Raw genomic sequence first — 113,470 nt, 5'->3', positions numbered from 1 at the left:
TGTCATCGCGATTGAGGATGGCCACACCGTCGGCAGCCAGCCCTTCGAGAATCTCGCCTTTGGCCAGGACGATCTTGTCCTGGCCGCCGAACTCGCCCACGTGGGCGGTGCCGGCGTTGGTGATGATGGCGACCTGCGGACGGGCCAGCGCAACAGTGTAGGCAATCTCGCCGACACGGTTGGCGCCCAGCTCGATGACCGCGCTTTTATGCTCCGGCGCCAGTTGCAGCAGGGTCAGCGGTGCGCCGAGATCGTTGTTCAGATTACCGCGGGTCGCCAGGACATCGCCCTGGGTGCGCAGGATGCTCGCGAGCATCTCCTTCACGGTGGTCTTGCCGCTGGAGCCGGTCACGGCAGCCACGCGGCCGGTGAAGGCGGAGCGGTTCAGAGCACCGAGCTGACCCAGCGCGATACGGGTATCTGCCACGACCAGTTGCGGCAGCGGCGCACCCGCGACTTCCCGCTCGACGAGGGCGGCAACCGCACCCTTGGCAGCGACGTCGGCCAGGTAGTCGTGGCCATCAAAACGCGGGCCGGTCAGGGCAATGAACAGCTGGCCGGGAACAATGGCGCGACTGTCGGTGCTCACGGCGTCGAAGCTGGCGTCGGCGCCGACCACTCGGCCTTGCAGTGCGCCAGCGACTTCATTGAGCGACAGGGGCTTAAGCACGCTTCACCTCCCAGGCAGCCAGCGCCTTGGCGGCTTGCTCCAGATCGGAGAACGGGTGGCGAACACCGTCGATCTCCTGGTAATCCTCGTGCCCCTTACCGGCCAGCAGCACGACGTCATCGACGCCGGCAGCGGCGATCAGACGAGCGATGGCATCACCACGACCGGGCACGAACTCGACCGCTTCGGGCTTGGCGAAACCGGCACGGATGTCGGCGATGATTGCATCGCTGTTTTCGGTACGCGGGTTGTCGTCGGTGACCAGCACGCGGTCGGCATACTGCTCGGCAATCTGCGCCATGATCGGGCGCTTGCCGCTGTCACGGTCACCACCGCAGCCGAACAGGCAGAGCAGTTGGCCGTGCACGTGCGGGCGCAAAGCCTGCAGGACCTTATCCAGCGCGTCCGGGGTATGGGCGTAGTCCACGACCACCAGCGGCTTGTCGCCGCCGCCCAGGCGTTGCATGCGGCCAATAGGGCCCTCCAGTTGCGGCAGGACCTTGAGCACGTCACCCAGCGGGTAATCCAGGCCAAGCAGCGCGCCGACCACGGCCAGCAGGTTGCTCAGATTGAACCTGCCCAGCAGTGAACTGCGCAGCAGGCCTTCACCCTGCGGGGTGACGATCTGCGCCTGTACGCCAGCATCGCTGAACTTGGCTTCGCGGCAATAAATGTAGGCCGACGGGTCGATCAGGCTGTAACCCATCAGGCGAGACTCTTGAGGCTCGGCTGCCAGTTGGCGGCCAAAGTCGTCGTCCAGGTTGACCACCCGGCAACGCAAGCCCTGCCACGCAAACAGCTTGGCCTTGGCGGCGCCGTAGGCCTCCATCGAGCCGTGGTAATCCAGATGATCGCGGGACAGATTGGTGAACACCGCCACATCGAAGCCCAGCGCCGCGACACGGCCCTGTTCGAGTCCGTGGGACGACACTTCCATGGCCACCGCTCTGGCGCCGGCCTGTTTCAGGCGCGCCAGGGTCGCTTGCACGGCCAGCGGGTCAGGTGTGGTGTGGCGGCCACTTTCCAGCGCGCCATAGAAACCGGTGCCGAGAGTACCGACGATGCCGCAGCGCTCACCCAGCAGATCCAAGGCTTGCGCCACCAACTGGCTGACGCTGGTCTTGCCGTTGGTACCGGTTACTCCGACCAGCTCGACAGCACGGCTTGGCTCGCCATAGAAGCGCCCGGCAATGGCCGAAAGCTGCTTGGCCAGGCCCTTGATGGCGATCATCGGCACATCGCTGGGCGGCAGATCGACGGCACCTTCTGCCTCGTAGGCAACGGCAGCGGCGCCCTGCTTGAGCGCCGCAGCGATGTGCCCACGGCCGTCCTGGCGCCCACCCGGCACGGCCAGGAACAGGTCGCCCGGCTTGACGGTGCGGCTGTCCAGGGTCAGTTCGCGAATCAGTTCGCCGCTTTCGGCCTGGGGCAGCAGTTGGTTAAGGCTCATCGGCATCAGCCACGCCCTCCTTTGGTAGCGGGCGCAGCATCAGCTTGCTGCGAAGTCGTCGTCAGGTTGTCCGGCGTCACGTTCATCAGTCGCAACGTGCCGGACATCACCCTACTGAACACCGGCGCAGACACCAGGCCACCGAAGTAGCCGGCCTTGCTGGGTTCATCGATGACCACCACGATGGCGTAACGCGGGTTGCTCATCGGCGCGAAGCCGGCGAACAGGGAACGGTAGGAGTTCTCGGCATAGCCCTTGGTACCGGTCTGGGTCTTACGCGCGGTCCCGGACTTGCCGGCCACGTGGTAACCCGGCACCTGGGCACGGTACACGCCGTTCGGGGCCTCGATCACCTGCTGCAGCATGCCTTGCATGGTCTTGGCGACAGGCTCGGAGATGACCTGAGTAGCCTCGGGCTGACGATCGGCACGCACCATGGTCAAGGGGACGGCGCGACCGTTATTGGCCAGCGCGGCATAGGCATGCGCCATCTGCACGGCTGTGACCGACAGGCCGTAGCCGTAGGACAGAGTGGCGGTTTCCGCCTTGCGCCACTCCCGATAGTTCGGCAGGTTGCCGACGCGCTCACCGGGGAAACCAAGGCCGGTGTCCTGCCCGAGCCCGACGCGCTGCATCATGCTGTAGATGGCTTCGCCGCCGATATCGAAGGCGACCTTGCTCATGCCCACGTTGCTGGAACGAATCAGGATGCCGGTCAGGTCCAGTACCGGACCTTCAGTACGGGACACGTCGCGAATGGTGTAACGGCCGATCTGCAGGGTACCGGGATAGACCTCGACCTTGTCGGTGGGCTTCCAGCGGCCGGTCTCCAGCGCCGCGCTCATGGAGAACGGCTTCATGGTCGAGCCGGGCTCGAACACGTCGATCATGGCGCGATTGCGCATCGCCGCCGGTTGCAGGTTGCGGCGGTTATTCGGGTTGTAGGTCGGCTGGTTGGCCATGGCCAGTACTTCGCCGGTCTTCACGTCGAGGATCACCAGGCTGCCGGCTTTGGCGCCGTTCTCCACCAACGCGTTGCGCAGCTCGCGGTTGGCAAGGTATTGCAGGCGCAGGTCGATGGACAGTGCCAACGTCTTGCCGGCCTTGGCGTTACGGGTCACTTGCACGTCGCGGATCAGGTGGCCACGGCGATCCTTGAGCACCTGGCGCTTGCCCGGCACGCCGGCCAGCCAGCTGTCGAAGGCCAGTTCCACGCCTTCACGCCCACGGTCATCCACGTCGGTGAAGCCGACGATCTGAGCGGCGACTTCGCCGGACGGATAAAAACGGCGGAATTCTTCAACCGAATAGACGCCCGGAATGTGATGGGTCTTCACCTGGGCCATCACAGCCTCGCCCTGCTCCGGAGCCAGGCCACGGACCAGGTAGATGAACTCCTTGTCGGCATTCGCTTCCAGGCGCTCGGACAGTGCAGCCCTGGGCTGACCGAGCGCGTCAGCCAGAACGCCCCACTTCTCGCGGTCCAGCATCAGTTCCTTGGGATTGGCCCAGAGCGTGGCGACCGGAGTACTGACGGCCAGCGGCTCGCCATTGCGGTCAGTGATCAGGCCACGGTGCGCGGGAATGGAGATGTGGCGCACGCTGCGCGCATCGCCCTGACCCTTGAGGAAATCGTGGTCGATGACGTGCAGGTCGACGATTCGCCAGGCGATCGCAGCCACCATCGCCAGCAGCAAGGCGATGACGACACGGAAGCGCCAGGGGTAACGAGCGCCGGCCAGGTCTTTCATGGTGCCACCATGATGATTTCGGCCGGATCGGGCACGCGCATCTTCAACTGGTCGGTCGCAAGGCCTTCGATGCGGCTATAGGCCGTCCAGGTGCTTTGCTCGAGGATCAGGCGGCCGTACTCGGCCTGCGCCTTGTCGCGCACGCTGAGTTCGGTGTACAGCGAGTTGAGCAGTTGGCGGTTCCAGTAGGCGCTGTAGGAAACCGAGATCGCCGACAACAGTACGCCAATGAACAACAGCAGCATGAAGAAGCTGCCGGTGGGCAGGCGCTTGGCGAAGAGGCGGCTCATCTGAGCTTCTCCGCGATGCGCATGACTGCGCTGCGCGAGCGCGGGTTGGCCTTGAGTTCGGCCTCGGAGGCGTAGACCGGCTTGCCGATCAGCTTCAGACGTGGCTCGAAGGGCTTGACGCGAATCGGCAGGTTGCGTGGCAGGTTGTCCGCCTCGCCCTTCACCTGCTTGCGCATGAACTGTTTGACGATACGGTCTTCCAGCGAGTGGAAGCTGATCACCACCAGGCGACCGCCCACCGCCAGGCCTTCCATCGCGGCCTCGAGGCCACGCTCCAGATCGCCCAGCTCGTTGTTGATGAAGATACGCAGCCCCTGGAAGGCACGAGTGGCCGGGTTCTTGCCCTTCTCCCAGGCAGGGTTGGCCTCGGTGACCACGGCAGCCAGGTCAGCGGTGCGCTCGAACGGTTTTTCCGCTCGACGCTGCACGATGGCGCGAGCCATGCGCTTGGCGAAACGCTCCTCGCCGTAATCCTTGAACACGCGGGCAATCTCGTCTTCCGCGGCGGCGGCGATCCACTGCGCAGCGCTGACGCCCTGATCCGGGTTCATGCGCATGTCCAGCGGGCCGTCATTGAGGAAGCTGAAGCCACGCTCCGGGTCATCCAGCTGTGGCGAGGACACGCCAAGGTCCAGCAGGACGCCATTCACTGCGCCCTGCAGGCCGCGTGCGGAGAACTCTTCCGCCATCTCGGCGAAGGACCTTTGCACAATGACGAAGCGGCCGTCTTCGGCCGCCAGTGCTTTTCCCGTCGCGATGGCTTGGGGATCCTTGTCGAACCCGAGCAGTTGACCACCCGGCCCGAGCTTGCCGAGCAAGGCCCGACTGTGCCCGCCCCTCCCGAACGTCCCATCCACATAGCGGCCGCCCTCCAGGGGGGCCAGCGCTTCGACGGCCTCCTCGAGCAGAACGGTGATGTGTTGGAAGGTACTGGTCACAGGCAGGCTCACAGAATAAGGTCGCGCAATTCATCCGGCAGGCCGCCGGGCTCTTTGATGGCTGCGAGGTCGGCCTCGGCAACCGCATTCCACTTGTCTTCGTCCCACAACTGGAACTTGTTCAGCTGGCCGACCAGCATCGCTTTCTTGTCCAGGCCGGCGTACTCGCGCAGGCGCGGCGGAACGAGAAAACGCCCGGCGCTATCGAGCTCCAGGTCCACGGCATTACCAATCAGCAAACGCTGCAGGCGCCGCGTCTCTTCACGCAACGAGGGCAGCTCGCGCAATTTGGTTTCGATAAGTTCCCATTCAGGAAGGGGGTAGACAGTCAGGCAGGTATCGACGGCATCGATGGTGACGATGAGCTGGCCGTTGCAACGCGAAACGAGCTCGTCACGATACCGACTCGGCATCGCGAGGCGCCCTTTGGCGTCGAGACTGATGGCGTTAGCTCCGCGAAACACGTCAGCGCTTCCCCTGTGGTTGGCTATCCATGCCTGTTGATCCCACTTTTACCCACTTCATACCACTTCCGCACACTATAGAAATCCGCGCTCCCCACCGTCAAGGCAAGCCGAAGGGGAAAAATCCTTACAGGACCGAGATTTAGCGTGCTTTTGCGATATCCGGGGAGGGTTTTTGACGCACTAGAAAAGAGAAAAGCCCAGTGTTTTCAAAACACTGGGCTTTCATACTTAAAGTGATTTCTTAAGTTTGTAACTTCTTCCGGTCAGCGACAAATGGTCATGTGGGAAGAAGTGGAGAAAAAGGCTGAGAGTCGATCTGTAAGCCGGGTTCTGTCGAGGACAGCCATTCCTCTGGGACATTCATCACTGAATGCCTCAAGCGATCTACCCGAACCCAACGCGGGCCGCGCCAATAGGTTCCTATTTGATCTTGCTCCGAGTGGGGTTTACCTAGCCACGAACTGTTGCCAGTCGTGCGGTGCGCTCTTACCGCACCTTTTCACCCTTACCGGCGCTTGCGCGCTTAGGCGGTTATTTTCTGTGGCACTTTCCGTAGGCTCGCGCCTCCCAGGCGTTACCTGGCACTCTGCCCTATGGAGCCCGGACTTTCCTCCATCCCGTGATGGAACACCACGGAACAGCGACTGTCCAATCGACTCTCAGTCCGCAAGATTAGCGCCTGGCGACGCTCAGGACAAGCTCAAGCCTTACCCTGGCGCTCCAGCGCGAGCTGGTAGAGCTGGTTCTTGCGCGCCCCGGTGATCTCGGCAGCAAGCGCCGCAGCACGCTTGACCGGCAGTTCCGCCAGCAACAGATCGAGCACCCGCAAGGTCTGCGCATCCACCGCCTCATCCCCTACCGGCGCTGGCTTGCCAGCCACCAGTAGCACGCATTCGCCGCGCTGCTGGTTACTGTCGGACGCGACGAATTCGCGCAACTCGCCCAGCGGCAGCCCTTTCAGGGTCTCGAACGTCTTGGTCAGCTCGCGGGCCAGCAGCGCCGGCCGTTCATCGCCGAAGACCGCCGCCATATCCTCGATACACTCCAGTACGCGGTGTGGCGCTTCGTAGAAGATCAACGTGCGGGGCTCCTCCAGCAGCGCCTCCAGGCGCCCCCGACGGCCAGCAGCCTTGGCTGGCAGGAAGCCTTCGAAGACGAAACGATCCGACGGCAGGCCAGCTGCGGAGAGCGCTGCAATCAACGCACAGGCGCCCGGCACCGGCACCACGGCAATACCCGCCGCACGCGCCTGGCGCACCAGGTGGTAACCCGGATCGGAAATCAGCGGCGTGCCCGCATCGGAGATCAGCGCGACATCCTCACCGGCCAACAGCTTGGTGAGAAAACGACCGCCCTGCTCCCGCTCATTGTGCTCGTGGCAGGCCGCCAGCGGCGTCTGGATGCCGAAGTGTTGCAGCAGGCGCACCGAATGCCGGGTGTCTTCGGCCGCGATGAGTGCCACATCAGCCAGCACCTTGAGCGCCCGGGCGCTGATGTCATCCAGGTTGCCAATGGGAGTAGCCACCACATAGAGAGTGCCAAGGGTCACGCGCCAACCTCGCCGGAAGTATCTGAAAAAGCCGCATTGTATCCCGATTCCGCCACCCGCCATCGCGCCACCCTCGCCGCTTGGGTACAATCGGCAGCTCTTTGAATGCGTCACGAGAAGCCCGATATGATCGCTCGCCTGCGTCCGCTATCCGCTCTGTTCCTGGCCGGCATGCTCGCCGCCTGTGCGTCCTCCCCGTCGTCCAGTCTCGGCGAACTGCCGCGCTCCCCGGACGCCAGCATCGAACAGCTGCTGCAGCAGGCCTCCACCGCCAAGCCCGACGAGGCCTCCGTCCTGCGCCTGTCCGCCGCCGACCTGGCCTACAAGCAGAAGGACATCGGCCGCTCCACGCAGATCCTCGACCAGATCCCGATGGACAGCCTGAAGCCGGCCCAGCAGGTCTTCGCCAGCACCCTGCGTGCCCAGCTGGAACTGGCCCGCAATAAAACCAAGGCTGCCCTGAAGGCCTTCGACAACCCCAGCTTCCAGCGCTTGGGCGAAATGCCCGTGGACCTGCAGGCCCGCGCCGGCATGGTCAAGTCCCTGGCCCTGGCCGCCGACGGTCAGACCCTGAGCGCAGCCCGCGAACGCGTGTTCATCGATCCGCTGCTGAATGCCGAGGCCAGCAAGGCCAACCACGAAGAAATCTGGAAGCTGGTGTCCAGCCTGCCGCTTGAGCAAATGCAAGCCAGCAGCAACGAAGGCGACCTGAACGGCTGGCTGAAGCTGGCGCGCATCACCAAGTCCTCCTCGACCCTGAAGGAACAGCAGTCGAACATCGACAACTGGGTCGCGCAGAACCCCGATCACCCGGCCGCCAAGCAACTGCCGGACGCCCTGACCAAGCTGAAGTCCCTGGCCGCCCAGCCGCTGAACAAGATCGGCCTGCTGCTGCCGCAGCAAGGCCAGCTCGCCTCCGTCGCCCGCGCCCTGCAGGATGGCTTCCTCGCTGCCCACTACCAGGCCCAGCAGAGCGGCCAGGCGCAGCCGGCGATCAAGCTCTACGACAGCACCCAGGTGCGCTCGCTGGATGAGTTCTACCGCCAAGCTCAGGCCGACGGCGTGCAACTGGTGGTAGGCCCGCTGGAGAAGAACCTGGTCAAGCAGATGAGCAGCCAACCACAGCTGCCGATCACCACCCTCGCCCTGAACTACGCTGACAGCAGCCAGGAAGGTCCAGCCCAATTGTTCCAGTTCGGCCTGTCCGCCGAGGACGAAGCCCGCGAAGTCGCCAACCGCGCCTGGAACGACGGCATGCGCCGCGCCGTGGCCCTGGTGCCGCGGGGCGAGTGGGGCGATCGCGTACTGGCCTCCTTCAGCCGTAACTGGCAGGCCGCCGGCGGCACCCTGATTGCCGCCGAGCACGTCGACCAGCCGGTCGAACTGGCCCGCCAGATCGCCGACCTGCTGCAACTGCGCCAGAGCGAAGGCCGCGCCAAACGCCTGCAAGGCGTACTCGACAGCAGTGTCGACACCCAGCCGTCGCGCCGCCAGGACATCGACTTCATCTTCCTCGCCGCCACTCCGCAGCAGGCCCGCCAGATCAAACCGACCCTGGCCTTCCAGTACGCCGGCGACCTGCCGGTCTACGCCACCTCCAACCTGTATACCGGCGTGAACAACCCGGCACAGGACCAGGACCTGAACGGCATCCGCTTCTGCGAAACCCCCTGGCTGTTGAACCCCAACAACGCCCTGCGCCAGCAGGTCGCCGCACAGTGGCCGGCGGCCAATGGCAGCCTTGGCCGCCTGTATGCCATGGGCGCCGACGCCTACCAGTTGGCCCCGCGCCTGCCGGAGCTCAAGGCCGTACCGAGCATGCAGGTGGATGGCCTGACCGGCACCCTGAGCGTCAGCGCCGGTCAGCGCGTCGAGCGCCGCCTGCCCTGGGCCGAGTTCAAGAACGGCCAGGTCCAGCCGCTGGAGAACAGCGGTATTTGATCGGCAACAGCCCCACCCAGAAGGCCGGGCAGCAGGCTGAAGCTGCCGCCCTGGCCCATCTGGAACAGCATGGATTGCGCCTCCTGGCGCAGAACTGGACGTGCCGCCGAGGCGAGCTCGATCTGGTCATGCTGGACGGCGATACAGTAGTATTCGTCGAAGTTCGCTCCCGCCGGCATTCCGCCTGGGGAGGAGCGCTGGAAAGCGTGGACTGGCGCAAGCGTCAACGCCTGGCCATCTCCGCCGAACTCTTCCTGCAACAGAACGCCCGCTGGAGCAGCCACCCGTGCCGGTTCGACGTCGTCGCCATCGACGCTCGCACCCCAGGCTCCGCAGGGCACTTGAACTGGATTCCCAACGCTTTTGACACCTGATCAGACGCCCGACGAAAGGTCACACCTGATGGACATGCAATCCCGTATCCGCCAGCTCTTCCATGCCAGCATCGAGACCAAGCAACAGGCCACCGAGGTGCTCATCCCGCATATCGAGCAGGCCAGCATGGTCATGGTCAATGCCCTGCTCAACGAGGGCAAGATTCTCTCCTGCGGCAACGGCGGCTCCGCCGGCGACGCTCAGCACTTCTCCTCCGAACTGCTGAACCGCTTCGAGCGCGAACGCCCGAGCCTGCCGGCGGTCGCCCTGACCACCGACAGCTCCACCATCACCTCGATCGCCAACGACTACAGCTACAACGAAGTCTTCTCCAAGCAGATCCGCGCTCTCGGCCAGCCTGGCGACGTATTGCTGGCGATCTCCACCAGCGGCAACTCGGCGAACGTCATTCAGGCTATCCAGGCCGCACATGACCGCGAAATGGTTGTCGTAGCTCTGACCGGCCGCGACGGCGGCAACATGGCTTCACTGTTGCTGCCCGAAGACGTGGAAATCCGCGTCCCGGCCAAGGTCACCGCGCGCATCCAGGAAGTCCACCTGCTGGTCATCCATTGCCTGTGCGACCTTATCGACCGTCAACTGTTCGGGAGTGAAGAATGACCCGTACCCCTCTGATCGCAGCCGCACTGGCCGTGACCATGGCATTGGGTGGTTGCAGCAGCTTCGTCAGCGCCACCCGCGACAAACCGATCGACGATGACAAGGGCACCCGCACCCTTGGCAGCAAGATCGACGACTCGCTGATCGAAACCAAGGTGGCAGTGAACGTCGCCAAGGCCGATCCCGACCTCGACCGCAATTCCCACGTCGTGGTTATCAGCTACAACGGCGTGGTGCTGCTGGCCGGCCAGACGCCCCGCGCCGACCTGAAGAACAAGGCCGAGCAGGCTGCCAAGGAAGTGCAGAAGGTCAAGACCGTGCACAACGAGCTGCAGATCCTGCAGCCGTCATCCCTGGCCGCCCGCAGCAACGACACCTGGCTGACCACCAAGATCAAGAGCCAGATGCTCGCCGACGCGAACGTGCCCTCTACCCGCATCAAGGTTCTGACCGAGAACGGCATCGTCTACATGCTGGGCCTGGTCACCCGCCGCGAAGGCGATCTGGCTACCCAGGTAGTCCAGAGCGTGGATGGCGTGCAGAAGATCGTCCGCCTGTTCGAGTACATCGACTGACTGGCCGAATCGCAGGCATGAAAAAGGCGACCCGAGGGTCGCCTTTTTTTATTTCACTACCTTGAGACTGGGCCGTCCACTGGGGCGCGGCGGCTCATCCGAGGGACCGTCATCCGGCAGATCCTCGTCATCAGTCGGCACTGGCGGCTCCAGGTCGAAGACCATGCCCTGGCCGTTCTCCCGCGCATAGATGGCCATCACGGCCTGGGACGGGACATAGAGGTTCTGGGCAACGCCGCCGAAACGCCCTTCAAAGCTGACCGCCTCATTATCCATTTGCAGGTGGCGCACCGCGGTCGGCGAAACGTTGAGCACAATCTGGCCGTCGCTGGCATAGCCCGGCGGCACGCGCACGCCTGGGTACTCGGAGTTCACCAGGATATGCGGCGTGCAGCCGTTGTCGACGATCCACTCATAGAGGGCTCGCACGAGGTAGGGACGACTGGAGTTCATCATCAGGCTCCTTAGCGCATATCACGTTCGATAGAGGACAGGCTCGCACGGAAAGTGTCCCGCGCAAACTGCCGCTCCATGTAGTCCAGCAGAGGCTTCGCCGGTCGCGGAAGTTCAATACCCAGGATCGGCAGACGCCAGAGAATCGGCAACAGGCAGCAATCCACCAGGCTCAGATCGTCACTGAGGAAGAACGCCTTGTCGGCAAACAGCGGCGAAACACCCGTCAGGCTCTCACGCAATTCCTTGCGCGCCAAGGCGCGTTCGGCATCCTTGCGGCGGGTATCGAGGATACGGTCCACCAGGCTGCACCAGTCGCGCTGGATGCGATGCATCAGCAGGCGGCTGTTCGCGCGGGCCACCGGGTAGACCGGCAGCAGCGGCGGATGTGGATAACGTTCATCGAGGTACTCCATGACGACCGTCGACTCGTAGAGCGCGAGATCGCGGTCCACCAGGGTCGGCAGGCTGCCATAAGGGTTTACTTCGGCGAGCTTGGCCGGAATGTTGCCAGCTGGTACGTCGATGATGTCGGCGACGACGCTCTTCTCCGCCAGGACCAGGCGCACGCGATGGCTGTAATGGCAGGAAGGGTCGGAGAAGCAGGTGAGCTTATTGATTGCGGCCATGCCGCGCGCCTCCTCGCAGGATTTTCTTGTGGGAGGTAGAAAAACGCACGCGCGCCCCGTAGGGCGCGCGCTTGTTACTACTACGGATGTCGCTTAATGGACGTCTTTCCAGTACTCGCGCTTGAGCAGGTAGGCGAATACGAAGAAGAAGGCCAGGAACAGCAGGACATAGGTGCCGATGCGGTGAGAATCCAGCTTGTTCGGATCAGCCGAATAAGCCAGGAAGGTCACCAGGTTCTTCACCTTCTCGTCGAACTGAGCTTCGGTCAACTGGCCGGACTTCGGCACGATGGTCAGCTGATCGCAGGCCTCGTGGGTGATCGGAGTACCGGTCAGCGGATCGTATTGCTTCTTGCCGTCTTCGACGACCTGAATCTGCTTGCAGCCGACGACCTGACGACCCTGCAGGCTCACCAGCACGTTCGGCATGCCGACGTTCGGGAAGACCTTGTTGTTCACACCCCAAGGCCGCTTGGGATCTTCGTAGAACGAACGCAGGTAGGTGTACAGCCAGTCGGCGCCGCGAACACGGGCAACCAGGGTCAGGTCCGGCGGCGCAGCACCGAACCATACCTTGGCGTCAGCCGGCTTCATGCCGATGTCCATGTGGTCGCCGATCTTCGCCCCGGTGAACACCAGGTGGCTCATCATCAGCTCTTCCGGAATCCCCAGATCACGGCCGACACGCTCATAACGCTGAAACTTGGCGCTGTGGCAGCCCATGCAGTAGTTGGCGAAGGTACGCGCGCCATCCTGCATGGCAGCCTTGTCGGTCAGGTCGATATCGACGCGATCAAGGGCTGGGCCATGGCCTTCGGCGGCGAAGCCGAAGACAGGCAGCAGAGCCAGAACAAATGCAGCGAATTGCTTTTTCATCAGCCAGTCACCCTTTCCGGAACCGGTTTGGTTTTCTCCATCCGGGTGTAGAACGGCATCAGGATGAAGAAGGCGAAATACAGAATGGTGCACAGGCGCGACAGGGTGGTGCCCAGCGGCGACGGCGCTTGCGAGCCGTAGTAGCCGAGGATCACGAACGACACCGCGAAGATCACCAGCCAGATCTTGCTCAGCCAGCCCTTGTAGCGGATCGAGCGAACCGGGCTACGGTCCAGCCATGGCAGCACGAACAGCACAGCGATGGCGGCACCCATGGCGATAACGCCCATCAGCTTGTCTGGAACGGCGCGCAGGATGGCGTAGAACGGCGTGAAGTACCAAACCGGGGCGATGTGATCCGGGGTCTTGAACTGGTTTGCCATCTCGAAGTTGGGCTTCTCGAGGAAGAATCCGCCCATTTCCGGGAAGAAGAAGATCACGGTGCAGAAGACGAACAGGAAGACCACGACACCGACGATGTCTTTCACGGTGTAGTACGGGTGGAACGGGATGCCGTCCAACGGAATGCCGTTCTCGTCCTTCTTCTTCTTGATGTCCACGCCATCGGGGTTGTTCGAGCCGACTTCGTGCAGCGCCAGGATGTGCAGTACGACCAGGCCGAGCAGGACGATCGGCAGTGCGATCACATGCAAGGCGAAGAAGCGGTTCAGGGTGATGCCGGAAATCAGGAAGTCACCACGGATCCACTGGGACAGGTCTTCACCGATCACCGGGATGGCGCCGAACAGCGAGATGATCACCTGGGCACCCCAGTAGGACATCTGGCCCCAGGGCAACAGGTAGCCCATGAAGGCCTCGGCCATCAGGGCGAGGTAGATCAGCATGCCGAAGATCCACACCAGCTCGCGCGGCTTCTGGTACGAACCGTACAGCAGGCCACGGAACATGTGCAGGTAGACGACCACGAAGAACGCCGATGCACCAGTGGAGTGCATGTAGCGGATAATCCAGCCGTAATCTACATCTCGCATGATGTACTCGACGGAAGCGAATGCCTCTTCCGCCGACGGGGTGAAACTCATGGTCAGCCAGATACCGGTGAGGATCTGGTTAACCAGGACCAACAGTGCGAGCGAGCCGAAGAAGTACCAGAAGTTGAAGTTCTTCGGGGCGTAGTACTTGCTCAGATGGTCTTCCCACATCTTGGTCGCTGGGAAGCGGGCATCGACCCAAGCCATGAACTTATTCATCAGGCTTTCTCCTGGTCCACGCCGATAGTGATGACATCATCAGCATCGTAGGTATAAGGCGGAATCGGCAGATTCAGAGGAGCAGGCTGCCCCTTGTAAACACGGCCGGCGAGGTCGTAATGGGAGCCGTGACACGGGCAGAAATAACCGCCCTTCCAGTCCGGACCGAGGTCCGCGGGAGCGACTTCCGGGCGGAAGGTCGGCGAGCAGCCCAAGTGGGTGCAGATACCGACGATCACTGCCAGTTCAGGCTTGATCGAACGCAGCTTGGGATCGACATACGTCGGCTGTTCCGACGCCTTCGACTCGGGGTCGGCCAATTGCCCGTCGAGAGTCGGCAGCGCGTCCAGCATTTCCTTGGTGCGATGCACCAGGAATACCGGCTTGCCGCGCCACTCGGCCACGACCTGCTGGCCCGGCTCGATCTTCCCTACGTTGACCTTCACCGGCGCGCCAGCGGCCTTCGCCTTGGCACTGGGGAACCATGACCCCACGAACGGGACCGCAGCTCCGACCGCTCCTGCCGCACCTACCACCGAAGTGGCCGCGACAAGGAAGCGACGCCGGCCTGCATTCACGCCGTCATTACTCATTCAGTCGTCTCCCATCAGCTTCAAGCCTGTTCAATTCAGGCTTTTAAGTAAAAATTCGAGCCGCGCAAAAAATTCGCCAAATGGTAAAGAAAAGCCCCTGTGATGACAAGGTAATAGCCTGTTACGCAACCCTTGGAACCCTTGCGCCGCGCGGCCTGCGCAGATGCGACACCTTGCCGCACGAACTTATTGAAGACATAAAAAAACGCCCAGTCCAAAAGAACTGGGCGTTTTTTTCGAAGCGTCGTATTAACGCTTGGAGTACTGCGGACGCTTACGCGCCTTACGCAGACCGACTTTCTTACGTTCAACTTCGCGAGCGTCGCGAGTGACGTAGCCGGCCTTACGCAGCGAGCTGCGCAGGGTCTCGTCGTACTCGATCAGAGCGCGGGTGATACCGTGACGGATCGCACCGGCCTGGCCGCTTACGCCACCGCCAACAACGGTCACGTAGATATCGAACTTCTCGGTGTTCTCGGTCAGCTCGAGCGGCTGACGGACAACCATGCGAGCGGTCTCACGACCGAAGAACTGCTCGATGGAGCGGTTGTTGATGGAGATTTTGCCAGTGCCCGGACGCAGGAAGACGCGAGCGGTAGCGGTCTTACGACGGCCAGTGCCGTAATTTTGAGTCGCCGACATGATGAGCTATCCCGTTAAATCTTCAGTTCTTGAGGCTGCTGAGCGGTGTGCGGGTGGTTGGCACCCTTGTACACTTTCAGCTTGCGGTACATGTCGCGGCCCAGCGGGTTCTTCGGCAGCATGCCTTTGACGGCAGTTTCGATGACGCGCTCAGGAGCCTTGGCGATCAGCTTCTCGAAGTTGATCGACTTGATACCGCCCGGGAAGCCCGAGTGATGGTAGTACATCTTGTCGGTAGCTTTGGCGCCAGTGACACGAACCTGCTCGGCGTTGATGACGACGATGTAGTCGCCGGTGTCAACGTGCGGGGTGTATTCCGGCTTGTGCTTGCCGCGCAGGCGGGTAGCAATCTCGGTAGCCAGACGACCCAGGGTCAGGCCAGCAGCGTCGACGACGAACCAGTCGCGCTTAACAGTTTCTGGTTTCGCGGTATAAGTTTTCATTCGTATAGCCTCAGGGGCCGCCTGAAAATAAGACGGCGAATCTTACTGGACAGTGGTTGCCTTGACAAGTCAAGGACAGCCGAAGACAGACACGAATTGGGGCTCGGGTCGGTGTGCGTCCGTAACGACTAGATGTATCAATCGGCAGGCTTTGGCATCCCCCACCGATGAAAGGCTGCGGAATTATGCAGATTCCGGCAGAATTTTCAACTGTATGACGCACTTGTTTTCATGAGGAGACCTGCATGGAGTACCGCCCGCTCGGCCGCACCGAACTGAAAGTCAGCGCCTTGTGCCTGGGAACCATGACCTGGGGCGAGCAGAACACGCAAAGCGAAGCCTTCGCGCAGATCGAGCGAGCCAAGGCCGCTGGTCTGAATTTCATCGATACTGCCGAGATGTATCCGGTTCCGCCGCGCGCGGAAACCTACACCCGCACCGAACAGATCATCGGCAACTGGTTCACCCAACGTGGCGATCGCGCCGACTGGGTGCTCGCCAGCAAGATCGCCGGCCCCGGAAACTCCATCAGCCATATCCGTGACGGCCAGCCGAAACAGGACCGCAAGAATATCGTTGCGGCGCTGGATGGCAGCCTCAAGCGCCTGCAGACCGACTGGATCGACCTCTACCAGTTGCACTGGCCCGAGCGCAGCACCAACTTCTTCGGCCAGTTGGGCTATCAGCACAAGGAAGAAGGCTTCACGGCGCTGGAGGACACCCTGGAAGCCCTCGACGAGCAGGTCCGCGCCGGCAAGATCCGCCATATCGGCCTGTCCAACGAGACGCCCTGGGGCACCATGCGCTTCCTGCAGATCGCCCAGGAGCGCGGCTGGCCACGCGCCGTGTCGATCCAGAACCCCTACAACTTGCTCAACCGCAGCTTCGAGGTAGGCCTTGCGGAAATTGCCATCCGCGAGCAGATCGGCCTCCTCGCCTACTCGCCCCTGGCCTTTGGCATGCTTTCGGGCAAGTACTTCGGCGGCGCGCGCCCAGCCAATGCGCGCATCAGCCTGTTCAGCCGCTTCACCCGCTACACCAATCCGCAGAGCGAGGCTGCCTGCGACCGTTACGTGAGCCTGGCTCGCGAGCACGGCCTGGACCCGGCGCAGATGGCCCTGGCCTTCGTCACCAGCCGGCCGTTCGTGACCAGCAATATCATCGGCGCCACCAACCTCGAACAGCTGGAAGTCAACTTAGACAGCTTCGACCTGAAGCTCTCTGACGAGGTGCTGGCCGATATCGAAGCGATCCACAAGGACCAGCCGAACCCGGCGCCATAAACCCCTCCTTTGAAGGAGCGAGCTTGTTCGCGAACGGTTAGTCGGGCGCTGGCGGCGTCAGACGCTTCGCGAGCAAGCTCGCTCCTACAGGAATGGGCATTTACAGCGCGCGGGCGATGATCTCCTTCATGATTTCGTTGGTGCCGGCATAGATGCGTTGCACCCGCGCATCGGCCCAGGCTCGGGCAATCGGGTACTCCCACATGAAGCCGTAGCCGCCGTGCAACTGCACGCACTCATCGAGGACCTTGCACTGCAGGTCGGTGGTCCAGTACTTGGCCATCGCCGCCGTGGGCACATCCAGCTTGCCCTCCAGGTGCTGCTCCAGGCAGCGGTCGACGAAGACGCGGCCGACCTGGATTTCGGTGGCCATTTCCGCGAGCTTGAAGCGCGTGTTCTGGAAGTCCGCGACGGATTTTCCGAAGGCCTTGCGATCGCGGGTGTAGTCCAGCGTCCATTTCAACGCCGCCTCGGCCGAGGCCAACGCACCAAGGGCCACGGTCAGGCGCTCCTGGGGCAGCTCCTGCATCAGGTAGATGAACCCCTGCCCGTCCTTGCCCAGCAGGTTTTCCTTGGGAATTCGCACGTCCTGGAAGAACAGCTCGGAGGTGTCCTGGGCCTTCATGCCGACCTTTTCCAGGCGCTTGCCCTTGCTGAAGCCCGGCGTGCCGGCCTCCACCAGGAACAGGCTGGTGCCCTTGGCGCCAGCCTTGGGGTCGGTCTTGGCGACCACGATCACCAGATCGGCCAGCCAGCCGTTGGTGATGAACGTCTTCGAGCCGTTAATCACGTACTCGTCACCCTCCAGCACCGCAGTGGTCTTCACGCCCTGCAGGTCGGAACCGGCACCCGGCTCGGTCATGGCGATGGCCGATACCATCTCGCCGGAGATCAGCTTCGGCAGGTAGCGCTGCTTCAGCTCCTCGCTGCCGTAGTGAAGGATGTAGGGCGCAACGATGTCCGAATGCAAGGAGAAACCGATGCCGGTCAGGCCCAGGCGGCCAACCTCCTCGATCACCACGGCGCTGTAGAGAAAATCCGCCGCCATGCCGCCATAGGCCTCGGGCAGGTGCGAGCAGAGCATCCCGGCTTCACCGGCCTTGTTCCACAGCTGACGGTCGATGTGACCGTCCTTTTCCCACTGGGCATGGAAGGGCACCGCCTCCTGTTCAAGAAACTTGCGGACGCTGTCGCGGAACAGCTCGTGGTCGGAACTGAACAGGGTTCTAGGAATCATGCGGTGCACCTGCGAATCGATTGTAGGAATTATTGGAATGCCGACTGTAGGCCAGCATGAACCGCTCTGCACTGGACACTTTCGCCAAAAAATAAGACGATCCAGCCGCAGCATGACCGCTTTAGCGTCATGCCAAGACATCCATAAGAAGTACAAGAACCGATGCCCAATCCAGCTTCCCGAGTGCTGCGCCGTGTCAGCATTCTCGCCACCCATGGCGTCTTCGGCTCCACGCTGATGCAGGCCAAGGATTTCTTCCACATGGCCGCCCTGCGCCATGGCCGCCAACAGGGCCTCGGCCTGCAGCCCAGCTTCGAGACCCGCATCGTCAGCCCCGACGGCCAGCCAGTGATGAGCTTCAGCGGCGACCTGCTGCCCGTGCACGGCGCCCTGGACGATCCGGAGCTGGTCATCCTCCCAGCCTTCTGGGGCGACTTCGACGAACTGCTCACGCTGTACCCGCAGGTAATGCCCTGGCTGCGCGAGCGCCACGCAGCGGGCTGCGTACTCTGCGGAGAAGTGTCCGGGGTGTTCTGGCTGGCCGAGGCGGGCCTGCTGGACGGCAAGGAAGCGACCACCTACTGGCGCTTCTTCCGCGAATTCGCCGAGCGTTATCCCAGGGTGCTGCTCAACCAGGACAAGCACATCGCCGACGCCGACAACATCTACAGCGCCAGCGGCCTGACCTCGGTGCGCGACCTGTATATCTACCTGATCGAGCATTTCTGCGGCGCCGCCGTGGCCCAGGGCGTGGCCCGCGACATCCTCTATGAGGTGCAACGAAGCTACACGCCGGGCCGCCTGGGTTTCGGTGGGCAGAAACTGCACCACGACCCGGCGATCCTGCAGATCCAGCATTGGCTGGAAGAACACTTCTGCGACAAGTTCCGCTTCGAGGACGTCGCCCGCGAGCACGGCATGAGCATCCGCAATTTCATGCGGCGCTTCCAGGCGGCCACTGGCGACAAGCCGCTGCATTACCTGCAGCGGCTGCGCATCGAGACCGCACGCAACCTGCTTTCCACCAGCCGCAAGAGCATCAAGACCATCAGCTACGAAGTCGGCTACGACGATGCCAGCTTCTTCGCCCGCCTGTTCAGACAGCACACCGGGCTGTCGCCGAATCATTACCGGCGCCAGTACGAACAAAAGGAAACCTGAAACAGGCCATCCCTAGGATGGGTTCATGGACTCGGGTGCCGCCCTATGATCTGGGCAGTTTTCGACAACAAGAACCCAACGGGATATCGCCATGCGCCGCTTTCTGCTTGCCCTGCTGGCCGTCTTCAGCCTGAACGCTGTGGCGGACGACACCTGGAAACCCTTCCCCTACGACCAGAGCGCCTTCGACTACAGCGGCGACAAGCTGCGTGAGGCCTGGCCGCGGCTGACCCGAGGCTTCGGCGCCAACTACCCCTTCCCGGATGCGGACTGGGTGGTGACCATGGCCACGAAGCATCCCGAAGCCCTGGAGAAGACCGTGATCGCCGGCACCGGTTTCAGCGGCAAGCCGGAAGAGGCGCAGGTCTACGCCGAGAAGCTGCAGGACGTGTGGCGCAAGGTGTTCCGTGGTGACTTCGCCCAGGCCAAGAAGGACGGCCTCGCATTGGGCGTCGGCGGGCAGGTGCCGGGCATGTTCGCCCAGGTGCTCTACGCCCTGTTCCTCGCGCCGAACCAGGACGAGAAGCAGCGCCTGCTGGAGGAAGTCATCCGCTACACCGACGAGGCCGGTCCGCTGCTCAACGCCGACCCTATCGCCCAGTTCGGCCGCGCCTATGCCAAGGCGCGCCTGGCCGAGGACCTGCCAGTGCCGGTGGTGCTCAAGCGCGGCTACACCCGCGAGATTCCCAAGGAACTGGACGGCCTGCTGGCCCAGCAGCCGAACCAGCCGTTCGCCCTGGCGCTCTACGGCGGCTATGAGGCTGGCGTGATCCGCAAGGTCGGCAAGCTGGTGGGCAAGATGACCTACGGGGTCAGCGCCGACAAGATGGAGCAGTACTTCGCCCGCTCCTTCCGCGCTTCCGACGATCTGCCCATCGGCCACTACGAATACGCCAACGCGCTGGGCTATGTGTACGGCGAGGACGAGGAACAGAAGGCGCTGGAGCAACTGAAGAAAGCCGTGGCGATCAAACCGATCAATGCCATGGAGGCGCTGGAAGTCGTCCACGCCCAGCAATTGCTGAAGAAGGCGCAGCAGGAAATGGCGCAGCGCTGATTCTTTACCTGTAGGAGCGAGCTTGCTCGCGAACATATCACCGGCAGCTCCGGCGCCAGGCAATTCGCGAGCAAGCTCGCTCCTACGAACAGCACAAACGAAGAAGGCTGCCCGAGGGCAGCCTTTTCGTTCACCGAACCGTCAGGGACGGTGCGGGCGGCTCAGGTATTCGTGGGACTGCATTTCCAGCAGGCGGCTCAGGGTGCGCTGGAATTCGAACTCCAGGCGGCCACCGGTGTACAGATCCTTGAGCTCCACCTCGGCGGAGAGGATCAGCTTGACGTTGCGGTCGTAGAACTCGTCCACCAGGTTGATGAAGCGGCGGGCCATGTCGTCCTTGGCCACGCCCATCTGCTCGACATTGGAAATCAGGATCGCGTGGAAGATCTTCGCCAGTTCGATGTAGTCGTTCTGGCTGCGCGGGCCATCGCACAGCTCGCGGAATTCGAACCAGGCCACGTCATCACAGGTCAGGCGCGCGCGGATTTCGCGATTCTCGATCATCAGCACGTCGTCGCGGGTGGCGCCAGCGCACTCCGGAGTCAACGCCTTGAAGTCACGAGCCATGGCCTGGTCGGCCTGCTCGGACAGCGGCCAGTGGTACAACTCGGCCTGCTCCAGGGCGCGCAGTCGGTAATCCACGCCGCTGTCGACGTTGACCACCTCGGTGTGCTGCTTGACCAGCGCAATCGCCGGCAGGAAGCGGGCGCGCTGCAGGCCATCCTTGTAAAGGCCGTCCGGCACGATGTTGGAAGTCGCTACCAGGCTGACGCCGTTCTTGAACAGCTCGTCCAGCAGGGTCGCGAGGATCATCGCGTCGGTAATGTCGGAGACGAAGAACTCGTCGAAGCAGATCACCCGCGCTTCGTCGGCAAAGCGCTTGCCGATGATGGTCAACGGGTTCTTCTCGCCCTTGAGGGTCTTCATTTCCTCATGGACGCGCTTCATGAAGCGGTGGAAGTGCGTGCGCATCTTCTGCTTGAACGGCAGCGCTTCGAAGAAGGTATCCACCAGGTAGGTCTTGCCACGGCCGACGCCGCCCCAGAAATACAGGCCCTTCACCGGCACCTGGGACTTCTTGCCCAGCAGCTTGCCGAACAGTCCGGACTTGCCCTTGTCGGCAGCGACAAGGTCGTCGTAGAGGCGTTGCAGGTGCTTCACGGCATTGGCTTGCGCCGCGTCGTGAAAGAAGTCGGGGCGTTTCAGATCTTCCTGGTAGCGCTGAAGAGGCGTCATGATCGGTAGCAAGGCAACGAAAACGGGGGCGCACACTTTAGCGGCGCCCCCGTTGCTTGGCAATTGGCCGGTAGTCGGACCGGCCTGCCAATCCGTCACTCCTGGGGAGCGAGGGCCTCGCGCAGGCGCTGCATGGCAGCGTCGCGCTCCGCGTCGGTGGAGAATTCCGGGCTATAGGCCACGGCTTTGCCATCCAGGCGCACGCTGAAGGAACTCAGCTCGGCGTGCAGGTCCAGCTCCTCGGTCTGCAGGCGCTTGGTCACCTGCCCCGCAGCCTTGCCATCGGCGAAGGCGACAGACAGCAGCAGTTGCTCGCCAGCAGCGTCCAGCAGGCGGAAGCGGAAGCCGTCGTCCTCGCGGAAGCTGACGAAACGCGCCGCCTTGGCGGCCTTCTTCTTGCCTTCGCCCGCCACTTGTACCTGCTCGCGGAACGAGCGCAGGCCCACGGCCTCGCGCAGTTCGCCGAGGAACGGGGTGGCAGTGCGACGGGCCTTGGCAGCACCGTCCAGCAGGATATCTTCCAGGTCGGCCGGGCGGGTGATCAGCGCGTGGTAGCGCTCGCGGGCCTCGCCCAGCTCGTTATCGAGCAGCTCGAACAGGCGCTGTTTGGCTTCGCCCCAGGCCAGGCCGCCGAGCAGCTCGGCGCGGAACGCCGCCTGTTGCTCGTGGGTGGAGAAGGCCTGGTAGAGGGTGAACAGGTGCGAGTTGTCCGGGTCCTTCGGCTCGCCCGGCGCGCGGGAGTCGGTGACGATGCGCGCCACGGCGTCCTTGAGCTGCTTGGCGCTGCCAAACAGCGGAATGGTGTTGTCGTAGCTCTTGGACATCTTGCGACCGTCCAGGCCCGGCAGGGTCGCCACGTCTTCCTCGATCACCACCTCGGGCAGGGTGAACAGCTCCTTGCCGTTGCCGAACAGGTGGTTGAAGCGCTGGCCGATATCGCGGGCCATCTCCACATGCTGGATCTGGTCACGGCCGACCGGCACCTTGTGCGCGTTGAACATCAGGATGTCCGCGGCCATCAGCACCGGGTAGCTGTACAGGCCCATGGTGACGCCAGCGTCCGGGTCTTCGCCGGCCTCGACATTCTTGTCCACCGAGGCCTTGTAGGCGTGGGCGCGGTTGAGCAGGCCCTTGGCGCTGACGCAGGTGAGCAGCCAGGTCAGTTCGGGAATTTCGGGAATATCGGACTGGCGATAGAAAGTCGCCTTGTCAGCATCCAGGCCGCAGGCCAGCCAGGTGGCGGCAATTTCCAGACGCGAGCGCTGGATGCGCGTCGGGTCATCGCACTTGATCAGTGCGTGGTAGTCGGCCAGGAAGTAGAAGGAATCTGCCTGCGGATCGCGGCTGGCAACGATGGCCGGGCGGATAGCGCCGGCGTAGTTGCCCAGGTGCGGAGTACCGGTGGTGGTGATGCCGGTCAGGATACGGGTCGTCATGGGAATCCAGGAATCAACACAAATGAAATGGCGGGCCGGATGGTAACGCGGCGCGGTGGCCTAGGCGAGCCGCGCCTGTATCAGGTCCTTGAGCTCGATCAGCTTGCCGTGGAAGAAATGGCTGCACTCCGCGACGCGAATCAGCTCGTGGGGCTTGCTCAGCTCGGCGCTCCAGGCGTAGACGCGCTCAGGCGTGACCACTTCGTCCGCTTCCGGCTGGATCACCGTGAGCGGGCAGCGCTCAGGCAGGTCGACGTCGAAGCGCTCCACCGGCGGCGCCAGCATGAACAGTTGCGCCAGCTCGGCGCCCTCCTCCTCCAGGCGCTCGGCGGCATTGCCGGCCACGCAGGAGCCGAAGGAGAAGCCCATCAGCGTCAGCGGCAGCTCCGGATGCTGCTCGGCGAGCCAGCGCGCAGCGGCCAGCGCGTCGTCGATCTCACCGCGGCCTTCGGCATAACTGCCGGCGCTCTGACCCACGCCACGAAAATTGAAACGCAGGGTGGCGTATCCTGCATCCCGCGCGGCGCGTTGCAGGGTGGCGACCACCTTGTTCTGCATCGTACCGGCGAACAGCGGGTGCGGATGACAGATCAGCGCCACGCCCTTGGCGTCTGGCGTGGCGAGGTGCAGGGCTTCCAACTGGCCGTCGGGACCGTCGAGGAACAGGGGGATTTCGCGGGTGGACAAGCAACAGCTCCGTGACCCCGTGGCGGGTCGTCTCGTCTAGCTCAATACCTGCGCAGGCGGCGAAGCATTCGCCACGGTATACAAGCACAGGTGCAAGCCGCTAACGTAAAGCAAAGCCGTCTATAGAGGAAGGATTCGCGTGGAACAGTCCCTCACCACCTGGTTGCTGCCGCTACTCGCCCTGATCGTCGGGGTTGGCATCGGCTTCCTGATCGCCCGTCTGCTGCCCAACGCCGCGCCGAACAAGCTGCAGCGTCAGGTCGACGACATGCAGGATCGTTTCGATAGCTACCAGCGCGAAGTGGTGACCCACTTCAGCACCTCTGCCAGCCTGATGAAGAAGCTCACCCAGAGCTATCAGGATGTGCAGGATCACCTGTCCGAAGGCGCCGAGCGCCTGGCCCTGGACGAACAGACCAAGCAGCGCCTGCTGGCCGCCCTGCATGCCGACGAATACCCCGAGCGCCGCGAGCGCCTGACGCCGCCGGCGAACAACGAAGTACCGAAGGACTATGCGCCCAAGACCGGCGACGGCCCGGGCACGCTGGACGAAACGTACGGGCTGAAAAGCAAATACTGAAGCCCCAGCACCCTGAAAAAGCCCCGCCTCGGCGGGGCTTTTTCATGCGCAAATGTGCCGCCTAGCGAACCGCCAGATACCCGATCATCCAGGACAGGTTCGCGAGCAAGCTCGCCCCTACCCAGAGCAAAAGAAAAAGCCCCGCAGATGCGGGGCTTCTTCCATTCAGCGTTACGCGGTCAGATCGCACCGCGCTGGCGGAGCAGGTCGATGACAGCCTTGACGCCCTCTTCCACCGACTGGCTCTGGGTGTCGATCACCAGATCGGCATCCAGTGGCACGTCGAACGGGAAGGACTCGCCCGGGATGTTGTCATGGCCGGCCGCGTACAGACCCTGCGGGTCGCGCTCACGGCAGACCTGCGGGGAAGCCTGGACGTAGACAGTGACCAGACGATCGGCACCGATCAGCGTCTTGGCGCGTTCACGACCTTCGGCGCTTGGGGCGACGAAGGCGCACAGGCTGATCAGGCCCGCTTCGTTGAACTGCTTGGCTACATGGGCAGTACGCAGCCAGTTCTCGGTGCGCCCGGCGCGGTCCTGCGGCAGCCCCTTGTTCAGGTCATGACGCAGGTTCTGGCCGTCCAGCACGTAAACAGCGCGGCCCATGTCGAACAACTTGCGCTCCAGGGCGTAGGCCAGGGTGCTCTTGCCTGCGCCGGAGAGACCGCTGAACAGCACGGTAGCCGGCTGCTGGCCGAAGCGTGCGGCGCGCTCCTCGCGAGCTACGTGGGCATTCGCACCGTGATGGGTGCTGGTGCCATGGCTCGCTTGCGGTGCAGCGATGATCATGCCGGCACCGACCGTGCCGTTGGTGAGGCGATCGATAACGATGAAGGCGCCAGTGGTGCGGTTCTGGCCATAGCCATCCAGCGCAATGGACGCATCCAGGCTGACCTTCACGCGGGCGATCTCGTTGAGCTTGAGTTCGCTGGCCGGAGTCTCTTCCAGGGTGTTCACGTCCACCTTGTGGGTGATGCTCGGAATCGAGCCCGGCACGTAGCTGGTGGCGCGTTTGATGTCGTACTTCTTGCCCGGCAGCATCGGCTCTTCGGCCATCCACACCAACATGGCGTCGAAGCCGTCGGTGACCTGCGGGCGATTGTCGGCATGCACCAGCATGTCGCCGCGGGAGACGTCGATCTCGTCTTCCAGGGTCAGGGTGACGGCCTGGCCCGGGCCGGCCTGCTCCAGTTCACCTTCGTAAGTGACGATGGACTTGACCTTGCTGCCCTTGCCCGACGGCAGGGCGATGACTTCGTCACCCTTGCGCACGATGCCGCTCGCCAGGGTGCCGGCGAAGCCACGGAAGTTCAGGTTCGGGCGATTGACGTACTGCACCGGGAAGCGCATGTCGTCGAGGTTGCGGTCGCCCGCGACTTCCACGGTCTCGAGGATTTCCATCAGCGACTGGCCGGTGTACCACGGCGAGCGCTCGGACTTGTTGACCACGTTGTCGCCCTTCAGCGCCGACATCGGCACGAAGTGCAGGGAATTGGTCTTGAGATTGATCTTCTGCGCGAACTGCAGATAGTCGGCTTTGATCTGCTCAAACACGCCCTGGTCGAAACCCTTGAGGTCCATCTTGTTGATGGCGACGACGATGTGCTTGATGCCCAGCAGCGAGGCGATGAAGCTGTGCCGGCGGGTCTGGGTCTGCACGCCGTAGCGGGCGTCGATCAGGATGATGGCCAGGTCGCAGGTGGACGCGCCGGTGGCCATGTTGCGGGTGTACTGCTCATGGCCGGGGGTGTCGGCGATGATGAACTTGCGCTTGGCGGTGCTGAAGTAGCGGTACGCCACGTCGATGGTGATGCCCTGCTCGCGCTCGGCCTGCAGGCCGTCCACCAGCAGCGCCAGGTCGACGTCATCGCCGGTGGTGCCGACTTTCTTCGAGTCGCGGGTGATGGCTTCGAGGTGGTCCTCGTAGATCATCTTGGAGTCATGCAGCAGGCGCCCGATCAGGGTGCTCTTGCCGTCGTCGACGTTGCCGCAGGTGAGGAAGCGCAACAGTTCCTTGCGCTCGTGCTGGGCCAGGTAGGCGAGGATGTCCTCGCTGATCAGATCGGATTGATGCGACATGGTGCGAGAACCTTAGAAGTAGCCCTGACGTTTCTTTTCTTCCATCGAGCCGGCAGCGTCGTGGTCGATGACCCGGCCCTGGCGCTCGGAAGTCCGCGTCAGCAGCATTTCCTGGATGATTTCCGGCAGCGAGGTAGCGGTGGACTCCACCGCGCCGGTCAGCGGGTAGCAGCCCAGGGTGCGGAAACGCACCATCTTCTTCTGGATGCTGGCCTTCTGCTCTGGCGTGAGGTGCTCGAGGATGCGCTCGTCGTCGATCATGATCAGCGAGCCGTTCATCTCGATGACTTCGCGCTCGGCGGCGAAGTACAGCGGCACGATCGGGATCTGCTCCAGGTAGATGTATTGCCAGATGTCCAGCTCGGTCCAGTTCGACAGCGGGAAGACGCGGATCGATTCGCCCTTCTTCACCTTGCCGTTGTAGACGTTCCACAGCTCCGGACGCTGGTTCTTCGGGTCCCAGCGGTGCTTGCTGTCACGGAAGGAGTAGACGCGCTCCTTGGCGCGGGACTTCTCCTCGTCGCGGCGAGCACCACCGAAGGCGGCGTCGAAACCGTGCTTGTCGAGGGCCTGCTTGAGGCCTTCGGTCTTCATGATGTCGGTGTGCTTGGCGCTGCCGTGGGTAAACGGGTTGATGTCCTGAGCCACGCCATCGGGGTTGATGTGGGTGATCAGGTCCAGACCCAGTTCCTCGACCATCTTGGTGCGGAAACTGTACATCTCCTGGAATTTCCAGCGGGTGTCGACGTGCATCACCGGGAAAGGCAGCTTGCCGGGGAAGAAGGCCTTGCGCGCGAGGTGAAGCATCACCGCGCTGTCCTTGCCGATCGAGTACAGCATCACCGGGTTGTCGAACTCGGCGGCGACCTCGCGGATGATGTGGATGCTCTCGGCCTCCAGCTGTTTCAGATGCGTCAGTTTGTCGACCATGGCTACTCACGGAATTGCTTATGGACGGCCGGCGGGCCGTAGACGAGGGCGCACTCTATCACAGCACAAGGCTCTAACCGGGGCGCCGGTTATACCGAAAAAATATACCGATATAGCCATACGCGCTCAGTGTTCAAAGCGGTGTCGCGCCCGCCGGCGGAGTATGCCAAAGCACCGGCCGACGCTGCCCGGAAGGGCTCTTCGAGCACCGTCCTCAGACGGATGGACAAGGACGATGAGGACTTTTCCTGCAACAGACTCGCACTGTCCCGGCTTGTACCCGCACGGCACTGCGCTAGCATAGCGGCACGTTTTCCTGCCCCAGAAGATTCCCCATGCGCCGCATCGCTTACACCCTGCCTTTGCTCGTCCTCATCTCCGCATGCAGCAGCAAACCGACCCCCGCTCCACAGCCGGCCCAGAAGCCGAAGACGCCCACCCTGATCACGCCCAGCGCCCACCCGGCGTTCGGCTCGGTGCAGCCGATCACCCCGCTGCGCGGCGACTTCGCCGGCAACGCCAGCGCCCAACGTTTCATCGACCGCATGGTGAGCCAACACAATTTCAATCGTCAGGACCTGCAGGACCTGTTCGCCCAGACCCGCGAGCTGGACTGGGTGATCCGCCTGATGGATCGCCAGGCGCCGACCTACACCGCTCCCAGCGGCCCGAACGGCGCCTGGCTGCGCTACCGGAAGAAGTTCATCACCCCAGACAACGTGCAGAAGGGTGTGCAGTTCTGGAACGAGTACGAAGCCGACCTGCAGCGCGCCTCGCGTACCTACGGCGTGCCGGCGGAAATCATCGTCGGCATCATCGGCGTGGAAACCCGCTGGGGCCGCGTGATGGGCAAGACGCGGATCATCGATGCGCTCGCCACCCTGTCGTTCTCCTACCCGCGCCGCGCCGAATTCTTCAGCGGCGAGCTGGAGCAGTTCCTCCTGCAGGCACGCAAGGAAGGCGACAACCCACTGGAGATGCGCGGCTCCTATGCCGGCGCCATGGGCTACGGGCAATTCATGCCCTCCTCCTTCACCCAATACGCGGTGGACTTCGACGGCGACGGCCACCGCGACCTGTGGAACCCGCGCGATGCCATCGGCAGCGTGGCCAACTACTTCAAGCAGCACGGCTGGATTACCGGCGACGCGGTGGCGATCCCGGCCATCGGCCAGGCCCGCTCGCTGGAAGATGGTTTCAAGACCCAGTACCCGATCAGCGTGCTGTCTTCTGCCGGCCTGCGCCCGCAAGGCTCGCTGGGCAATCACCAGAGCGCCAGCCTGCTGCGCCTGGACATGGGCAACACCTACCAGTACTGGTACGGCCTGCCGAACTTCTTCGTGATCACCCGCTACAACCACAGCACCCACTACGCCATGGCGGTGTGGGAACTGGGCAAGGCGGTGGATCGGCAGCGCCACGGTTACCGCTGAGGCAGTTACGAAAAAGGCCGACTCATTGAGTCGGCCTTTTTCATTGCCGCGGGGATGGATCTCCACGTATAGGAGCGAGGGGGACGCCATCGTTATTGTTCGCGAACCCTTGCGCCGTGCCCGGGCTTTTCGCGAGCAAGCTCGCTCCTACAAGGAAAACCGCTGCGTCAGGCCGGGTTCGGGCAATCGATGAACAGGTGCTCGAGGGCGAAGCGCTTGGCCAGGTAATCCCCCAGCGCCTGTACACCATAGCGCTCGGTGGCGTGATGGCCGGCGGCGATGAAGCTGATGCCGTTTTCCCGCGCGCTGTGCACGGTCTGCTCGGAGACTTCGCCGGTCAGGTAGGCATCAACGCCCGCAGCAATCGCCTGGTCGATGTAGCCCTGGGCGCCACCGGTGCACCAGGCTATGCGCCGAATCGGCTGCCCGCCATCGACCAACAGCGGCTCACGCCCCAGCACGTCACGCACATGGATGGCCAGGTCGCTCGGCAACAGGGGCTCCGGCAACGAGCCAACCAGCACGATGGAGCGCGGGTTGCCCGGCTCCAGCGGCCCTTCGATCTCGAAGCCGAGCTGACGTCCCAGTTGCGCGTTGTTGCCCACTTCGCCATGCAGGTCCAGCGGCAGGTGATAGGCCAGTAAGCTGATGTCATGGCTCAGCAGGGTCTTCAGACGACGCTGCTTCATGCCCACGACGCGAGCGTCCTCGCCCTTCCAGAAGTAACCGTGATGGACCAGCACCACATCGGCATCCGCCTCCACGGCAGCATCCAGCAACGCCTGGCTGGCGGTGACGCCGGAAACGATGCGACGCACCTGCGGGCGACCCTCGACCTGCAGGCCGTTGGGGCAATAATCCTGGATCTTCGCCGCGTCCAAAAAGCGGTCCGCTTCCTCGACCAGCGTGCTCAGTGCGATTGCCATCGAAATTCCTCCAACATCGGCTGCGAGCGTCTATTTTCTTGGCTCGCCGCCCGTATAATGGCCGCCACCCTATCGGCCATCCCCCGGCCAAGCAACCCCAAGGATTTTCTTCGATGCTGAAGGCCCTGCGTTTCCTCGGCTGGCCCGTGCTGGTTGGCGTCCTGTTGGCGCTACTGATCATCCAGCATAACCCGCAATGGGTCGGCCTTCCGCAGCAGGAAGTGCATTTGCAGCAGGCTCCGCTGCTCAGCCGCCTCCAGCAGGGCCCGGCCAGCTACGCCGACGCCGTGACCCGCTCTTCGCCCGCCGTGGCCAACCTGTACACCACCAAGATGGTCAGCAAGCCGAACAACTCGATGCTCGACGATCCGCTGTTCCGGCGCTTCTTCGGCGATAACCTGCCACAGCAGAAGCGCATGGAATCGAGCTTGGGTTCGGCGGTGATCATGAGCCCCGAAGGCTACCTGCTGACCAACAACCATGTGACCGCCGGCGCTGACCAGATTGTCGTGGCCCTGCGCGACGGTCGCGAGACCATCGCCCGCCTGGTGGGCAGCGACCCCGAGACCGACCTTGCGGTGCTGAAGATCGACCTCAAGGACCTGCCATCGATCATGCTCGGTCGCTCCGACGGCATCCGCACCGGCGACGTCTGCCTGGCCATCGGCAACCCCTTCGGCGTCGGGCAGACCGTCACCATGGGTATCATCAGCGCCACCGGCCGCAACCAACTGGGCCTGAATACCTACGAAGACTTCATCCAGACCGACGCGGCGATCAACCCGGGCAACTCCGGCGGCGCGCTGGTGGACGCCAACGGCAATCTGATCGGCATCAACACTGCGATCTTCTCCAAGTCCGGCGGCTCCCAGGGTATCGGCTTCGCCATCCCGACCAAGCTGGCGCTGGAGGTCATGCAGTCGATCATCGAGCACGGCCAGGTGATTCGTGGCTGGCTCGGCGTCGAAGTACAGCCGCTGCCCCCTGAACTGGCCGAATCCTTCGACCTCAAGGACAAGGCCGGCATCGTCGTCGCCGGCGTCTACCGCGACGGCCCAGCCGCCAAGGCCGGCCTGCTGCCGGGCGACATCATCCTGAACATCGACGGCGAAGCCGCTAGCGATGGCCGCCGCTCGATGAACCAGGTGGCACGCACCAAGCCGGGCGAGAAGATCACCATCGAAGTGCTGCGCAACGGCAAGCCGGTGACGCTCAACGCCGAAGTCGGCCTGCGTCCGCCGCCCGCCCCCAACGGCAATTGATGCAGCCCTCTTTTCCACAGCAATGAAAAACGGCGCCCGAGGGCGCCGTTTTCTTTTGCAGTAACAGCCTTACAGCTTCAGCCGCAGGGCATCCACCAGAGCCTGGTTCTGCTCCTCGGTGCCGATGCTGATACGCAGGAACTGGTTGATCCGTTGCTGCTTGAAGTGACGCACGATCACGCCCTCCTCGCGCAGGGCAGCAGCCAGTTCGGCACCGTCGCGCTGCGGGTGGCGGGCGAAGATGAAGTTCGCTGCCGACGGCAGTACGTCGAAGCCCAGCGTCTTCAGTTCAGCCACCAGTTTCTCGCGGCTGTGGATAACCGCGTTGCAGGTCTGCTCGAAGTAGGCCTGATCCTCAAAGGACGCTACCGCGCCGGCCAAGGCCAGGCGGTCCAGCGGGTAGGAGTTGAAGCTGTTCTTCACCCGCTCCAGCGCTTCGATCAGGTCTTCATGGCCGACCGCGAAGCCGACCCGCAGGCCGGCCAGCGAACGCGATTTGGACAGGGTCTGCGCCACCAGCAGGTTCGGGTAGCGATTGACCAGTGAGATCGCCGTCTCGCCACCGAAGTCGACGTAGGCTTCATCCACCAGCACCACGCTGTCCGGGCTGGCTTGCAGCAGGCGCTCGATGGCTTCGAGCGGCAGCAGGCAACCAGTGGGCGCGTTGGGATTGGGGAAGATGATGCCGCTGTTCGGGCGCGCGTAATCCTCGACGCGGATCTGGAACTGCTCGTCCAGCGCCAGCGCTTCGAAATCGATGCCGTAGAGACCGCAGTAGACCGGATAGAAGCTGTAGGTCACGTCGGGGAACAGCAGCGGCTTGCCGTGCTGGAACAGCGCGTGGAAGGCGTGAGCCAGGACCTCGTCCGAGCCGTTGCCGACGAAGACCTGAGCGGTCTTCACGCCGTGGTACTCGGCGATGGTCTGCTTGAGGCGGTCGGCGTTGGGGTCCGGGTACAGGCGCAGCGTGTCGTTCAGCTCGGCCTGGATCGCGGCGACCACCTTCGGCGAGGGGCCGTAGGGGTTCTCGTTGGTGTTCAGCTTGACCAGCTTGGCCAGCTTCGGCTGCTCGCCCGGAACGTAAGGCACCAGTTCCTTGACGAAGGGACTCCAGAACTTGCTCATGGGTTACTCACTCTTGCCGTCAAGGATGCGGAATTCGGCGCTGCGCGCGTGGGCGGTCAGTGACTCGCCACGGGCCAGGACCGAAGCGGTCTTACCCAGTTCGGAAGCGCCCGGTGCGGAGCAGAAGATGATCGAGGAACGCTTCTGGAAGTCGTACACGCCCAGCGGCGAGGAGAAGCGCGCGGTGCCGGAGGTCGGCAGCACGTGGTTCGGGCCGGCGCAGTAGTCGCCCAGTGCCTCGGCGGTGTAGCGGCCCATGAAAATGGCGCCGGCGTGGCGAATCTTCGGCAGCCAGCTTTCCGGGTCGGCCACCGACAGTTCCAGGTGCTCCGGGGCGATGCGGTTGGCGACCTGGCAGGCCTGCTCCTGGTCGGCGACCAGAATCAGCGCGCCCCGGTTGGTCAGCGAGGTGCGGATGATCTCGGCGCGCTCCATGGTCGGCAGCAGCTTCTCGATGCTGGCGGCGACCTTGTCGAGGAAGGCGGCGTCCGGGCTGACCAGGATCGACTGGGCGTCCTCGTCGTGCTCGGCCTGGGAGAACAGGTCCATGGCGATCCAGTCCGGGTCAGTGCCACCGTCGCAGACCACGAGGATCTCGGAGGGGCCGGCGATCATGTCGATGCCAACCTGACCGAATACATGGCGTTTGGCGGTAGCGACGTAGATGTTGCCCGGGCCGACGACCTTGTCCACCTGCGGCACGCTCTCGGTGCCATAGGCCAGCGCGGCCACGGCCTGGGCGCCACCGATGGTGAAGACGCGATCGACGCCGGCGATGCAGGCGGCGGCCAGGACGATCTCGTTGATTTCGCCACGCGGGGTCGGTACCACCATCACCACTTCGGCGACACCGGCGACCTTGGCCGGAATGGCGTTCATCAGCACGGAAGACGGATAGGACGCCTTGCCGCCGGGCACATATAGGCCGGCGCGGTCCAGCGGGGTGACCTGCTGGCCGAGCACGGTGCCGTCGGCTTCGGTGTAGCGCCAGGAGTCCTGCTTCTGCTTCTCGTGGTAGCTGCGCACGCGCTCGGCAGCGGTTTCCAGCGCCTCGCGCTGGGCCGGGGTGATACGGGTCAGGGCCAGTTCCAGGCGCTCGCGCGGCAGGATCAGGTCGGCCATGGTCTTGGCGTCGACGCCATCGAAACGTTGGGTGAACTCCACCACGGCGGCGTCGCCGCGCTTGCGTACGTCGGCGATGATGTCCAGCACACGCTGGTTCACCGACTCGTCGGACACGCTTTCCCAGGAGAGCAGATGGTCCAGATGACGCGCGAAGTCCGGATCGGCGGCGTTGAGTCGACGGAGTGCGAAGGGTGCGGTCATAGCTGGCCTCTTTAATTGGCATGATCTCGGGCGCCGCAAGACTATCAAGCCTTCCGTGCGGGCACCCGAGAAAATTTGGCTATGACACGGATAGGCGTCTGCGGCCAGGGCCGCAGTGATTATCAGTGACGGTGTCGAGCGTCGACGGCTTCGCGCAGGGTGTCGATCAGCGCCTGGATGCGCGCGTGCTGCATCTTCATCGAGGCTTTGTTCACGACCAGGCGCGAGCTGATATGCGCGATCAGATCCTGAGGCTCCAGGCCATTTGCACGCAAGGTGTTACCGGTATCGACCACGTCGATGATCTTGTCGGCGAGGCCGACCAGCGGCGCCAGCTCCATGGAGCCGTACAGCTTGATCACATCGACCTGGCGGCCCTGTTCGGCGTAGTAGCGCTTGGCGACGTTGACGAACTTGGTCGCCACGCGCAGGCGACCCTTGGGCTCCGACGCGCCGACCGCACCGGCGGTCATCAGCTTGCAGTTGGCGATCTTCAGGTCCAGCGGCTCGTAGAGGCCCTGGCCACCGTACTCCATGAGTACGTCCTTGCCCGCCACGCCGAGGTCGGCGGCGCCGTGCTCGACGTAGGTCGGAACGTCGGTGGCGCGCACGATCAGCAGGCGCACGTCATCGAGGGTGGTGGGGATGATCAGTTTGCGGCTCTTGTCCGGATTCTCGGTCGGCACGATACCTGCCGCTGCAAGCAGCGGCAGGGTGTCGTCGAGGATACGGCCCTTGGACAGGGCAATCGTCAGCATGGTCTGGCTCAGCCCTAGCCCGGTACGCGGCGAATCTTCGCCCCGAGCAATTGCAGTTTCTCTTCGATGCACTCATAGCCACGATCGATGTGGTAGATGCGGTCGATCAGGGTGTCGCCTTCTGCCACCAGGGCAGCGATGACCAGGCTGGCGGAGGCACGCAGATCGGTCGCCATGACCGGTGCACCCTTGAGCTGCGGAACGCCGGTGACGATGGCGGTATTGCCTTCGACCAGGATCTGCGCACCCATGCGGTTCATTTCGTAGACGTGCATGAAGCGGTTCTCGAACACGGTCTCGATGACCGCGCCGGTACCTTCGGCGATGGCGTTCAGGGAGATGAACTGCGCCTGCATGTCGGTGGGGAATGCCGGGTACGGCGCGGTGCGGAGGTTCACCGCCTTCGGCCGGTTGCCCTTCATGTCCAGCTCGATCCAGTTGCTGCCGGTCGTGATGTGCGCGCCGGCTTCGACCAGCTTGGCCAGCACGGCCTCGAGGATGGTCGGATCGGTGTCCTTGAGCTTGACGCGGCCACCGGTAGCGGCAGCAGCGGCCAGGTAGGTGCCGGTCTCGATGCGGTCGGGCATGACGCTGTACTTGGCGCCGCCACCCAGACTTTTTACACCGTTGATCACGATGGTATCGGTGCCCGCGCCCTGCACATCACCGCCCATGGCGTTGATGAAGTTGGCCAGGTCGACGACCTCAGGCTCGCGCGCGGCGTTTTCCAGCACGGAGCGGCCATTGGCAAGGGCTGCGGCCATCATGATGTTCTCGGTACCGGTCACGCTGACGGTATCGAAGAAGAAGTGCGCGCCACGCAGACCGCCGGCCGGAGCCTTGGCCTTGATGTAGCCGCCTTCGACGGTGATCTGCGCGCCCATGGCCTCGAGGCCGCGGATGTGCAGGTCCACCGGACGCGAACCGATGGCACAACCGCCGGGCAGCGCGACTTCGGCCTCACCGAAGCGGGCAACCATCGGGCCGAGCACCAGGATCGACGCACGCATGGTTTTCACCAGCTCGTAGGGCGCCACCAGGGTCTTGATGGTGCTGGCGTCGACTTCGACATTGAGCTTCTCGTCGATGACCGGCTGCACGCCCATGCGACCGAACAGTTCGATCATGGTGGTGATGTCGTGCAGGTGCGGCAGGTTGCAGACGGTCACCGGAGTGTCCGCCAGCAGGGTTGCGGCGAGGATCGGCAGCGCCGAGTTCTTCGCGCCGGAGATGCGGATCTCGCCATCGAGACGAGTACCGCCGGTAATAATCAGTTTATCCATTGCTATTTTCCCCGTGGGCTCAGGAACGCTCGGCCCAGGCGGCGCGGCTGAAGAATTTCATGGTGACGGCATGGATGGCGCCTGAGGCGATCCACTCGTTCAGGTGGGCATAGATCTGCTGCTGGCGCTTGACCGGGCTCAGGCCGGCGAGCTCGTCGCTGATCAGGTTCAGCTGAAAATTGCAGCCTTCGCCTTCCACTTCAATCTGGGTACCTGGGAGTTTCGATTCCAGGAAGTTTTTGACTTCTACGGCCTGCATGCTCAACCTCGTTCGGCGCCCTACGCGCGCGGGTCGGCCATGATACAAAAAAGCCCCCCACCTGCGAACCCCGGCTGGGGAAGTCGCGGACGGAGGGCTTTTTCAGTGTTTCAATGCTGTAACGGCAGAATCTCCAGGAGCTCGCCAACCTTGGCGATTTCCTGCATGTCCTTGGGCATGCCGACGATCTGCAAGGTTTTGCCGGCCTTGCGGGCATCACGGGTGAACGACAGCAGCAGCGACAATCCGACGCTGCTGGAGTGCGCCACCGCCGAGCAGTCCAGGCACAACACGCCCGCCTTGCTCGCGGCGATCAGACGTCCTCCCTGCTCACGCAGCGCGGGCCCGGTGCTGTAGTCCAGCACGCCGGCCAGGGCCAGTTCGCCCTCGGCACGCTCCGTGATACTGCCCTGACTCATTCTGCGCCGCCTTCCGACTGGCCCTTGGCCGCGTCCTTGGCTTTGGCGACGACCTGCCCCCAACCGGCGATGGTCGCCTCCAGGTCGTTACGGTTCTTCTGCATGGAATCGGCGAACTGGTCACGGAACAGCTTGCCAATGTTGATGCCGTTGATGATCACGTTACGCAGGCGCCACTCGCCGCCCTGGTTGACCATGGTGTACTGCACCGGATAAATCGCACCGCTGCCACCCACGACTTCCATGTTCACCGAAGCACGATCCTGGTCCTGCTTGCCAGTATTCAGCACGCGGATGTCCTGGTTGTCGTACTCCAGCAGCGCATTGCCGTAGAACTGGAACAGGCTGTTCTTGAAGGTTTCCTCGAAGCGCTTGATCTGCTCCGGCGTCGCCTGGCGCGAATACTTGACGGTCATGACGCCACGGGCAATGCCCTCGGAGTCCACCACCGGGCCGAGGATGCGATTCAGGGTGTCGTAGAACGCCTGGGGATTGGCCTTGTAGCTGGCCTTGTTGGTTTTCAGGTCCGACAGCAGGCCATCGACGGTCTGTTGCACGACCTGCTGGGCGGTCTGCTCGGCCTGGGCGAACAGCGGCAGGATCGCAAGCAGGATCAGGAAGCCACGGCGCAAGGTTTTCAACATGGAATGAGTCCTCATTTCTTCGAGTCGTCTTTGTTGACCGAATTCAGCAGGAACTTGCCGATCAGGTCTTCCAGCACAAGTGCCGACTGGGTGTCCTTGATGGTATCGCCATCTTTCAGTAGCTCTTCATCACCACCAACGCTGATGCCGATGTACTTCTCGCCCAGCAGGCCGGCGGTCAGGATGGAGGCCGTAGAGTCATCCGGCAGGTTGTTGACCTGGCGATTGACCTCCATGGTCACACGACCACGATAGCTGTCATGGTCCAGGTCCACCGCAGTGACCTTGCCGATGGTGACGCCCGCCATGGTGACCTTGCCGCGCACGGTAACGCCGGCAATGTTGTCGAAGTAGGCGTACAGCTTATAGGTATCGCCCGAATTGCCGATGGTCAGTCCACTGACACGCAGGGCCAGCAGCAGCAGGGCCAGCAGGCCGGCCAGAATGAACAGGCCTACACCGATTTCCAGGGTGCGGGTTTGCATCAGAAGTCTCCAAACATCAAGGCAGTCAGGATGAAGTCCAACCCCAGCACGGCCAGGGAGGCATACACAACGGTACGGGTGGTGGCGCGGCTGATCCCCTCGGAGGTGGGTTCGCAGTCATAGCCCTGGTACACCGCGATCCAGGTCACGACGAAGGCGAACACCACGCTCTTGATCACGCCATTGAGAATGTCCTTGGTGAACTGCACGCTGTTCTGCATGTTCGACCAGTACGAACCGTCATACACACCCAGCCAGTCCACGGCGACCAGGGCTCCGCCCCAGATACCGACGACACTGAAGATCGCCGCCAGCAGCGGCATCGAAATGAAGCCCGCCCACAGTCGCGGCGCAATGATGTACTTGAGCGGGTCGACGCCGATCATCTCCAGGCTGGACAACTGCTCCGTGGATTTCATGTTGCCGATCTCGGCAGTCAGCGCCGAGCCGGCACGCCCCGCGAACAACAGGCCGGTCACCACCGGCCCCAGCTCACGCAACAGCGTCAGCGCGACCATCTGGCCAACCGCCTGCTCGGAGCCGTAGCTCGCCAGGATGTTATAGCCCTGCAGGGCCAGCACCATGCCGATGAACAGGCCGGACACGACGATGATCGCCAGGGACAACACGCCCACCGAATACAACTGCTTGACCAGCAACTGGAAGGCGCCGCTGTGAACGCGACGACCGAAGATGGCATGGACAAGGAACAGCGTCGAACGGCCTAGCGCCTCGAGAACATCGAGGCCCGCGCGCCCGAGCAGGCGAACTCGCTCGAGCGGTGAAGTCTTGCGCATCAACGTTCTCCCAGCAGGTCGGCGCGGTAATCGCGAGCAGGATAATGGAACGGCACCGGACCATCCGGGATGCCCTTCATGAACTGACGCACGCGCGGATCATCAAGACCCTGCAGATCAGCCGGCGTTCCGTGCCCAAGTACACGGCCGTCGCCAACAATATAGATGTAGTCGGCGATGCTCGCGGTCTCTGCCAAGTCGTGGGAAACCACGATACTGGTGATGCCGAGGGCGTCGTTGAGCAGGCGGATCAGGCGCACCAGCACGCCCATGGCGATCGGGTCCTGGCCCACGAAAGGCTCGTCGTACATCAGGATCTGCGGGTCCAGCGCAATAGCTCGGGCCAGCGCCACACGACGTTTCATACCGCCGGACAGCTCATCCGGCATCAGTTCCACCGCTCCGCGCAAGCCCACGGCCTGGAGCTTCATCAGGACGATGTCGCGGATCATTTCCTCGGGCAACTCGGTATGCACACGCAGCGGAAACGCAACGTTCTCGAAGACATCGAGGTCGGTGAACAGCGCGCCGCTCTGGAACAGCACGCCGAACTGCTTGCGCATATCGAACAGGTCGCTACGGCCCAGCGACGGCAGGTTCTGGCCGTTGACCCACACCTCGCCGCTCGCCGGGCGCAGCTGGGCGGCGATCAGTCGCAACAGGGTGGTCTTGCCACAACCCGACGGTCCCATGATCCCGGTGACCTTGCCGCGTGGAATGCGGATGTCCACGTTATCGAAAATCTTCCGCGTGCCGCGCTTGAAGCTCAGGCCCTTCAGCTCGACCGCGTATTGGTCATTGGTGCTCATAGAACTCCTTTCATCACGGCGCTGTCCGTTGCCCCGTCTGTCACACGGCAGAAACACGGCGCGGCAGCCCGAACGGCCGCGAACTATAACACCCCGCGAAGCCGCGCCCCAAGGGCTGCTAAGCCGTCGTTAAGGACCAGTTCAGCAAAATGCGTTCAACATTGAGATGCCATTGATGAAGCCTTTGCCGCTTTCCCGTTATAATCTCGCACTTCATTTTGCCCCGCGCCTTTCGAACATGAGCCAGAATCACGATTTCATCCAGTCGGCACAACGCACCATTCGCCTCGAGCGTGACTCGGTGGATGCCCTGCTGCCGCGTATTGGCGCCGATTTCTCCCTGGCCTGCGAGCTGCTCCTCGACTGCAAGGGCCGCGTGGTCGTGGTCGGCATGGGCAAGTCCGGGCACATCGCCCGCAAGATCGCTGCCACCCTCGCCAGCACTGGAACGCCGTCCTTCTTCGTCCACCCGGCCGAAGCCAGCCACGGCGACATGGGCATGATCACCAAGGACGACGTTGTCCTGGCCCTGTCCAACTCCGGCTCCACCGCGGAAATCATCACCCTGCTGCCGCTGATCAAGCGCCTGGGCATTACCCTGATCAGCATGACCGGCAACGCCGAATCGCCGCTGGCCAAGGCCGCCGCAGTCAATCTGGATGCCAGTGTCGAGCACGAAGCGTGCTCGCTGAATCTGGCGCCGACCTCCTCCACCACGGTTTCCCTGGTGATCGGCGACGCGCTCGCCATCGCGCTGCTGGAAGCCCGCGGTTTTACCGCCGAAGACTTCGCTTTCTCGCATCCGGGCGGCGCACTGGGTCGTCGATTGTTGCTGAAAGTGGAAAACATCATGCACGTGGGTGAAGCATTGCCGCAGGTTTCTCCCGGCACTTCGCTCAGCGGCGCCCTGCTGGAAATGACCCGCAAGGGCCTCGGCATGACCATCATCCTCGGCGAAGACGGCCGCCTGGCCGGGGTCTTCACCGACGGCGACCTGCGTCGCACCCTGGACAAGGGCCTGGACGTGCGCCAGGTGACCATCGACCAGGTCATGACCGTGCACGGCAAGACCGCCCGCCCGGACATGCTCGCCGCCGAGGCGCTGAAGATCATGGACGACCACAAGATCAACGTGCTGGTCGTAATTGACGACAAGGACCACCCGGTCGGCGTGCTGCACGTTCACGACCTGACCCGTGCGGGAGTCATCTGAATGACTGCCGACCTGCTGCAACGCGCGAAAGCGGTCCGCCTGGCGGTGTTCGACGTCGACGGCGTGCTCACCGATGGCAAGCTCTACTTCCTGCCCGACGGCGGCGAGTTCAAGACTTTCAGCACCCTGGATGGCCAAGGCATCAAGATGCTCATGGCCTCCGGCGTGCGCACCGCGATCATCACCGGCCGCTCGAGCCCAGTGGTCGAGCGCCGAGCGAAGAACCTGGGCATCAACCACCTGTTCCAGGGCCGCGAGGACAAGCTGGTCGCCCTGGACGAGTTGCTCGCCGAACTGGGTCTAGGCTATGAAGAAGTTGCCTACCTGGGTGACGACCTGCCCGACCTCCCGGCCATCCGTCGCGCCGGACTGGGAATGGCCGTGGCCAATGCCGATGCCTTCGTTCGCCAGCACGCCGACGGCGTTACCCAGGCGCGAGGCGGCGAAGGCGCCGCGCGCGAGTTCTGCGAACTGATCCTGCGCGCCCAGGGCAGCCTCGAAGCTGCTCAGAACGCGTATCTCTAGAGCCGAACATGCCCAAGACATTCCAACAGAAGCTGTTGCTCGCCCTGATCGCCATCCTGCTGATCGCCCTCGGCTATTACTGGAACGTGCGCCTGGACTTCAACGAGCGGCAACTCAAGTCGCAGACCAGCGATGCGATCGATTTCTATGTGGTGAACGCCAAGAGCGTGCAATACCGCCTCGACGGTTCCCTCGCCTACGAGATGACCGCCGACAAACTCGAACACCTGAAAGCAACCGACGTGACCCTGGTCACCACGCCGGACCTCTACTTCCATCGGGAGAATGAGCCGCAGCCGTGGCATGTCCAGAGTGTTCGCGCCGAAGTGGCCCCCGAAGGCAAGCAGGTCGAGCTGATCGACGACGTGCGCGTTGCACGTACCGATGCGCAGCAGCGCACGCTCCTCCTCAACACCTCGCGCATGACGGTGTTCCCAGACAAGGACTATGCGCAGACTGACCAGCCCGTGAAGATCACCGAACCCAACGGTGTCACCACTGCAGTTGGCATGAAAGCGTATCTGAAAGACAGCCGGATGCTCCTGCTGTCCAACGTAAGAGGTCAGCATGAGGCTCGTTAACACCCTCCCCCTTCTTTTCAGCCTCGCCGCCGCTATTGGCAGCTCTGCCGCCTGGGCTCTCCCCACCGACCGGGAGCAGCCGATTCGTGTCCAGGCCGATAGCGCCGAACTGGATGACAAGCAGGGCGTAGCCGTCTATCGCGGTGACGTGGTGGTGACCCAGGGCAGCATGAAGCTGACCGGCAATACCGTCACGCTCAAGCAGAACAAGAATGGTGACATCGAAGTCGTCACCTCTGTAGGCAAGCCCGCGTACTTCGAGCAGAAGCCGGCGCCGGACAAGCAGATCACCCAGGCCTACGGTCTGACCATCCAGTACTTCGTCGCCCAGAACCGCGTCGTGCTGATCGACCAGGCCAAGGTGATCCAGGAAGGCAACACCTTCGAAGGCGAGAAGATCGTCTATGACACCCAGCGCCAGATCGTCAACGCGGGCCGCGCCACCGGTTCCCAGGTGACTACGCCACGCCCGCGCATCGACATGGTCATCCAGCCCAAGAAAAAGCAGGATCAAGCGCAGTAATGGCTACGCTAACCGCCCAGCACCTCGCCAAGAGCTACAAGAGCCGGCAAGTCGTCCGCGACGTCAGCATGAGCATCGAAAGCGGGCAGATCGTCGGCTTGCTCGGCCCCAACGGAGCGGGCAAGACCACCTGCTTCTATATGATTGTCGGCCTGGTTCGCGCCGATCAGGGCGTCGTGCGCATCGACGATAAGGACGTCACCCACCTGCCTATGCACGGCCGCGCCCGCGCCGGCATCGGCTACCTGCCGCAGGAAGCCTCGATCTTCCGCAAGCTGTCGGTGGCAGACAACATCGGCGCCATCCTCGAAACCCGTACCGACCTGGATCGTGCTGGTCGCCAGGAAGCGCTGGAGGGGCTGCTGGAGGAGTTCCACATTCACCACATCCGCGACAACCTCGGTATGAGCCTGTCCGGTGGTGAACGCCGCCGCGTGGAAATCGCCCGCGCCCTCGCCAGTTCGCCGAAATTCATCCTGCTGGACGAACCCTTCGCCGGTGTCGACCCGATCTCCGTGGGCGACATCAAGCAGATCATCCATCACCTCAAGGCCAAGGGTATCGGTGTGCTGATCACCGACCACAACGTCCGCGAGACGCTGGATATCTGCGAAACGGCGTACATCGTCAACGACGGTCAACTGATCGCCGAAGGCAGTGCCGAAAGCATCCTCGCCAACGACCTGGTGAAGGAAGTCTACCTGGGCCACGAATTCCGCCTGTAAGGCCCCGCGCCGCGCTGGACCTGGGCGCGGCAGCTCCAACTCTCCCCCAAGCGTGGTGCGGCTCATCGGCTGCTTCGCGGCGTATTTGGCTGCCTGGCCAAACCCGGCGCAACCGGGTTGTAACGAAAGGTCGACAGGCCCTAGGCAAAGCGTCCAAACTCAGGCATATAATTTGCTTCCTCGCGGCGCCCCGGCGTCCGTAGTCGTGGATATGGCGCGCTTCGCGCCAGCGAACAAGGTGCCTAGTTCCAGCCATGAAACCATCGCTAGTCCTCAAGATGGGCCAGCAGCTGACGATGACCCCGCAGCTGCAACAGGCCATCCGACTGCTCCAGCTCTCCACGCTGGACCTCCAACAGGAAATCCAGGAAGCCCTGGAGTCCAACCCGATGCTGGAGCGCCAGGAAGAAGGCGAGGATTACGACAACAGCGATCCCATGGCCGACGGTGCCGAGTCGGGTGCCAACGGTACCAGCAGCAACTCTCAGGACAACTTCCAGGAAAGCACCACGCCCAACGTCGACAGCCTCGACGAGGACCAGTGGGCCGAGCGCATTCCCAACGAGCTGCCGGTCGACACCGCCTGGGAAGATATCTACCAGACCAGCGCCAGCAGCCTGCCCAGCAACGATGACGACGAATGGGACTTCACCTCCCGCACCTCCGCCGGTGAAAGCCTGCAGAGCCATCTGCTGTGGCAGCTCAACCTCCTACCGATGTCCGATACCGACCGCCTGATCGCCCTGAGCATCATCGACGGCATCACGGATGACGGTTACCTCGACGAGTCCCTCGACGACATCCTCGCCTCCATCGACCCCGAACTGGGCGTAGAGATGGACGAGGTGGAAGTCGTCCTGCGCCGTGTGCAGCAGCTTGAACCCGCCGGCGTCGGCGCGCGCAACCTGCGCGAATGCCTGCTTCTGCAACTGCGCCAGCTGCCGACCAAGACCGCTCTGCTGGCCGAGGCCGTTCGCCTGGTCAGCGACCACCTCGACCTGCTCGGCAGCCGCGACTACAGCCAACTGATGCGGCGCATGAAGCTCAAGGAAGACGAGCTGCGCGAGACCATCGAGCTGATCCAGTCGCTGCACCCGCGCCCAGGCTCACAGATCGAGTCCGGCGAAGCCGAATACGTGGTGCCGGATGTCATCGTGCGCAAACACAACGAGCGCTGGCTGGTGGAACTGAACCAGGAAGCGATGCCGCGCCTGCGCGTGAACTCGCAATACGCAGGCCTGGTACGCCGCGCCGACTCCAGCGCCGACAACACCTTCATGCGCAATCAGTTGCAGGAAGCACGCTGGTTCATCAAGAGCCTGCAGAGCCGCAACGAGACACTGATGAAGGTGGCAACGCAGATCGTCGAGCACCAGCGCGGCTTCCTCGAGTATGGCGAGGAGGCGATGAAGCCGCTGGTCCTGCACGACATCGCCGAGGCGGTGGGCATGCACGAGTCGACCATCTCCCGCGTCACCACGCAGAAATTCATGCACACGCCCCGTGGCATCTTCGAGCTGAAGTACTTCTTCTCCAGCCACGTCAGCACCTCCGAGGGCGGCGAGTGCTCGTCCACCGCGATCCGCGCCATCATCAAGAAACTGGTCGCGGCGGAAAGTCCGAAAAAGCCATTGAGTGACAGCAAGATCGCTGGTTTACTGGAGGCACAGGGCATTCAAGTGGCACGTCGTACCGTCGCCAAGTACCGGGAGTCCCTAGGAATCTCCCCCTCGAGCGAGCGCAAGCGACTGGTGTGACGTTGATCCACGCCAAGGTGTTCCGGCGGCAGGCCTCATAACCTGCCTCTTACACACGGGCAACAAGGAGAAAGCGGTATGCAAGTCAACATCAGTGGACATCAACTGGATGTGACCGACGCCCTGCGCGACTATGTCGGCGAGAAACTTGGCCGACTGGAGCGCCACTTCGACAAGATCACCAATGTTCAGGTCATCATGGAGGTCGAGAAGCTGAAGCAGAAAATTGAAGCCACCCTCCACATCGCCGGTGGCGAAGTGGTGGCCTGCGCGGAACATGAAGACATGTACGCAGCCATCGACCTGCTCACCGACAAGCTCGACCGCCAACTGATCAAGCACAAGGAAAAATACCTCGAACGCCAGCAAGGTGTTGGCGTCCGTTAACCCCTCTCTATGATCCGACTTGAGCAAATCCTGACCCCCGGCCGTTCCCTCGTGAACGTGCCGGGCGGCAGCAAAAAACGTGTCCTCGAACAAATCGCCAACCTGGTGGCTCGCGAGCTGCCGGGTTTCGATTCCCAAGACATCTTTGACAGCCTGGTGGCCCGGGAGCGCCTGGGTTCCACCGGTTTTGGCAATGGCATCGCCATTCCGCACTGCCGCCTCCCCGGCTGCCAGTCGCCCATCAGCGCCATCCTGCACCTTGACCACCCGGTAGACTTCGACGCCCTTGACGGCGCACCGGTGGACCTGGTGTTCGTGCTGCTGGTGCCAGAAGCCGCCACCGAAGAGCACCTGGAACTGCTGCGGCAGATCGCCTCCATGCTCGACCGCTCCGACGTCCGCGACCGCCTGCGTCACGCCGCCAACGGCGAGGACCTGTACCGGATCGTCGTGGACTTCCAGAACAACGGGCACTGATCATGCGCCTGATCATCATCAGCGGGAGATCTGGCTCGGGCAAGAGCACCGCGCTCAATGTGCTCGAGGACAACGGCTTCTACTGCATCGACAACCTGCCGGCCAGCCTCCTGCCGGACCTGGCACAGCGCGCACTGCTGCACACCGAGCTGCTGCACCCGCAGGTTGCCGTATCCATCGACGCGCGCAACCTGCCCAGCCAGCTACAACGCTTCCCGGAGCTGCTGCAGGAGGCTCGCGACAAGCACATCCAGTGCGACGTGCTGTACCTCGATGCCGATGATGAAACGCTGCTCAAGCGCTTCTCCGAGACCCGTCGGCGCCACCCGCTGACCACCGACAGCCGCTCCCTGGCCGAGGCCATCGGCGACGAATCGAATCTGCTGGCGCCGATCGCCGACCTGGCCGATCTCAAACTCAACACCACCAACCTGAACCTGTACCAGCTGCGCGACGTACTCAAGCTGCGCTTGCTGAACAAGCCCGAACTGGGCACCGCCTTCCTGGTCGAATCCTTCGGCTTCAAGCGTGGCATGCCGGTGGACGCCGACCTGGTGTTCGACGTGCGCTGCCTGCCCAACCCCTACTGGAAACCCGAGTTGCGCGAGCACACCGGGCTCGACGCGAACGTTCAGGAATATCTGGCGGCACAACCCGATGTCGAAGAGATGTACTTAGACATCCTCGGCTACCTGAACAAATGGCTGCCGCGCTTCGCCGCGAGCAACCGGGCCTACGTGACCATCGCCATCGGCTGCACCGGAGGCCAGCACCGCTCGACCTACCTGGCCGAGCGGATCGGCCAGGCCCTCAAGGAAAGCCTCACCAACGTACAGATTCGCCACCGCGACCTGAGCTAAGCAGCGACAGACAACAAAAGGACAGCCCCTCGCGATGCCCGCCCTCGAAGTCACCATCATCAACAAGCTTGGCCTGCACGCCCGCGCGGCAGCCAAATTCGTCGGCGTCGCGGGACGTTTCCCCTGCCAGGTTCGCGTGGGTCGCAACCCGGAGAGTACAGTGGACGGCAAGAGCATCATGGCCGTGATGATGCTCGCGGCCGGCAAGGGCACCCAACTGCACCTCGCTGCCGAAGGCGAGCAGGAAGACGAAGCGATCAAGGCGCTCGTCGAGCTGATCAACAACTACTTCGACGAAGGCGAGTAACGCGCCGGGCCCTCTGCCCAGCGACGTATCCTGCACCATCATCAGACAGAAACCGAGAATCCTCCTCGCAGGCCTGCGCCGCACCGGACGCTGCGGCCAACAGCGCGCCAGCCAGAAGAAGTCGCACGAGCAGGGGCTGGAAGCCGCGGCCAGCGGGAGCCGCGGCGGGAGGATCAGTTGCCGGCGACCATCATCTTTTCGATGAGCACGGAGCCGGTATGCAGGTTGCCGCGGTACTCCACATCGTTGCCGATGGCGACGATGTTGCGGAACAGGTCGCGCAGGTTGGCGGCGATGGTAACTTCCTGCACCGGGAACTGGATCTCACCGTTCTCCACCCAGTAACCGCCGGCGCCACGAGAGTAGTCACCGGTCACCAGGTTGACGCCCTGCCCCATCAGTTCGGTGACCAACAGGCCACGGCCCATGCGGCGGATCAGAGCAGCCTGGTCTTCATCGCCATGGCTGACGAACAGGTTGTGTACACCGCCGGAGTTGGCCGTGCTGGGCATGCCCAGCTTGCGCCCGGAGTAGGTGCCGAGCACGTAGGAAACCAGTTCACCGCCCTCGACGAAGGGCTTGGCATAAGTGGCCAGACCGTCATTGTCGAACGACGCGCTGCCTAGTGCGCCGCGCAGAAGCGGGCGCTCGTCCAGGGTCAACCATTCCGGGAACAGCCGCTGGCCCAGCGCGCCTTCGAGGAAGGACGACTTGCGGTACAGGCTGCCACCGGAAATCGCACCGAGGAAGTGACCGAACAGGCCGACCGCGACTTCCGGAGCGAACAGCACCGGCACTTCGGCGGTTGGCACCGGGCGGGCACCCAGGCGGCTGGCGGCGCGTTCGGCAGCGCGACGGCCGATGGATTCGGGACTGGCCAGCAGCTCGCCGCGACGGTTCACGTCGTACCAGTAGTCGCGCTGCATCTGCCCTTCACCCTCGGCGATCATCACACAGCTCAGGCTGTGCCGAGTGCTGGCGTAGCCGCCGACGAAACCGTGGCTGTTGCCGTAGACGCGGCAGCCCTGATGAGTATTGAGCGTGGTGCCATCGGCCTTGGTGACGCGCGGGTCGGTGGCGAATGCGGCAGCCTCGCAGGTCAGCGCGCGCTCGATGGCCTGGTCGGGGGTGATCGACCAGCCGTGGTACAGGTCCAGGTCCGGCAGATCGCGGGCCATCAGTGCTGGATCGGCCAGCCCGGCGCAATCGTCTTCGGAGGCGTGCTTGGCAATGGCCAGTGCCGCCGCCACGGTTTCGCGGATGGCGTCCGCGCCAGTTGCCGAAGTGCTCGCCGAGCCCTTGCGCTGGCCGACGTAGAGGGTGATGCCGAAGCCCTGGTCGCGGTTGAACTCGACGGTCTCGACTTCACCCTGGCGCACCGAGGTCGACAGCCCCTGCTCCACCGACACCGCCACCTCGCAGGCGCTGGCGCCTTGTCGGGTAGCCTCGGCAATGATCCGCTCGACCTGCTCGCGCAGTTCGGGGAGGACCTCCGGGCTCACCGCCGGGTTGTGTTCGCTCATTGCATGCCTCTCCTGTTCATGGGCCGGCCCTACCTTCAGACGGCGGCGACCGGCGCGGGCCGGACAAGCGGCCCCTGACTCGTTATCATGGCGGCGTTTTCTACGAGACCCCCGCCATGGCTGAAATTCACGATGACGACTCGCTCTTCGATGAGAAGAGCAAGACGCAAGTAAAACGCGAAATGCACGCGCTGCAGGAACTCGGCGAGCGCCTGACCACGCTCAAGGCCGACATGCTCGACCGCATGCCGCTCACCGATCCGCTGCGCCGCGCACTGGACGAAGCACCCAAGCACAAGGCCAACGCCGCCAAGAAGCGCCACCGGCAGTTCATCGGCAAGCTGATGCGCGACCAGGACATCGAGGCCATCGTCGCACTGCTCGATCAGGTAGACACCTCGACCCGCCAGTACAACGAACGCTTCCACGCTCTGGAGCGCTGGCGCGATCACCTGATCACCGGCGGCGACGAGGCCCTCTCGGCGTTCTTCGGCGAATACCCGGAGAGCGACCGCCAGCACCTGCTGCAACTGATCCGCCACGCCCAGCACGAGGCCGCTCACAACAAGCCTCCGGCCGCCGCGCGGAAGATCTTCAAGTACATCCGCGAGCTGGACGAACTCAAGCGCGGCCTGCGCTGAGCAGCCGCGCCCCGGCCTTCCAGCCTCACGGACAACGACCTCAGGCGCCCGTGCCGCCAACGGTGATCGCGTCGATCTTCAACGTCGGCTGACCGACACCGACCGGCACGGACTGGCCGTCCTTGCCACAGGTGCCCACGCCGCTGTCCAGCGCCAGGTCGTTGCCGACCATGGACACCCGGCTCATCACTTCCGGACCGTTGCCGATCAGGGTCGCACCCTTCACTGGGCGGGTGATCTTGCCGTTCTCGATCAGGTAGGCCTCGCTGGTGGCGAAGACGAACTTGCCGCTGGTGATGTCCACCTGGCCGCCACCGAGGTTCGCGCAGTAGATGCCGCGCTCGACGCTGGCGATGATTTCTTCCGGATCGCTCTGCCCGGCCAGCATGTAGGTGTTGGTCATGCGCGGCATCGGCAGGTGCGCATAGGACTCGCGGCGGCCGTTGCCAGTGCGCGCCACGCCCATCAGCCGGGCGTTGAGCTTGTCCTGCATGTAGCCCTTGAGGATGCCGTTTTCGATCAGCACGTTGCAGTTCGTCGGCGTGCCTTCGTCGTCCACCGACAGTGAACCGCGACGGCCGGCAATGGTGCCGTCGTCGACAATGGTGCACAGGCTGGACGCGACCTTCTCGCCGATGCGGCCGCTGTAGTTCGAGCTGCCCTTGCGGTTGAAGTCACCCTCCAGGCCGTGACCCACGGCTTCGTGCAGCAGCACGCCGGACCAGCCGGCGCCCATCACCACCGGCAGACTGCCGGCTGGTGCAGGAACGGCTTCGAGGTTGACCAGGGCCTGGCGCAGCGCCTCGCGGGCATAGCTCATGGCGCGGTCTTCCTGCAGGAAATACTTGTAATCAGTACGACCGCCACCACCGTGACCACCACGCTCGCGGCGACCATTCTGCTCGACGATGACGCTGACGTTGAAGCGCACCAGCGGGCGGATATCCGCGGCCAGTGAGCCGTCTGCAGCAGCAATCAGCACCTGATCCCAGACGCCCGCGAGGCTGACCGTGACCTGCTGGATACGCGGATCGAGCGCGCGGGTGGCGATGTCAATCTTCTGCAGCAGCTCCACCTTCTCGGCGCGGCTCAGCACGTCCAGCGGATTCTCGCCAGCATACAGGCGCGTCGGCACCACGGCCTTGAAGGCCTGCACCTTTCCATACTGCCCAGCGCGGGAGATCGAACGAGCGGCGCGGGCGGCCTGGATCAGCGCCTCATGGTTGATCGCGTTGCTGTAGGCAAAGCCGGTCTTCTCGCCAGACTGCGCGCGCACGCCGACGCCCTGGTCCATATGGAAGCTGCCTTCCTTGACGATGCCGTCCTCGAGCATCCAGGACTCGGAAACCTGGCTCTGGAAGTACAGGTCGGCGGCATCGATGCCCGGGCCGCTCAGCTCGTGCAGGATCGGCGACAGCAGGTCGATATCCAGACCGCCGGGCGCCAGCAGGTGCTGGCTGACGGATGACAACAGTTCGCTCATATTCACTCCGTACGCGCCGGTCGTGGCTCGACCGGCGGGAAAAATCTTCTGTGCCGGGCAATCGGCATGCGCTGCCGGATTGCCGTCTGTTCGTCGCTGTCGCGCTCGGCCAGCAACACGGCCTCGCCCTTGGCCTGTTCGGCGAGGATACGCCCCCAGGGGTCGACAATGGCCGACTGGCCCCAGGTTTCCCGCCCTTTGGGGTGGGTACCGCCCTGCCCGGCCGCCAGCAGATAGCACTGGGTCTCGATGGCACGGGCGCGAATGAGGATTTCCCAATGCGCCGCGCCGGTCACTGCGGTGAAGGCCGCCGGTGCACTGATCAGTTCCGCGCCGGCTTCGCGCAGCGCGGTGTAGAGCTCGGGGAAGCGCAGGTCGTAGCAGACCGTCAGCCCGAGCCGGCCGACCGGCGTGTCCGCTACGACTACACGCTGACCGAAGGCGTAGTCATCCGACTCGCGATAACGGCCACGGGCGTCGGCGACGTCCACGTCGAACAGGTGCAGCTTGTCGTAACGCGCCGCCACTTCGCCGTGCTCGTCGACCAGCAGGGAACAGGCATTGGCCTTGGCGTCCGGCTGATCGACCGGCGGCAGAGGCAGGGTGCCGGCGACTATCCACAACCTGAGGTCACGGGCGGTACTTTTCAACCAGGGCACGATCGGGCCTTCGCCCAGCGCTTCGGCGCGGCCGATCTGGGCGAGGTCGCGACGGCCCATGGCGGCGAAGTTCTCCGGCAACACGGCGAGGCGCGCGCCACCCTCGGCAGCCTGTTCGAGCAGGCGACGGGCGGCGGCGAGATTGGCCAGGACATCGTCCTGGCTGACCATCTGGATGACGGCAAGAGACATGGTTAGCTCCGGTAATGCCTGGGTTTCATGCTAACCGATGCCCGCACAGTCTGCTCAGTGGGGTTTCTCGAAAGGCTTCTCGAAAGCAATGGTGGGACTCTGCCACGGGCCCTTCACGCTGTACTGCACACTGGCGAAGCGCGCGACCTTGTCGCCCAGCAGCTTGTCCACGACGAACAGTGCGCCACCAATGGCCGGCGCACCGACGATCAGTGCCGCCAGCGGCAGGTTGTTGGTCACCGGCAGGGTCACCAGCAACTTGGCGTCGATCTGGTCGTGGGCCAGGTCGAGGGTGCCGTTGAGCTCCAGGTTGCTCGACGGCCCGTCCAGGCGCAGCGGCTCGCGGGTGAAGTAGACGCCGTCGTTGGCTGTCAGCACGCCTTTCACGCGGTCGTAGCTCAAGCCCTTGCCCAGCAGGTCGGAGAAGTCCAGGCGCAGACGGCGGTTGATGGCGTTGAAGTTGAGCAGGCCGAACACGCGCAGGGCGTTGGCGCCGCCTTCCACTTCGACGAACTGGCCCTTGCGCAGGCTGGCATCGAGGGTGCCGCCGAAGCGCCGCAGATTCAGCGCCGCAGGCGAGCCCGGCCAGTTGCCGTTGATGTCCACGCGGAACCGCTCACTGGTCACGCTGGGCGCGAAGTCCCAGGCCTTGAGCACGTCGCCGATATTCTTGCCTTCCAGTTGGCCCTGGAAAGTACTGCGAGCGCTCGCGTCCATACCATCCCAGCGCAGGTTGCCCTTCACCGACAGGCCTCGCAGATCCAGGTTCACGTCGTTGAAGCCTGCACCGGTCGGCGTCGGCCGCACATTGAAGCTCCAGGCCCCCACCGGCTTGCCGGCCTTCAGGACCTGGCGAATGCTCACATCCATGGGCGGCAGGGTGCGTGGGTCGATTTTCGCCAGCGGGTCGGGCTGTTCCACCGCCTTCTTGGAATCGATGGCCTCACCCTTGGGCAGGTCGATTCGGTCCAAGGCGATCTGGATTGGACGGTTCTTGTTGTCCGGCAGGGTGATCTTGCCGGACGCCAGCGAGCTGACCAATCCGAGCTGCCAGCTGCTGTCGATACGGGCCAGGTCCAGGGTGAGGTTCTCCAGAGTCTGTCCGAAACCCTTGAAGCGCCCGATCTGCAGGTCCGCTCCGCGCAATAGTCCTGCAGCCCCCTCGACACCGGTATTGGAGTACTTCTTCGCGACCGCCATCCAGGCGTCGGCGTCGACTTCGTCGATCTTGCCGCGTACCTGCATACCATTCCAGTTGGGCAGCACGGCCGGATCGCCGCCCAGGCGCAGCACGCCACGGCCGGCCAGTGGCTGTTCCGCCGGGGCAGCATAGGCCAGGCTGGCGCGGTCGCCATAGGTCGCCCAGTAGCGCCGCTCGGCGCCGTCCAGGGTCATGCGCCACTCGCTCTCGCGGGTTTCCTGGGCGGCCTTGCCCAACGGCGCGGGCAGGTCGATGGTCACGCCCTGCAGGTTGGAGGCCACCTGCAGCTGGCTGTCCTTGCCATCGAGCAGCAGATTGAGCTGGAACGGCACCCGACCGTCCACTGGCAACTGCGTCTGCACCTTGCCCCAATCGAGCAGTGCTTTGACCGGTACTTGTCCGCCGACCAGCACTCGCGTGCGCGGCACGCCGTTGCGGCCCTCGGCGCGGATGCTGCCGGTAATTCGGCTGCCCAGTACCTGGGCGACCACATTCTGCCCACTCAGACCGCTGTCGGTGTCGTAGCGGAACTTGCCCTTGACCTGTTCGAGGGTCAACTCGGGCTTGGCGATTTTCAGCCGAGCCTTGTTGGTGTCGAAGTCGACTATCACCCGCGCCTTGCTCACTTCACCCTTGGCCAGGGGAATGTCGAGATTGAGGTGGCCGTTCAGATTGCCCGCGCCCTCCCAGCCAGCGAAGGTATGGGTGGCTCCGATCGGCGAGTCCTGAAGGATCTTCAGGCCATCGGCGAGGTTGCTGTCGATATCGCCATTGACATGCAGGTGGGAGACTTCGCCCGGATCCGAATGGGGAATCTCCACCGAGACATCGCGCACCTGACTGTTGAGAATCTGCCCGCGGGTGGCGTTGATGCTTACCCCGCTGTCCTCGACGCGGACCTCGCCCTCCGCCTTGCTCAGGCCGGGCCAGCCCGGCTGGTAGTCGAGTACCCCCTCGTGGACCTTGAAGTACAGGCTCATGGCGTGAGCTTCGGGCGCCGACCCCTTCTGCAGCGAGCCTTGCCAGAGGAAATAGCCCTGCTCGATGCGACCACTCTTGATCGAGCCCTTGAGCCAGGCCGCAAGATCCTTGCTCATCTGCGGAATAACCGTGGGCAGGTACTTGCTGGTGTAGCGCGCATCGCCATTGCTCATGCCGACACGCAGGTCCATGTAGTCCTCCTGCGCCGGGTCGCGCATCAGACGGATCAACATGTCACCGGCAATGTTGCCCTCCTCGCCCTCCACGTTCATCAAATGGCTGCCGAGGGTGAAGGCTTCGTCGTTGAGCTGGAAGAACAGCCGCGCGTGGGCGGTGCGGTAGCGCCAGGGCTCGGGGAACAGCGTCGCCAGATGCAGCATGAAGTCCTGGGCGTTGGCATCCAGCGTGCCGCCGCCAAGGTTGCCACTGAGGGTACCGTCGACATTGGCCACGGCGGGCACGTCATGGAAGGCACTGACACCAACCTTCTCCAGGTTGGTGGCATAGGTGATGCGCTCGGCGCCCTCGCGCTGCGGCCAGTAGTCGAAGTTGACGTTATGCAGGACGCCATGCGGTTTCAGGCCGTCAAGCCATTCGATGACCTTGTCCGGCAGCGGCGCCAGGGCAGTGATGGTTGGCCCCAGCGGCGTCAGGTCGAGACGATCGGCGCGCAGTTGCCAGTGCTCCTCGCCCTTCATCCGGCGAGTAAGCTCGAGTTCCACTTCGCCCCAGCGGGTTTCGCCGAGGTTCGCCGCCAGATCGGCGACACGCAGGCTGAGATCATCACCCTGGCGCTCGAAGAACAGACTGACGCCCAGGTCGCTCAGGCTCACCGGCTTGTGGTCGCCCAGTGCAGCATCGATCTTCGGTGCATTCAGGCGCGCCACGGCAGCGACCGGCACGCCTTTGTCGATGGTCGCCCAGAACTCACCACCAGCCTTGGCCTGGGACAGCTTCCAGGCGCCGGTGAGGCGTTCGGGCAGCCACTTGGCCCAGTCAGCCTGCGGCAGGCTCAGGTACAGCTCGGCCGAGCTCTTCGTCCAGTCGTCACGGTTCAGGCGGGTTTCCAGGCGCGCCGCCACCGGCTCGCCGCCGGGCAGGCTGAGACGCGCTTCCAGGCGCTGGCGGCTGCCGCTGCGCAGGGTCATGCCGACATAGGTCAGCGACAGCGGGTTGGCCTGCTGGGGCAGCACGGTCAACTGGCTGTCCATCAGCGACAAGCGACGCGGAGTCAGCAGCAGGTCAATGAGCTTGCGCGGATCGGTATCGCCGCCATGGCTGGGCAAGCCATCGGCGTGCCACTGGCCATCCTCGTCCTCCCGCAGGGTCAGGTGCAGGCCTTCCAGCTCCAGGCTGTCGATGCGCGGCTGACGCGCCATCAGGCTACCGAGAATATCCGGGGTCAGACGCACGCGTTCCAGGCGTAGCGCGTCATTGCCCTCGCCCAGCTGAATATCGCGCACCACGATGATCGGGCTGAAGGCATGCCAGTGTCCCTCCAGCGCGCCGATGGCCACTGGCAGGCCCAGTTGCTCGCTGGCCTTCTGCGCCAGGTCGTCGCGGTACTCCGCCACCAACGGCACCAGTTGCCGGCCGAGGCTGACGTACAGTGCGAGCAGCACCAGCCCCAACGCTACAAGGCCCAGGACGATACGTAGCGAGGTGGCGAACAGACGGCCCGCGTTTTCCATGTCAGCCGGCCGCCTGCGAGGTGAAGCGAAGGGTCATCGAGCGGCCTCCCAGCCGTGCAGGATCGAACCTGGTCTGACAGTGTGCGTCAGGCAAAGCTCCAATAAACCCCATTGCAAAGCGGCCTCCTGCCGGCATCCCATATTGTGCGACCCGCTGCTCAAAGCAGGACCACGTCGTACTGCTCCTGGGAATACATGGCCTCGACCTGGAACTTGATCGGGCGGCCGATGAACAGTTCGAGATCGGCGACATTGCCCGACTCCTCGTCGAGCAGGCGATCCACCACTTTCTGATTGGCCAGCACCAGGTAGGAATCGGCTTGGTAAGCCCGCGCCTCCCGGAGAATCTCGCGGAATATCTCGTAGCAGATGGTCTCGGGCGTCTTCAGCATGCCGCGCCCCTGGCAGCTCGGGCAGGGCTCGCAGAGCACCTGCACCAGGCTTTCGCGGGTGCGCTTGCGGGTCATCTGCACCAGGCCCAGCTCGGTGATGCCAATGATGTTGGTCTTGGCATGGTCGCGTTCGAGCTGCTTCTCCAGGGTCCGCAGGACCTGACGGCGGTGCTCCTCGTCTTCCATGTCGATGAAGTCGATGATGATGATCCCGCCCAGGTTGCGCAGGCGCAGTTGGCGGGCGATGGCGGTGGCCGCCTCGAGGTTGGTCTTGAAGATGGTCTCTTCAAGATTGCGGTGTCCGACGAAAGCGCCGGTGTTCACATCGATGGTGGTCATCGCCTCGGTCGGGTCGATGATCAGGTAGCCACCAGACTTGAGCAGCACCTTGCGATCCAGCGCCTTCTGCACCTCGTCCTCGACCCCATAGAGGTCGAAGATCGGCCGTTCGCCAGGGTAATGCTCCAGGCGGTCGGCGATTTCCGGCATCAGTTCTTCGACGAACTGCGTGATTTTCTGGAAGTTCTCCCGGGAATCGACGCGGATCTTCTCGATGCGCGGGTTCACCAGGTCGCGCAGGGTACGCAGCGCCAGGGAGAGGTCTTCATAGATCATCGTCGGCGCACCGACGGTCTTGATCTGCGCGTCGATCTGGTCCCAGAGCCTGCGCAAGTAGCGGATATCGGCGAGGATCTCGTCTTCACCGGCGCCCTCGGCGGCGGTCCGCAGGATGAACCCACCGCGCTCGACAATGCCTTCGGCTTCGACGCACTTGGCAACCACCTGCTTGAGGCGCTCGCGCTCGTGCTCGTCCTCGATTTTCAGGGAGATGCCGACATGACTGGTGCGCGGCATGTAGACCAGATAGCGCGAGGGAATCGACAGGTGCGTGGTCAGCCGCGCGCCCTTGGTGCCGATGGGGTCCTTGGTGACCTGCACCACCAGGCTCTGCCCTTCGTGGACCAGCGCGCCGATGCTCTCCACGGCACTGCCCTCGCGGGTGGAAATCTCCGCCGCATGGATGAAGGCCGCGCGTTCCAGGCCAACATCGACGAAGGCCGCCTGCATGCCCGGCAGCACCCGAACGACCTTGCCCTTGTAGATGTTGCCGACGATCCCGCGGCGCAGCGTGCGCTCGACGTGGACTTCCTGCAGGACGCCGTTCTCCACCACCGCCACGCGCGATTCCATCGGCGTGATATTGATCAGGATCTCTTCGCTCATGCGCCCTTCCTTATCGCGCCCGGAGTGATGCCAGCGCTACTTCGTGATCAAGACTGCCAGCTAGGGATGGAGAAGTCAGCCAGCAATGCCGCGGTTTCGCACAAAGGCAAGCCGACAACGGCGCTGTAGCTGCCCTCGACCCGGCTGACGAAGATCGCCGCAAGCCCCTGGATAGCATAGCCACCCGCCTTGTCTTGCGGTTCGCCGGTTTCCCAGTAGCGCTCGGCTTCCTCGGCGGAAATATCGCGGAAGGTCACGCGGCTGCTGACTACACGCGCTTCGCAGCGATCACGATCGGCCACCGCCACGGCGGTCAGCACCTCGTGCTCGCGGCCTGACAGCGCCTGCAGCATGCTCAGAGCGTCGTCGCGATCCACAGGCTTGCCGAGGATGCGACCGTCCCGAACCACGGCGGTATCGGCGCCGAGCACGCAGACATCGGCACGCTGGGCAAGGAAGTTCAACCCGGCCAGCGCCTTGCTGCGCGCCAGGCGCTCGACATAGGCGTGGGCTGATTCGCCGGCCTCCGGCGTTTCGTCGACGGACGCGGGCACTATGTGGAACGGCAGGCCGATCTGGGTGAGCAGTTCGCGGCGGCGCGGCGAACTGGAGGCGAGGTACAGCTGGGCCATCAAGGACTCCGAAACGAACCCGCACAACGCAGGCCCGGCGATTCCCCCGCAAAAGGGGCGATCAGTTGATATTCAGGCGCAGCCGCAGGGCCCGAAGCAGTGTGTAGACCCAGGGCCAGAGCAAGGCGCTGACCAATGCCGGCAGGAGGAATGCCAGGGTCGGCGGGCGGTTGCCGGTCAGGGCGCTGATCCACAACTGGACCAATTGGGCGAGACCGAAGACCACCAGCAACACCAGGCATTGCTGCCAGATGGGGAACATGCGCAGGCGCTGGTGCAGCGATAGCACCAGGCAGATGATCAGGCTCAGGATCAGGGCGTTCTGCCCCAACAGGCTGCCGTAGAGTACGTCTTCGGCAACACCCAGCACCCAGGCGGTCAACATACCGACCTTGTGCGGTAAGTAGAGCACCCAATAGGTGAGGAACATCGCCAGCCAGAGCGGACGACCGATTTCCATGAAGCTGGGCATCGGCGCCACAGACAGCAGCAGCGCCAGCAGCAGGGTGAGCCAGATGGCCCAGCCATTGTTCGAGCCCTGCACCGCCATCAGTGACGGATCCTTGCATCGGGGTGCGATGCCGGCGCACCAGGAGCGGCCGGCGCTACGCCATTAGCACCGGCCGGATGAGCGGGCTGCGCGGCGGGGGCAGCCGGAGCGGCAGGCCGCGCACCTTCATGCGGCTGGGCGGCCGCAGCGCCAGGCTCGGCGGGGGCAGCAGCAGGCTGCGCCGGCGCACCGGATTCGGCGGCCTTGCGGTCGGCCTCGGCCTGAGCTTCGGCGGCATCGGTAGCGCGCTGCTCGGGGGTGCGGCTGTCACTGAAGACCAGCAGCACGTAGCGACTGCGATTCATCTTGGCGGTCGGCACGGCACGAATAGTGGCAAATGGCCCTCCAGTGTCGTGCAGTACTTCCTTGACCACCGCCACCGGATAGCCGGCCGGGAAGCGCTGACCAAGGCCAGAGCTGACCAGCAGGTCGCCCTCCTTGATGTCGGCGGTATCGGCGACGTAGCGCAGCTCCAGGCGCTCCGGGTTGCCAGTGCCCACGGCAATGGCACGCAGGCCGTTGCGGTTCACCTGCACCGGGATGCTGTGGGTGGTGTCTGTCAGCAGCAGGACGCGCGCGGTATAGGGCATCACCTCGACCACCTGGCCCATCAGGCCGCTGGCATCGAGCACCGGCTGTCCCTGGAACACGCCGTCCTTCTCGCCCTTGTCGATCAGGATGCGCTGGGTAAAGGGGTTCGGGTCGACGCCGATCAGCTCGCCCACCAGCACCTTGTCATCGACCAGGGCAGAGGAGTTGAGCAGCTCGCGCAGGCGCACGTTCTGTTCCGTGAGGGTGGCCAGTTTCTGCAGGCGGCGCTGCATCAGCAGCTGCTCGGCCTTCAGTCGCTCGTTCTCGGCCAGCAGCTCGCTGCGGCTGGTGAACTGGTCGCGCACACCTTCCCAGGCTCGAACGGGAATGTCGGCGATGCCATAGAAGGGGCTCAGCACGAGGCCCATCTGGCTGCGTACCGGTTTCAGATAATCGAAGCGGGCATCGACCACCATCAAGGCGACCGACAGGACAGCGAGCACCAACAGGCGCGCGCCCAGCGAGGGCCCTTTGGAGAATATCGGTTTGATGACCGGCTCCTAGCTGTGCAAAGTCGGTTGAAGTTTCACCATGGACGGTGAAACGTCAACCAACCTCTACAGGAATCCCCAACCTTACTCGGTGGAGAGCAGGTCCATCGAATGACGGTCCATCATTTCCAGCGCCTTGCCGCCGCCACGGGCGACGCAGGTCAGCGGGTCTTCGGCGACGATCACCGGCAGGCCGGTTTCCTGGGCCAGCAGCTTGTCCAGGTCACGCAGCAGCGCGCCACCACCGGTCAGCACCAGACCGCGCTCGGCGATGTCGGAAGCCAGTTCCGGCGGGGACTGCTCCAGCGCGCTCTTGACCGCCTGGACGATGGTCGCCAGGGACTCCTGCAGCGCTTCGAGCACTTCGTTGGAGTTCAGGGTGAAGCTGCGCGGTACGCCTTCGGCCAGGTTGCGGCCACGGACGTCGACTTCGCGGACTTCACCGCCCGGGAAGGCGGTGCCGATTTCCTGCTTGATGCGCTCGGCGGTGGATTCACCGATGAGGCTGCCGTAGTTGCGGCGCACGTAAGTGACGATAGCTTCGTCGAAGCGGTCGCCGCCGACGCGGACGGATTCGGCGTAGACCACGCCGTTGAGGGAGATCAGCGCGATCTCGGTGGTACCGCCGCCGATATCGACGACCATGGAACCACGGGCCTCTTCCACCGGCAGACCGGCGCCGATGGCCGCGGCCATCGGTTCTTCGATCAGGTACACCTCACGGGCACCGGCACCCAGTGCCGATTCACGGATGGCGCGGCGTTCCACCTGGGTGGACTTGCAAGGCACGCAGATCAGCACTCGCGGGCTGGGCTGCAGGAAGCTGTTCTCGTGAACCTTGTTGATGAAGTACTGCAGCATCTTCTCGCAGACGCTGAAGTCGGCGATCACGCCGTCCTTCATCGGACGAATGGCGGCAATGTTGCCTGGGGTACGGCCGAGCATGCGCTTGGCTTCGGTACCGACCGCTACCACGCTCTTTTGGCTGCCGTGGCTACGAATGGCGACCACGGACGGTTCGTTCAGGACGATGCCGCGCTCGCGCACATAAATCAGGGTATTGGCAGTGCCCAGGTCGATCGACAGATCACTGGAGAACATGCCACGCAGTTTTTTGAACATTGGAAAGAAACCCATAGGTGGCGCGTGGGTGAAAAGTGCGCGGGTAAAAAAGTGCGGCAAACTCTAACAATGACGGGGATTTTGGGCAAGGCGGCAATTTATGCTAGATTCCTCGTTTTTCCGGGCCTGCGGGCCCGTCCCAGCGGCCTTCGACCGTCTGCCGCGGGTTACGTTCCCTGCCCTGCAAATTCCGTCCGGCCAGGCCCAGTTCGAGTCTGGCCGCTCTAGCTGGAGACCCCCGATGGCGCTTGAACGCTCCGACGTGGAAAAGATCGCCCACCTCGCCCGCCTGGGCCTGGAGGAAGCCGACATTTCGCGTACCACCGATACCCTCAACAACATCCTCGGCCTGATCGACGCCATGCAGGCGGTCGACACCGACGGCGTGGAGCCCCTGGCCCACCCGCTGGAGGCCACGCAACGCCTGCGCGCCGACGCGGTCACCGAGGAGAACCGCCGCGAAGCCTACCAGGCCATCGCGCCGGCCGTGGAAGACGGCCTCTACCTCGTCCCGAAAGTCATCGAGTAAGCGAGAAGGACACGGACATATGCTGCATCAATTGACCCTCGCCGAAGTCGCCCGCGGACTCGCCGACAAGCAATTCTCCGCCCAGGAACTGGCCACTGCCCTGCTCGCGCGCATCCAGCAGCTCGACCCGCAGCTGAACAGCTTCATCACCGTCACCGAGGAAAGCGCCCTGGCCCAGGCCAAGGCGGCCGACGAGCGGCGCGCCAAAGGCGAGACCGGGGCCCTGCTGGGCGCACCGATCGCCCACAAGGACCTGTTCTGCACCCAGGGCGTGCGCACCAGCTGCGGCTCGAAGATCCTCGACGCCTTCGTCTCGCCGTACGACGCCACCGTCGTCGAGCGCCTGGCGGACGCCGGCACAGTGAGCCTGGGCAAGCTGAACATGGACGAATTCGCCATGGGCTCGGCCAACGAATCCAGCCATTACGGCCCGGTGAAGAACCCCTGGGACACCTCCCGCGTTCCGGGCGGCTCCTCCGGCGGTTCCGCTGCCGCCGTGGCCGCACGCCTGATCCCGGCCGCCACGGGCACCGACACCGGCGGCTCGATCCGCCAGCCGGCCGCGCTGACCAACCTCACCGGCATCAAGCCCACCTATGGACGGGTTTCCCGCTGGGGCATGATCGCCTACGCCTCCAGCCTCGACCAGGGCGGCCCGCTGGCCCGCACCGCAGAGGACTGCGCACTGATGCTCGGCGCCATGGCCGGCTTCGATCCGAAGGACTCCACCTGCGTCGACCAGCCGGTGGACGACTACCTGGCCGCCCTGGCCAAGCCGCTGACCGGCCTGCGCATCGGCCTGCCGAAGGAGTACTTCGGCGCCGGTCTGGACAGCCGCATCGCCGACGCGGTGCTGAAGGTGGTCGAACAGCTCAAGCAGCTCGGCGCGGTGGTCAAGGAGATCTCCCTGCCGAACATGCAGCACGCGATCCCTGCCTATTATGTGATCGCGCCCGCAGAAGCGAGCTCCAACCTGTCGCGCTTCGACGGTGTTCGCTACGGCTACCGCTGTGAAGACCCGCAGAACCTTGAAGACCTGTACAAGCGCTCCCGCGCCGAAGGCTTCGGCGCTGAAGTGAAGAACCGCATCATGGTCGGCACCTACGCGCTTTCCGCCGGTTACTACGACGCCTACTACCTGAAAGCTCAGAAAATTCGCCGCCTGATCAAGAACGATTTCACCAGCGCCTTCGCCGAAGTCGACGTGATCCTCGGCCCGACCACGCCGAACCCGGCCTGGAAACGGGGCGAGAAGAACAACGACCCGGTCGCCCAGTACCTGGAAGACATCTACACCATCACCGCCAACCTCGCCGGCATCCCGGGCCTGTCCATGCCCGCGGGCTTCGTCGACGGTCTGCCGGTGGGTGTCCAGTTGCTCGCGCCGTACTTCCAGGAAGGCCGCCTGCTCAACGTCGCGCACCAGTACCAACTGGTGACCGACTGGCACAAACAAGCCCCGGCTGGATTCTGAGGACGACACACATGCAATGGGAAACCGTGATCGGGCTGGAAATCCACGCACAGCTCTCCACCCAATCGAAGATCTTCTCCGGTAGCGCCACCACCTTCGGCGCCGCCCCGAACACCCAGGCCAGCCTGGTTGACCTGGCCATGCCCGGCACCCTGCCGGTACTGAACCAGGAGGCCGTGCGCATGGCCTGCCAGTTCGGCCTGGCAATCAACGCCGAGATCGCCGGGCGCAACGTGTTCGCCCGGAAGAACTACTTCTACCCGGACCTGCCCAAGGGCTACCAGACCAGCCAGATGGACCATCCCATCGTCGGCAAGGGATTTCTTGACATCACCCTGGAAGACGGCACCGTCAAGCGCGTCGGCATTACCCGTGCGCACCTGGAAGAGGACGCCGGCAAGAGCCTGCACGAAGACTTCCATGGCATGAGCGGCATCGACCTGAACCGCGCCGGTACTCCGCTGCTGGAGATCGTCTCCGAGCCGGACATCCGCAGCGCCAAGGAAGCCGTGGCCTACGTCAAGGCGATCCACGCCATGGTGCGCTACCTGGGCATCTGCGACGGCAACATGGCCGAAGGCTCGCTGCGCTGCGACTGCAACGTCTCGGTGCGCCCAAAGGGCCAGGCCGAGTTCGGCACCCGCGCCGAGATCAAGAACGTGAACTCCTTCCGCTTCATCGAGAAGGCGATCAACCACGAAGTGCAGCGCCAGATCGAGCTGATCGAGGACGGCGGCAAGGTCGTGCAGGAAACCCGCCTGTACGACCCGAACAAGGACGAAACGCGCTCCATGCGCAGCAAGGAAGAAGCCAACGACTACCGTTACTTCCCCTGCCCGGACCTGCTGCCGGTGGTGATCGAGCAGAGCTTCCTCGAAGAACTGCGCGGCCAATTGCCGGAACTGCCGGACCAGAAGCGCGAGCGCTTCGAGAGCCAGTACGGTCTGTCCGCCTACGACGCCAGCGTGCTGTCCGCCAGCCGTGAGATGGCCGACTATTTCGAGCAGGTAGAAACCATCTGCGCCGACGCCAAGCTGGCCGCCAACTGGGTGATGGGCGAGCTCTCCAGCCTGCTCAACAAGGACGGCCTGGAAATCGAACAGTCACCGGTTTCCGCCGAGCACCTGGGCGGCATGATCCTGCGCCTGAAGGACGGCACCATCAACGGCAAGGCAGCCAAGACCGTGTTCGCCGCCCTGGCCGAAGGTGAAGGCTCGCCCGACGAGATCATCAAGGCCAAGGACCTGGTGCAGAACACCGATTCTGGCGCCGTCGAGAAGCTGCTGGACGACGTGCTGGCGGCCAACGCCGAGCAGGTCGAGCAGTACCGCGCCAGCGACGAAGCCAAGCGCGGCAAGATGTTCGGCTTCTTCGTCGGCCAGGCCATGAAGGCCGCCAAGGGCAAGGCCAACCCGGCGCAAGTGAACGAACTGCTGAAGAAGAAGCTCGAAGGCTGAGCCCACACTTCAATAACGCCGGGCTTGCCCGGCGTTTTTTCGTCCGGAGGTTCGATGCTGCGACCCATGGCTCTCGTCGGCTGCCTGGCCCTGCTGGCCGGCTGTAGCACCACGTCTTATGACAGCGACTCGGATGTCTCCGGCCGCGGCTACCGCGCCGAAGGCACCGCGTCCTATTACGGCAAGGCGCACCATGGCAAACGCACCGCCAGCGGTGAGCGCTTCAACCAGAACGCCCTGACCGCCGCACATCGCACCCTGCCCTTCGGCACGCGGGTGAAAGTGACCAACCTCGATAACGGCCGCAGCGTCGTGGTGCGCATCAACGACCGCGGGCCGTTCGGCCGTGGGCGGATCATCGATGTCTCCAAGGCGGCCGCCGAACAACTCAACATGCTGCGCTCCGGCACCGCGCCGGTGCGCCTGGAAGGTCTCTGAAGGAGCCAGAATGAGCCACGACAACCGCAAGGCCGGCGAGCAGGTCCGCCGCGAAGTGATGGGCGACGCTTTCGTCGACCGCGCCCTGGGCAACGCCACCGAGTTCACCCAGCCGCTGCAGGACTTCGTCAACGAGCACGCCTGGGGCGGCGTGTGGAACCGCGAAGGCTTGCCGCTCAAGACCCGCAGCCTGATCACCCTGGCTGCGCTGACCGCGCTCAAGTGCCCGCAGGAGCTGAAAGGCCATGTGCGCGGCGCGCTGAACAACGGCTGCACGGTGGAAGAGATTCGCGAAGCGCTGCTGCATTGCGCGGTCTACGCCGGTGTTCCGGCGGCTATCGACGCCTTCCGTGCGGCGCAGGAAGTGATCGACGCTTGGCAGGCGGATCAGAAGGGCTGACCTCTCTGGCACCAAGCTCTTCGCCGCTTAGCGGTTGGTGTTTCCGCGCCGCTTCGGAGTGCGCGTGGACAGTGTGTTTCGCCCCCTCGGGCGAGTCCCTTTTGGCAAACGCCCCAAAAGGAACCAAAAGGTCTCGCCCCTACATCCGGCTTTTCGCTTCGCGAAAAGTACCCTCTGTTCTTCGGAATTTCAGAGGGCCGCCGCGAAGGGCCATCCCTGGCCAATCGCGGCTTGCGCGGCATCCATGCCGCTCTCCCCCTGAAATTCCGATCACCTTCGGCCTCCTGAAAGGGGCACTCCGGAGCGTGCGGAGACTTCTCTGGAAGACCTCAAGAGCCAGAGCGGGCGCTTGTGCGTAGGGCGCATAACCCGGAACGGGTTATCCGCCCTACAAACCGAGCGTGGCGTGATCCTGTAGGAGCGGACCTTGTCCGCGAAAGATTCGCCTCGCGCCGGTAGCCATCGCGGACGGAGTCCGCTCCTACGAAAGCGCTCGTGTCATTACGGGTAACTGAACCGCTTCACCAGCGTCAGCTCGCCCGGCTGGCGCATGGGGATCAGGAAGGACTCCTGCTTCTCGTTCACCGTCCCCTCCTCCGTGACGATGGTCACCTGCGCCGTGGTCAGTGGCTTGGCCGCATTCACGTCGCCCGAGCTCTCATCCGAGCTCCAGCCGCCGCCGTAGTAGTTCACGTAGACCAGGTACTGGCCCTTGAGCGGAGTCGGGCTGGCGATGATTTCCGGGCCATAGCCGGTGGTCACGTCGACGTCCTGGGCCGCGCCGTTGGGCAGCGAGCGATTGCCGTACCAGACATGCCCGCCATCGGGCGTCACCAGGTGCAGGTCAAGGTCAGTGTTGTCCGAATCCCAGGACAGCATGACCCGCAGCTTGGCCGCCACTTCGCCGCCACCACCGCCATGGTAGAACTGCACGCGCTTGCGCTGCTGGCCGTCCGGACTGACGACTTCGACGCTGTTGGAGCCCGCCGGGAAGGCGAACGGGCGGTCGAACTTGCCATCGCTTTCGACCCGCATCGGCATCGCCACACCGTTCACCACCAGACGCGCCGGCTCCTTGCTGTCCTTGGGCAAGCCACGGATTTCGCCACGGATGCGCGCGGTATCGGACTGGTCCTCCCGCGAGTTCACCGAGGACGCCGGGTAGTTCACCGTCTGCCGGAAGTCGGCCTTGTCGCCATCGCCCGAGCGCCAGCCGCCCAGCGGGGTATCCAGGCTGATCGGCGATTCGGCAGCCTGCGCGCCCAGCGGGATCAGGCTGGCGAGCAGGGACAGGCGGAGCGCGTGGGCGAGTTTCATGCTGATCATTCCAGTATCAGGCGACGGGCCAGGCTTTCCACGTAGCCCTCGTCTTGTCCATTGGGGTGCGCCTGGAAGGCCAGGTGCAGGTATTCATGAGCCAGGTCGAGGCGGTCCTGCTGGGAGTACAGGCCACGCACGTAGATGCGCTGGCGTTCGCGGTCAACGTAGGGCCGACCACTGCTCAGGCGGCACACGGCGAAGGACTGCAGCTCCTCATAACCGGCCTCGGTTTCCAGGCGCGGGCGCCAGTCGCGCCGTTGTGCCTTCAGCCAGCGCTCGGCCTCGGGTAGCGGCTGGCAGGCGGCGGTCGGGTTGCTCCAACGGCTGAGGCTGGTGCGCGGGAATGCGCGGGCAAGGATCGCGTCATAGCGCAGGCCCTTGGCGGCCTGCTCCTGGGCATCGCGCCAGGACAGCTTCGACTGCCCCGCCTCGTCCGAGTGATAGGTGACGGTGCCACCCGCCAGCACCAGATCGGCAGTCCAGGCGGCGATGCCACGCGCCGCCTCGCTGGCCGGTCGCGGCGCCACACGCTGGCGCTGGCTGCTGTCGTCGATATTCAGGCAGTCGCCGCGCGGGGCGCCGTTCTGCAACAGATAAGTGCGGATGGTCACCGCCAGCGCCTTGGCCGCCTCCGGCGGCGTGGAGGAAGCTTCGCGGTCGAGCACGCGGGCGACGTACTCCTCGCGGGACAGGCGGGCAGTCAGGCGGGGCCCCTGCGCATCGCGTTCGAGGAAAAGGTCGCCGCTGCTGTTCACGTCGAGCCGAACGCCATTGGCGAACAACACATTCTGCCGGCCGGCCAGCAAGCCTTCGGCGGCGGGCTGATTGCGTGCGCCGTAGACTTCTTTCAGCGGATAGCGGCTGAACAGCCCCACCTCGACGCAACGCCCCGGATCGCGAGGCCACGGTGCCGGCAGCGCGGCACCGATGGCATTGCCGTACTTGGCCAGCACCGTCTTGCTGGTGCCCGGCCCGCGCGCCCACAGCGGAGTGCCATCGACCAGCCAACCGGCGAAGCCACCCTCACGCTGGCCGCCTTCATCCCAACTCCAGGTTTTCACCCGCAGGCGTCCACCGAGCGCGGCGGGTGCGCGGCCGTCGTCGGCGGCAAGGCTGACATCGAGCAGCACCTTGCGCGCCTGTTCCTGGGCCGGCAGGTGCTGCAGTTGATCGAGCAGCTCGGCGACCGGTACTTCGGTCTGCGGCGCCAGCTTTTCCAGCTGGGCGATCCAGGCCGGCGCGTGGCGCGCCTGCCAGTATTGTTGCCAGACCGAACCATCAATTCCCAGGCGCTGCGGCTGGAAGTACAGGCCGCAGGACTTCACCAGCGCGGCATCGCGCTCGATGCTCTGCCCTGCCGAACAGCAATAGACCTCTTCCTTGCTTCCGCCATGGCACTGGTAGGCCAGTTCATGCTGGCCGGTATCGATGAGCCAGGCATAGACGAACAGCTTCCACAGGCTGCCCAGCGGAGCGTGCAGGTCGGCCGGCAACGGCTGGCGATCGAGCATCTGCTGCGGCCCGAGCCGCAACAGTTCGTCGCCCTGCGTCGTGCGCCAGGCCAGCTGCGCCGCCTGCTCCTGTGCCAGAGCAGAAGCTCCACAAGCCCAGAGCGGCAACAGCAGGATCAGCCCGGCCAGACGCGCGCGCATCGATTACTGAACCTTGATCTTCGCCAGGGCCGGCTTCTGCTCCAGCGCCTGCTCCTGCGGCGCGTAGAGGCGCTGGTAACGCGCCGGCGGCAGGACGAACTCGCCCTTCTGCGAGAAGCGCACCAGATGGCGGAAGCGCAGCTCGCCGCCCAGAGTGTCCACCGGCACGCCATAGAACAGGTCACCCGGTTCGTTGCGCGCGCGCTCCAGGCTGGTCGCCTCGACGCCGCCCAGGCCGCTGATCTGCAGGCCCCAGGTGGTGCGTTCGACGTCCGCGCCCGGCGGCAGCGGCACTTCCAGCATGCCGTACCGCAGGGCTTGTGCCTGCTCGGTGGTCAGGGTCACTTCGTCCAGGTACAGCTCGTCGCTGGACAGCGGCTTGTCACCCAGTTCCTCGGCGCTGAAGGCGAAGGCGTCCTCGCCCGGCACCAGGCGCAGCAGGCGGCGCTTGATGGTCACCGGCAGCTGGCTGGCCGGCGCTTCGGCGCTGCGGAAGGTCACGGAAGCGTTGAGCGGTCGCGACGGCGCGGCGCTCAGGTCCAACTGCGCAGGCACGTCATTGCCCTGCCATTGCCAGAAGGCATCGCCGGTGGTGCTGTGGCTTTCCTTCCAGCCCGCGACCGGCTTGGGCAGCTCGGCAGCCGGGGCATCGGCCACGGCGCGCTGCATCCAGGTCAGCGCCAGAGCGCGTTCGACGGTGGATTGCTGCGGCGCCAGGCTCTGCAGCAGTGCGCGGGCACGGCTGGCATCGACGGTACCGCTATAGAGCTGCACGGCACGGGCGAACGGCTGGTCGCTGGTGTTCAGCTTCAGGCGCGCACCATCCAGTTGCTTGGCGAAACCTTGCGGCAGCGCGACCTTGTTCTGCTCGGCCAGGCTGGCCGTCAGTACACGTGCCACCGCCAGGCCCAGCTCGGAATCCGGCTGGCCCATGACCAGGCTGTCGTCGCTGTCGAAGTCGTTCACCGACTTCGCCGCCTCGCCCTTGCCGGCGTTCTCCAGGTCGGTGAGCAGGCCGCTGACCAGGGTCTGCACCGGCAACTTCATGTCGCGGGCGAAGGCCAGGATCAGTGCGCGCTGCAGCAACGGTGTGGCGCTGGCGCGTGCGGAGTAAAGCTCCAGTACGCGCTGCCAGTGGTCCGGCGGCAGCTGGATTTCCAGCGCGCGACTGGCGTGCCAGTCGGCGTAGTAGGCGTACGCGGTAAGGAAGGCGTCGTAGTCTTCGCCACCCCACCAGGTGAAGTAGGCGTCCGGGCCGGCCATCTGCACCAGGCGCAGGCGGCTGGTCTGCATGATCAGCCGCAGGCGGTCGCGCACGCGCGGCTCGCCGTTGGCCAGCATCGGGTACGCGACGCTGAGCGGCAGCAACTGGCTAGCGGTCTGCTCGACGCCACCCCAGGGGTAATCGAGCAGCGAGTCGAGGTTGCCGCGCAGCAGGGCCTGGGCGCTGTCATCCAGGCGCAGGCTGACGTCGCGGGCATCCGCCGGCAACTGCAGCGGGGTGTTCTGCGCGTTGACCTGCAGCGGCCTGGATTGCAGTACTTGCCAGCTGTCCGCCACCAGACTGAAGTGCACGCCGAGACTGTCGCGTGCCTTGCCGTCCTGGCGTAGCTCGACGCTCCAGTCGCCATCGCTGAGCGGCTGTGGCGGCAGGGCGATGTAGTTGACGCCGCGCTTGAGGTCCAGCGCCTGGGTCTTCTCCGTACCGTTGGCGCGGATCAGCAGCTCTGCCTTGGCGTCCTGCTCGCCCTGGTTGAAGACGAACAGGCCGAGGTCAGGCGCATCGCCAGTGCGGAAGCGTTTCGGGCCGCTCCATTTCAGGTACAGCGGCTTCTCGGAGCGGATGAACTGCTTCTTCTGGCCGACCTGCCCTTGGTCATCCATGGCGCGGGCGGTGATGCGCCAGCGGGTCAGGGAGTCGGGCATGCGGAACTTGAACTGGGCTTTGCCGTTGGCGTCGGTGACCAGCTCCGGCTCCCAGGCGGCGGTGTCGACTTCCTCGCGGCGCGGGCGCTCCAGCACCTTCACGCCACGCTCGCTGCGGTTGGCGCGGCCGGGCGCGCTGGGCGTGCCGGGCAGTGCCACGTCGTAGCTGATGAACGCGAGGCTGGCGCTGGTGCGCACGTTGTTGCGGCGCGGGTGGTAGAAGAACTGGTCGATGCCCGGGGCGATCTCCGGCTGCAGCGCGTAGATCATCTCGTCCACCACACTCACGGTGAGGTGGCTGGAGACCGGCTTGCCGGCGTAGGCGGTGTCGAGGTTGACGGTAACCGTCTCACCCGGCTCGTAGCGTTCCTTGTCGGTGCTGACGGCGATCTCCACCTGCGGCACGGCGACCTTGATGCCGGCGTTCTGGAAGCTGTAGTCGCCGCTGCGGGTGTAGAGCACGGAGAAGGTCAGGTTCGGCGAGAACTCGGCCTTCACCGGAATGCGTGCGCGGTACTGGGTCGGGTTGAGCTTCTCCAGCTTCAGCCAGTCGCCGCCCTTGGACAGCAGCGCGGTGGCCTCGACCTTGTCGCGCTCCAGCGACAGCAGCGCGTCGTCCACCGGCTCGGGGAAGGTGATCAGCGCCAGCGCTTCTTCACCCGCCTGGTACTCGGCCTTGTCGAGGACGATTTCCACGGTGCCCGGCACGGCCTTCACGCCATCACCGCTGACCGAGTGGCCGGTGCCGCCGAGCAGTTGGCCGGCCTTGTCGCGCAGCTCAACGCTGTAGGTGCCGGGTTTGTCGAAGGTGATGGCGAACTTGCCGTCGGCCACTGCGCCGTCGCCGCTGCTGCGGTCTTCCAGGCGCAGCCAGCGGTAGGCGGTCGGCTGGATCTGCGTCTGCTGTTCGGCGGCGTAGCTGAACTCGACCTTGTCACCGGCGGCGCTGAAGCGCTGCGGCGCATTCACGCGGTAGCGCGCGGCGCCACGCTCGATGAGGATTTCCTTGCTGGTCTTCACGCGGTACGCGGCGCCATCGCTGGCGAACACGGTAAGCATGTAGCGGCTGGGCTTCTCCGCCGCCGGCAGGTCCAGCGCCGCGCGCCCCTGGGCGTCGGTGGTGATCTGTGCGCTGGTCAGCTCCACGGGGAACTGGCCGAGGTACTGCAGTTCGTTGTCCACCATGGACAACTGCTGGGCGCGCAGACTCAGTTCAAGGCGGGCATTGGCCACCGGCTTGCCGTCCGGGTAGAGCAGGATCAGGTTGCCTTTCACCGGCTCGCCGGTCTTGAAATCCGGCTTGGCCAGGTCGAGGGAAATCTCGAAGTGCGGCTTGATGTACTCGGCGACGCGGAAGGCGCTGCTGTAGGTCTGGTCGCGGTAGTCGAAGCGCAGTTCGTAACCGCCGGCAACGGCGTTGGCCGGCAGCTGGAAGCGGCCGTTGGTGCCGCTCCTGGCGTCGTACTTGAGGTCCAGAGTCTGCAGCGTGGTGCCCGCGGCGTCGATCACCGACAGGCGCAGCGGCGCGCTCTGCGGCGACTGCGACTCACGGGAGTTCTTGAACTCGCGGCCGACGATCTTCAGCGACACCCAGTCGCCCGGACGGTAGAGCGGGCGGTCGGTGAAGGCGTAGAGCTTGGTGTCGTAGATTTCGCTGTCGTAATAGAAGTTCTCGGCGACGAAGACGCCGCCCTCCTCGTCCTCGCCGATCACGAAGGAGCGCTCGGGGCTGATGTGCTGCAGGCGCAGCAAGCCGTCGGCGTCGCTGCTGCCGCTGCTCATCACACCCAGGCCGTCGGTCCACAGCACCTTGGCGCCGCCCACCGGCGTGCCTTCATGCTTGCGCGCGGTCCACACCAGCAGCTCATTGCCGGCGATCTTGCTCACCGCCACGCTGTTGGAGACGAACACCACGGTGGTCGCGCGGTATTTGCCGACCAGCGCTTCGACCAGGTACAGGCCGGGCTTCAGCTTGCCCAGTGGTACGTAGACGTTGCCCGGCGCGACGTTGATGAACTCGCTGGAGGAGCCGGCGAGGGTGACTTCCTTCGGCGGCTGGATCGGTTTGGCATCCCACAGCGGATAGCGGAACTGGCTGACCATCGGCAAGCCGGGAATCGGCGCGTACTGCGGCTGCGCGTCGTAGGGCGTCGGCGCCTTGATGGCATTGCCCATCTTCAGCTCGGGCACCACCTCGGTGACCTGCTGGCGCGACTCGTAGGAGAAGGTCCGCTGCATCACCCGACGCGACTTGCGGTACCAGTTGTCCCACAGGTAGGCCAGGGTGTTGGACAAGCCCTCGCCCTTGAACTGCCCTTCGGACAGCACGCGGTGCAGGTTCTTCTGGCGCTTGAGGAAGTCCAGCGGCTTGTCGATGCGGTAGACGCGGATGTCCGCACCGCCGTAGGGCTCCATGCGGTAGCGACGGTAGTCGCGGCCCGGCGCTTCCAGGCGCACCTTGGCCACCTCGTCGGAAGCGAAGCTCGAGTCGGCGAGCAGGAAGAACGACTCGCCGGCCATGGGCGAATAGCCGCTCGCCGGAACGTCGTCGTCCGCCTGCACGATTGCGGGTGCGGCGGCGAGCAGGCCGGCGCAGGCCAGGGCAGCGGCAATGCCGCGCAGCGCGGTCATCGGGTCAGGAAGGACAAGCGATAGACGCCGATAAAGTTGGGATTGGATTCGTCGGGTATCCATCGGGTGTCCTTCCATGTCATGAGTTGTTGCAGGCTGACCGAGCGCATGCCGTTGTCGGTCGCCGTACGAGTGCCGGTGTGATAAGCGATGTCGCGGCCCATCCAGATCATCAGATGCTGGTCATCGCCCTGGTCGAAGAACATCAGGTCGCCGGGGCGCGCCTGGTTGAGGTCGCGGCCAACGAGCTGGCTGTTGTATTGAATGAGTTTGATCGCGTTGACGTAGGGGCCGGTCTTGCCGCCGCCCTGTTGCCAGGTCTGCGCGAGACTGCGCTGCCCATCGGACAGTTCCAGCTCCGGCGGCAGGTAGCGATTGGACAGGCCATTGGCGCGCAACCACTTGGCGTCGTGCACCTTCAGCGCCTCGTTGGCGGCGAAGCGCACGAGGCCGGCGCAATCCTGCTGGTACCAGCGCGGATTCGGCCCGCGGCGCAGCTGCTCCTCGGCGATGCGCACGAACCAGGCGCGGAACACCTGGGTCTGCTGCGCATCCAGCGCCGGCTCCGATGCGTGCGCCAACGTGGCGACCAGCAGAGCAGCCAGCAGCGTGAAGGGTTTGCGGATCACAGCGCCTTCCATTCCAGCGGCAGCCACTCCCACTCGCCGCTGGGTTCGCTGCCGGCCGGCAGGGTCAGGGCGTAGGAGCCGTTGCCGGCGAGGGTCTTCAGGCGCGGCAGGAGCAGCGTGTCGGCGGCGTTGCGGAACACCGGTTCGAGGTCCTGCGGCAGGCTGTCGAGGGTCTCGCGCTGGAGCAGTGCGGAAAGCGTCTTGGGTGCCAGGTAGGCGGGCACCAGGGCATCCTTCGGCAGCACGTCGGATAGCGGCGGGTAACGCTTGGCCAGGGTGTTGCGGGCCTTGTCGAGCAGCTTGTCGTCGATGGAGAACAGCAGGGTGTTGCCATCGCGCAGCAGGCTGACGCGGAAGAAGCCGTTGCCGCTGACCTGATCGGGATTCTCCGCCTCACTGGCCGGATACTGGCCGAAGCGCGAGCTGACCTGGCGCTGCCAGAGTCGCCCATCGCCCTCGGCGCGGCTGTCCACCGGGAAGGAACCTCCTTCCACATTGGCCTCGTAGGCACCGATCATGCCGCTGAACAGCTTGCCCAGTTCCTCATCCAGCTCGGGGCTGGCGGGTGCGTCGAGCTTAACCGCGAGCAGCGGCGAGTGCAGGCGCGACTCCGGGTACCAGCACAGGCCGGCGGCGCCGGATAGGTGTTCGGAGAACGACGCGGCCATCTTCTGCTCTGCGCCCAGCTTCACCAGCATGCTGTCGTATAGACCGGGCGTGACCGGCAGCGCGACGCAGGCGCTGGCGCCCATCGGCATGGCCTGCCAAACGGGGGTGAAATCCAGGTCCGGTTGGCGGGCCACTTCATTGAGCGCCAGGTAACTGTGCCAGCCGTCCTTGCCCTGCTCGAAGCGCACGCCGGCGAAGGTCGGAATGAAGCGCTGGTAGCCCATGGCGAGCACGCCAGCGCCCAGGGTGATGCGCTGTTGCAGCTCGCCGCGCGGCTCCAGGGCGAAGTCCTTGGCGAACAGCGGTTCGCCTTCCAGCGCGGCGCCCAGGTCCTTGGCGACGGCGGCGTCAGGCTCGCCCAGGTCGTCGTAGCCGGCGGCGGTGAAGAGCATCTTCGGGTTCGACAGCACCAGCATCTGGTCGCCATGGGAGGCGAACAGCAGGGTCTTCTCAGCGCCGTAGCGCAAGCTGTAGAGCGGTGTGGCACTGCCCTTCACCTGGATTTCCGAGACTTTCTTCAGCTGGGTATCGTCGGCCGCGACCTTGGCTAGCGGCTCCAGCACCTTCGCCAGACCACCGCGCTTGAGCACCACCATGAAATCGCGCAGACGGCCATCAGCACCGCGCCACAGAGCGACCTGGGCTGGCTGATCGAGCAGTTCCTCGATCACGCTGTCCTTCAGGGTCAGGTCGTGTTCGTAGACGATGCGCCGCAGGGTGCCGGTCAGGCCCAGGCGGTCGGCGTTGTTCTCGTAGTAGAAGACGAAGTCCTCGGTGAGCACGTCGCGCAGCAGTGGCACTTCCAGCACGGCCTTGGGCAACTGGCTGAGGGATGCGCTCTCGATCAGCGCGTCCGGGCGCTTGAGGTCGCGGACCACTTCCGGGCTTTCCGGCGCTTCCAGGGTGCCCACCGGCGCGGAATGGAAGGCGGGGATCAGGCCGAAGGCCAAGGCCAGGCCGCCGGCGACCAGCGCGGCGGCGAGCGCGCCGATGGCGATCAGCGGACCACGGCTCGGGGCCTGGGCCGGTGTCGGCGAAGGGGTGCTGTCTTGGCTGCTGGAGGGCGTATTGTCGCTCATGGATCGCTTGTCCCGTGTCATCCCTGCGAGGGGCGAATTCAGTAGTTGAAGGTCTTCACCAGCACCAGATCGCCGATGGTGCGCATGGGCACCACGAAGGTCTCGCGCTTCTCGTTGACGGTATTTTCGTTGAACACCAGGTTGATCTCGGCGGTGATCACATCCTGCTCGTGATTGCCTTCCTGGAAGTTGTAACCCTGGCTGGCGTTGTAGTTGCCCCAGTAGTTCACGTAGACCAGATAGGTGCCGTGCAGCGGCGCAGCCAGGGTGAACATTTCCGGCCCGGGGCCGTCGACGCCGTCCGGGTCAAGGCCGCCGCCGTTGCTCAGGCGCGGCCGCGCCCAGAAAGCATGCTGGCCGTCGGGCGTGACGATATGCAGGTCGAGCTCGGCCTTGGGGTCGTTCCAGCCCAGCGCCAGGCGCAGACGCGGTGCGACCCGGTGGTTGTTGGCTTCATAGAACTGGATGCGCTTGAGGGATTTGCCCTCGGCGCTGGCCACCTCAACGCTGTTGCTGCCGGCACCGAAGTTGTAGGGGCGGACGAACTTGCCTTCGCCGTCGGTATAGAGGGGGAGCGGGTTGCCGTTGACCACCAGGCGCTGGGCGCGGTCGATGCCGGCCACTTCGCGCAGATGGCCTTCGATCAGGCTGCGCCCACGCGAACCGCCACGGTCGATGGGCGGCGTGGGGTAGGCCACGCGGGGCACACTGGGATCATCGGTCAGGCCGGAATAGCGCCAGCCGGCGCTGGGGCTCGAGAGCTCCGCGCGGGGCTCGGCAACGGCCGCCGCAGCCAGGAAACTGGCTGACAGATAGAAGACGGCACGAACCATCCGGCGCGTGAGCTGCATGAACATTCCTTGATCGTGCATAGCGAGGGGCCAAATGTAACCGGTCTTATCGGCGCGCGGAACGGGCTTTGCGCGGCGCGGGGATGCAGAGCGATCTTTCGGAAATGTCCTACAAGCCGAATAGCTTTTGGCGCAATAGCAATTGGAAGAATCTCGACTGGCGCCGAGTCACATCCAGCCGCCCCACTGCAGCACGAAGATGCCGACGTTGGTAGTCAGCGCCGCCACCAGGGTAGTGATGACGATGATCGACGCCGCCAGTTCGTGGTTGGCATTGGCGGCGCGGGCCATAACGTAACTGGCGGCCGCCGTGGGGCTGGCGAAATAAAGGAAGAGTATGCCCAGCTCGGCACCACGGAAGCCGAGCGACCAGGCGACGGAGGTGCAGATCAGTGGCAGCCAGACCATCTTCATCAGGCTCGCGCTGATCGCCAGCCCGCCACTCTCGCGCAGGGAGGCCAGCGACAGGGTCCCACCGATGCAGACCAGCGCCAGCGGCAAAGTCATTTGGGCGAAGTAGTCGGCAGAGGTCAGCAGCCACTTGGGCAGGCCGATGCCGAACCAGGAGAACGGCAGCGCCGCCAGCACACTGATGATCAGCGGGTTGCAGATGACGTTGCGGGCGATGCTCAGCGGGTCGGACTTCATGCTCGGGCTGTAGATCGCCAGCACCACCGAGGACAGCGTGTTGTAGCAGAGGATCACCAGGGCGGCGAGGACCGAGCCCAGCGCCAGGCCGTGCTCACCGTAGAGACTGGTGGCCAGCGCCAGGCCGATGATGCCGTTGTTGCCGCGGAACGAGCCCTGCACGTAGACGCCGCGCTCCTCGCGCGGCACCCGCCAGGCAGCCCAGCCCCAGGCCAGCAGGAAGCCCACCAGGGTCGCCGCGCAGAAGTACAGCAACACTTCCGGCCGCGCCGCACTGTGCAGGTCGGAGTGGTAGATACCGAGGAACAGCATCGCCGGCATGGTGGCGTTGAACACCAACGCCGACGCTGTCTGGATGAACTCCGGATTGATCGCCCCCACACGGCGCAACAGCACTCCGAGGAACAGCATGGCGAAGACCGGAGCTGTGATGCTGAAGGTCTGGAGCAGGAGTGCGAGCATGGCGCGGGAGGGTCTTGGCGGTGGGGGCGACAATCATAGCAAGCTAAGTACCCACCTCGCGGGGGCAAATCAGGCTTCGGCTGCCTCTTCGCGCACCGGAGCCGGCAGTTCCAGCGGCTTAGGTACTTCGCCGTCGGCCAGGCGGGTCAGTTTGCCGTCCACCGTGGCGCCGTTTTCCATGCTCAGCTGGCGGTACTGGATATTGCCGATCACTCGCGCGTTGGAATGCAGCTCCAGCAGGTGCTCGACGTAGAGGTCGCCGACGATGGTGCCGTCGATCAGTGCGTCGTAGCTGCTGACGTTGCCCTCGATCCGACCTTCCGCACTGAGCGCGAGCAGGCTCGCCGCACCAGGCTTGTGGCAGACGTTGCCCTTCACCGTGCCAAGGATCTTCAAGCCGTCCTGGAACTGCATGTCGCCGACCAGATCGACATTGCCCGAGAGCAGGCTGGAGAACTTGTCCACCGATACCTGCGGGCCCTTCTTCTTACTGCTGCTGAACATCGCAATTCCTCGCGCGTACTACTTGCCAGGTTTCTGCTGGCGAAAGAAGGCCAGCTCGGTCTTGAGTTTCTTGATCTCGGCGGACATCGCGTCGATCCGCAGCATCAGTTGCTCGCGGTTGGCGCGCTCCTCCTCGGCTTGCAGGCGCTTTTCCTCCAGCGTCTGCGTCAACTCGGCGTTCTGTGCCTCGAGCGCATCGATACGCTCGCGCATCTGACCACCGTCGCGAACGCGTAGCTGCCAGCCGGCCAAAATCAGCGCGGCCAGGATCAGCAGGATCAACGCCGCCCAGCCCAGCCAGGCAAAGCCACGGGGAACGTGGGGGCGGTGCTCGGCGCGCAGCAGTTGGCGGGTGGAAGGCCGCTTAGTCCGTGGCCAGGCCATCGCTGTCGATCTCCATGCCGCCCAGGGAAAGGAAGTTCTGCGGGTCGACGAATTCGCCGTGGTAAAGCACTTCAAAATGCAGGTGCGGCCCGGTAGATCGCCCGGTGGAGCCAACCTTGGCGATCTCCTGCCCCGGCAGCACGACATTCCCCACCTTCACCAGCAGCTTGGAGGCGTGGGCGTAGCGGGTCACCAGGCCATTGCCATGGTCGATCTCAACGCGATTGCCGTAGGACGGGTTCGGCCCCGCCACTATCACCCGGCCTCCGGCGGCCGCATGGATCGGGCTTCCGGTGGGTGCCGAGAAGTCCTGGCCGGAATGGAACGCCAGGTGGCGATTGAATGGGTCGACACGGTTGCCAAAGGGCGAACCGAGGCGAGCCTGCTCCAGCGGGCGGCGCGCCGGAATTGCCATGAAGTCGGCATTGCGGCGGGCCACCTGGTCCATCAGCAGGTCGAAGACCCGGCGCAGACATTTGGCCGACTGCTCGTTGCGCTCCAGATCGGCGGCAGCAGCCGGCAGCGGGTCGACGCAGGCCCTGGGAGGCAGCAGGATGCCTCCCTCGCTTCGTGCAGTGGTCGGTTTGGCCTTGGGAGTGGGTACCAGTTCCGGATCGACCCTGGACAGCTTGCGGGCGATTTCCGCGTGACTGTCAACGGCCTTGAGCAGGTAGTCCGCGTCTTTCTCCAGGACCTGCAGGCGGCCAGTCAACTCGCCGATCCGCTCGGCTGCAAAACGCTCGCCGGACTCGTCCGGCGCTTCGTCGGACTGCACCACCGGCACCATCACCGGTTCGGCCTGCCCCCGTCCGATCCACAGCCCGCCAGCGAAGGCAGCCGCGGCGAGGACCAGCGACACGCAGGCAGCACCCAGCACATACCGGCGCGTGTTGATCAGGCTCAGGTCGGAGCGGGTCAGCGCCTGCCGTGACGGGGAAAGGGATTTCATAGCGGTACCGTTGAAATGCATTCGCCCGACGGGGTGGCCGCCGGGGTTGCACAGGGTACCTGTTATTGAAAACTTCGCAGCGACTAAACACTGAAATATGTAAATAAATAAGAAGAAATCATCCTGTCTGAGAAGACTTTCAGATGTTTCCCACTAACGGGATCACATTATTCCAGTGAATCAAACTGCCATCACGCGGGTAAAACCGACTCTATCTCCTGCAAACGATGCTCCTCCAGACGCAACTGACGCGGGTGGAATCGCTTCAGGCTGACGCGATGACCAATGCTGACCAGGGTGACGCCCGGCAACTCCTCCAGCAACACCTGGTAGAGCGCGGCCTCGTCGGTTTCATCCAGCGCGGACGTCGCCTCGTCGAGGAACAGCCATTGCGGCGCATAGAGCAGCGCTCGGGCGATGGCCAGGCGTTGCTGCTCGCCGGGGGAGAGGACGCGTTGCCAGTGATCCGCCTCGTCCAGACGCGGCACCAGAGAATCCAGGCGGCACAGGTGCAGCACCTGCTTCAACTGCTCGGGGGCGTGCCGGTCGCCCGCCTCCGGGTAGCAGAGCGCCTCGGCCAGGGTGCCGATCGGCAGGTAGGGTTTCTGCGGGACGAACAGGCTGCGTGCGTCGGGCATCTGCACCACGCCGCTGCCGTAGCGCCACAGGCCGCTCATCGCGCGCAGCAGAGTACTCTTGCCGCCGCCGGAAGGGCCGCCGATCAGCACGTGCTCGCCGGGATTCAACGCCAGGCTGGTGGGTTGCAGCAGTTCGCGACCGTTGCCCAGGCTCAGGGTGAGGTTGTGCAGTTGCAGGTTGTCGCCGGTCTTGCGCACGTCGATGTTGGCGGACTCGTGGGCGGTTTCGTCCATGGCAGAGCGGAAGCTCAGCAGACGGTCGCAGGTGGCGCGCCAGCTGGCGAGGCTGGCGTAGGCGTCGATGAACCAGCTCAGGCCATCCTGCACGTTGCCGAAGGCGGAGTTGATCTGCATGAGTTCGCCCAACTGGATCTGCCCGGAGAAGTAGCGCGGCGCGGCGACGATGAAGGGAAACACGGTGGCGATCTGGGCATAGCCGGAGCTGAAGAAGGTCAGGCGCTTCTGCACCTTCATCAGTTCCCAGAAGTTGCCCCAGACGTTGCGGAAGCGCCCCATCAGGCGCGTGCTCTCGTTGGCCTCGCCGTTGTACAGGGCGATGCTTTCAGCGTTCTCGCGTACCCGCACCAGGCCGAAACGCAGGTCCGCCTCATAGCGTTGCTGGCGGTTGTTCAGGCCGATCAGGCGACGTGCGATGAGGTGGGTCAGCCAGCTGCCGACCGCGGCGTAGAGCAGTGCCGCCCAGAACATGTAGCCGGGAATGCTGATGCCGAAGAGCTCGATGCTGCCGGACACACCCCAGAGGATCACCGAGAAGGACACCAGGCTGACGATGTTGCGGATCAGGCCCAGGCCGAGCGTCAGGGTGGTGTCGGTGAAGCTGTTGAGGTCCTCGGAAAGACGCTGGTCGGGGTTGTCGGTGTGCCCGCGCTGCTCAAGGCGGTAGTAGTTCTTGTCACCCAGCCAGGCGGCAAAGTGTTTCTCCGTCAGCCAGCGGCGCCAGCGGATGGTGAGCATCTGCGTCAGGTACAGCCGATAGACCGCCGTGAGGATGAACACTGCGGCAATCCCGCTGAACATCAGCATCAGGTGGATGAAGCTCTTCAGGTCCTTGTTCTGCAGGGCGTTGTAGAAGTCGCGGTACCAGCTGTTGAGCCAGACGCTGAGGGCCACGCCGACCAGCGACAGGGCGATCACCACGATCAGCAGCAGCCAGGCCATGCCCTTCTCTTCGCTGCGCCAGTAAGGTGCGGTGAGCTGCCAGACTCGGTGGAAGAAGCGGCTGCGAACGGCGTCGTTCGCAGCCCGATACTCGGCGCTGTCAGTCATAGGTCGGCTCGCACGGCTGGAAATAAAAAGGAGCGCTCATTGGCGCTCCTTCCTGTTATCGATCGCTTAACGCCTCACCGGGCGCTTCTGCAGCTTGCGTTGCAATGTGCGCCGGTGCATACCCAGCGCACGGGCGGTCGCGGAGATGTTGCCGTCATGTTCGGCAAGCACGCGCTGGATATGTTCCCACTGCAGACGGTCCACCGACATGGGGTTTTCCGGTACCAGGGTATCCAGGTTCGCGTGTTGTGACAGCAGTGCGGTCAGCACGTCGTCGGCATCGGCGGGTTTGCACAGGTAGTTGGTGGCGCCGCGCTTGATGGCCTCCACCGCAGTGGCGATGCTGGAGTAACCGGTGAGGATCACCACACGCATCTCGGCATCCAGTTCGAGCAGCTTGGGCAGCAGCACCAGACCGGAGTCGCCGTCCATCTTCAGGTCCAGCACGGCGTAGTCGGGCAGATCTTCCTTGGCCATGGCCAAACCTTCCTCGGCGGAGCCGGCGACCGACACCCGCAACCCGCGACGGGTCATGGCGCGGGCCATGACGCGGGTAAAGGTGGCATCGTCGTCCACCAGCAGCAGGTGGGGCTGCTCTTCGCCTTCGAACAGGATTTCTTCGCTCATGGTACTTCCTCGCGGGCGCGGCGATCAGGCCACGCCATAGCTTCTGGGCAGACGCAACTCGGTCAGAGTGCCGCCATCTTCGTGGTTATACAACTTCACCGTACCACCCGCGCGGGTCACGCTGGCCTGGCTGAGGAACAACCCCAGGCCGAAACCCTTGCCCTTGGTGGTAAAGAACGGTTTGCCCAGCTGCTCGGCAATCGCCAGCGGCACACCAGGCCCCTGGTCGCGAATGCTCAGGCAGATTTCCCCGGCATCCCAGTCGATGCGGATGTCCAGGTCGTCCGGGCAAGCGTCGGTAGCATTGTTCAGCAGGTTCAGCAGCGCCTGGCTCAGGTCGGTCGGCGGAGTCATCCGTGGCGCCTTGCCCTTGCCGAGAATCTGGTAGCGGTAGCTCGCTTCCGGGCGCATCAGGTGCCAGCGCCGCAGCACCGCCTCGACCCACTCATTGGCACCCTGTTCTTCCACCGCCTGGCGACGATCCGCTTCGGCGGCCCGCACCAGGTGCTGCAGGGTGTCCTTGCACAGCTTGACCTGCTCCTGCAGCAGGGCGAGATCTTCCTGCAGCATGGGCTGGTCCGTATTGGTCTGGCGCAATTCCTTGAGCAATACGCTCATGGTCGCCAGCGGCGTGCCCAGTTCATGGGCGGCACCGGCAGCCTGGGTCGCCACCGCCAGCAGTTGCTGGTCGCGCATGCCTTCTTCGCGGCGCTGGGCTTGCAGTTGCTCCTGCCGACGCAGGGATTCGGACATGCGGGCGACGAAGAAGGTGATCAGCGCGGCGGCCAGGGCGAAGCTCAACCACATGCCGTAGATCAGCAGGTTGTCGCGCTGCCCGGCCGCCATCTCCAGCGGGTGGAACCACACCAGCAGCACCGTGTAGCTGGCCAGCGCGAGGCCAGCCAGGGCAATGGTGTAGAGCCACGGCAGGGTCGCCGCAGCAATGGTCAGCGGCACCAGGTAGTAGGAGACGAAGGGGTTGCTCGAGCCGCCCGAGTAATAGAGCAGCACGCTGTGGATGACCAGGTCGCAGGCCAACTGCACGGCGTACTCGAGTTCAGTCACCGGCCACGGGCCGCGCAGACGCAGCGCAGTGCCCAGGCAGAGCACGAGGGAGATGCCGATGGTCACGCCGAGCGCGAGCCAGGGCAGTTGGATCAGCTGGGCCTTGTAGGCAAGCCCGACCGAACCGGCCTGGGCGGCAAGCACGAGAATACGGATGAGCGTCAGATGCAGAAGGTTCTGACGACTGGCGGAAAGCTGGAAAACCGGTGGGCGCATGGTGAATTCCGGAATTTGCGCGAGTATAGCCAAGAGCCCCTTCCCCTTTATGCGGCATAGCGCCACAGCATACCCCAGCGCATCCTGTGACCGCCGCCTCAGTCCGAAACAATTGGTGACACCCACCCTTGACCCGTTTGCGAACCAATCCTCGTCAAAGGGTCTGACAGTCCTCGCCACAGCCTCTACGACTAAGCTGTGGCCCCGGACCTTTTCTGGAGCAAGGAGTCATCCATGTCTGTACTGAAGAAACCCTTCACCGCCATCGCCGCCGCCATCGCCCTGTGCGCCACCAGCCTGGGAGCCCTGGCAGACGAACCTCGCTACAACCAGGTTTCGCTGCGCGCCGAGGTCAGCCAGGAAGTCGCCCACGACCTGATGCATGTGACCCTGTTCAGCGAAGGTCAGGCCAGCGACCCGGCGAAGCTGGCGGCCGACACCACCACGGCGCTGAACGCGGCGCTGGAACGAGCGCGCAAGGTGAAGGGCGTGACCGTCAGCCTGGGCAGCCGCAACAGCTACCCGGTGTATGACGACAAGGGCCAGAAGATCACCGCCTGGCGCGAGCGTGCGGAAGTGCGCCTGGAAAGCGCCGACTTCGCCGCTCTCTCGCAACTCACCGCCGACCTGCTGGGCAGCCTGAAGATGGGCAGCATGAACTTCAGCATCGCCGACGGCACCCGCGCGAAGAACGAAGACGCGCTGATGAAAGGCGCCGTGGATGCCTTCAAGGCCCGTGCCCAGGTGCTTACCGATGCGCTCGGCGGCAAGGGCTACAAGCTGGTCAGCCTGAACCTGAACACCTCTGGCGCACCGCGCCCGATGCCAGTGATGCGCATGGCGGCTATGAAAGCCGACAGCTACGGCGGTGCCCCGGCACAGGAAATCGAAGCCGGCACCAGCCAGGTCACCGTCAGCGCCGACGGCACGATCGAGGTGCAGATGCCGTAACACCCAAGGCCTCTTCCAGCGCGGCGTTCCCAGGAGTCGGGGCGCCGCCACCCCACCGCACGGTTCCCATTGTCGAAATTGCGACATTCCCTTGCACCCGCGTCACAACTTCTACACTCATCCCGGTCAGCCGCTTGCGCCCGGCACATGCCGTGCATAGCTTCACGCAACGCAGCCCACAAGGCTGCCCCTCGATGACAACCAGAATAAATAGAGGTTTGTATGCGTAAGAACGCCGTCATCCGCGCCATGATTGCCGCTGGGCTGATCGCCAGCGCCCCGCTCGCCCACGCCGCCAACAACCTGGTCTACTGCTCCGAAGGCAGCCCCGCGGGCTTCGATCCCGGCCAATACACCACCGGCACCGACTTCGATGCCTCGGCCGAGACGGTCTTCAACCGCCTCACCCAGTTCGAGCGCGGCGGCACCCAGGTCATCCCCGGGCTGGCAGAAAAATGGGATGTATCCGACGACGGCAAGACCTACACCTTCCACCTGCGTTCCGGTGTGAAGTTCCATACCACCGACTATTTCAAGCCGACCCGCGAGTTCAACGCCGACGACGTGCTGTTCACCTTCAACCGCATGCTCGACAAGAACCATCCGTTCCGTAAGGCGTACCAGACCGAATTCCCCTACTTCACCGACATGGGCATGGACGCGAACATCGCCAAGGTGGAGAAGGTCGACGACCACACCGTCAAGTTCACCCTCAACGAAGTCGACGCCGCGTTCATCCAGAACCTGGCGATGAGCTTCGCCTCGATCCAGTCCGGCGAATACGCCGACCAGTTGCTCAAGCAGGGCAAGGCCGCCGATATCAACCAGAAGCCGATCGGCACCGGCCCGTTCGTGTTCAGTCGCTACCAGAAAGACGCGATGATCCGCTTCAAGGCCAACCCGGACTACTGGAACAAGGGTGAGGTGAAGATCGACAACCTGATCTTCGCCATCAACACCGACGCCTCGGTGCGCATGCAGAAGCTCAAGGCCAACGAATGCCAGATCACCCTCTTCCCGCGTCCGGCCGATCTGGATTCGCTGAAGAAGGACCCGAACCTGGACATGCCGTCGCAGCCGGGCTTCAACCTCGGCTACATCGCCTACAACGTCCAGCACAAGCCATTCGACAAGCTGGAAGTACGCCAGGCACTGGACATGGCGGTGAACAAGAAGGCGATCATCGACGCCGTCTACCAGGGCGCCGGCCAGTTGGCCGTGAACGGCATGCCGCCGACTCAGTGGTCCTACGACGACAGCATCAAGGACCCGGCTTTCGATCCGGAAAAAGCCAAGGAACTACTGAAGAAGGCCGGCGTCGCCGAAGGCACCGAGATCACCCTGTGGGCCATGCCGGTACAGCGCCCGTACAACCCCAACGCCAAGCTGATGGCCGAGATGCTGCAGTCCGACTGGGCCAAGGTCGGCATCAAGGCGAAGATCGTTACCTACGAGTGGGGCGAGTACATCAAGCGCGCCAAAGCCGGTGAGCACGACGCCATGCTGATCGGTTGGAGCGGCGACAACGGTGACCCGGACAACTGGCTCGGCACTCTCTACGGCTGCGATGCAGTGGGTGGCAACAACTATTCGGAATGGTGCGACAAGTCCTACGACAAACTGATAGTCGCCGCCAAACGCACCCCGGATCAGGCCAAGCGCACCGAGCTGTACAAACAGGCCCAGCACATTCTCAAGGAGCAGGTGCCGATCACCCCGATCGCCCACTCCACCGTGTACCAGCCAATGCGCAAGACGGTGCAGGACTTCAAGATCAGCCCGTTCGCGCTGAACTCGTTCTACGGCGTCAGCGTAGGCAAGTAAGGTCAGTGGCCGCCGGGCTTCCCGGCGGCCCTTTCTTTCGGCAGCCGCCGTGCGCAAAGCGCTCATCCGCCTGACCCTCGCCAGCCTGCTCGGCTGCGCGCCGGCCTTTGGTCAATCCCTGGTGGTCTGCACCGAGGCCAGCCCGGAAGGGTTCGACATCACCCAGTACACCGCCGCCACCACTGCCGATGCCTCCGCCGAGACGGTCTTCGAGCGCCTGGTGCAGTTCGCCCCCGGCAGCACCCGCGTGGTGCCCGCGCTGGCGGAGAGCTGGGAGATCAGCGACGACGGTCTGCAGTACACCTTCGCCCTGCGTCAGGGCGTGAAATTCCACAGCACCGACTACTTCACCCCGACCCGCGAGTTCGACGCCGACGATGTGCTCTGGAGCTTCCAGCGCCAGCTCGACCCGAAGCATCCGTGGAACAAGCTGGCCCCGCGCGGCTTCCCCTACGCCGAGGCGATGGGGCTGCCCGGCCTGATCAGCGCGGTGGAGAAGCTCGACGACCACCACGTGCGCTTCACCCTGAAACACCCCGAGGCGCCCTTCCTAGCCGACCTGGCGATGGGCTTCGCCTCTATCTATTCCGCCGAGTACGGTGACCTGCTGCTCGCCGCCGAGAAGGCCGACCAGTTGAACAACCTGCCCATCGGCACCGGCCCCTTCGTCTTCCAGCGCTACCAGAAGGACGCCCAGGTACGCTTCAACGCCAATCCGGATTACTGGGGAGGCAAGCCGAAGATCGACCACCTGCTGTTGGCGATCACCCCCGATCCAAACGTGCGCATCCAGAAGGTCAAGGCCGGCGACTGTCAGATCGCCGTCTACCCCAAACCAACCGACGTTCCCACGCTGCGCCAGGACCCGAAGCTGAAGATCGAGGAACTGGACTCGCTGCTGGTCGCCTACGTCGGCATCAATACCCGGCACAAGCCGCTGGATGACGTGCGCGTGCGCCAGGCGATCAACCTCGCCTTCGACCGCAACGCTTACCTGCGCGCGCAGTTCGGCGAAGGTGCTGCGACGCTGGCTGTGGCGCCTTATCCGCCGACGCTGTGGGGTTCAGACCCGCAACTCAAGGTCTGGCCCCACGACCCGGCGCGGGCAAAACAGTTGCTGGAGGAAGCGGGCATCAAGCCCGGCCTGAAGCTGTCGATCTGGACCCGCCCCGGCGGCGGGCCGACCAACCCCAACCCCGGCATCGGCGCGCAGATGCTACAGAGCGATCTGGGGCAGATCGGCATCCAGGCGGACATCCGCGTGTTCGAATGGGGCGAGCTGATCAAGCGCGCCAAGCAGGGCGAGCACGACCTGATCTTCATGGGTTGGGCCGGCGACAATGGCGATCCGGACAACTTCCTGACGCCGAACCTGTCCTGCGCCGCCGCGAAGAGTGGCGAGAACCAGGCGGGCTGGTGCAACGCGGAGTTCGACGAACTGCTGCGCAAGGCCCGCGCCATCACCGATCAGGAAGCCCGCGCGGGCCTCTACCGCCAGGCGCTGGCGATCTACCAGCGCGAAGCGCCGTGGATCGCCCTGGCGTACCCGAAGCAGTTCGCCGTGGTGCGGCCGGGCGTGAGCGGTTTCACCCTGAGCCCGCTGGGGTCGAACAATTTTTCGCGGGTTGAACTGAGCCCCTGACAGCTTTTCGTAGGACCGAGGCGGACGCCCAGTTCTTGCTCGCGAATGTCCCCGCAGCGAGGCTTGTTCGCGAGCAAGCTCGCTCCTACAGAAACTTCAGGCGTCCAGGCCGAACGGATCGTCCACCGAATGACTCGGCTGGGTAAACCAGCGCGGACCTTCCGCCGTCATGTAGAAGTGATCCTCCAGACGGATACCGAACTCCCCCGGTACGCAGATCATCGGCTCGTTGCTGAAGCACATGCCGACGTCCAGCGGCGTACGGTCGCCGCGCACCAGGTACGGACCTTCGTGGATATCCAGGCCGATACCGTGGCCGGTGCGATGCGGCAGACCCGGCAGCGCGTAGTCCGGCCCGAGGCCACCGGCCTCCAGGCAACGGCGGGCGGCGGCGTCCACCTGCTCGCAGGGCTCACCCAGCACAGCAGCATCGAATGCAGCTTGCTGCGCAGCCTTCTCCAGGTTCCACAGCTCGCACTGCCGCGCGCTGGGCGTACCGAACACGTAACTACGGGTGATATCCGAGTTGTAGCCATAGAGTTGGCAGCCGGTGTCGATCAGCACCATGTCGCCTTCACGCAACGGCCGCGGCTGACGCACGCCGTGGGGGAAGGCGCTGTCCTCGCCGAACAGCACGATGCAGAAGGTCGAACCCGGTGCGCCGACCTGCCGGTGCGCCGCCTCAATGAAGCGCGTCACCTCGGTGGTGGTGATGCCCTCGCGCAGAATGCTCGCGGCAGCCTTGTGCACCTCCAGGGTCATGTCCTTCGCCCGCTGCATCAGCGCCAGCTCTGCCGGCGACTTGCAGCGCCGGCACTGCTCGATCAGCGCGCCAGCGTCTACCAGTTGCAGCGTGCCTGTCGCCTGGCGCAAGCGCTCATACATGCCAAACGGCAGACTGTGGGAAAGACCGACTCGCGCACCTTCACGCACCTCGATCTCCACCAGCATGCCGGCCAACAGGGCGAACGGGCTTTCATGTTCGGCCCACACACTGATACTGCCAGGCAGCACCTGCAAATCACGAACCGTACCCTTTTCGAACGCCGGAGCGATATAACGCACTTCGCCTCGCGCCGGCACCAGCGCACCCACCAGCCGCTCACTCGGGCTCCATTTCAGACCGGTGAAGTAGAACAGTGAGCTGCCGGCATCGACGAATACCGCGGCAATTTCCCGAGCCTGCATCAGGCCCTGCAACTGCGCGATCCGCGCCTGGTATTCCTCGACCGCGATCGGGCGTGCACCGGCCGTCATGGCCTGCAATTTCGCCAGCACCTGCTCGGGGCTCACGCCCCCTACTCCCAATGTCATGCGACTCTCCCGAGGAATGAAACGACACGGAATTTAAGCAGCACTGAAATTTCCGGTCAAAGGCTTTTCGGCGCCCGGCACCCTTGCGACCGATTTTCCGCCCGCTAATGGCTCGATGCTTTCACCTGGCGACGACACTGGTATGCTGCCGGCGTCCCACAAGAGCCTTGCCAATGTCCGCAGATCGTATCGGAGAACGCCTGCGCCGTTATCGGCGCGCAGCGAAGAAGACCCTGAGCCAGGTGGCCGCCGAATCCGGCCTCACCGCCAGCTTCCTGTCCCAGGCCGAGCGCAACCTCACCGGCGTCTCGCTGTCCTCCCTGGCCAGCATCGCCAAGGCGCTGGACGTACCGCTCAACGCCCTCTTCGACTCTCCGCAGCAGATCCCGCCGGACTCGCACCAGGGCGAGCGCGTGCGCTACACCATTGAAGGCCAGCCGCTGAGCTACGAACGGCTGTCCAGCAGCTTTCCCGGCAACCAGCTGAACGCGGTGAAGGTGACGGTCCCGGTGGGCTACGAATCGGAGCTCATTACCCACGACGGCTCGGAATTCGCCTACGTCCTCAGCGGACGCATTGCCTACGTGATCAACGGCCATACCTACCCGCTCGGTCCGGGTGACTCGGTACACTTCGATTCCGGCAAGCGTCATTGCCTGCGCAACGTCGGCGACAGCGTGGCTGAAATGCTCACCGTCACCACCCTTCCGCTGTTCGGCGAACATCCCGCCACCTGATTCACATAGCGGCAAAATTTTCAGCACCACTGAATTTTAAGTTGAACTTAATTTCAGCCTGACTTAACTTCGGCGCGGCGTGGCCGGGCACAGCCCGACCATGAATGGATAGGCCTTATCCGGCCCAGTCCGACCAGGCCGGCTGCAAACCCCATCGGTTCGCCGGCCCCTCAGAAAAACAAGAATGAGGTCAGGCAATGCGCAAGATGCGACGTAATCCCCTGCACGCACTCGCCTTCGGCGGGCTGCTGCTCGCCGGCTCCGCGGCCAACGCGGCTTCCACTCTGGTGTACTGCTCCGAAGGCAGCCCGGCGGGTTTCGACCCCGGCCAATACACCACCGGCACCGATTACGACGCCACCTCGGAAACCCTGTTCAATCGCCTCGTGCAGTTCCAGCGCGGCGGCACCGAAGCCCAGCCGGCCCTGGCGCAAAGCTGGGAAACCTCCGCCGACGGCAAGACCTGGACCTTCCACCTGCGCCCGAGCGTGAAGTTCCACACTACCGACTATTTCAAACCGACCCGCGCATTCAACGCTGACGACGTGCTGTTCACCTTCAACCGCATGCTCGACAAGCAGCAACCCTTCCGCAAGGCGTACCCCACCGAGTTCCCGTACTTCACCGACATGGGCCTGGACCGCAACATCGCCAGGGTCAGCAAAGTCGACGAGCACACCGTGACCTTCACCCTGAACGAGGTCGACGCGGCCTTCGTGCAGAACCTGGCGATGAACTTCGCGGTGATCCAGTCCGCCGAATACGCCGACCAGTTGCTCCAGCAGGGCAAGCCCGGCGAGATCAACCAGAAGCCCATCGGCACCGGCCCCTTCGTGTTCAGCCGCTACCAGAAGGACGCGATGATCCGCTTCAAGGGCAACAAGGATTACTGGAAGCCCGATGACGTGAAGGTCGACAATCTGGTCTTCGCCATCAACACCGATGCCTCGGTGCGCCTGCAGAAGCTCAAGGCCGGCGAATGCCAGATCACCCTGAACCCACGCCCGGCGGACCTCGAGGCGCTGAAGCAGGACCCGAACCTGAACATGCCGTCGCAGCCGGGCTTCAACCTCGGCTACCTGGCCTACAACGTCACCCACGCCCCGCTGGACAAGACCGACGTACGCCGGGCGCTGGACATGGCGCTGAACAAGCTGGCGATCATTGACGCGATTTACCAGGGTGCCGGCCAACTGGCGGTGAACGCCATGCCGCCGACCCAATGGTCCTATGACGAATCGATCAAGGGCCAGGCCTACGATCCGGAACAGGCCAAGGCGCTGCTGAAGAAGGCCGGCATCGCCGAAGGTACCGAGATCACCCTGTGGGCGATGCCCGTGCAACGCCCTTACAACCCCAACGCCAAGCTGATGGCCGAGATGATCCAGGCCGACTGGGCCAAGGTCGGCATCAAGGCGAAGATCGTCAGCTACGAATGGGGCGAGTACATCAAGCGCGCCCACGCCGGCGAGCATGACGCCGCGCTGTTCGGCTGGACCGGCGACAACGGCGACCCGGACAACTGGCTCGGCACGCTCTACGGTTGCGACTCGGTGAATGGCAACAACATCTCCAAGTGGTGCGACGCCGACTACGACAAGCTGGTACGCCAGGCCAAGGCCACCACCGACCACGAACAACGCGTGGCCCTCTACCAGAAGGCTCAGCAACTCCTCGCGCAGCAACTGCCGATCAGCCCGATCGCCCACTCCACCGTCTACCAACCCATGCGCAAATTGGTGCAGGGCTTCCTGATCAGCCCCTTCGGGCGCAACTCCTTCTACGGCGTGGCCAACCAGCCCTGATCGCCGACTCGACTGCGGCGGCCAAGGCCGCCTGAACGCCAGCCCGGCACAGACCGGGCGGCACACCCCGCCTTCCCCTCTGCCTGCCGGCTCCCCCATCTCTCCGATGGGCGGAGGGGATGCATTCGTTGCTAGGAAAACCGATAACAACAAGGAGCAACTCATGCAGCATCACGTATTCACCCGCCCCCTCCTGGCACTGGCCATCTGCAGCGCCCCGCTGGGCCTGGCCTGGGCCGACGAAGACGACCTGCCGCCGGACGAAGCCCGCCGCGACAGTGAAGTCGTGGTCAAGGGCCAGGCCAGCGCGAAAGGTTTCGTCGAAGGCCAGAGTCTGACCTTCAGCACCCGCAACTTCGCCGCCCGCGAGCAGATGAAGGACAGCTTCCATTTCAACATCAAGAAGGACGGCTACACCGAACCGACCCACAGCCGCTACACCTGGACCCAGGGCAGCCAGCTCAAGTACAGCTCCGGCTACACCCAGGGCACCGTGGGCGTCGGCCTGGACGCCTCCGCCTTCAACGAGATCGCCCTGGAGCGCGGCCACGGACGCATCGCTGGCGGCGGCACGCGCACCCTGACCGACAGCGACGGGGATGCCGTACCGCAGTGGTCAAAGATGGGCGTGGCCAACGTGAAGCTGCGCGCTTCCAATACGGTGCTGCGCGCCGGCCGCCAGCAGACCGAGAACCCGGTATTCAACATCAACGACAACCGCGCCCTGCCCTCGTCCTTTGATGGTGTCAGCCTGCTCAGCGAGGAGCTCGAAGGCCTTGAAGTGCAGGCCGGCGGCTTCACCCGCGCCAGCCCGCGCACCGGCTCCGGCCATGAAGGCCTGACAACCGAGTACGGCGCGCAGGACTTCACCGGCAGCAGCTTCAGCTACCTCGGTGGCAGCTACCAGGCGATGAAGAAGCTGAAGCTCACCGCCTACGGCGCGCACTTCGAAGACATCTGGAACCAGTACTACTTCGGCGCCTCCCACGACCTGGGCGACCCGGCCAGCCTGGCGCTGAACACCAAGCTGGACTACTACCACACCGGCGACACCGGCGAACGCAAGGCCGGCTACATCGACAACGATGCCTACAGCCTCGCCTTCACCCTCACCCACGGCGCCCATGCCGTGCTGCTGGGCTGGCAGCAGATCCGTGGCGACGAGTACTTCGACTACGTGCACGAGACCGCGGCCATCTACCTGGCCAACTCGTTGCTCTCCGACTACAACGGTCCCAACGAAAAGTCCCTGCAGTTGCGCTACAGCACCGACTGGGCGGCCTTCGGCGTGCCCGGCCTGACCACCATGGCGTGGTACGCCAAGGGCTGGGGCATCGACGGCACCCACTACGACGGCGACCGCAACGGCGTGAGCGGCTACAACGTGCGTGCCATGGACGACGAGAAGCACCACGAGCTCGGTCTCTCCACCGGCTACACGCTGCAGGGCGGCCCACTCAAGAGCAGCAGCTTCCGCCTGACCTACATGAAACACCTGGCCAGCCAGAACCAGGCGGACGGCAGCGTCAACGAGGTTCGCCTGGTCAGCAACTTCCCGTTCAACCTGCTGTAAGGAGAACCAGCATGCCCATCCCGCGTCTGATTCCGCTACTGCTGGCACTCGGCAGTGGCACCGCCCTGGCGCAGAACCTGGTGGTCTGCACCGAAGCGAGCCCGGAAGGGTTCGACATCGTCCAATACACCGGCGCAGTCACCGCTGACGCCAGCGGCCAGACCGTCTTCAACCGCCTGGCGGACTTCCGCCCAGGCACCACCGAGGTGGTGCCGTCGCTGGCGCAAAGCTGGGAGGTCAGCCCCGACGGGCTGACCTACACCTTCCACCTGCGCCCGGACGTGAAGTTCCATACCACCGACTACTTCAAGCCCACGCGCGCCCTCAACGCCGACGACGTGCTCTGGACCTTCCAGCGCCCGCTGGACCCGAAGCATCCCTGGCATGAATCTTCCGCGCGCGGCTATGCCTACTTCGACGCCATGGGTATGCGCGAGCTGATCAAGTCGGTGGAGAAGCTCGACGACCTCACCGTGCGCTTCACCCTGAACCACCCGGAATCGCCGTTCCTGGCCGACATGGCGATGGACTTCGCCTCCATCTACTCGGCCGAGTACGGCGACCAGTTGCTGGCCGCCGGCAAGCAGGGGCAGCTCAACAACCTGCCCATCGGCACCGGGCCCTTCGTCTTCAACCGTTACGCCAAGGATGCCCAGGTGCGCTTCCGCGCCAACCCGGACTACTTCGGTGGCAAGCCGAAGATCGACAATCTGGTGTTCGCCATCACTCCGGATTCCAACGTCCGGCTGCAGAAGATTCGCCGCAACGAGTGCCAGATCGCGCTCTACCCCAAACCGTCGGACGTACCCGGCCTCGAACAGGACAAGAACCTGGCGGTCGATAGCATCGACGCGCTGCTCACGACCTATGTCGCCCTGAATACCCGGCACAAGCCGCTGGACGACGTGCGCGTGCGCCAGGCCATCAACCTGGCGTTCGACAAGAAAGCCATGCTGGATGCCGTCTATGGTGCCGGCGCGGCCACGCCGGCCATCAACCCGTACCCTGCCACGCTGCTGGGTTATGACAAAGACATCCAGGACTGGCCGCACGATCCCGAACGCGCCAGGGCGCTGCTCAAGGAAGCCGGCGTGGAGGATCTCAAGCTGACCCTGTTCACCCGCAACGGCAGCTCCTCGACCATTCCCAATGCGGCGCAAATGGCACAGATGCTGCAGTCCGACCTGGCCAAGGTGGGCATCACCCTGGACATCCGCACGCTGGAGTTCGGCGAGCTGATCAAGCGCATCAAGGCCGGCGAGCACGATCTCTCGCTCTACGGCGGCTGGGCCGGCGACAACGGCGACCCGGACAACTTCCTCTCGCCCAACCTGAGCTGTGCGGCAGCGAAATCAGGCGAAAACCATGCATTCTGGTGCGATCAGGACTTCGAAACACTGATCCAGGAAGCCCGCCAGACCAGCGACAACGCAAAACGGGCGGAACTTTATAAAAAGGCGACATCCATATTCCACGAGCAGGCCCCATGGATTCCCCTGGCACATCCTAAGCTGTTCAATGTGCGCCGCAGCAATATCTCGGGCTACACCATCAGCCCGCTGACAAAAAACAACTTCGCCGACGTTCAGATCCAGTAACCGGCAAAGTCATAAGAAACCGGCGCCCGTCGTGATCCGACGGGTAGCCGCTCGGTGAGGAGCCCCCCAACACCATGCTCAGTTTCATCGCACGCCGATTCGGTCTGCTGATCCCGACCTTCTTCGGCGTCACCCTGCTCACCTTCGCGCTGATCCGCCTGATCCCAGGCGACCCCGTGGAAGTAATGATGGGTGAACGCCGCGTCGATCCGCAGATGCATGCCGAGGCCATGCACCGCCTGGGGCTCGACAAGCCCCTCTACCAGCAGTACCTCGACTACATCGGCAACCTCGCCCAGGGCAACCTCGGCGAATCGCTGACCACCCGCGACAGCGTCTGGCACGAGTTCCTCACCCTGTTCCCCGCCACCCTCGAACTGTCCCTGGCCGCCCTGCTGTTCGCCGGCACCTTCGGCCTGCTTGCCGGAGTGATCGCGGCGCTCAAACGCGGCTCGCTATTCGACCACGGGGTGATGACCATCTCCCTGGCCGGCTACTCGATGCCGATTTTCTGGTGGGGCCTGATCCTCATCATGCTGTTCTCCGTCTCCCTGGGCTGGACGCCGGTTTCCGGGCGCCTGGACCTGCTCTACGACATCCCGCCCAAGACCGGCTTCATGCTCATCGACACGCTGCTGTCCGATGAAGAAGGCGCGTTCATCGACGCTGTACGCCACCTGATCCTGCCGGCCATCGTGCTGGGTACCATCCCGCTGGCGGTGATCGCGAGGATGACCCGCTCCTCGATGCTCGAAGTGCTGCGCGAAGACTACGTACGCACCGCCCGCGCCAAGGGCCTGTCGCCGGCCCGCGTGGTGTTCGTGCACGCCCTGCGCAACGCCATGATCCCGGTGCTTACCGTATTCGGCCTGCAAGTCGGCACGCTGCTGGCCGGCGCGGTGCTGACCGAAACCATCTTCTCCTGGCCGGGCATCGGCAAATGGCTGATCGACGCCATCGGCCGCCGCGACTACCCGGTGGTGCAGAACGGCATCCTGCTGGTGGCGACCCTGGTGATCCTGGTGAACTTCATCGTGGACATCCTCTACGGCCTCGCCAACCCACGCATCCGCCACCAACGCTAACCGGAGCCGACGCCATGAATGCCAACGCCAAAGCTCCCGCCAGCGACCCGAGCCTGGTCTACCCATCCCCGTTGAAAGAATTCTGGCAAGCCTTCTCGCGCAACAAGGGCGCGGTCGGCGGCCTGCTGTTCATGCTGGTCATCGTGTTCTGCGCGCTGTTCGCTCCGTGGGTGGCACCGCATGACCCGAGCGAACAGTTCCGCGACTTCCTGCTCACCCCGCCGCTCTGGCTCGAAGGCGGCAACACGCAGTTCCTGCTGGGCACCGACGAACTGGGCCGCGACCTGCTCTCGCGCCTGATGCACGGCGCACGGCTGTCGCTGATGATCGGCCTGACTTCGGTGCTGATCTCGATGATCCCCGGCATCTTCCTCGGCCTGCTCGCCGGCTTCTCGCCAACCCGACTGGGCCCGGTGATCATGCGCCTGATGGACATCATGCTGGCCCTGCCCTCGCTGCTGCTGGCGGTGGCCATCGTCGCCATCCTCGGCCCAGGCCTGATCAACACCGTGATCGCCATCGCCATCGTCTCGCTGCCGGCCTACGTGCGCCTGACCCGCGCCGCCGTGATGGGCGAACTGAACCGCGACTACGTCACCGCCTCGCGCCTCGCCGGCGCCGGTACCCTGCGCCTGATGTTCGTCACCGTGCTACCCAACTGCATGGCGCCGTTGATTGTGCAGGCCACCCTGAGCTTCTCCTCGGCCATCCTCGACGCCGCCGCCCTGGGCTTCCTCGGCCTGGGCGTGCAACCGCCGACGCCCGAGTGGGGCACCATGCTGGCCTCCGCGCGCGACTACATCGAGCGAGCCTGGTGGGTTGTCTCGCTACCCGGCCTGACCATCCTGCTCAGCGTGCTGGCAATCAACCTGATGGGCGACGGCCTGCGCGATGCGCTGGACCCGAAGCTGAAGAACGCGGCGTGAGGAGCATGCAGATGAATACCCTCGTGCCCTTCGTAGGAGCGAGCTTGCTCGCGAACCTGCAATCCCCTGCGTTCCCCGTTCGCGAGCAAGCTCGCTCCTACAAGTACAAGAGCCTGATGGAGACCGCCGTATGAGCCTCCTCGACCTGCGCAATCTCTCGGTCCGCTTCGGCGACCGCAACGCCGTCCCGGTGGTGGACGGCCTCGACCTCTCGGTGGACAAGGGCGAAGTCCTGGCCATCGTCGGCGAATCCGGCTCCGGCAAGTCGGTGACCATGATGGCCCTGATGGGACTGATCGACGCCCCCGGCATCATCACCGCCGACACCATGCAGTTCGACGGCACTGACATGCTGCGCCTGAAGGGCCGCGAGCGGCGGCGCATCGTTGGCAAGGACATCGCCATGGTCTTCCAGGACCCGATGACCGCCCTCAACCCCAGCTTCACCGTCGGCTACCAGATCGAGGAAGTGCTCAAGCTGCACCTCGGCCTGCGCGGCAAGGCCCTGCGCCAGCGCGCCCTGGAACTGCTCGAACGGGTGGAAATCCCCGGCGCCGCCCAGCGCATGGACGCCTACCCGCACCAGCTGTCCGGCGGCATGAGCCAGCGCGTGGCAATCGCCATGGCGATTGCCGGCGAGCCCAAGCTGCTGATCGCCGACGAACCCACCACCGCGCTGGACGTCACCATCCAGGCGCAGATCATGGACCTGCTGCTGAGCCTGCAACGCGACCAGGGCATGGCGCTGATCCTCATCACCCACGACCTCGCCGTGGTCGCCGAGACTGCCCAGCGCGTCTGCGTCATGTACGCGGGGCAAGCGGTGGAGATCGGCCAGGTGCCGGCGCTGTTCGACCTGCCGACCCATCCCTATACCGAAGCGCTGCTCAAGGCCATTCCCGAGCACAGCGCTGGCGAGGAACGCCTGGCCACCCTGCCCGGCATCGTCCCCGGCCAGTACGACCGCCCGCAAGGTTGCCTGCTGTCGCCGCGCTGCCCCTACGTGCAGGACAACTGCCGCACTGTGCGCCCGGCCCTGGAAACCCATGAGCGCGGCGCGGTGCGCTGCTTCTACCCGCTCAACCTGACCCCCGAGGTGGCCCGATGAGCGCCGTCCTGACCGCCCGCGACCTGACCCGCCATTACGAAATCTCCCAGGGCCTGTTCAAGCCGCACGCCTTGGTCCGCGCGCTGAACGGCGTGTCCTTCGACCTGCAGGCCGGCAAGACCCTCGCCGTGGTCGGCGAATCCGGCTGCGGCAAGTCCACCCTCGCCCGCGCGCTGACCCTGATCGAGGAGCCCACCTCCGGCTCCCTGCAGATCGCCGGCCACGAGGTGAAAGGCGCCGACCACGACACCCGCAAGCAACTGCGCCGCGACGTGCAGATGGTCTTCCAGAACCCCTACGCCTCGCTCAACCCGCGGCAGAAGATCGGCGACCAGTTGGCCGAGCCGCTGGTCATCAACACCAGCCTGTCCCGCATCGAACGCCGCGAGCGCGTGCAGGCGATGATGAAACAGGTCGGCCTGCGCCCCGAGCACTACCAGCGCTACCCGCACATGTTCTCCGGCGGCCAGCGCCAGCGCATCGCCCTGGCCCGCGCGATGATGCTGCGGCCCAAGGTGCTGGTGGCGGACGAACCGACCTCGGCGCTGGACGTGTCGATCCAGGCCCAGGTGCTCAACCTGTTCATGGACCTGCAGCAGGAGTTCGGCACGGCCTACGTGTTCATCTCCCACAACCTCGCCGTGGTCCGCCACGTGGCCGACGATGTGCTGGTGATGTACCTCGGCCGCCCGGCGGAAATGGGCCCGGCGGACAAGCTCTACCAGCGCCCGCTGCACCCCTACACCCAGGCGCTACTGTCGGCGACCCCGGCCATCCACCCCGATCCGAGCAAGACCAAGATCAAGATCCAGGGCGAACTGCCCAACCCGCTCAAACCGCCCAGCGGCTGCGCCTTCCACAAGCGCTGCCCCTATGCGACCGAGCGCTGCAAGGCCGAGGTGCCGGAACTGCGCCAGCTCGATGAGCGCCAGGTGGCCTGCCACCACGCGGAGCAGTTCCTGAACTGATGCGAAACGGGCCGGTCATAGGCCGGCCCCTCTTGCAGATACAGCTGCGTCCTACAGCGCAGCAGGAACAGGCCTGCTACCTGATCCAATACATCCCGCTAGGGTGGCGTCCCGCCACTGCCTGCCAGCCGTGGCCGTTATCCACAGGGCCACGATCATCCATGCTGCTGTTCTTCCTCCTGCTCATCCTCGTCACCGCCGTCGTCGCCAACGTCCAGCTGCACAAGTGGAAGCGTCAGCGGCGGATGGACGTGCGTGCGGCCGTGAAGTCTCGGAAGAAACCGGTGCCGAGGAAGAAGGCAGCAGCGGAAGTCGATCTCGACGAGATCGACTGGGACGGACTCGACCAGGAAGAACTGGACTTCAGCGCGCCAGCGCCGAAGCCGCCCGCGCCGGTTCGCGCCAAGGCTGCCGCCCAGCCACCGGCCGAGGCCAAACCGAAAGCCGAGCCCAAAGACGAGTTTTCCCCCCTGGAGCGAGCACTGCCACCGGGACAGCTGACGGCCCCCCAGCGCGACGAAGCCATGGCGCAACTGCTCAAGACCAGCCTGCACATTCCCGCTCCGGACCCCGGCGAGAAGCATGTGGTGCTGGACATGGACGACGGCAGCTACGTGCCGGTCGCCACCCACCCGGCAGCGGCGGCCATCGCCCTCGGGCATCTCGCCGAGAACCTGCAACAGCGCCAGGGCGCGCAGCTGCTGCGCGAGTTGCGCGGCAAGGATCTGGGCCTGCTGGTGGTCGCACGCAATCCGCAGAAGCCCTCGGTGGCGCGGCTGTGGAAAATCCAGCCGGAAGACCTCTGATACCTACCTGCAACCTTGCACTGTCACGTCCGGCTCTCGCAGGAGCGGACTTTGTCCGCGATGTGCAACAGGCCAGCTCAGAGCTGCCGGCAATCTATCGCAGACGGCGTCCGCTCCTACACCCTGCCCGAGCGACGGAGCCGATCTGTAGGAGCGCTCCAGCCGGCGATCACGCCGCTCTAAAGGTCACGAATCAGCGCCAGGCGCACGCCGAACCCCAACAGAATCCCGCCGAAGCCCCACTGCTGAACGCGCTGCATCGTCCGGTGCCGCGCCAGCCAGCGGCCCATGCGCTCGCCGCTGATGGCGTAGAAGCTGTCGAAGCCCAGCCCGACCACCACCAGCACGCCGCCCAGCAGCGCGAACTGCAGCGCCAACGGGCCGTTCTGCGGATGGATGAACTGTGGCAGCAGCACCGAGCAGAACAGCAGTGCCTTGGGATTGAGCAGATTGGTCAGCAGGCCCCGCCTGAAAGCACGCCCATAGCTGACTGTGGATAACCCAGCCGCCCCATCCGCTACTGGCAAACCCACCGGCGCGCGCAGCAGTTGCAGGCCGATCCACGCCAGGTAAAGGCCGCCGCCGATGCGCACGACATCGAAAGTCCAGGGCGCGGTGCGGAACAGTAGCGCCAGCCCGGTCGCCGCCAGCGCCACATGGCAGCCACGCGCCACGCCAAGCCCCACAGCGGTTGCCAACGCCGCACGGCAGCCGTCGCGGGCGCCGGTGTGCAGCAGGAGAATCATGTCCGGCCCCGGCAGCAGGTAGACCATCGCCAGGGCCAGCAGAAAGACGCCAATATCCACAAGAGCCACTCCGAAGAAGTCATTGCGGATAGGGATTCTATGCCTGAAGGTCGAGGCAGGTGGTTGCGTATTCGACCAGCTTGACGCTAACAATTGGCATATCCTGCCAATCGAAAGCTCATTGAATAGTCACTCATGCCAAACCCAAAACTGGACGCCTACGACCACCGTATCCTCGCCGCCTTGCAGCGCGATGGCCGGCTGACCAACGTGCAGCTCGCCGAGGAGATCGGCCTGTCACCCTCCCCCTGCCTGCGCCGGGTGCGCCTGCTGGAGGAAGCCGGGATGATCCGTGGCTACCACGCCGAACTGGGCCGCGACGAGGTCGGCCTGGGGCTGACCGTGTTCGTCGGGGTGAAGGTGGAACGCCACAGCGACACCAGCGCCGCCGCGTTCCGCCAGGCCGTGATCGACCTGCCGGAAGTCATCTCGGTGCACCTGGTCAGCGGCGAGTCGGACTTCCTCCTGCAAGTGGTGCTGCCCGACCTGCGCGCCTACGAGCAGTTCCTCACCGGCACCCTGCTCAAGCTGCCGGGCGTCAGCGACATCCGCAGCAACTTCGCCATCCAGACGGTGAAGGAGTCGGCGCCGCTGCCGCTGCAGCACCTGCCTAAGTAGCGAAGAAGCGCAGGAACTCACTCAGATCCGCCTGCGCCTGCTCCACGCTTGCCGGGGCGAATCGCACTTCGCTGTGCGCCGGGCATTGCGCCAGGCGGCCAACGTCCAGCGGGTGCAGCACGCCCAGCAGTGGGTAGCCGCCCATGCTCTGGCGGTCGGCCAGCAGGACAATCGGCTGGCCGTCCGGCGGCACCTGGATGGCGCCTTCCACTATCCCCAACGACCATTGCCGACGCGGCGCGCTCAGCGCCTCGCCGCGCAGGCGCACGCCCATGCGGTCGGATTGCGGGCTGATCTGCCAGCGCTGCCCGAAGAAGGCCTGGCGTTGTTCCTCGCTGAAAACATCCGGACCCGGCAGCACACGCAATGTCGGGGCCTCTCGGTAGTCCGGCCGATAAGGCCAGGGCACGCTGGCGCCGCGGTTGAAACATTCGCCGTGGGCTGCGCATTCCAGCAGATCGTCGGCAGCGAGAGGCTGGCCATTGCCAGCACGACCGCCGAGTTTTTCCCGCATCTGGGTCGCGACGCTGCCCAGTATCGGTTCGGTAATAAAGCCTCCGGCAGCGGCGAGATAGGCACGCTGACCGGCACGGGCGAAGCCCAGTTTCAGGCGCTGCCCGGCCCACACGCGAAAGCGCGACCAGCCCGGCAGCGGCTGGCCATCGAGCGTCGCCGGCAGCTCGGCGCCGGTCAGTGCCAGCCAGGTATCGACCTGCGCTTCCAGGTCCAGGCCGCCCAGGGCAACTTCCAGCAGCGGCGCGCCCGGCACATTTCCAAGCAGACGATTGGCCCAGGCCGCCGCATGTTTATCCACAGGGCCGCTCGGCGATACGCCCAGGTGCTGCCAGCCTCGCCGGCCGCCGTCCTGCAGCAGGCACAGCGGTCCGCAGGCGATGACTTTCAGGCTCATGGCGCGCCCCCGGCCGCGCGATAAGCCACCTCATCGATAGGCACGAAACGCACGCGATCCCCCACGGCCAAAGGGCAAGGCGGCGGCTGGCCTGGATCGAACAGGCGTTGCGCGGTACGGCCGAGCAGATGCCAACCACCGGGCGAGGCCTGTGGATAAACCGCTGTCTGCCGCTCGGCAATCGCCAGGCTGCCGGCGGGCACGTGTGTACGCGGCGTTGCCCGGCGCGGCAGGGCAAGGCGTTCGTCCAGCTCACCGAGGTAGGCGAAGCCAGGGGAGAAGCCGATGGCGCCGACGCGATAGTCGCGGCCGGCGTGCAGGTCGATCACCTGGGCGGAAGTGAGCCCGCACAACCGGGCGACTTCGCTGAGATCCTCGCCGGCGTACCACACGGCGATTTCATGCAGGCGCCCGGCGTCGTTCACCTGGGCGTCGCCGGGCCAGTCCGCCAGCGCTGCCTGCACGCGGCTTTGCAGTTGCGGCAGGTCTATGCGTAGCAGGTCGTAGTGCAGCAGCAGCGTGGTCCAGCCCGGCACGCAGTCCATCAGCGCCGCGCCCAGCTCGGCGCGCAGTCGCTCGGCCAGTCGGGCGATGCGCAACGGCAGCGCGTCGTCGGGCTGCTCGGCGAGGGTGATCAGCAGCGCCGTGGCGCCGAAGGCTTCGACACGGATCATGCCTGGTCCAGCAGGCCACGCAGGCGCCGCAGCACCGCCAGGGATTCGGGGTTGTCACCATGCACGCAGAGGCTGTCGGCGCGCAGGCATAGCGGGTTTCCGTCGATGTCCGGGAAGGGTTCGCCACGGGCGATGGCCAGGGCCTGGTCGAGGATGCGCTGCGGCTCGTGGTGCACGGCGCTGGGCAGGCGGCGCGGGGCAAGCTGACCGTCAGGCAGGTAGGCGCGGTCGGCGAAGGCTTCGAACATCAGCGGCACGTCGGCTACATCGGCCAGTTGCAGCTCACGGCTGTTGTCAGCCAGGGCCAGCACCATCAGCGGCAGGCGCTTGCGGTAGGCGGCGCAGGCGTCGAGCACAGCGGACAACAACGCGTCGTCACGCACCAGGTCGTTGTACAGCGCGCCGTGGGGCTTCACGTAGGCCACCTGGGTGCCGGCGGCGCGGCAGAAAGCGTCCAGCGCGCCGATCTGGTACAGCACCAGGGCGTGGACTTCCTCGGGCGAACAGCTCATGTGCCGGCGACCGAAGCCGGCAAGGTCCGGATAGGCCGGGTGTGCGCCGATACTGACGCCACAGCCTACCGCGAGATGAACAGTGCGTTGCATGGTCAGCGGGTCGCCGGCGTGATAACCACAGGCCAGGTTGGCCTGGTCGATCAGCGGCATGGCGTGGGTATCGTCGCCCATGCGCCAGGCGCCGAAGCTCTCGCCCATGTCGCAGTTGAGCAGGATTCGCGGGGTGCGCTCGGTCATCGGTCTCGCCATCCTTCGATATTTCCCACAGGGTAAATCAGCAAATGGCCTTTGGCCTTCGGAGAATACTCAGTCACGTTCAGGAGGAGTACCATTCCCCGCCTAGACCCGTGGAAACTTCCCCCAGAATGATCAAAGCCGCCATTCTGGCCGCCTTCGGCCTGAGCATCGTTTATGTCCACCTGCGTGGGCGGGTGCGCCACAAGTTCACACGCCAGTTGAGCGACCACTCCAGCTTCCTGGCGCCGATCAACTGCCTCATGTACCTGTTCTCCAGGGTGCCGAGCCGCCCGTACCTGGCGACCGACGAATTCCCCGAGATGCGCCTGCTGACCGAGAACTGGGAAGCCATCCGCAGCGAGGCCCTGCACCTGCGCGACGCCGGCAGCATCAAGCGCGCCGACCAGCTCAACGACGTGGGTTTCAACTCCTTCTTCAAGACCGGCTGGAAGCGCTTCTACCTGAAATGGTACGACGACAGCCATCCGTCCGCCGACGCCCTGTGCCCGAAGACCACCGAACTGCTGCGGCAGATTCCATCGGTGAAGGCGGCGATGTTTGCAGAGCTGCCGCCGGGCTCGCGCCTGGTGCGCCATCGCGACCCCTATGCCGGTTCGCTGCGCTACCACCTTGGCTTGCTCACGCCGAACGATCCGGGCTGCTTCATCGAGGTGGACGGCGAGCGCTACCACTGGCGCGATGGCGAGGCAGTGGTGTTCGACGAGACCTACATCCACTACGCCGAGAACACCACCGAGCACGACCGGGTGATCCTCTTCTGCGACATCGAGCGGCCGCTGAAATACGGCTGGGTGACGGCCTTCAACCGCTGGTTCAGCCGCAACGTGATGGCCGCAGCGGCCTCGCCCAACGACGCGGGCGACAAGACTGGCGGGATCAACCGCGCCTTCGCCTCGCTGTACAAGATCCGCCTGCACGGCAAGGCCCTGAAGAAGCGCAACCGCAAGCTGTACTACCTGCAGAAGTGGGGATTGTTCGCGGCGGTGCTGGCGTTGTTCCTGTGGATCTGAGCCGCGTCTGAAATCAAAAAGGCCTCCGCAATCGCGGGGGCCTTTTTGTTTGGGGCGCACCGAAAAGCATCTCGGACGAAGTGCGGCCCATCCTTGTAGGAGCGAGCTTGCTCGCGAACCCACCCAGCTCCGGGGCCGCCGGGAAAACTATTCGCGAGCAAGCTCGCTCCTACAAAAGTCGGTCAACCCGCGCGCAGGAGCGGACTCCGTCCGCGATTGCTGGCATCAAACGCCAGATCAATAAACGTCGCGCCGATACCGCCCGCTCTCCAGCAGCGCCTCGACTTCTGCATCGCCAAGCATCTCGCGCAGGGCCCGGTCGATGCCTTCGGCCATGCCTTGCAGGCTGCCGCAGACGTAGATCGCCGCGCCGTCGTCGAGCCACTGGGCGAGGGCTTCGCCATTGGCGCGCAGGCGGTCCTGCACGTAGACCTTCTCCGCCTGGTCGCGGGAGAAGGCGACGTCCAGGCGCTGCAGTTCACCGCGCGCCAGCATGCCTTCAAGTTCGTCGCGGCAGTAGAAGTCGTGGGCGATGTTGCGCTCGCCGAACAGCAACCAGTTGCGCGAACGGCCCTCGGCCACGTTCGCCTGCAGCAGCGCGCGTAGGCCGGCGATGCCGGTGCCGTTGCCGATCAGGATCAGCGGGCGATCCTCCTCGGTCAGGTGGAAGCTACGGTTGCGGCGCAGGCGCAACAGCAGGCTGCCGCCGTCGGGCAGGTACTCGGTGAGCCAACCGGAGCAGATGCCCAGCGAGCCGTCCGCATGCTGCTCCTGGCGGACGATCAGCTCCAGGGCGCCTTCGCTGCGCAGCGAGGCGATGGAGTACTGGCGCACCGAGAGCTTGATCAGCGCGTCGTAGACTGCCTGACCGTGCTGGCCGACCAGGTGTTCGAGGTTGCCCGGCAGCAGGCAACCGGCCAGGGCGTCCTTCAGTGGCAGGCTCAGGCCATCCAGCTGGACCTTGGCGGTGCCGTCCAGGCCGAGGCGTTCGAGCCAGCGGGCAACGAGGAAGTCCGGTTGGCGCGGGACGACTTCCACCAGGTCGCCGGCAGCCCAGTCGATCTGCGAGTCGTTCGGTGCGCTCAGGCGCAGCAGCCAGGTGGATTCGCCCTGGCTGCCGGGGTTCAGGTGTTCGCGACCGCTCAGCGTCCACACTTCGAAGGCCGGCGCGCTAAAAGCCACTTGCGGCGCGGCGCCGGAGAGCTCCGCCAGGCGCACCTGCCAGTCGTGCAGCGCGGCGGCGTCGCCGTTGTCCACTTCCACGCCGTCGAACAGCGGGCGCGCGCCCTGCCCTTGCAGCCAGCCTTGCATGCGCCGGGCGAAGCCGCAGAAGTGTTCGTACTGGCGGTCGCCCAGGGCGAGGATGGCAAAGCGCAAGTCATCGAGGCCCAGCGCCTGGCCGAGTAATTGGCGCTCGAAGCCACGGGCGCTGTCCGGTGCCTCGCCTTCGCCGAAGGTGCTGACCACGAACAGCGCATTGCGGGTCTGCTCCAGTTGCGCGCGGTCCAGCTTGCCCAGCGGCTCGACGCGCACCGGCAGCCCGGCGGCCTGCAGTTGGCCGGCGCTCTGCCAGGCCAGTTGCTCGGCGAAGCCGCTCTGACTGGCGTAGCCCACCAGCCACGAATCGGCGCCGCCGGCGTTGTTATCCAGCTCGCCACGGGCGGCCTGCGCAGCGCGTTTCTTGCGGCGGCGGTCGAGGTAGAGCAGCCAGCCGGTAATGAAGAACAGCGGCATGGCCAGGCTGGCGAACATCATCAGCAGGCGCCCGGTGAGGCCGAAGTAGCTGCCCACGTGCAGGGCGTAGACGCTGGTGAGCAGTTGCTTGCCGGCGCTGCTGTCGTTGTAGCGGCGATCCTTGAGCAGCTTGCCGCTGGCCGGGTCGATGGTCATCTCGTTGAAGGCGCGTTCGTGGGCGGCATCATCGAGGAGGTAGAACACGCTGGCCGGCTGGCCCTTCACCGGCGGCAGGCGCAGGTTGTAGGCGGTCATGCGGGGGCCGCCGGTCTGCGCGATGGTGTTCCAGATGGCCGTGGCGTCCACCACCGGCGGCGGGCCTTGCGGCGCCGGGCCGCGTTTGCCGCCGCGCTGGCCGCCCTTGGCCTGGCCGGCGGGGGCGTCGTCAAGCAGCTTGAACAGGCCGTTGCGGTACCACTCGTAGGACCAGTACAGGCCGGTCAGCGAGGCCAGGAGGTAGAACGCCAGGCACCAGGTGCCGGCCACGGCGTGCAGGTCCCAGTTGAAGGCGCGGCCTTTCTTGCGCCAGTCGAAGGTCAGCCAGGTACGCCAGTTCAGTGCCTTGCGCGGCCAGCGCAGGTAGAGGCCGGAGAGGCAGAAGAAGATCAGGATCAGGGTGCAGGCGCCGGTGATCTTCTGCCCGACTTCGCCGGCGGCGAGGAAGCGGTGCAGCTGCATGATGAACTGGAAGGCGCCTTCGCCCACCGGCGCGGGCAGGGCCTGCGCGGTGTACGGGTCGACATAGCGCGACTCCCCACGACGCTGGCCCGGCGGCGGAGTGAAGAAGATGCGCGCGGAGTCTTCGCCGCCGGTCTTGAGCCAGAAGAAGGAAACTTTCTTGCCCGGTTCGGCGCTCTCCACCCGGCGGATCAGTTCGTCCATCGGCAGCACGCCTTCGGCACGCTTTTCCACCACCAGGCTGTCGGGGTTGATGGCGCGCAGGATTTCATCCTGGAACGACAGCATCGCACCGGTGACGCCCATCAGCGCCAGCACCAGACCTGCGCTGATACCGAACAGCCAATGCAACTGGAACAGGACCTTCTTCAACACCGCGGCTTCACCTTCGGACACCCTCACGCAGGGCGGCATTTTAATGAGAATGGCTCGCAAGCGCAGCCGGTTTAACAATCTTTACCCTGGCCTTAGCTTCGCCCGTTGGCGCCCGGACAAAGAAAAGCCCCGGCCGAGGAGCATCGGCCGGGGCGGGCGCCAGTGCTGCGCGCCCTTAGAAGTGCAGGTTGACGCCCAGCAGTGCGGTGCGGCCCGGGGCCACGTGCGCCATGTGGGTGCTGAAGACCTGGTCGAAGTAGCGTTTGTCGGTCAGGTTCTGCACGTTGAGCTGCAGGTCGACGTTCTTGCTGATCACGTACTTGGCCATGGCGTCGTAGCGCCAGTAGGACGGGATCATGGTGCTGTTGGCGGTATTGCCGAACTGCTCGTCGACGTAGGTGGCGCCGCCACCCACGGTGAAGTTCTGCAGCACGTCGTAGGTCGACCAGAGGGTGAAGTTGTTCTGCGCGGTCTGCGGCATGCGGTTGCCTTCGTCGCTGGCCACACTGGACTTGAGGATCTCGCTGTCCAGGTAGGTGTAGCCGCCGAAGACTTTCCACTTGGGCGTCAGCGCGCCACTGAAGCCCAGCTCGACGCCCTGCACGCGCTGCTCGCCGTCCAGCACCTGCACGGTGGAGTCATCCGGCGAGGCGACGCGGGCGTTGGTCTTGTCGGTGCGGAAGACCGCCGCGTTGAGCGACAGCGCTTCGTCGAAGAACGCCCACTTGGTGCCGATCTCGTAGTTGCGGTTGCGTTCCGGGTCGAGGTTGGTGTTGGCCAGTGCCAGGTCACCACCGCCCTCACCGGCGGTCTCACCGCTAGGGTTGCTGGAGGTGGACCAGGCGGCGTAGACGCTGCCGTTGGGCGCCGGCTTGTAGACCACGCCGAGTTGGTAATTCCAGAAGTGGCTGTTGTTCTGACGGTCGAAATCGCCGGCAGGCGAGCCACGGCCGCCGGTGGAGTAGCCGCTGGAGCGGGTCTCGAAGTCGTCGTAACGCAGGCCGAGGTTGAGGTCCCACTGCTCGCTGAGTCTGAGGGTGTCGAACACGTAGGCCGAAGCGGTCTTGGTGTCGGTGTCCGTGAAGGCGGCGCTGTCTTTGATGCTACCGGTCCAGTGATCGCCCGGGGTGGGCTTGTTCAGGCTGGTGCAGTCGCCGCTGGCGATCAGCGACGGAGTGCAGATGTTGCCGCTGCCGCCGCCGGGAGTGATCACGTAAGGCCGGTTGTGCACGTCCTCGTAGCTGAACTCCATGCCGGTCACCAGGGTGTGGCCGATGAAGCCGGTGTCGAAGGTGGCCTTCAGGTCGGTCTGGTTGACCCAGCCCTTGGAGGTGGAGTTACGGTTCTTCGAGGAGCGATACACCAGCCCATTGGCAACGTTGCCACGGCTGTCGTCGGGGTTGGTGACGATGTAGTCGAGCGTGGTGCGCACCAGGCGGAAGCTGTTGGACAAGGTCAGGTTGTCGTTCAGGTCGTGTTCGATGCGGAAGGTGCCGGAATCGGTGGTGCTCTTGCGGTAGTCGCGGTCGTTCAGGCCGTAGAAGTTGCTCTTGTCCACGGACACTGGCTTGCTTGGGTTGCGCTCACTACGCCCGGCCAACGTCAGCGGAATGCCGTAGTCGGGCATGTCGTCGGTGGACAGGTGGTAGTACGACAGGGTCGCGCGGGTCGGCGTGTTGAAGCCGAAGGTGACGGTGGGCGCCACGCCCCAGCGGCTGACGTTGACCTCGTCGCGGCCGGCGACGTTGGCGTCGTGCTTCATCAGGTTGAGGCGGAACGCCGCGTTGTCGCCCAGCATGTGGTTGACGTCGAGGGTGGTGCGGCGGGTCTGGTCGGTGCCCAGCACGACGCTGGCATCGTTGAAGTCGGCCTGCTTGGCGGTCTTGCTGATCAGGTTGAGGCTGCCACCGGTGGAACCGGCGCCGGTATAGGCAGAACCCGGCCCCTTGCTGACTTCGATCTGCTCGATGTTGAAGATTTCGCGAGTCTGCGAAGCTACGTCGCGCATGCCGTCGAGGAAGGTGTCGCTCTCGGCGTTGAAGCCACGGATGAACGGACGATCGCCGGCCGGGTTGCCACCCTCGCCCGCACCGAAGGTGATACCGGGCGTGGTACGCAGGGCGTCCTGCAGCGTCAGGGCACCGGTGTCCTTGATCACCTGCTGCGGGATCACCGTGACGGTCTTGGGCGTGTCCAGCAGGGGCGCGGTGTACTTCTCGTTGGAGGACTTCTCGACGTTGTAGGTGGTCGGGTCCTGCTGCTGGGTGCCGACGACGGTGTCGGCGTCCAGGGACAGTACGTCCTGGCCGGACTTCTTCTCCGAAGCTTCGGCAGCGTGGGCCAGTTGGGCACCGGACAGGGCGGTGATCGCCACGCCGACAGCGCTGACTAGAAGGCGCGGCTTGCTGCCGGCGAACTCGGTGGATTGACGCGACATCGAAACTCCCTCCCCAGGGGCTCTTGAAGGCCGCGCAATGTATTGTAATTGAGAATTTGTAGCAATTAATATCAGTTACCATACGCAGATGATTTACAACTTTTACACTTTCCCCCTGTCGGAAGTAAGGGTATGGCGGTTGTATCGGTATGTTGCAAATCATTATCATTGGCAAATTATCGAACCCGATGGAATCGGCCCATGCTGCTGCACATCCCTGGCGTCTTCACCCGCGATGAGGTGACGCGCATCCGCGCCGCCCTGGAACAGGCCGAGTGGGCCGACGGCAAGGTCACCGCCGGTTACCAGTCGTCCCGCGCCAAGCACAACCTGCAACTGCCGCAGGACCACCCGCTGGCCCGCGAAATCGGCGAAGCCATGCTGCAGCGCCTGTGGAGCAACCCGCTGTTCCAGTCCGCCGCGCTGCCGAACAAGGTCTTCCCGCCGCTGTTCAACTGCTACACCGGCGGCGGCTCGTTCGACTTCCACATCGACAACGCCGTGCGCGACACCCAGGGTGGCCGCGAGCGGGTGCGCACCGACGTCTCCTCGACGCTGTTCTTCAGCGACCCGGAGGACTACGACGGCGGCGAGCTGGTGATCCACGACACCTACGGCACCCAACAGGTGAAACTGCCGGCCGGCGACCTGGTGCTCTACCCCGCCACCAGCCTGCACAAGGTCAACCCGGTGACCCGTGGCGCGCGCATTGCCTCATTCTTCTGGACCCAGAGCCTGGTGCGCGAGGACAGCCAGCGCGCCCTGCTGTTCCAGATGGACCAGTCGATCCAGGCACTGACCCGCGACGTGCCGGATCACCCGGCACTGATCGAGCTGACCGGCACCTACCACAACCTGCTGCGCCGCTGGGTGGATGTCTGACCCGCCATGAGTTTCGTCCTGCGTCGTACTGAAGAAATCAACGTCGAAGACCTCACCGGCCAGCTCGCCGACAACCCGCGGCAGGCTGCCCGGCTGATCCTCGCCGGCGCCCGCGAGGGCGACCTGGAAGCCCAGGCACTGCTCGGACAGATCCTCCTCGACGGCCACGGCATCGAGCAGGACATCGGCCTCGCCCTGACCTGGTTCGGCCTCGCCGCCGAGCGCGGCCACGCCATGGCGCGCAACATGCTCGGGCGCTGCCTGGAGCACGGCTGGGGCTGCGTGAAAGACGAGGCCGGCGCCGCCCGTCATTACGCGATAGCCACGCAACAGAAGCTCGACTGGGCGATGTACAACCTCGCCAATCTGCTCTCCACAGGCCGCGGTGTGGAGCGCGACGACGCCCGCGCGCTGGCGCTCTACCAGAGCGCGGCGGCGCTGGGCCATGCCAAGTCGATGAACCTGGTCGGACGCTTCCACGAGGAAGGCCTGGTGGTGCCGCGTGATCTGGACACGGCCCGGCAGTGGTACCGCCGCTCCGCCGAGGCCGGGGACTTTCGTGGGCAGTTCAGCCACGCCTCGGTGCTCGCCGAACGCGGCGACCTGGCTGCCGCGCGCATTTGGCTGGAACGGGCGCTGGAGGGCGGCAACCTCAACTTCCTGCGTGTGGCACGCGAGCAACTCGCCACTTCCATGCCGCCAAGCCTGCAAGAACTGACACTGGCCTACTTCCAGCGGGCCGCCGAACTGGGTGATGAATCAGATCTGCAGCGCCTGTCGCAAGTGCTGGCCGCCGCCTTCTAGCAGATATTCGCCATTATTTGACGTAATCTTCACGCCCGCCCTGCTAGCTTCGCCGGCCACCCTGGCTGCCGGAACGTTCGGCAGCCACCACGCAACAACGAGGCACAAGTGTCGAACACTACATCACCCACAGCGCGCAAAGGCGTGGACTGGGCCGGCCTGGGCTGGCTCCTGCTGTTCTTCTGGTACTTCTCCGGCGTCACCCAGGCGCTGATCCTGTTCAGCGGCACCACGGGCTTCGCCGGCTTCCGCGACGCCTTCTTCCTCAGCAGCCTGTGGCTCGCACCGCCGCTGCTGCTGCCGCGCTTCACCAAGGGCATTGCCGCCGTCATCGGCCTGGTGCTCTGGGGCGCCTCGCTGGTGGGCCTGAGCTACTTCGGCATCTATCACCAGGAGTTCTCGCAGAGCGTCATCTTCGTGATGTTCGAGTCGAACACCGCCGAGGCCGGCGAATACTTCAGCCAGTACTTCAGCCTCTGGCTGTGCCTGGCGCTGCTGGCCTACACCGTGGTCGCCGTGCTGCTGTGGAGGCGCATCCGCCCGGTCACCCTGCCGCTCTACACCCGCGTGCCGGTGGCCGTGCTGCTGGTGGCCATGAACCTGCTCTATCCCTTCTACAAGCAGATGGTCACCCAGGAGCGCACCTTCGCCCAGGCGCTGGAGAAGGTGCAGTCGCGCATGGAGCCGGCTGTGCCGTGGCAATTGGTGGTGGGCTACGCCCAGTACCGCCAGCAGTTGGACAACATGCAGAAGCTGCTGCAGCAGAACGCCTCGCTGCCACCGCTGCAGAACCTCAAGGACAGCAGCGGTGAAGCCCCGCGCACCCTGGTGCTGGTGCTGGGCGAATCCACCACCCGCCAGCACATGCATTTGTATGGCTACGGCCGTGACACCACGCCGAACCTCGACGCCCTCGCCGCCAACGGCAAGGACCTCACCGTGTTCCAGAACGTGGTCGCGCCGCGCCCCTACACCATCGAGGTGATGCAGCAGATCCTCACCTTCGGCGATGAGCAGAACCCGGACAAGTTCCTCACCGATCCGTCGCTGATCAACCTGATGAAACAGGCAGGCTACAAGACCTTCTGGATCACCAACCAGCAGACGATGACCAAGCGCAACACCATGCTCACCACCTTCTCCCAGCAGACGGACGAGCCGGTGTACCTGAACAACCAGCGCAACCAGAACGCCAGCCAGTACGACGGCGTGGTGCTGGACCCGTTCGAGAAGGCCCTGAAGGACCCGGCACAGAAGAAGTTCATCGTGATCCACCTGCTGGGCACGCACATGGACTACCGCTACCGCTATCCGGATGAGTTCGCCTACTTCAAGGACCGCCAGGGCGCGCCCTCGGCGTTGTCGGATGACCAGGTGGAAACCTACAACTTCTACGACAACGCAGTGCGCTACAACGACTTCGTGGTGTCGAGCCTGATCAAGCGCTACTCCGCCGCCAACGCCAACGGCTTCATGCTCTACCTCTCCGACCACGGCGAAGAGGTCTACAGCACAGGCAACCACGACCGCCTGGGTCGCAACGAGTCGGACCCGACCCGACCGATGTACACCATCCCGTTCATGGTCTGGACTTCGCCGAGCTGGCAGGCCGAGCACCCGCGCGATCTGCAGGCGGTGGCCAATCGTTCCTACAGCAGCTCGCACCTGATCCACACACTGTCGGACCTCGCCGGCCTGAGCTACGACCGCTACGAGCCGGCCAAGAGCCTGGTGAACCAGCAGTTCGCCGCCGCTCCGCGCTGGATTGGCGACCCGTACAAGAAGGACGGCCTGCGCGACTTCGACAAGCTGCCGCTGGACAAGGCCGCACAGGAGCAGGAAATCGCCAAGGACGCCAAGGCCCCCGCCACCGCCCAGGCCCCAGAGCAGAAGCACCCCAAGGAGGGTTGAGTCCTCCGTGATGCAATGCAAACGCCCCGCCCTTGCGGGGCGTTTTTCATTCTGGAGCGTGACGATTCTGGCTTTCCGCAGGATTGGGCAGGCACGGCGTTATGCGTTCGCGAGCAAGCTCGCTCCTACGAAGAGCTCAAGCGCCCAGCTCACCGGCTGGAGCAGCGGCTCTCAAGGGACATCCGCTGCCGCAAAAGAAAAAGCCCCGCATCAGCGGGGCTTGTTCATTGCCGCGAGACTTACAGGTAGAACGCCTTCAGCGGCGGGAAGCCGTTGAATTCCACCGCGCTGTAGCTGGTGGTGTAGGCGCCGGTGGACAGCCAGTACAGGCGGTCGCCAGCCGCCAGGTTCAGCGGCAGGCCGTACTTGTAGTGCTCGTACATGATGTCCGCGCTGTCGCAGGTCGGGCCGGCGATCACCACTTCTTCCAGCTCGCCGGCCTTCTCCACATGGATCGGGAACTTGATGGACTCGTCCATGGTTTCGATCAGGCCGGAGAACTTGCCCACGTCGGTAAACACCCAGCGCTCGACGGCGGTACGCGACTTGCGCGCTACCAGCACCACTTCGCTGACCAGGATGCCGGCGTTGGCGATCAGCGAGCGGCCCGGCTCCAGGATGATTTCCGGCAGCTCGTCGCCGAAGTCTTCCTTGAGGAAGCGGATGATCTCTTCCGCGTAGGTTTCCAGGCTGTTGGTCTTGGCGATGTAGTTGGCCGGGAAGCCGCCGCCCATGTTGATCAGCTTCAGCTCGATGCCGTCTTCTTCCTTCAGGCGCTCGAAGATGACCTTCACCTTGCCGATGGCCGCGTCCCACACGCCGATGTCGCGCTGCTGCGAGCCGACATGGAAGGACACACCGTAGGGCACCAGGCCCAGGTCGCGGGCCAGCACCAGCAGGTCCATGGCCATGTCCGACTGGCAGCCGAACTTGCGCGACAGCGGCCAGTCGGCCGAAGTGGAGCCTTCGGTGAGGATGCGCACGTAGACCTTGGAGCCCGGCGCGGCCTTGGCGATGTTGCGCAGGTCGGCCTCGGAGTCGGTGGCGAACAGGCGCACGCCCTTCTCATAGAAGTAGCGAATGTCGCGGGCTTTCTTGATGGTGTTGCCGTAGCTGATCTGCTCGGCGCGCACGCCGGTCTTCATCACCTTGTCCAGCTCATAGATGGAGGCGATGTCGAAGTTCGAGCCCTTGTCGCGCAGCAGTTCGGTGATCTCGGTGGCGGGGTTGGCCTTCACCGCGTAGTAGATCTTGGCGAACGGGAAGCAGCCGGTCAGCTGGTCGTAGGCATCGGAAATGGTCTGCTTGTCGATGACGACGAAGGGGGTTTCCTGCTTGTCGGCAAACGCCTTCATGCGCTGGAAGGTTTCGGGGGCGAAGTAATCCTCGACCTTGATGGACATGCTTGGGACTCCAAATGGCAGAACAGGTTATTCGTAGGGGTGAAGCTGAACGTCGAATCCGTTTCCCCACTTTGGTTCGCCTACTTCCCAAGGCATGTCGCCGAGTATCACCTGGTGCCTGGCTGAAAGGACTTCCAGAAAATCTCTCGTCGTCAGTACTTGAGCCGGATGGATCGTTTCCAGCATGGACGTTCGGGCGCGAACTTTAGGACCTGAAGTTCGTGAGTTCAACCCTGAATTGCCGCTTTTTTACATCCCTTTGTCGCACTACCGGTTGACTGTTTTGGATACTCAACAAAATGCACGGAATACCGCACAGAACGGGGCTTTCGACGGGTTTCTGCATCATCGTCCTACTGAGTTAACGACAGGTGACAGAGGGGGGAGTTCAGCTGACAGGGATGGGTGGGGCGGGAGGGGAACGTCCGAGGTTTTTGTGTCCTTGTAGGAGCGAGCTTGCTCGCGAACCACTCCGCAGCGGAGGAGCAGGTTCGCGAGCAAGCTCGCTCCTACAGTTAACGTCCTACGACGCCTGCGCCACCTCCGCCGGCGAAACGATATTGGTCTTGCGCCCACGCGAGCGCCCCGAACTCAGGTAATCGGCAATCGACTCCTGCGTCACCTCGCCCAGGAACTGCCCCTCGGCATCCAGCACCGGCAGCCACGAGCTGTTGAATTCATACATGCGCGACAACAGGATGCGCAGGTGCTCGTCGTGGCTGGCAGTGACGCGGAATTCGTTGAGGAAGTCGCTGCACGCGCCCTGCTGGCGACGCATGTCCTTGCGGCGCACATAGCCCAATCCCTTGCCGCTGCCGTCGACCACCACCAGGTAGCGGCGGTCGTCTTCCTCCATCTTCTCCAGCG

General features: G+C 64.4%; 106 protein-coding genes and 1 other RNA gene (2 of these 107 only partly in view). 44 read left to right on the top strand and 63 right to left on the bottom strand.

Annotated elements, in window-relative coordinates; all coding sequences use genetic code 11:
* The 8 genes from murF to rsmI form a co-directional block, all read right to left on the bottom strand.
* On the bottom strand, positions 1-670 hold the 5' portion of the coding sequence (gene murF, locus CTR55_RS06340; protein ID WP_296285076.1) for a UDP-N-acetylmuramoyl-tripeptide--D-alanyl-D-alanine ligase. The gene continues 695 nt to the left of window position 1, outside the view; the window shows 670 of its 1,365 coding nt (coding positions 1-670); its start codon is at positions 668-670; its stop codon lies beyond the left edge, outside the window.
* Complete coding sequence (locus CTR55_RS06335) at positions 663-2,126, bottom strand: UDP-N-acetylmuramoyl-L-alanyl-D-glutamate--2,6-diaminopimelate ligase (RefSeq protein WP_296285075.1); 1,464 nt, start codon at positions 2,124-2,126, stop codon at positions 663-665. Before CTR55_RS06335 ends, murF begins: the two co-directional genes overlap by 8 nt.
* Positions 2,126-3,871, bottom strand: a complete 1,746-nt coding sequence (locus CTR55_RS06330) for a penicillin-binding protein 2 (protein ID WP_296285074.1) — start codon at positions 3,869-3,871, stop codon at positions 2,126-2,128. Before CTR55_RS06330 ends, CTR55_RS06335 begins: the two co-directional genes overlap by 1 nt.
* Positions 3,868-4,161, bottom strand: coding sequence for a cell division protein FtsL (gene ftsL / locus CTR55_RS06325; protein ID WP_296285073.1), 294 nt, complete (start codon positions 4,159-4,161; stop codon positions 3,868-3,870). Before ftsL ends, CTR55_RS06330 begins: the two co-directional genes overlap by 4 nt.
* Entirely contained in the window at positions 4,158-5,099 is a 942-nt protein-coding gene (gene rsmH / locus CTR55_RS06320) for a 16S rRNA (cytosine(1402)-N(4))-methyltransferase RsmH (RefSeq protein ID WP_296285072.1), read from the bottom strand. The genes ftsL and rsmH overlap by 4 nt, the downstream gene beginning before the upstream one ends.
* 8 nt (positions 5,100-5,107) lie before the next feature.
* Positions 5,108-5,563, bottom strand: coding sequence for a division/cell wall cluster transcriptional repressor MraZ (gene mraZ, locus CTR55_RS06315; protein WP_296285071.1), 456 nt, complete (start codon positions 5,561-5,563; stop codon positions 5,108-5,110).
* Between the two features lie 306 nt (positions 5,564-5,869).
* Positions 5,870-6,226, bottom strand: an RNA gene (gene rnpB, locus CTR55_RS06310) — RNase P RNA component class A.
* A 40-nt stretch (positions 6,227-6,266) separates the two neighbouring features.
* Positions 6,267-7,115: a 16S rRNA (cytidine(1402)-2'-O)-methyltransferase gene (gene rsmI / locus CTR55_RS06305; RefSeq protein ID WP_296285070.1), complete on the bottom strand. Its 849-nt coding sequence runs from the start codon at positions 7,113-7,115 to the stop codon at positions 6,267-6,269.
* A 126-nt stretch (positions 7,116-7,241) separates the two neighbouring features.
* Between rsmI and CTR55_RS06300 the strand changes: the two genes are divergently transcribed.
* From CTR55_RS06300 to CTR55_RS06285, 4 genes are read left to right on the top strand one after another with little or no spacing between them, the layout of a single operon-like run.
* Positions 7,242-9,056: a penicillin-binding protein activator gene (locus tag CTR55_RS06300; protein WP_296285069.1), complete on the top strand. Its 1,815-nt coding sequence runs from the start codon at positions 7,242-7,244 to the stop codon at positions 9,054-9,056.
* Positions 9,053-9,430 carry a YraN family protein gene (locus CTR55_RS06295; protein WP_296285068.1) on the top strand — a complete coding sequence of 126 codons (378 nt, stop codon included), beginning with the start codon at positions 9,053-9,055 and terminating at the stop codon, positions 9,428-9,430. Before CTR55_RS06300 ends, CTR55_RS06295 begins: the two co-directional genes overlap by 4 nt.
* 28 nt (positions 9,431-9,458) lie before the next feature.
* Positions 9,459-10,052: a phosphoheptose isomerase gene (locus CTR55_RS06290; RefSeq protein ID WP_017518113.1), complete on the top strand. Its 594-nt coding sequence runs from the start codon at positions 9,459-9,461 to the stop codon at positions 10,050-10,052.
* Positions 10,049-10,627 (top strand): BON domain-containing protein, encoded by a 579-nt coding sequence (locus CTR55_RS06285; protein ID WP_296285067.1) that lies wholly within the window; start codon positions 10,049-10,051, stop codon positions 10,625-10,627. The genes CTR55_RS06290 and CTR55_RS06285 overlap by 4 nt, the downstream gene beginning before the upstream one ends.
* Before the next feature lie 48 nt (positions 10,628-10,675).
* On the opposite strand, the gene CTR55_RS06280 is transcribed toward CTR55_RS06285, so the two are convergent.
* From CTR55_RS06280 to rplM, 7 genes are all read right to left on the bottom strand, one after another.
* Positions 10,676-11,080, bottom strand: a complete 405-nt coding sequence (locus tag CTR55_RS06280) for a ClpXP protease specificity-enhancing factor (RefSeq protein ID WP_296285066.1) — start codon at positions 11,078-11,080, stop codon at positions 10,676-10,678.
* A gap of 11 nt (positions 11,081-11,091) precedes the next feature.
* Entirely contained in the window at positions 11,092-11,709 is a 618-nt protein-coding gene (locus CTR55_RS06275; protein ID WP_296285065.1) for a glutathione S-transferase N-terminal domain-containing protein, read from the bottom strand.
* A gap of 93 nt (positions 11,710-11,802) precedes the next feature.
* Positions 11,803-12,585, bottom strand: coding sequence for a cytochrome c1 (locus tag CTR55_RS06270; protein WP_296285064.1), 783 nt, complete (start codon positions 12,583-12,585; stop codon positions 11,803-11,805).
* Positions 12,585-13,796 (bottom strand): cytochrome bc complex cytochrome b subunit, encoded by a 1,212-nt coding sequence (locus CTR55_RS06265; protein ID WP_015475860.1) that lies wholly within the window; start codon positions 13,794-13,796, stop codon positions 12,585-12,587. Before CTR55_RS06265 ends, CTR55_RS06270 begins: the two co-directional genes overlap by 1 nt.
* Positions 13,796-14,389: a ubiquinol-cytochrome c reductase iron-sulfur subunit gene (gene petA, locus CTR55_RS06260; RefSeq protein ID WP_296285063.1), complete on the bottom strand. Its 594-nt coding sequence runs from the start codon at positions 14,387-14,389 to the stop codon at positions 13,796-13,798. Before petA ends, CTR55_RS06265 begins: the two co-directional genes overlap by 1 nt.
* A 249-nt stretch (positions 14,390-14,638) precedes the next feature.
* Positions 14,639-15,031 carry a 30S ribosomal protein S9 gene (gene rpsI / locus CTR55_RS06255; RefSeq protein ID WP_015475858.1) on the bottom strand — a complete coding sequence of 131 codons (393 nt, stop codon included), beginning with the start codon at positions 15,029-15,031 and terminating at the stop codon, positions 14,639-14,641.
* Positions 15,032-15,045: 14 nt separating this feature from the next.
* The gene (gene rplM, locus CTR55_RS06250; protein WP_015475857.1) at positions 15,046-15,474 is read right to left on the bottom strand and encodes a 50S ribosomal protein L13; all 429 of its coding nucleotides are present in this window, start codon (positions 15,472-15,474) and stop codon (positions 15,046-15,048) included.
* A gap of 245 nt (positions 15,475-15,719) precedes the next feature.
* Here rplM and CTR55_RS06245 point away from each other — a divergent pair, with 245 nt between their 5' ends.
* The gene (locus tag CTR55_RS06245) at positions 15,720-16,757 is read left to right on the top strand and encodes an NADP(H)-dependent aldo-keto reductase (protein ID WP_296285062.1); all 1,038 of its coding nucleotides are present in this window, start codon (positions 15,720-15,722) and stop codon (positions 16,755-16,757) included.
* 100 nt (positions 16,758-16,857) lie between these two features.
* Here the strand turns inward: CTR55_RS06245 and CTR55_RS06240 are convergent, their stop codons facing one another.
* Complete coding sequence (locus CTR55_RS06240) at positions 16,858-18,003, bottom strand: acyl-CoA dehydrogenase family protein (protein WP_296285061.1); 1,146 nt, start codon at positions 18,001-18,003, stop codon at positions 16,858-16,860.
* A gap of 252 nt (positions 18,004-18,255) precedes the next feature.
* On the opposite strand from CTR55_RS06240, the gene CTR55_RS06235 reads away from it, so the two are divergent.
* Positions 18,256-19,155: a GlxA family transcriptional regulator gene (locus tag CTR55_RS06235; RefSeq protein ID WP_296286475.1), complete on the top strand. Its 900-nt coding sequence runs from the start codon at positions 18,256-18,258 to the stop codon at positions 19,153-19,155.
* A gap of 91 nt (positions 19,156-19,246) precedes the next feature.
* A complete protein-coding gene (locus CTR55_RS06230; protein WP_296285060.1) occupies positions 19,247-20,212 on the top strand; it encodes a hypothetical protein in 966 nt (321 codons plus the stop codon).
* Positions 20,213-20,353: 141 nt separating this feature from the next.
* Here the strand turns inward: CTR55_RS06230 and zapE are convergent, their stop codons facing one another.
* The 3 genes from zapE to CTR55_RS06215 form a co-directional block, all read right to left on the bottom strand.
* Complete coding sequence (zapE, locus tag CTR55_RS06225; RefSeq protein WP_296285059.1) at positions 20,354-21,448, bottom strand: cell division protein ZapE; 1,095 nt, start codon at positions 21,446-21,448, stop codon at positions 20,354-20,356.
* 95 nt (positions 21,449-21,543) lie between these two features.
* Positions 21,544-22,884 carry a tryptophan--tRNA ligase gene (locus CTR55_RS06220; RefSeq protein WP_296285058.1) on the bottom strand — a complete coding sequence of 447 codons (1,341 nt, stop codon included), beginning with the start codon at positions 22,882-22,884 and terminating at the stop codon, positions 21,544-21,546.
* Positions 22,885-22,944: 60 nt separating this feature from the next.
* Positions 22,945-23,571, bottom strand: coding sequence for an alpha/beta hydrolase (locus CTR55_RS06215; RefSeq protein ID WP_296285057.1), 627 nt, complete (start codon positions 23,569-23,571; stop codon positions 22,945-22,947).
* A 139-nt stretch (positions 23,572-23,710) separates the two neighbouring features.
* On the opposite strand from CTR55_RS06215, the gene CTR55_RS06210 reads away from it, so the two are divergent.
* Entirely contained in the window at positions 23,711-24,151 is a 441-nt protein-coding gene (locus tag CTR55_RS06210; RefSeq protein ID WP_296285056.1) for a DUF1043 family protein, read from the top strand.
* Between the two features lie 179 nt (positions 24,152-24,330).
* On the opposite strand, the gene cysN is transcribed toward CTR55_RS06210, so the two are convergent.
* The gene (gene cysN, locus CTR55_RS06205) at positions 24,331-26,232 is read right to left on the bottom strand and encodes a sulfate adenylyltransferase subunit CysN (protein WP_296285055.1); all 1,902 of its coding nucleotides are present in this window, start codon (positions 26,230-26,232) and stop codon (positions 24,331-24,333) included.
* Positions 26,233-26,244: 12 nt separating this feature from the next.
* On the bottom strand, positions 26,245-27,162 hold the full coding sequence (cysD, locus tag CTR55_RS06200; protein WP_045209600.1) for a sulfate adenylyltransferase subunit CysD: 918 nt from the start codon (positions 27,160-27,162) through the stop codon (positions 26,245-26,247).
* 335 nt (positions 27,163-27,497) lie between these two features.
* Between cysD and mltB the strand changes: the two genes are divergently transcribed.
* On the top strand, positions 27,498-28,595 hold the full coding sequence (gene mltB / locus CTR55_RS06195) for a lytic murein transglycosylase B (protein WP_296285054.1): 1,098 nt from the start codon (positions 27,498-27,500) through the stop codon (positions 28,593-28,595).
* Between the two features lie 167 nt (positions 28,596-28,762).
* Here mltB and CTR55_RS06190 read toward each other — a convergent pair whose 3' ends face one another.
* Positions 28,763-29,521, bottom strand: coding sequence for a Nif3-like dinuclear metal center hexameric protein (locus CTR55_RS06190; protein WP_296285053.1), 759 nt, complete (start codon positions 29,519-29,521; stop codon positions 28,763-28,765).
* 113 nt (positions 29,522-29,634) lie between these two features.
* Here CTR55_RS06190 and algW point away from each other — a divergent pair, with 113 nt between their 5' ends.
* The gene (gene algW / locus CTR55_RS06185) at positions 29,635-30,783 is read left to right on the top strand and encodes a Do family serine endopeptidase AlgW (protein WP_296285052.1); all 1,149 of its coding nucleotides are present in this window, start codon (positions 29,635-29,637) and stop codon (positions 30,781-30,783) included.
* A 69-nt stretch (positions 30,784-30,852) separates the two neighbouring features.
* On the opposite strand, the gene hisC is transcribed toward algW, so the two are convergent.
* The 10 genes from hisC to CTR55_RS06135 all read right to left on the bottom strand — a co-directional run bounded on the left by hisC (position 30,853) and on the right by CTR55_RS06135 (position 38,688).
* Positions 30,853-31,908: a histidinol-phosphate transaminase gene (gene hisC, locus CTR55_RS06180; RefSeq protein WP_296285051.1), complete on the bottom strand. Its 1,056-nt coding sequence runs from the start codon at positions 31,906-31,908 to the stop codon at positions 30,853-30,855.
* Positions 31,909-31,911: 3 nt separating this feature from the next.
* Positions 31,912-33,234, bottom strand: coding sequence for a histidinol dehydrogenase (hisD, locus tag CTR55_RS06175; RefSeq protein WP_296285050.1), 1,323 nt, complete (start codon positions 33,232-33,234; stop codon positions 31,912-31,914).
* Positions 33,235-33,356: 122 nt separating this feature from the next.
* Positions 33,357-33,992, bottom strand: coding sequence for an ATP phosphoribosyltransferase (gene hisG, locus CTR55_RS06170; RefSeq protein ID WP_296285049.1), 636 nt, complete (start codon positions 33,990-33,992; stop codon positions 33,357-33,359).
* Between the two features lie 14 nt (positions 33,993-34,006).
* The gene (murA, locus tag CTR55_RS06165; protein WP_296285048.1) at positions 34,007-35,275 is read right to left on the bottom strand and encodes a UDP-N-acetylglucosamine 1-carboxyvinyltransferase; all 1,269 of its coding nucleotides are present in this window, start codon (positions 35,273-35,275) and stop codon (positions 34,007-34,009) included.
* Positions 35,276-35,294: 19 nt separating this feature from the next.
* Entirely contained in the window at positions 35,295-35,534 is a 240-nt protein-coding gene (locus CTR55_RS06160; RefSeq protein WP_017518139.1) for a BolA family protein, read from the bottom strand.
* A gap of 110 nt (positions 35,535-35,644) precedes the next feature.
* Entirely contained in the window at positions 35,645-35,953 is a 309-nt protein-coding gene (locus CTR55_RS06155) for an STAS domain-containing protein (protein ID WP_296285047.1), read from the bottom strand.
* A complete protein-coding gene (locus CTR55_RS06150; protein ID WP_296285046.1) occupies positions 35,950-36,597 on the bottom strand; it encodes an ABC transporter substrate-binding protein in 648 nt (215 codons plus the stop codon). The genes CTR55_RS06155 and CTR55_RS06150 overlap by 4 nt, the downstream gene beginning before the upstream one ends.
* An 11-nt stretch (positions 36,598-36,608) precedes the next feature.
* Positions 36,609-37,082, bottom strand: a complete 474-nt coding sequence (gene mlaD, locus CTR55_RS06145; protein ID WP_296285045.1) for an outer membrane lipid asymmetry maintenance protein MlaD — start codon at positions 37,080-37,082, stop codon at positions 36,609-36,611.
* On the bottom strand, positions 37,082-37,879 hold the full coding sequence (gene mlaE, locus CTR55_RS06140; RefSeq protein ID WP_296285044.1) for a lipid asymmetry maintenance ABC transporter permease subunit MlaE: 798 nt from the start codon (positions 37,877-37,879) through the stop codon (positions 37,082-37,084). The genes mlaD and mlaE overlap by 1 nt, the downstream gene beginning before the upstream one ends.
* Complete coding sequence (locus tag CTR55_RS06135) at positions 37,879-38,688, bottom strand: ATP-binding cassette domain-containing protein (RefSeq protein ID WP_017518144.1); 810 nt, start codon at positions 38,686-38,688, stop codon at positions 37,879-37,881. Before CTR55_RS06135 ends, mlaE begins: the two co-directional genes overlap by 1 nt.
* 238 nt (positions 38,689-38,926) lie before the next feature.
* Between CTR55_RS06135 and CTR55_RS06130 the strand changes: the two genes are divergently transcribed.
* The 10 genes from CTR55_RS06130 (at position 38,927) to CTR55_RS06085 (ending at position 46,043) form a co-directional block, all read left to right on the top strand.
* Complete coding sequence (locus tag CTR55_RS06130; protein WP_296285043.1) at positions 38,927-39,901, top strand: KpsF/GutQ family sugar-phosphate isomerase; 975 nt, start codon at positions 38,927-38,929, stop codon at positions 39,899-39,901.
* The gene (locus tag CTR55_RS06125) at positions 39,902-40,426 is read left to right on the top strand and encodes an HAD family hydrolase (RefSeq protein ID WP_296285042.1); all 525 of its coding nucleotides are present in this window, start codon (positions 39,902-39,904) and stop codon (positions 40,424-40,426) included.
* An 8-nt stretch (positions 40,427-40,434) separates the two neighbouring features.
* The gene (gene lptC, locus CTR55_RS06120) at positions 40,435-41,007 is read left to right on the top strand and encodes an LPS export ABC transporter periplasmic protein LptC (RefSeq protein ID WP_296285041.1); all 573 of its coding nucleotides are present in this window, start codon (positions 40,435-40,437) and stop codon (positions 41,005-41,007) included.
* The gene (gene lptA / locus CTR55_RS06115; protein WP_296285040.1) at positions 40,994-41,530 is read left to right on the top strand and encodes a lipopolysaccharide transport periplasmic protein LptA; all 537 of its coding nucleotides are present in this window, start codon (positions 40,994-40,996) and stop codon (positions 41,528-41,530) included. The genes lptC and lptA overlap by 14 nt, the downstream gene beginning before the upstream one ends.
* Positions 41,530-42,255, top strand: coding sequence for an LPS export ABC transporter ATP-binding protein (lptB, locus tag CTR55_RS06110; protein WP_296285039.1), 726 nt, complete (start codon positions 41,530-41,532; stop codon positions 42,253-42,255). Before lptA ends, lptB begins: the two co-directional genes overlap by 1 nt.
* Before the next feature lie 254 nt (positions 42,256-42,509).
* Positions 42,510-44,012 carry an RNA polymerase factor sigma-54 gene (locus tag CTR55_RS06105; protein WP_296285038.1) on the top strand — a complete coding sequence of 501 codons (1,503 nt, stop codon included), beginning with the start codon at positions 42,510-42,512 and terminating at the stop codon, positions 44,010-44,012.
* A gap of 78 nt (positions 44,013-44,090) precedes the next feature.
* Positions 44,091-44,399, top strand: coding sequence for a ribosome-associated translation inhibitor RaiA (gene raiA / locus CTR55_RS06100; RefSeq protein ID WP_017518151.1), 309 nt, complete (start codon positions 44,091-44,093; stop codon positions 44,397-44,399).
* 9 nt (positions 44,400-44,408) lie between these two features.
* A complete protein-coding gene (gene ptsN / locus CTR55_RS06095) occupies positions 44,409-44,876 on the top strand; it encodes a PTS IIA-like nitrogen regulatory protein PtsN (RefSeq protein WP_037009823.1) in 468 nt (155 codons plus the stop codon).
* A 2-nt stretch (positions 44,877-44,878) separates the two neighbouring features.
* A complete protein-coding gene (rapZ, locus tag CTR55_RS06090; RefSeq protein ID WP_296285037.1) occupies positions 44,879-45,736 on the top strand; it encodes an RNase adapter RapZ in 858 nt (285 codons plus the stop codon).
* A gap of 34 nt (positions 45,737-45,770) precedes the next feature.
* Positions 45,771-46,043, top strand: a complete 273-nt coding sequence (locus CTR55_RS06085) for an HPr family phosphocarrier protein (RefSeq protein WP_296285036.1) — start codon at positions 45,771-45,773, stop codon at positions 46,041-46,043.
* A 173-nt stretch (positions 46,044-46,216) separates the two neighbouring features.
* On the opposite strand, the gene pmbA is transcribed toward CTR55_RS06085, so the two are convergent.
* Complete coding sequence (gene pmbA / locus CTR55_RS06080; protein ID WP_296285035.1) at positions 46,217-47,566, bottom strand: metalloprotease PmbA; 1,350 nt, start codon at positions 47,564-47,566, stop codon at positions 46,217-46,219.
* A 116-nt stretch (positions 47,567-47,682) separates the two neighbouring features.
* Here pmbA and yjgA point away from each other — a divergent pair, with 116 nt between their 5' ends.
* Positions 47,683-48,207 carry a ribosome biogenesis factor YjgA gene (yjgA, locus tag CTR55_RS06075; RefSeq protein ID WP_296285034.1) on the top strand — a complete coding sequence of 175 codons (525 nt, stop codon included), beginning with the start codon at positions 47,683-47,685 and terminating at the stop codon, positions 48,205-48,207.
* Between the two features lie 40 nt (positions 48,208-48,247).
* Here yjgA and tldD read toward each other — a convergent pair whose 3' ends face one another.
* From tldD to mreB, 8 genes are all read right to left on the bottom strand, one after another.
* The gene (gene tldD / locus CTR55_RS06070; RefSeq protein ID WP_296285033.1) at positions 48,248-49,690 is read right to left on the bottom strand and encodes a metalloprotease TldD; all 1,443 of its coding nucleotides are present in this window, start codon (positions 49,688-49,690) and stop codon (positions 48,248-48,250) included.
* Positions 49,691-49,692: 2 nt separating this feature from the next.
* Positions 49,693-50,541, bottom strand: a complete 849-nt coding sequence (locus CTR55_RS06065) for a carbon-nitrogen hydrolase family protein (RefSeq protein WP_296285031.1) — start codon at positions 50,539-50,541, stop codon at positions 49,693-49,695.
* A gap of 54 nt (positions 50,542-50,595) precedes the next feature.
* Positions 50,596-54,414, bottom strand: a complete 3,819-nt coding sequence (locus CTR55_RS06060) for a YhdP family protein (protein ID WP_296285029.1) — start codon at positions 54,412-54,414, stop codon at positions 50,596-50,598.
* 158 nt (positions 54,415-54,572) lie between these two features.
* On the bottom strand, positions 54,573-56,030 hold the full coding sequence (gene rng, locus CTR55_RS06055; protein ID WP_296285028.1) for a ribonuclease G: 1,458 nt from the start codon (positions 56,028-56,030) through the stop codon (positions 54,573-54,575).
* A 47-nt stretch (positions 56,031-56,077) separates the two neighbouring features.
* A complete protein-coding gene (locus CTR55_RS06050) occupies positions 56,078-56,662 on the bottom strand; it encodes a Maf family protein (protein ID WP_296285026.1) in 585 nt (194 codons plus the stop codon).
* A 61-nt stretch (positions 56,663-56,723) separates the two neighbouring features.
* On the bottom strand, positions 56,724-57,212 hold the full coding sequence (gene mreD / locus CTR55_RS06045; protein WP_296285024.1) for a rod shape-determining protein MreD: 489 nt from the start codon (positions 57,210-57,212) through the stop codon (positions 56,724-56,726).
* The gene (gene mreC, locus CTR55_RS06040) at positions 57,212-58,285 is read right to left on the bottom strand and encodes a rod shape-determining protein MreC (RefSeq protein WP_296286474.1); all 1,074 of its coding nucleotides are present in this window, start codon (positions 58,283-58,285) and stop codon (positions 57,212-57,214) included. The genes mreD and mreC overlap by 1 nt, the downstream gene beginning before the upstream one ends.
* A gap of 93 nt (positions 58,286-58,378) precedes the next feature.
* A complete protein-coding gene (gene mreB, locus CTR55_RS06035) occupies positions 58,379-59,416 on the bottom strand; it encodes a rod shape-determining protein MreB (protein WP_017518164.1) in 1,038 nt (345 codons plus the stop codon).
* Positions 59,417-59,657: 241 nt separating this feature from the next.
* Here mreB and gatC point away from each other — a divergent pair, with 241 nt between their 5' ends.
* From gatC to CTR55_RS06010, 5 genes are read left to right on the top strand one after another with little or no spacing between them, the layout of a single operon-like run.
* The gene (gene gatC / locus CTR55_RS06030) at positions 59,658-59,945 is read left to right on the top strand and encodes an Asp-tRNA(Asn)/Glu-tRNA(Gln) amidotransferase subunit GatC (protein ID WP_015475813.1); all 288 of its coding nucleotides are present in this window, start codon (positions 59,658-59,660) and stop codon (positions 59,943-59,945) included.
* A 19-nt stretch (positions 59,946-59,964) separates the two neighbouring features.
* Positions 59,965-61,419 carry an Asp-tRNA(Asn)/Glu-tRNA(Gln) amidotransferase subunit GatA gene (gene gatA, locus CTR55_RS06025; protein WP_296285022.1) on the top strand — a complete coding sequence of 485 codons (1,455 nt, stop codon included), beginning with the start codon at positions 59,965-59,967 and terminating at the stop codon, positions 61,417-61,419.
* Between the two features lie 11 nt (positions 61,420-61,430).
* Positions 61,431-62,876: an Asp-tRNA(Asn)/Glu-tRNA(Gln) amidotransferase subunit GatB gene (gene gatB / locus CTR55_RS06020; RefSeq protein WP_296285020.1), complete on the top strand. Its 1,446-nt coding sequence runs from the start codon at positions 61,431-61,433 to the stop codon at positions 62,874-62,876.
* Between the two features lie 54 nt (positions 62,877-62,930).
* Entirely contained in the window at positions 62,931-63,314 is a 384-nt protein-coding gene (locus tag CTR55_RS06015; protein WP_296285018.1) for a septal ring lytic transglycosylase RlpA family protein, read from the top strand.
* 10 nt (positions 63,315-63,324) lie between these two features.
* The gene (locus CTR55_RS06010) at positions 63,325-63,714 is read left to right on the top strand and encodes a carboxymuconolactone decarboxylase family protein (RefSeq protein ID WP_296285017.1); all 390 of its coding nucleotides are present in this window, start codon (positions 63,325-63,327) and stop codon (positions 63,712-63,714) included.
* 501 nt (positions 63,715-64,215) lie between these two features.
* Here the strand turns inward: CTR55_RS06010 and CTR55_RS06005 are convergent.
* The 13 genes from CTR55_RS06005 to CTR55_RS05945 all read right to left on the bottom strand — a co-directional run bounded on the left by CTR55_RS06005 (position 64,216) and on the right by CTR55_RS05945 (position 81,251).
* Positions 64,216-65,031, bottom strand: coding sequence for a DUF2135 domain-containing protein (locus tag CTR55_RS06005; RefSeq protein ID WP_192403735.1), 816 nt, complete (start codon positions 65,029-65,031; stop codon positions 64,216-64,218).
* Positions 65,032-65,036: 5 nt separating this feature from the next.
* Positions 65,037-66,686, bottom strand: a complete 1,650-nt coding sequence (locus CTR55_RS06000; RefSeq protein ID WP_296285016.1) for a DUF2300 domain-containing protein — start codon at positions 66,684-66,686, stop codon at positions 65,037-65,039.
* Positions 66,687-66,689: 3 nt separating this feature from the next.
* Positions 66,690-71,243, bottom strand: coding sequence for an alpha-2-macroglobulin (locus CTR55_RS05995; protein WP_296285015.1), 4,554 nt, complete (start codon positions 71,241-71,243; stop codon positions 66,690-66,692).
* Positions 71,240-71,884, bottom strand: coding sequence for a DUF1175 family protein (locus CTR55_RS05990; protein WP_296285014.1), 645 nt, complete (start codon positions 71,882-71,884; stop codon positions 71,240-71,242). The genes CTR55_RS05995 and CTR55_RS05990 overlap by 4 nt, the downstream gene beginning before the upstream one ends.
* The gene (locus CTR55_RS05985) at positions 71,869-73,620 is read right to left on the bottom strand and encodes a DUF2138 domain-containing protein (RefSeq protein ID WP_296285012.1); all 1,752 of its coding nucleotides are present in this window, start codon (positions 73,618-73,620) and stop codon (positions 71,869-71,871) included. The genes CTR55_RS05990 and CTR55_RS05985 overlap by 16 nt, the downstream gene beginning before the upstream one ends.
* Before the next feature lie 38 nt (positions 73,621-73,658).
* Positions 73,659-74,453, bottom strand: coding sequence for a DUF2135 domain-containing protein (locus CTR55_RS05980; protein ID WP_296286473.1), 795 nt, complete (start codon positions 74,451-74,453; stop codon positions 73,659-73,661).
* Positions 74,454-74,639: 186 nt separating this feature from the next.
* Positions 74,640-75,581, bottom strand: a complete 942-nt coding sequence (locus CTR55_RS05975; RefSeq protein WP_296285010.1) for an AEC family transporter — start codon at positions 75,579-75,581, stop codon at positions 74,640-74,642.
* Between the two features lie 69 nt (positions 75,582-75,650).
* A complete protein-coding gene (locus tag CTR55_RS05970) occupies positions 75,651-76,085 on the bottom strand; it encodes a polymer-forming cytoskeletal protein (protein WP_296285008.1) in 435 nt (144 codons plus the stop codon).
* Positions 76,086-76,103: 18 nt separating this feature from the next.
* Positions 76,104-76,469 carry a hypothetical protein gene (locus CTR55_RS05965; RefSeq protein ID WP_296285006.1) on the bottom strand — a complete coding sequence of 122 codons (366 nt, stop codon included), beginning with the start codon at positions 76,467-76,469 and terminating at the stop codon, positions 76,104-76,106.
* Positions 76,450-77,418 carry a M23 family metallopeptidase gene (locus CTR55_RS05960; protein ID WP_296285004.1) on the bottom strand — a complete coding sequence of 323 codons (969 nt, stop codon included), beginning with the start codon at positions 77,416-77,418 and terminating at the stop codon, positions 76,450-76,452. Before CTR55_RS05960 ends, CTR55_RS05965 begins: the two co-directional genes overlap by 20 nt.
* A 191-nt stretch (positions 77,419-77,609) precedes the next feature.
* Positions 77,610-79,343, bottom strand: coding sequence for an ABC transporter ATP-binding protein/permease (locus CTR55_RS05955; RefSeq protein WP_296285002.1), 1,734 nt, complete (start codon positions 79,341-79,343; stop codon positions 77,610-77,612).
* Between the two features lie 66 nt (positions 79,344-79,409).
* Positions 79,410-79,970 (bottom strand): response regulator transcription factor, encoded by a 561-nt coding sequence (locus tag CTR55_RS05950; RefSeq protein ID WP_205339191.1) that lies wholly within the window; start codon positions 79,968-79,970, stop codon positions 79,410-79,412.
* Positions 79,971-79,994: 24 nt separating this feature from the next.
* Complete coding sequence (locus tag CTR55_RS05945; RefSeq protein ID WP_296284997.1) at positions 79,995-81,251, bottom strand: ATP-binding protein; 1,257 nt, start codon at positions 81,249-81,251, stop codon at positions 79,995-79,997.
* A gap of 234 nt (positions 81,252-81,485) precedes the next feature.
* Between CTR55_RS05945 and CTR55_RS05940 the strand changes: the two genes are divergently transcribed.
* The 3 genes from CTR55_RS05940 to CTR55_RS05930 all read left to right on the top strand — a co-directional run bounded on the left by CTR55_RS05940 (position 81,486) and on the right by CTR55_RS05930 (position 85,668).
* A complete protein-coding gene (locus CTR55_RS05940) occupies positions 81,486-82,202 on the top strand; it encodes an SIMPL domain-containing protein (protein ID WP_296284995.1) in 717 nt (238 codons plus the stop codon).
* A gap of 222 nt (positions 82,203-82,424) precedes the next feature.
* Positions 82,425-84,026, top strand: a complete 1,602-nt coding sequence (locus tag CTR55_RS05935) for an ABC transporter substrate-binding protein (protein WP_296284993.1) — start codon at positions 82,425-82,427, stop codon at positions 84,024-84,026.
* A gap of 64 nt (positions 84,027-84,090) precedes the next feature.
* Positions 84,091-85,668 (top strand): ABC transporter substrate-binding protein, encoded by a 1,578-nt coding sequence (locus CTR55_RS05930; RefSeq protein ID WP_296286472.1) that lies wholly within the window; start codon positions 84,091-84,093, stop codon positions 85,666-85,668.
* A gap of 96 nt (positions 85,669-85,764) precedes the next feature.
* Here CTR55_RS05930 and CTR55_RS05925 read toward each other — a convergent pair whose 3' ends face one another.
* Positions 85,765-86,982 carry a Xaa-Pro peptidase family protein gene (locus CTR55_RS05925; protein ID WP_296284990.1) on the bottom strand — a complete coding sequence of 406 codons (1,218 nt, stop codon included), beginning with the start codon at positions 86,980-86,982 and terminating at the stop codon, positions 85,765-85,767.
* 173 nt (positions 86,983-87,155) lie between these two features.
* Between CTR55_RS05925 and CTR55_RS05920 the strand changes: the two genes are divergently transcribed.
* The 10 genes from CTR55_RS05920 (at position 87,156) to CTR55_RS05875 (ending at position 97,588) form a co-directional block, all read left to right on the top strand.
* Complete coding sequence (locus CTR55_RS05920; RefSeq protein ID WP_296284989.1) at positions 87,156-87,719, top strand: XRE family transcriptional regulator; 564 nt, start codon at positions 87,156-87,158, stop codon at positions 87,717-87,719.
* A gap of 197 nt (positions 87,720-87,916) precedes the next feature.
* Positions 87,917-89,524, top strand: coding sequence for an ABC transporter substrate-binding protein (locus tag CTR55_RS05915; RefSeq protein WP_296284988.1), 1,608 nt, complete (start codon positions 87,917-87,919; stop codon positions 89,522-89,524).
* Positions 89,525-89,687: 163 nt separating this feature from the next.
* Entirely contained in the window at positions 89,688-91,097 is a 1,410-nt protein-coding gene (locus CTR55_RS05910) for an OprD family outer membrane porin (protein WP_296284986.1), read from the top strand.
* 11 nt (positions 91,098-91,108) lie between these two features.
* Complete coding sequence (locus tag CTR55_RS05905) at positions 91,109-92,695, top strand: ABC transporter substrate-binding protein (protein WP_296284984.1); 1,587 nt, start codon at positions 91,109-91,111, stop codon at positions 92,693-92,695.
* Between the two features lie 74 nt (positions 92,696-92,769).
* The gene (locus tag CTR55_RS05900; protein WP_296284983.1) at positions 92,770-93,780 is read left to right on the top strand and encodes an ABC transporter permease subunit; all 1,011 of its coding nucleotides are present in this window, start codon (positions 92,770-92,772) and stop codon (positions 93,778-93,780) included.
* A gap of 14 nt (positions 93,781-93,794) precedes the next feature.
* Positions 93,795-94,706: an ABC transporter permease subunit gene (locus tag CTR55_RS05895; protein WP_296284982.1), complete on the top strand. Its 912-nt coding sequence runs from the start codon at positions 93,795-93,797 to the stop codon at positions 94,704-94,706.
* Between the two features lie 11 nt (positions 94,707-94,717).
* Positions 94,718-94,840 (top strand): hypothetical protein, encoded by a 123-nt coding sequence (locus tag CTR55_RS05890; protein WP_296284981.1) that lies wholly within the window; start codon positions 94,718-94,720, stop codon positions 94,838-94,840.
* Positions 94,837-95,814, top strand: a complete 978-nt coding sequence (locus CTR55_RS05885) for an ABC transporter ATP-binding protein (RefSeq protein WP_296284980.1) — start codon at positions 94,837-94,839, stop codon at positions 95,812-95,814. Before CTR55_RS05890 ends, CTR55_RS05885 begins: the two co-directional genes overlap by 4 nt.
* Positions 95,811-96,782, top strand: a complete 972-nt coding sequence (locus CTR55_RS05880) for a peptide ABC transporter ATP-binding protein (RefSeq protein WP_296284978.1) — start codon at positions 95,811-95,813, stop codon at positions 96,780-96,782. The genes CTR55_RS05885 and CTR55_RS05880 overlap by 4 nt, the downstream gene beginning before the upstream one ends.
* Positions 96,783-96,943: 161 nt before the next feature.
* Positions 96,944-97,588, top strand: coding sequence for a hypothetical protein (locus tag CTR55_RS05875; RefSeq protein WP_296284976.1), 645 nt, complete (start codon positions 96,944-96,946; stop codon positions 97,586-97,588).
* Positions 97,589-97,767: 179 nt separating this feature from the next.
* Here the strand turns inward: CTR55_RS05875 and CTR55_RS05870 are convergent, their stop codons facing one another.
* Positions 97,768-98,394 (bottom strand): LysE family translocator, encoded by a 627-nt coding sequence (locus CTR55_RS05870; RefSeq protein WP_296284974.1) that lies wholly within the window; start codon positions 98,392-98,394, stop codon positions 97,768-97,770.
* Positions 98,395-98,529: 135 nt separating this feature from the next.
* Between CTR55_RS05870 and CTR55_RS05865 the strand changes: the two genes are divergently transcribed.
* A complete protein-coding gene (locus tag CTR55_RS05865) occupies positions 98,530-99,012 on the top strand; it encodes an Lrp/AsnC family transcriptional regulator (RefSeq protein WP_296284972.1) in 483 nt (160 codons plus the stop codon).
* Here the strand turns inward: CTR55_RS05865 and CTR55_RS05860 are convergent.
* From CTR55_RS05860 to CTR55_RS05850, 3 genes are read right to left on the bottom strand one after another with little or no spacing between them, the layout of a single operon-like run.
* Entirely contained in the window at positions 99,005-99,922 is a 918-nt protein-coding gene (locus CTR55_RS05860; protein ID WP_296284971.1) for a biotin-dependent carboxyltransferase family protein, read from the bottom strand. The two genes, CTR55_RS05865 and CTR55_RS05860, sit on opposite strands and share 8 nt — an antisense overlap.
* Positions 99,919-100,596, bottom strand: a complete 678-nt coding sequence (gene pxpB / locus CTR55_RS05855) for a 5-oxoprolinase subunit PxpB (protein WP_296284970.1) — start codon at positions 100,594-100,596, stop codon at positions 99,919-99,921. The genes CTR55_RS05860 and pxpB overlap by 4 nt, the downstream gene beginning before the upstream one ends.
* Entirely contained in the window at positions 100,593-101,348 is a 756-nt protein-coding gene (locus tag CTR55_RS05850; protein WP_296284969.1) for a 5-oxoprolinase subunit PxpA, read from the bottom strand. Before CTR55_RS05850 ends, pxpB begins: the two co-directional genes overlap by 4 nt.
* Positions 101,349-101,479: 131 nt before the next feature.
* On the opposite strand from CTR55_RS05850, the gene lpxO reads away from it, so the two are divergent.
* Positions 101,480-102,379, top strand: coding sequence for a lipid A hydroxylase LpxO (gene lpxO, locus CTR55_RS05845; protein ID WP_296286469.1), 900 nt, complete (start codon positions 101,480-101,482; stop codon positions 102,377-102,379).
* Positions 102,380-102,616: 237 nt separating this feature from the next.
* Here the strand turns inward: lpxO and CTR55_RS05840 are convergent, their stop codons facing one another.
* Together CTR55_RS05840 and CTR55_RS05835 are read right to left on the bottom strand one after the other, a co-directional pair.
* Entirely contained in the window at positions 102,617-105,163 is a 2,547-nt protein-coding gene (locus CTR55_RS05840; RefSeq protein WP_296286468.1) for a sulfite reductase flavoprotein subunit alpha, read from the bottom strand.
* Positions 105,164-105,341: 178 nt separating this feature from the next.
* Positions 105,342-107,603, bottom strand: a complete 2,262-nt coding sequence (locus CTR55_RS05835; RefSeq protein WP_296284967.1) for a TonB-dependent siderophore receptor — start codon at positions 107,601-107,603, stop codon at positions 105,342-105,344.
* 201 nt (positions 107,604-107,804) lie between these two features.
* On the opposite strand from CTR55_RS05835, the gene CTR55_RS05830 reads away from it, so the two are divergent.
* The 3 genes from CTR55_RS05830 (at position 107,805) to CTR55_RS05820 (ending at position 111,200) form a co-directional block, all read left to right on the top strand.
* A complete protein-coding gene (locus CTR55_RS05830; RefSeq protein ID WP_296284965.1) occupies positions 107,805-108,485 on the top strand; it encodes a Fe2+-dependent dioxygenase in 681 nt (226 codons plus the stop codon).
* 6 nt (positions 108,486-108,491) lie between these two features.
* Positions 108,492-109,289, top strand: a complete 798-nt coding sequence (locus tag CTR55_RS05825) for a tetratricopeptide repeat protein (protein WP_296284964.1) — start codon at positions 108,492-108,494, stop codon at positions 109,287-109,289.
* Between the two features lie 108 nt (positions 109,290-109,397).
* Positions 109,398-111,200 carry a phosphoethanolamine transferase CptA gene (locus CTR55_RS05820; RefSeq protein WP_296284963.1) on the top strand — a complete coding sequence of 601 codons (1,803 nt, stop codon included), beginning with the start codon at positions 109,398-109,400 and terminating at the stop codon, positions 111,198-111,200.
* Between the two features lie 239 nt (positions 111,201-111,439).
* Here CTR55_RS05820 and CTR55_RS05815 read toward each other — a convergent pair whose 3' ends face one another.
* Both CTR55_RS05815 and CTR55_RS05810 read right to left on the bottom strand, forming a co-directional pair.
* On the bottom strand, positions 111,440-112,603 hold the full coding sequence (locus CTR55_RS05815; RefSeq protein WP_296284962.1) for a type III PLP-dependent enzyme: 1,164 nt from the start codon (positions 112,601-112,603) through the stop codon (positions 111,440-111,442).
* A gap of 523 nt (positions 112,604-113,126) precedes the next feature.
* Positions 113,127-113,470, bottom strand: the 3' portion of a protein-coding gene (locus CTR55_RS05810; RefSeq protein ID WP_296284960.1) for an ABC transporter ATP-binding protein. It continues 823 nt past the right edge of the window; 344 of the gene's 1,167 nt are visible here — the last part of the coding sequence; its start codon lies off the right edge, out of view; its stop codon occupies positions 113,127-113,129.

It is taken from the genome of Pseudomonas sp., from assembly GCF_002796985.1.
Taxonomy (GTDB): domain Bacteria; phylum Pseudomonadota; class Gammaproteobacteria; order Pseudomonadales; family Pseudomonadaceae; genus Pseudomonas.
The sequence above is the reverse complement of the archived record's forward strand: the minus strand, read 5'-3'. Positions and strand labels throughout refer to the sequence as shown.

Bases quoted from the DNA above. Each gene is read 5' to 3' on its own strand.
- CTR55_RS06335 (WP_296285075.1), bottom strand. From the start codon at position 2,126: ATGCCGATGAGCCTTAACCAACTGCTGCCCCAGGCCGAAAGCGGCGAA.
- CTR55_RS06330 (WP_296285074.1), bottom strand. From the start codon at position 3,871: ATGAAAGACCTGGCCGGCGCTCGTTACCCCTGGCGCTTCCGTGTCGTC.
- ftsL (WP_296285073.1), bottom strand. From the start codon at position 4,161: ATGAGCCGCCTCTTCGCCAAGCGCCTGCCCACCGGCAGCTTCTTCATG.
- CTR55_RS06300 (WP_296285069.1), top strand. From the start codon at position 7,242: ATGATCGCTCGCCTGCGTCCGCTATCCGCTCTGTTCCTGGCCGGCATG.
- CTR55_RS06290 (WP_017518113.1), top strand. From the start codon at position 9,459: ATGGACATGCAATCCCGTATCCGCCAGCTCTTCCATGCCAGCATCGAG.
- CTR55_RS06285 (WP_296285067.1), top strand. From the start codon at position 10,049: ATGACCCGTACCCCTCTGATCGCAGCCGCACTGGCCGTGACCATGGCA.
- CTR55_RS06280 (WP_296285066.1), bottom strand. From the start codon at position 11,080: ATGAACTCCAGTCGTCCCTACCTCGTGCGAGCCCTCTATGAGTGGATC.
- CTR55_RS06275 (WP_296285065.1), bottom strand. From the start codon at position 11,709: ATGGCCGCAATCAATAAGCTCACCTGCTTCTCCGACCCTTCCTGCCAT.
- CTR55_RS06270 (WP_296285064.1), bottom strand. From the start codon at position 12,585: ATGAAAAAGCAATTCGCTGCATTTGTTCTGGCTCTGCTGCCTGTCTTC.
- CTR55_RS06265 (WP_015475860.1), bottom strand. From the start codon at position 13,796: ATGAATAAGTTCATGGCTTGGGTCGATGCCCGCTTCCCAGCGACCAAG.
- petA (WP_296285063.1), bottom strand. From the start codon at position 14,389: ATGAGTAATGACGGCGTGAATGCAGGCCGGCGTCGCTTCCTTGTCGCG.
- rpsI (WP_015475858.1), bottom strand. From the start codon at position 15,031: ATGTCGGCGACTCAAAATTACGGCACTGGCCGTCGTAAGACCGCTACC.
- rplM (WP_015475857.1), bottom strand. From the start codon at position 15,474: ATGAAAACTTATACCGCGAAACCAGAAACTGTTAAGCGCGACTGGTTC.
- CTR55_RS06245 (WP_296285062.1), top strand. From the start codon at position 15,720: ATGGAGTACCGCCCGCTCGGCCGCACCGAACTGAAAGTCAGCGCCTTG.
- CTR55_RS06235 (WP_296286475.1), top strand. From the start codon at position 18,256: ATGGCCGCCCTGCGCCATGGCCGCCAACAGGGCCTCGGCCTGCAGCCC.
- CTR55_RS06230 (WP_296285060.1), top strand. From the start codon at position 19,247: ATGCGCCGCTTTCTGCTTGCCCTGCTGGCCGTCTTCAGCCTGAACGCT.
- zapE (WP_296285059.1), bottom strand. From the start codon at position 21,448: ATGACGCCTCTTCAGCGCTACCAGGAAGATCTGAAACGCCCCGACTTC.
- CTR55_RS06220 (WP_296285058.1), bottom strand. From the start codon at position 22,884: ATGACGACCCGTATCCTGACCGGCATCACCACCACCGGTACTCCGCAC.
- cysN (WP_296285055.1), bottom strand. From the start codon at position 26,232: ATGTCGCATCAATCCGATCTGATCAGCGAGGACATCCTCGCCTACCTG.
- cysD (WP_045209600.1), bottom strand. From the start codon at position 27,162: ATGGTCGACAAACTGACGCATCTGAAACAGCTGGAGGCCGAGAGCATC.
- mltB (WP_296285054.1), top strand. From the start codon at position 27,498: ATGCGCCGCATCGCTTACACCCTGCCTTTGCTCGTCCTCATCTCCGCA.
- CTR55_RS06190 (WP_296285053.1), bottom strand. From the start codon at position 29,521: ATGGCAATCGCACTGAGCACGCTGGTCGAGGAAGCGGACCGCTTTTTG.
- algW (WP_296285052.1), top strand. From the start codon at position 29,635: ATGCTGAAGGCCCTGCGTTTCCTCGGCTGGCCCGTGCTGGTTGGCGTC.
- hisC (WP_296285051.1), bottom strand. From the start codon at position 31,908: ATGAGCAAGTTCTGGAGTCCCTTCGTCAAGGAACTGGTGCCTTACGTT.
- hisD (WP_296285050.1), bottom strand. From the start codon at position 33,234: ATGACCGCACCCTTCGCACTCCGTCGACTCAACGCCGCCGATCCGGAC.
- hisG (WP_296285049.1), bottom strand. From the start codon at position 33,992: ATGCTGACGATTGCCCTGTCCAAGGGCCGTATCCTCGACGACACCCTG.
- murA (WP_296285048.1), bottom strand. From the start codon at position 35,275: ATGGATAAACTGATTATTACCGGCGGTACTCGTCTCGATGGCGAGATC.
- CTR55_RS06160 (WP_017518139.1), bottom strand. From the start codon at position 35,534: ATGCAGGCCGTAGAAGTCAAAAACTTCCTGGAATCGAAACTCCCAGGT.
- CTR55_RS06155 (WP_296285047.1), bottom strand. From the start codon at position 35,953: ATGAGTCAGGGCAGTATCACGGAGCGTGCCGAGGGCGAACTGGCCCTG.
- CTR55_RS06150 (WP_296285046.1), bottom strand. From the start codon at position 36,597: ATGTTGAAAACCTTGCGCCGTGGCTTCCTGATCCTGCTTGCGATCCTG.
- mlaD (WP_296285045.1), bottom strand. From the start codon at position 37,082: ATGCAAACCCGCACCCTGGAAATCGGTGTAGGCCTGTTCATTCTGGCC.
- mlaE (WP_296285044.1), bottom strand. From the start codon at position 37,879: ATGCGCAAGACTTCACCGCTCGAGCGAGTTCGCCTGCTCGGGCGCGCG.
- CTR55_RS06135 (WP_017518144.1), bottom strand. From the start codon at position 38,688: ATGAGCACCAATGACCAATACGCGGTCGAGCTGAAGGGCCTGAGCTTC.
- CTR55_RS06130 (WP_296285043.1), top strand. From the start codon at position 38,927: ATGAGCCAGAATCACGATTTCATCCAGTCGGCACAACGCACCATTCGC.
- CTR55_RS06125 (WP_296285042.1), top strand. From the start codon at position 39,902: ATGACTGCCGACCTGCTGCAACGCGCGAAAGCGGTCCGCCTGGCGGTG.
- lptC (WP_296285041.1), top strand. From the start codon at position 40,435: ATGCCCAAGACATTCCAACAGAAGCTGTTGCTCGCCCTGATCGCCATC.
- lptA (WP_296285040.1), top strand. From the start codon at position 40,994: ATGAGGCTCGTTAACACCCTCCCCCTTCTTTTCAGCCTCGCCGCCGCT.
- lptB (WP_296285039.1), top strand. From the start codon at position 41,530: ATGGCTACGCTAACCGCCCAGCACCTCGCCAAGAGCTACAAGAGCCGG.
- CTR55_RS06105 (WP_296285038.1), top strand. From the start codon at position 42,510: ATGAAACCATCGCTAGTCCTCAAGATGGGCCAGCAGCTGACGATGACC.
- raiA (WP_017518151.1), top strand. From the start codon at position 44,091: ATGCAAGTCAACATCAGTGGACATCAACTGGATGTGACCGACGCCCTG.
- ptsN (WP_037009823.1), top strand. From the start codon at position 44,409: ATGATCCGACTTGAGCAAATCCTGACCCCCGGCCGTTCCCTCGTGAAC.
- rapZ (WP_296285037.1), top strand. From the start codon at position 44,879: ATGCGCCTGATCATCATCAGCGGGAGATCTGGCTCGGGCAAGAGCACC.
- CTR55_RS06085 (WP_296285036.1), top strand. From the start codon at position 45,771: ATGCCCGCCCTCGAAGTCACCATCATCAACAAGCTTGGCCTGCACGCC.
- pmbA (WP_296285035.1), bottom strand. From the start codon at position 47,566: ATGAGCGAACACAACCCGGCGGTGAGCCCGGAGGTCCTCCCCGAACTG.
- yjgA (WP_296285034.1), top strand. From the start codon at position 47,683: ATGGCTGAAATTCACGATGACGACTCGCTCTTCGATGAGAAGAGCAAG.
- tldD (WP_296285033.1), bottom strand. From the start codon at position 49,690: ATGAGCGAACTGTTGTCATCCGTCAGCCAGCACCTGCTGGCGCCCGGC.
- CTR55_RS06065 (WP_296285031.1), bottom strand. From the start codon at position 50,541: ATGTCTCTTGCCGTCATCCAGATGGTCAGCCAGGACGATGTCCTGGCC.
- CTR55_RS06060 (WP_296285029.1), bottom strand. From the start codon at position 54,414: ATGGAAAACGCGGGCCGTCTGTTCGCCACCTCGCTACGTATCGTCCTG.
- rng (WP_296285028.1), bottom strand. From the start codon at position 56,030: ATGAGCGAAGAGATCCTGATCAATATCACGCCGATGGAATCGCGCGTG.
- CTR55_RS06050 (WP_296285026.1), bottom strand. From the start codon at position 56,662: ATGGCCCAGCTGTACCTCGCCTCCAGTTCGCCGCGCCGCCGCGAACTG.
- mreD (WP_296285024.1), bottom strand. From the start codon at position 57,212: ATGGCGGTGCAGGGCTCGAACAATGGCTGGGCCATCTGGCTCACCCTG.
- mreB (WP_017518164.1), bottom strand. From the start codon at position 59,416: ATGTTCAAAAAACTGCGTGGCATGTTCTCCAGTGATCTGTCGATCGAC.
- gatC (WP_015475813.1), top strand. From the start codon at position 59,658: ATGGCGCTTGAACGCTCCGACGTGGAAAAGATCGCCCACCTCGCCCGC.
- gatA (WP_296285022.1), top strand. From the start codon at position 59,965: ATGCTGCATCAATTGACCCTCGCCGAAGTCGCCCGCGGACTCGCCGAC.
- gatB (WP_296285020.1), top strand. From the start codon at position 61,431: ATGCAATGGGAAACCGTGATCGGGCTGGAAATCCACGCACAGCTCTCC.
- CTR55_RS06015 (WP_296285018.1), top strand. From the start codon at position 62,931: ATGCTGCGACCCATGGCTCTCGTCGGCTGCCTGGCCCTGCTGGCCGGC.
- CTR55_RS06010 (WP_296285017.1), top strand. From the start codon at position 63,325: ATGAGCCACGACAACCGCAAGGCCGGCGAGCAGGTCCGCCGCGAAGTG.
- CTR55_RS06005 (WP_192403735.1), bottom strand. From the start codon at position 65,031: ATGAAACTCGCCCACGCGCTCCGCCTGTCCCTGCTCGCCAGCCTGATC.
- CTR55_RS06000 (WP_296285016.1), bottom strand. From the start codon at position 66,686: ATGCGCGCGCGTCTGGCCGGGCTGATCCTGCTGTTGCCGCTCTGGGCT.
- CTR55_RS05995 (WP_296285015.1), bottom strand. From the start codon at position 71,243: ATGACCGCGCTGCGCGGCATTGCCGCTGCCCTGGCCTGCGCCGGCCTG.
- CTR55_RS05990 (WP_296285014.1), bottom strand. From the start codon at position 71,884: ATGGAAGGCGCTGTGATCCGCAAACCCTTCACGCTGCTGGCTGCTCTG.
- CTR55_RS05985 (WP_296285012.1), bottom strand. From the start codon at position 73,620: ATGAGCGACAATACGCCCTCCAGCAGCCAAGACAGCACCCCTTCGCCG.
- CTR55_RS05980 (WP_296286473.1), bottom strand. From the start codon at position 74,453: ATGGTTCGTGCCGTCTTCTATCTGTCAGCCAGTTTCCTGGCTGCGGCG.
- CTR55_RS05975 (WP_296285010.1), bottom strand. From the start codon at position 75,581: ATGCTCGCACTCCTGCTCCAGACCTTCAGCATCACAGCTCCGGTCTTC.
- CTR55_RS05970 (WP_296285008.1), bottom strand. From the start codon at position 76,085: ATGTTCAGCAGCAGTAAGAAGAAGGGCCCGCAGGTATCGGTGGACAAG.
- CTR55_RS05965 (WP_296285006.1), bottom strand. From the start codon at position 76,469: ATGGCCTGGCCACGGACTAAGCGGCCTTCCACCCGCCAACTGCTGCGC.
- CTR55_RS05960 (WP_296285004.1), bottom strand. From the start codon at position 77,418: ATGAAATCCCTTTCCCCGTCACGGCAGGCGCTGACCCGCTCCGACCTG.
- CTR55_RS05955 (WP_296285002.1), bottom strand. From the start codon at position 79,343: ATGACTGACAGCGCCGAGTATCGGGCTGCGAACGACGCCGTTCGCAGC.
- CTR55_RS05950 (WP_205339191.1), bottom strand. From the start codon at position 79,970: ATGAGCGAAGAAATCCTGTTCGAAGGCGAAGAGCAGCCCCACCTGCTG.
- CTR55_RS05945 (WP_296284997.1), bottom strand. From the start codon at position 81,251: ATGCGCCCACCGGTTTTCCAGCTTTCCGCCAGTCGTCAGAACCTTCTG.
- CTR55_RS05940 (WP_296284995.1), top strand. From the start codon at position 81,486: ATGTCTGTACTGAAGAAACCCTTCACCGCCATCGCCGCCGCCATCGCC.
- CTR55_RS05935 (WP_296284993.1), top strand. From the start codon at position 82,425: ATGCGTAAGAACGCCGTCATCCGCGCCATGATTGCCGCTGGGCTGATC.
- CTR55_RS05925 (WP_296284990.1), bottom strand. From the start codon at position 86,982: ATGACATTGGGAGTAGGGGGCGTGAGCCCCGAGCAGGTGCTGGCGAAA.
- CTR55_RS05920 (WP_296284989.1), top strand. From the start codon at position 87,156: ATGTCCGCAGATCGTATCGGAGAACGCCTGCGCCGTTATCGGCGCGCA.
- CTR55_RS05915 (WP_296284988.1), top strand. From the start codon at position 87,917: ATGCGCAAGATGCGACGTAATCCCCTGCACGCACTCGCCTTCGGCGGG.
- CTR55_RS05910 (WP_296284986.1), top strand. From the start codon at position 89,688: ATGCAGCATCACGTATTCACCCGCCCCCTCCTGGCACTGGCCATCTGC.
- CTR55_RS05905 (WP_296284984.1), top strand. From the start codon at position 91,109: ATGCCCATCCCGCGTCTGATTCCGCTACTGCTGGCACTCGGCAGTGGC.
- CTR55_RS05900 (WP_296284983.1), top strand. From the start codon at position 92,770: ATGCTCAGTTTCATCGCACGCCGATTCGGTCTGCTGATCCCGACCTTC.
- CTR55_RS05895 (WP_296284982.1), top strand. From the start codon at position 93,795: ATGAATGCCAACGCCAAAGCTCCCGCCAGCGACCCGAGCCTGGTCTAC.
- CTR55_RS05890 (WP_296284981.1), top strand. From the start codon at position 94,718: ATGAATACCCTCGTGCCCTTCGTAGGAGCGAGCTTGCTCGCGAACCTG.
- CTR55_RS05885 (WP_296284980.1), top strand. From the start codon at position 94,837: ATGAGCCTCCTCGACCTGCGCAATCTCTCGGTCCGCTTCGGCGACCGC.
- CTR55_RS05880 (WP_296284978.1), top strand. From the start codon at position 95,811: ATGAGCGCCGTCCTGACCGCCCGCGACCTGACCCGCCATTACGAAATC.
- CTR55_RS05875 (WP_296284976.1), top strand. From the start codon at position 96,944: ATGCTGCTGTTCTTCCTCCTGCTCATCCTCGTCACCGCCGTCGTCGCC.
- CTR55_RS05865 (WP_296284972.1), top strand. From the start codon at position 98,530: ATGCCAAACCCAAAACTGGACGCCTACGACCACCGTATCCTCGCCGCC.
- CTR55_RS05860 (WP_296284971.1), bottom strand. From the start codon at position 99,922: ATGAGCCTGAAAGTCATCGCCTGCGGACCGCTGTGCCTGCTGCAGGAC.
- pxpB (WP_296284970.1), bottom strand. From the start codon at position 100,596: ATGATCCGTGTCGAAGCCTTCGGCGCCACGGCGCTGCTGATCACCCTC.
- CTR55_RS05850 (WP_296284969.1), bottom strand. From the start codon at position 101,348: ATGACCGAGCGCACCCCGCGAATCCTGCTCAACTGCGACATGGGCGAG.
- CTR55_RS05835 (WP_296284967.1), bottom strand. From the start codon at position 107,603: ATGTCGCGTCAATCCACCGAGTTCGCCGGCAGCAAGCCGCGCCTTCTA.
- CTR55_RS05830 (WP_296284965.1), top strand. From the start codon at position 107,805: ATGCTGCTGCACATCCCTGGCGTCTTCACCCGCGATGAGGTGACGCGC.
- CTR55_RS05825 (WP_296284964.1), top strand. From the start codon at position 108,492: ATGAGTTTCGTCCTGCGTCGTACTGAAGAAATCAACGTCGAAGACCTC.
- CTR55_RS05815 (WP_296284962.1), bottom strand. From the start codon at position 112,603: ATGTCCATCAAGGTCGAGGATTACTTCGCCCCCGAAACCTTCCAGCGC.